At 68.3% G+C, this 115,343-nt stretch carries 89 protein-coding genes and 1 tRNA gene (1 of these 90 running past the window's edge); 46 read left to right on the forward strand and 44 right to left on the reverse strand.

The features are described from left to right. Nucleotides 1-57 precede the first annotated feature (57 nt). A complete protein-coding gene (locus tag OXU32_03895; GenBank protein ID MDE0073110.1) occupies nucleotides 58-552 on the forward strand; it encodes a hypothetical protein in 495 nt (164 codons plus the stop codon). Nucleotides 553-619: 67 nt separating this feature from the next. Here the strand turns inward: OXU32_03895 and OXU32_03900 are convergent, their stop codons facing one another. The 9 genes from OXU32_03900 to OXU32_03940 form a co-directional block, all read right to left on the reverse strand. After that, nucleotides 620-1,141, reverse strand: a complete 522-nt coding sequence (locus OXU32_03900) for an RES family NAD+ phosphorylase (GenBank protein MDE0073111.1) — start codon at nucleotides 1,139-1,141, stop codon at nucleotides 620-622. 44 nt (nucleotides 1,142-1,185) lie between these two features. Beyond that, nucleotides 1,186-1,344: a hypothetical protein gene (locus tag OXU32_03905; GenBank protein MDE0073112.1), complete on the reverse strand. Its 159-nt coding sequence runs from the start codon at nucleotides 1,342-1,344 to the stop codon at nucleotides 1,186-1,188. A gap of 149 nt (nucleotides 1,345-1,493) precedes the next feature. Then, complete coding sequence (locus OXU32_03910) at nucleotides 1,494-3,614, reverse strand: trehalase family glycosidase (GenBank protein ID MDE0073113.1); 2,121 nt, start codon at nucleotides 3,612-3,614, stop codon at nucleotides 1,494-1,496. Nucleotides 3,615-3,677: 63 nt separating this feature from the next. Next, a complete protein-coding gene (locus tag OXU32_03915) occupies nucleotides 3,678-4,499 on the reverse strand; it encodes a carbohydrate ABC transporter permease (GenBank protein MDE0073114.1) in 822 nt (273 codons plus the stop codon). Then, nucleotides 4,492-6,369: a sugar ABC transporter permease gene (locus tag OXU32_03920; protein MDE0073115.1), complete on the reverse strand. Its 1,878-nt coding sequence runs from the start codon at nucleotides 6,367-6,369 to the stop codon at nucleotides 4,492-4,494. Before OXU32_03920 ends, OXU32_03915 begins: the two co-directional genes overlap by 8 nt. Then, on the reverse strand, nucleotides 6,366-7,679 hold the full coding sequence (locus OXU32_03925; GenBank protein ID MDE0073116.1) for a sugar ABC transporter substrate-binding protein: 1,314 nt from the start codon (nucleotides 7,677-7,679) through the stop codon (nucleotides 6,366-6,368). Before OXU32_03925 ends, OXU32_03920 begins: the two co-directional genes overlap by 4 nt. Then, complete coding sequence (locus OXU32_03930) at nucleotides 7,676-8,785, reverse strand: ABC transporter ATP-binding protein (GenBank protein ID MDE0073117.1); 1,110 nt, start codon at nucleotides 8,783-8,785, stop codon at nucleotides 7,676-7,678. The genes OXU32_03925 and OXU32_03930 overlap by 4 nt, the downstream gene beginning before the upstream one ends. Nucleotides 8,786-8,805: 20 nt before the next feature. Beyond that, the gene (locus OXU32_03935; GenBank protein MDE0073118.1) at nucleotides 8,806-11,106 is read right to left on the reverse strand and encodes a hypothetical protein; all 2,301 of its coding nucleotides are present in this window, start codon (nucleotides 11,104-11,106) and stop codon (nucleotides 8,806-8,808) included. Nucleotides 11,107-11,379: 273 nt separating this feature from the next. Then, nucleotides 11,380-12,114: a hypothetical protein gene (locus OXU32_03940; GenBank protein MDE0073119.1), complete on the reverse strand. Its 735-nt coding sequence runs from the start codon at nucleotides 12,112-12,114 to the stop codon at nucleotides 11,380-11,382. A 185-nt stretch (nucleotides 12,115-12,299) separates the two neighbouring features. Between OXU32_03940 and OXU32_03945 the strand changes: the two genes are divergently transcribed. Beyond that, nucleotides 12,300-12,590, forward strand: coding sequence for a HigA family addiction module antitoxin (locus tag OXU32_03945; GenBank protein MDE0073120.1), 291 nt, complete (start codon nucleotides 12,300-12,302; stop codon nucleotides 12,588-12,590). 525 nt (nucleotides 12,591-13,115) lie between these two features. On the opposite strand, the gene OXU32_03950 is transcribed toward OXU32_03945, so the two are convergent. Further along, complete coding sequence (locus OXU32_03950; GenBank protein MDE0073121.1) at nucleotides 13,116-14,594, reverse strand: MBL fold metallo-hydrolase; 1,479 nt, start codon at nucleotides 14,592-14,594, stop codon at nucleotides 13,116-13,118. A 200-nt stretch (nucleotides 14,595-14,794) separates the two neighbouring features. On the opposite strand from OXU32_03950, the gene OXU32_03955 reads away from it, so the two are divergent. The 14 genes from OXU32_03955 to OXU32_04020 all read left to right on the forward strand — a co-directional run bounded on the left by OXU32_03955 (nucleotide 14,795) and on the right by OXU32_04020 (nucleotide 35,267). Continuing rightward, the gene (locus OXU32_03955) at nucleotides 14,795-15,844 is read left to right on the forward strand and encodes an ATP-binding cassette domain-containing protein (protein ID MDE0073122.1); all 1,050 of its coding nucleotides are present in this window, start codon (nucleotides 14,795-14,797) and stop codon (nucleotides 15,842-15,844) included. Beyond that, a complete protein-coding gene (locus OXU32_03960) occupies nucleotides 15,841-18,117 on the forward strand; it encodes a Gldg family protein (GenBank protein MDE0073123.1) in 2,277 nt (758 codons plus the stop codon). Before OXU32_03955 ends, OXU32_03960 begins: the two co-directional genes overlap by 4 nt. Further along, nucleotides 18,114-19,037: a DUF4340 domain-containing protein gene (locus OXU32_03965; GenBank protein MDE0073124.1), complete on the forward strand. Its 924-nt coding sequence runs from the start codon at nucleotides 18,114-18,116 to the stop codon at nucleotides 19,035-19,037. Before OXU32_03960 ends, OXU32_03965 begins: the two co-directional genes overlap by 4 nt. Nucleotides 19,038-19,164: 127 nt before the next feature. Further along, complete coding sequence (locus OXU32_03970; protein ID MDE0073125.1) at nucleotides 19,165-19,968, forward strand: outer membrane lipoprotein-sorting protein; 804 nt, start codon at nucleotides 19,165-19,167, stop codon at nucleotides 19,966-19,968. A gap of 6 nt (nucleotides 19,969-19,974) precedes the next feature. Beyond that, on the forward strand, nucleotides 19,975-21,231 hold the full coding sequence (locus OXU32_03975; GenBank protein MDE0073126.1) for an ABC transporter permease: 1,257 nt from the start codon (nucleotides 19,975-19,977) through the stop codon (nucleotides 21,229-21,231). 2 nt (nucleotides 21,232-21,233) lie between these two features. After that, entirely contained in the window at nucleotides 21,234-22,511 is a 1,278-nt protein-coding gene (locus OXU32_03980; GenBank protein MDE0073127.1) for an FtsX-like permease family protein, read from the forward strand. A gap of 46 nt (nucleotides 22,512-22,557) precedes the next feature. Further along, nucleotides 22,558-23,259 (forward strand): ABC transporter ATP-binding protein, encoded by a 702-nt coding sequence (locus OXU32_03985; protein MDE0073128.1) that lies wholly within the window; start codon nucleotides 22,558-22,560, stop codon nucleotides 23,257-23,259. A gap of 66 nt (nucleotides 23,260-23,325) precedes the next feature. Further along, nucleotides 23,326-24,441 (forward strand): hypothetical protein, encoded by a 1,116-nt coding sequence (locus OXU32_03990; protein MDE0073129.1) that lies wholly within the window; start codon nucleotides 23,326-23,328, stop codon nucleotides 24,439-24,441. A 114-nt stretch (nucleotides 24,442-24,555) separates the two neighbouring features. Continuing rightward, nucleotides 24,556-25,866, forward strand: coding sequence for a tryptophan 7-halogenase (locus OXU32_03995; protein ID MDE0073130.1), 1,311 nt, complete (start codon nucleotides 24,556-24,558; stop codon nucleotides 25,864-25,866). A gap of 84 nt (nucleotides 25,867-25,950) precedes the next feature. Continuing rightward, complete coding sequence (locus OXU32_04000; protein ID MDE0073131.1) at nucleotides 25,951-26,502, forward strand: hypothetical protein; 552 nt, start codon at nucleotides 25,951-25,953, stop codon at nucleotides 26,500-26,502. A gap of 1 nt (nucleotide 26,503) precedes the next feature. Further along, entirely contained in the window at nucleotides 26,504-28,714 is a 2,211-nt protein-coding gene (locus OXU32_04005; GenBank protein ID MDE0073132.1) for an ATP-binding cassette domain-containing protein, read from the forward strand. After that, entirely contained in the window at nucleotides 28,714-31,656 is a 2,943-nt protein-coding gene (locus tag OXU32_04010) for an ATP-binding cassette domain-containing protein (GenBank protein MDE0073133.1), read from the forward strand. Before OXU32_04005 ends, OXU32_04010 begins: the two co-directional genes overlap by 1 nt. Beyond that, nucleotides 31,657-32,943: a nitrile hydratase subunit alpha gene (locus OXU32_04015; GenBank protein MDE0073134.1), complete on the forward strand. Its 1,287-nt coding sequence runs from the start codon at nucleotides 31,657-31,659 to the stop codon at nucleotides 32,941-32,943. A gap of 5 nt (nucleotides 32,944-32,948) precedes the next feature. Next, nucleotides 32,949-35,267, forward strand: coding sequence for a TOMM precursor leader peptide-binding protein (locus tag OXU32_04020; GenBank protein ID MDE0073135.1), 2,319 nt, complete (start codon nucleotides 32,949-32,951; stop codon nucleotides 35,265-35,267). 59 nt (nucleotides 35,268-35,326) lie between these two features. On the opposite strand, the gene OXU32_04025 is transcribed toward OXU32_04020, so the two are convergent. The 14 genes from OXU32_04025 to OXU32_04090 all read right to left on the reverse strand — a co-directional run bounded on the left by OXU32_04025 (nucleotide 35,327) and on the right by OXU32_04090 (nucleotide 55,146). Further along, nucleotides 35,327-35,578 (reverse strand): NHLP leader peptide family RiPP precursor, encoded by a 252-nt coding sequence (locus tag OXU32_04025; GenBank protein MDE0073136.1) that lies wholly within the window; start codon nucleotides 35,576-35,578, stop codon nucleotides 35,327-35,329. A gap of 80 nt (nucleotides 35,579-35,658) precedes the next feature. Next, on the reverse strand, nucleotides 35,659-35,952 hold the full coding sequence (locus tag OXU32_04030) for a hypothetical protein (GenBank protein MDE0073137.1): 294 nt from the start codon (nucleotides 35,950-35,952) through the stop codon (nucleotides 35,659-35,661). A gap of 39 nt (nucleotides 35,953-35,991) precedes the next feature. Then, nucleotides 35,992-37,746: a fatty acid desaturase gene (locus OXU32_04035; GenBank protein ID MDE0073138.1), complete on the reverse strand. Its 1,755-nt coding sequence runs from the start codon at nucleotides 37,744-37,746 to the stop codon at nucleotides 35,992-35,994. 135 nt (nucleotides 37,747-37,881) lie between these two features. Next, complete coding sequence (locus tag OXU32_04040) at nucleotides 37,882-38,487, reverse strand: sulfoxide reductase heme-binding subunit YedZ (GenBank protein ID MDE0073139.1); 606 nt, start codon at nucleotides 38,485-38,487, stop codon at nucleotides 37,882-37,884. Further along, nucleotides 38,478-39,446 carry a protein-methionine-sulfoxide reductase catalytic subunit MsrP gene (msrP, locus tag OXU32_04045; GenBank protein ID MDE0073140.1) on the reverse strand — a complete coding sequence of 323 codons (969 nt, stop codon included), beginning with the start codon at nucleotides 39,444-39,446 and terminating at the stop codon, nucleotides 38,478-38,480. The genes OXU32_04040 and msrP overlap by 10 nt, the downstream gene beginning before the upstream one ends. Nucleotides 39,447-39,542: 96 nt before the next feature. Beyond that, nucleotides 39,543-43,187, reverse strand: coding sequence for a DUF4175 family protein (locus OXU32_04050; protein MDE0073141.1), 3,645 nt, complete (start codon nucleotides 43,185-43,187; stop codon nucleotides 39,543-39,545). A gap of 36 nt (nucleotides 43,188-43,223) precedes the next feature. After that, nucleotides 43,224-45,347, reverse strand: coding sequence for a BatA domain-containing protein (locus tag OXU32_04055; GenBank protein ID MDE0073142.1), 2,124 nt, complete (start codon nucleotides 45,345-45,347; stop codon nucleotides 43,224-43,226). Continuing rightward, on the reverse strand, nucleotides 45,344-46,264 hold the full coding sequence (locus OXU32_04060) for a DUF58 domain-containing protein (GenBank protein MDE0073143.1): 921 nt from the start codon (nucleotides 46,262-46,264) through the stop codon (nucleotides 45,344-45,346). Before OXU32_04060 ends, OXU32_04055 begins: the two co-directional genes overlap by 4 nt. Nucleotide 46,265: 1 nt before the next feature. After that, the gene (locus tag OXU32_04065) at nucleotides 46,266-47,240 is read right to left on the reverse strand and encodes a MoxR family ATPase (GenBank protein MDE0073144.1); all 975 of its coding nucleotides are present in this window, start codon (nucleotides 47,238-47,240) and stop codon (nucleotides 46,266-46,268) included. A 138-nt stretch (nucleotides 47,241-47,378) separates the two neighbouring features. After that, nucleotides 47,379-48,254: a DUF4159 domain-containing protein gene (locus OXU32_04070; GenBank protein ID MDE0073145.1), complete on the reverse strand. Its 876-nt coding sequence runs from the start codon at nucleotides 48,252-48,254 to the stop codon at nucleotides 47,379-47,381. Continuing rightward, a complete protein-coding gene (locus OXU32_04075; protein MDE0073146.1) occupies nucleotides 48,248-50,911 on the reverse strand; it encodes a tetratricopeptide repeat protein in 2,664 nt (887 codons plus the stop codon). The genes OXU32_04070 and OXU32_04075 overlap by 7 nt, the downstream gene beginning before the upstream one ends. Then, nucleotides 50,908-51,939: a hypothetical protein gene (locus tag OXU32_04080; GenBank protein ID MDE0073147.1), complete on the reverse strand. Its 1,032-nt coding sequence runs from the start codon at nucleotides 51,937-51,939 to the stop codon at nucleotides 50,908-50,910. Before OXU32_04080 ends, OXU32_04075 begins: the two co-directional genes overlap by 4 nt. After that, nucleotides 51,936-54,221 (reverse strand): glutamine amidotransferase, encoded by a 2,286-nt coding sequence (locus OXU32_04085; GenBank protein MDE0073148.1) that lies wholly within the window; start codon nucleotides 54,219-54,221, stop codon nucleotides 51,936-51,938. The genes OXU32_04080 and OXU32_04085 overlap by 4 nt, the downstream gene beginning before the upstream one ends. Nucleotides 54,222-54,234: 13 nt before the next feature. Then, a complete protein-coding gene (locus OXU32_04090; protein MDE0073149.1) occupies nucleotides 54,235-55,146 on the reverse strand; it encodes a DUF4159 domain-containing protein in 912 nt (303 codons plus the stop codon). Between the two features lie 220 nt (nucleotides 55,147-55,366). Between OXU32_04090 and OXU32_04095 the strand changes: the two genes are divergently transcribed. After that, nucleotides 55,367-57,313: a hypothetical protein gene (locus tag OXU32_04095; protein MDE0073150.1), complete on the forward strand. Its 1,947-nt coding sequence runs from the start codon at nucleotides 55,367-55,369 to the stop codon at nucleotides 57,311-57,313. Nucleotides 57,314-57,334: 21 nt separating this feature from the next. On the opposite strand, the gene OXU32_04100 is transcribed toward OXU32_04095, so the two are convergent. From OXU32_04100 to OXU32_04110, 3 genes are read right to left on the reverse strand one after another with little or no spacing between them, the layout of a single operon-like run. Then, nucleotides 57,335-58,264 (reverse strand): hypothetical protein, encoded by a 930-nt coding sequence (locus OXU32_04100; protein MDE0073151.1) that lies wholly within the window; start codon nucleotides 58,262-58,264, stop codon nucleotides 57,335-57,337. Further along, the gene (locus OXU32_04105; GenBank protein ID MDE0073152.1) at nucleotides 58,261-59,694 is read right to left on the reverse strand and encodes a DUF839 domain-containing protein; all 1,434 of its coding nucleotides are present in this window, start codon (nucleotides 59,692-59,694) and stop codon (nucleotides 58,261-58,263) included. Before OXU32_04105 ends, OXU32_04100 begins: the two co-directional genes overlap by 4 nt. Nucleotides 59,695-59,710: 16 nt before the next feature. Next, on the reverse strand, nucleotides 59,711-60,400 hold the full coding sequence (locus tag OXU32_04110; protein ID MDE0073153.1) for an SOS response-associated peptidase: 690 nt from the start codon (nucleotides 60,398-60,400) through the stop codon (nucleotides 59,711-59,713). A 147-nt stretch (nucleotides 60,401-60,547) separates the two neighbouring features. On the opposite strand from OXU32_04110, the gene OXU32_04115 reads away from it, so the two are divergent. Both OXU32_04115 and OXU32_04120 read left to right on the forward strand, forming a co-directional pair. Next, entirely contained in the window at nucleotides 60,548-61,630 is a 1,083-nt protein-coding gene (locus OXU32_04115; GenBank protein ID MDE0073154.1) for a hypothetical protein, read from the forward strand. Nucleotides 61,631-61,656: 26 nt separating this feature from the next. Beyond that, complete coding sequence (locus tag OXU32_04120) at nucleotides 61,657-62,298, forward strand: hypothetical protein (protein ID MDE0073155.1); 642 nt, start codon at nucleotides 61,657-61,659, stop codon at nucleotides 62,296-62,298. A gap of 16 nt (nucleotides 62,299-62,314) precedes the next feature. On the opposite strand, the gene OXU32_04125 is transcribed toward OXU32_04120, so the two are convergent. Beyond that, nucleotides 62,315-62,806: a hypothetical protein gene (locus OXU32_04125; GenBank protein MDE0073156.1), complete on the reverse strand. Its 492-nt coding sequence runs from the start codon at nucleotides 62,804-62,806 to the stop codon at nucleotides 62,315-62,317. A 418-nt stretch (nucleotides 62,807-63,224) separates the two neighbouring features. Between OXU32_04125 and OXU32_04130 the strand changes: the two genes are divergently transcribed. Further along, nucleotides 63,225-66,251 (forward strand): TonB-dependent receptor, encoded by a 3,027-nt coding sequence (locus OXU32_04130; GenBank protein ID MDE0073157.1) that lies wholly within the window; start codon nucleotides 63,225-63,227, stop codon nucleotides 66,249-66,251. A 14-nt stretch (nucleotides 66,252-66,265) separates the two neighbouring features. Beyond that, the gene (locus OXU32_04135; protein ID MDE0073158.1) at nucleotides 66,266-67,612 is read left to right on the forward strand and encodes a RagB/SusD family nutrient uptake outer membrane protein; all 1,347 of its coding nucleotides are present in this window, start codon (nucleotides 66,266-66,268) and stop codon (nucleotides 67,610-67,612) included. A 129-nt stretch (nucleotides 67,613-67,741) separates the two neighbouring features. On the opposite strand, the gene OXU32_04140 is transcribed toward OXU32_04135, so the two are convergent. Further along, nucleotides 67,742-68,689 carry a hypothetical protein gene (locus OXU32_04140; GenBank protein MDE0073159.1) on the reverse strand — a complete coding sequence of 316 codons (948 nt, stop codon included), beginning with the start codon at nucleotides 68,687-68,689 and terminating at the stop codon, nucleotides 67,742-67,744. A 262-nt stretch (nucleotides 68,690-68,951) separates the two neighbouring features. On the opposite strand from OXU32_04140, the gene OXU32_04145 reads away from it, so the two are divergent. Further along, nucleotides 68,952-69,326, forward strand: a complete 375-nt coding sequence (locus OXU32_04145; GenBank protein MDE0073160.1) for a BlaI/MecI/CopY family transcriptional regulator — start codon at nucleotides 68,952-68,954, stop codon at nucleotides 69,324-69,326. Continuing rightward, the gene (locus OXU32_04150) at nucleotides 69,323-71,347 is read left to right on the forward strand and encodes a TonB family protein (protein MDE0073161.1); all 2,025 of its coding nucleotides are present in this window, start codon (nucleotides 69,323-69,325) and stop codon (nucleotides 71,345-71,347) included. The genes OXU32_04145 and OXU32_04150 overlap by 4 nt, the downstream gene beginning before the upstream one ends. Before the next feature lie 52 nt (nucleotides 71,348-71,399). Here the strand turns inward: OXU32_04150 and OXU32_04155 are convergent. Further along, nucleotides 71,400-71,472, reverse strand: a tRNA-Asn gene (locus tag OXU32_04155). Nucleotides 71,473-71,692: 220 nt separating this feature from the next. On the opposite strand from OXU32_04155, the gene OXU32_04160 reads away from it, so the two are divergent. The 6 genes from OXU32_04160 to OXU32_04185 all read left to right on the forward strand — a co-directional run bounded on the left by OXU32_04160 (nucleotide 71,693) and on the right by OXU32_04185 (nucleotide 80,057). After that, nucleotides 71,693-74,125 carry a DUF5916 domain-containing protein gene (locus OXU32_04160; GenBank protein MDE0073162.1) on the forward strand — a complete coding sequence of 811 codons (2,433 nt, stop codon included), beginning with the start codon at nucleotides 71,693-71,695 and terminating at the stop codon, nucleotides 74,123-74,125. A gap of 364 nt (nucleotides 74,126-74,489) precedes the next feature. Then, nucleotides 74,490-74,705, forward strand: coding sequence for a translation initiation factor IF-1 (infA, locus tag OXU32_04165; protein MDE0073163.1), 216 nt, complete (start codon nucleotides 74,490-74,492; stop codon nucleotides 74,703-74,705). Between the two features lie 178 nt (nucleotides 74,706-74,883). After that, nucleotides 74,884-75,735 (forward strand): sigma-54 dependent transcriptional regulator, encoded by an 852-nt coding sequence (locus OXU32_04170; protein ID MDE0073164.1) that lies wholly within the window; start codon nucleotides 74,884-74,886, stop codon nucleotides 75,733-75,735. 204 nt (nucleotides 75,736-75,939) lie between these two features. Further along, nucleotides 75,940-77,226, forward strand: coding sequence for a M20/M25/M40 family metallo-hydrolase (locus tag OXU32_04175; GenBank protein MDE0073165.1), 1,287 nt, complete (start codon nucleotides 75,940-75,942; stop codon nucleotides 77,224-77,226). A gap of 115 nt (nucleotides 77,227-77,341) precedes the next feature. Then, the gene (locus OXU32_04180; protein ID MDE0073166.1) at nucleotides 77,342-78,901 is read left to right on the forward strand and encodes a hypothetical protein; all 1,560 of its coding nucleotides are present in this window, start codon (nucleotides 77,342-77,344) and stop codon (nucleotides 78,899-78,901) included. 151 nt (nucleotides 78,902-79,052) lie between these two features. Beyond that, entirely contained in the window at nucleotides 79,053-80,057 is a 1,005-nt protein-coding gene (locus OXU32_04185) for a hypothetical protein (GenBank protein ID MDE0073167.1), read from the forward strand. A gap of 547 nt (nucleotides 80,058-80,604) precedes the next feature. On the opposite strand, the gene OXU32_04190 is transcribed toward OXU32_04185, so the two are convergent. The 5 genes from OXU32_04190 to OXU32_04210 all read right to left on the reverse strand — a co-directional run bounded on the left by OXU32_04190 (nucleotide 80,605) and on the right by OXU32_04210 (nucleotide 84,967). Further along, nucleotides 80,605-80,838 carry a hypothetical protein gene (locus OXU32_04190; GenBank protein ID MDE0073168.1) on the reverse strand — a complete coding sequence of 78 codons (234 nt, stop codon included), beginning with the start codon at nucleotides 80,836-80,838 and terminating at the stop codon, nucleotides 80,605-80,607. Between the two features lie 962 nt (nucleotides 80,839-81,800). Further along, nucleotides 81,801-82,472, reverse strand: coding sequence for a hypothetical protein (locus OXU32_04195; protein ID MDE0073169.1), 672 nt, complete (start codon nucleotides 82,470-82,472; stop codon nucleotides 81,801-81,803). A 68-nt stretch (nucleotides 82,473-82,540) separates the two neighbouring features. Continuing rightward, a complete protein-coding gene (locus tag OXU32_04200; GenBank protein MDE0073170.1) occupies nucleotides 82,541-83,278 on the reverse strand; it encodes an ABC transporter ATP-binding protein in 738 nt (245 codons plus the stop codon). A 1-nt stretch (nucleotide 83,279) separates the two neighbouring features. Beyond that, entirely contained in the window at nucleotides 83,280-84,191 is a 912-nt protein-coding gene (locus OXU32_04205; protein MDE0073171.1) for a hypothetical protein, read from the reverse strand. 521 nt (nucleotides 84,192-84,712) lie between these two features. Further along, nucleotides 84,713-84,967 carry a hypothetical protein gene (locus OXU32_04210; protein MDE0073172.1) on the reverse strand — a complete coding sequence of 85 codons (255 nt, stop codon included), beginning with the start codon at nucleotides 84,965-84,967 and terminating at the stop codon, nucleotides 84,713-84,715. Nucleotides 84,968-85,269: 302 nt separating this feature from the next. Here OXU32_04210 and OXU32_04215 point away from each other — a divergent pair, with 302 nt between their 5' ends. Then, nucleotides 85,270-85,476: a hypothetical protein gene (locus OXU32_04215; GenBank protein MDE0073173.1), complete on the forward strand. Its 207-nt coding sequence runs from the start codon at nucleotides 85,270-85,272 to the stop codon at nucleotides 85,474-85,476. Nucleotides 85,477-85,479: 3 nt separating this feature from the next. On the opposite strand, the gene OXU32_04220 is transcribed toward OXU32_04215, so the two are convergent. The 4 genes from OXU32_04220 to OXU32_04235 form a co-directional block, all read right to left on the reverse strand. Next, nucleotides 85,480-86,460, reverse strand: coding sequence for a potassium channel protein (locus OXU32_04220; protein MDE0073174.1), 981 nt, complete (start codon nucleotides 86,458-86,460; stop codon nucleotides 85,480-85,482). A 75-nt stretch (nucleotides 86,461-86,535) separates the two neighbouring features. Further along, nucleotides 86,536-88,164: a DEAD/DEAH box helicase gene (locus OXU32_04225; protein MDE0073175.1), complete on the reverse strand. Its 1,629-nt coding sequence runs from the start codon at nucleotides 88,162-88,164 to the stop codon at nucleotides 86,536-86,538. Nucleotides 88,165-88,166: 2 nt separating this feature from the next. Further along, nucleotides 88,167-88,469: a hypothetical protein gene (locus OXU32_04230; protein ID MDE0073176.1), complete on the reverse strand. Its 303-nt coding sequence runs from the start codon at nucleotides 88,467-88,469 to the stop codon at nucleotides 88,167-88,169. 65 nt (nucleotides 88,470-88,534) lie between these two features. Next, a complete protein-coding gene (locus OXU32_04235) occupies nucleotides 88,535-89,116 on the reverse strand; it encodes a DsbA family protein (protein MDE0073177.1) in 582 nt (193 codons plus the stop codon). A gap of 183 nt (nucleotides 89,117-89,299) precedes the next feature. Between OXU32_04235 and OXU32_04240 the strand changes: the two genes are divergently transcribed. Beyond that, nucleotides 89,300-90,484 carry a pyridoxal phosphate-dependent aminotransferase gene (locus tag OXU32_04240; GenBank protein ID MDE0073178.1) on the forward strand — a complete coding sequence of 395 codons (1,185 nt, stop codon included), beginning with the start codon at nucleotides 89,300-89,302 and terminating at the stop codon, nucleotides 90,482-90,484. Here the strand turns inward: OXU32_04240 and OXU32_04245 are convergent. Further along, nucleotides 90,438-90,950, reverse strand: a complete 513-nt coding sequence (locus OXU32_04245; protein MDE0073179.1) for a low molecular weight phosphotyrosine protein phosphatase — start codon at nucleotides 90,948-90,950, stop codon at nucleotides 90,438-90,440. The two genes, OXU32_04240 and OXU32_04245, sit on opposite strands and share 47 nt — an antisense overlap. Before the next feature lie 54 nt (nucleotides 90,951-91,004). Here OXU32_04245 and OXU32_04250 point away from each other — a divergent pair, with 54 nt between their 5' ends. The 3 genes from OXU32_04250 to OXU32_04260 all read left to right on the forward strand — a co-directional run bounded on the left by OXU32_04250 (nucleotide 91,005) and on the right by OXU32_04260 (nucleotide 92,958). Beyond that, on the forward strand, nucleotides 91,005-92,267 hold the full coding sequence (locus OXU32_04250; protein ID MDE0073180.1) for a DEAD/DEAH box helicase: 1,263 nt from the start codon (nucleotides 91,005-91,007) through the stop codon (nucleotides 92,265-92,267). A 30-nt stretch (nucleotides 92,268-92,297) separates the two neighbouring features. Then, a complete protein-coding gene (locus OXU32_04255; protein ID MDE0073181.1) occupies nucleotides 92,298-92,705 on the forward strand; it encodes a hypothetical protein in 408 nt (135 codons plus the stop codon). 88 nt (nucleotides 92,706-92,793) lie between these two features. Beyond that, nucleotides 92,794-92,958, forward strand: coding sequence for a hypothetical protein (locus tag OXU32_04260; protein MDE0073182.1), 165 nt, complete (start codon nucleotides 92,794-92,796; stop codon nucleotides 92,956-92,958). Nucleotides 92,959-93,060: 102 nt separating this feature from the next. On the opposite strand, the gene OXU32_04265 is transcribed toward OXU32_04260, so the two are convergent. Further along, on the reverse strand, nucleotides 93,061-95,064 hold the full coding sequence (locus tag OXU32_04265) for a S9 family peptidase (protein ID MDE0073183.1): 2,004 nt from the start codon (nucleotides 95,062-95,064) through the stop codon (nucleotides 93,061-93,063). 216 nt (nucleotides 95,065-95,280) lie between these two features. Between OXU32_04265 and OXU32_04270 the strand changes: the two genes are divergently transcribed. Further along, nucleotides 95,281-97,776, forward strand: coding sequence for a prolyl oligopeptidase family serine peptidase (locus OXU32_04270; GenBank protein MDE0073184.1), 2,496 nt, complete (start codon nucleotides 95,281-95,283; stop codon nucleotides 97,774-97,776). A gap of 43 nt (nucleotides 97,777-97,819) precedes the next feature. Continuing rightward, entirely contained in the window at nucleotides 97,820-98,911 is a 1,092-nt protein-coding gene (locus OXU32_04275; GenBank protein ID MDE0073185.1) for a zinc-binding dehydrogenase, read from the forward strand. A 12-nt stretch (nucleotides 98,912-98,923) separates the two neighbouring features. Here the strand turns inward: OXU32_04275 and OXU32_04280 are convergent, their stop codons facing one another. Then, nucleotides 98,924-99,640 carry a metal-dependent transcriptional regulator gene (locus OXU32_04280; protein MDE0073186.1) on the reverse strand — a complete coding sequence of 239 codons (717 nt, stop codon included), beginning with the start codon at nucleotides 99,638-99,640 and terminating at the stop codon, nucleotides 98,924-98,926. A gap of 141 nt (nucleotides 99,641-99,781) precedes the next feature. Here OXU32_04280 and OXU32_04285 point away from each other — a divergent pair, with 141 nt between their 5' ends. The 7 genes from OXU32_04285 (at nucleotide 99,782) to serA (ending at nucleotide 108,929) form a co-directional block, all read left to right on the forward strand. Further along, the gene (locus OXU32_04285) at nucleotides 99,782-100,429 is read left to right on the forward strand and encodes a hypothetical protein (protein MDE0073187.1); all 648 of its coding nucleotides are present in this window, start codon (nucleotides 99,782-99,784) and stop codon (nucleotides 100,427-100,429) included. A 119-nt stretch (nucleotides 100,430-100,548) separates the two neighbouring features. Next, nucleotides 100,549-100,767: a hypothetical protein gene (locus OXU32_04290; protein MDE0073188.1), complete on the forward strand. Its 219-nt coding sequence runs from the start codon at nucleotides 100,549-100,551 to the stop codon at nucleotides 100,765-100,767. Between the two features lie 68 nt (nucleotides 100,768-100,835). After that, on the forward strand, nucleotides 100,836-102,542 hold the full coding sequence (locus tag OXU32_04295) for a gamma-glutamyltransferase (protein MDE0073189.1): 1,707 nt from the start codon (nucleotides 100,836-100,838) through the stop codon (nucleotides 102,540-102,542). A gap of 120 nt (nucleotides 102,543-102,662) precedes the next feature. Further along, a complete protein-coding gene (locus tag OXU32_04300; protein MDE0073190.1) occupies nucleotides 102,663-104,261 on the forward strand; it encodes an amidohydrolase family protein in 1,599 nt (532 codons plus the stop codon). Nucleotides 104,262-104,327: 66 nt separating this feature from the next. After that, nucleotides 104,328-106,157, forward strand: coding sequence for a translational GTPase TypA (gene typA / locus OXU32_04305; protein MDE0073191.1), 1,830 nt, complete (start codon nucleotides 104,328-104,330; stop codon nucleotides 106,155-106,157). A 4-nt stretch (nucleotides 106,158-106,161) separates the two neighbouring features. Further along, entirely contained in the window at nucleotides 106,162-107,325 is a 1,164-nt protein-coding gene (locus tag OXU32_04310; protein ID MDE0073192.1) for an alanine--glyoxylate aminotransferase family protein, read from the forward strand. Continuing rightward, on the forward strand, nucleotides 107,322-108,929 hold the full coding sequence (gene serA / locus OXU32_04315; protein ID MDE0073193.1) for a phosphoglycerate dehydrogenase: 1,608 nt from the start codon (nucleotides 107,322-107,324) through the stop codon (nucleotides 108,927-108,929). The genes OXU32_04310 and serA overlap by 4 nt, the downstream gene beginning before the upstream one ends. A 41-nt stretch (nucleotides 108,930-108,970) precedes the next feature. Here serA and OXU32_04320 read toward each other — a convergent pair whose 3' ends face one another. Both OXU32_04320 and cyoE read right to left on the reverse strand, forming a co-directional pair. Next, on the reverse strand, nucleotides 108,971-110,056 hold the full coding sequence (locus OXU32_04320) for a P1 family peptidase (protein ID MDE0073194.1): 1,086 nt from the start codon (nucleotides 110,054-110,056) through the stop codon (nucleotides 108,971-108,973). 226 nt (nucleotides 110,057-110,282) lie between these two features. Beyond that, nucleotides 110,283-111,167 carry a heme o synthase gene (cyoE, locus tag OXU32_04325; GenBank protein ID MDE0073195.1) on the reverse strand — a complete coding sequence of 295 codons (885 nt, stop codon included), beginning with the start codon at nucleotides 111,165-111,167 and terminating at the stop codon, nucleotides 110,283-110,285. Nucleotides 111,168-111,274: 107 nt separating this feature from the next. Here cyoE and OXU32_04330 point away from each other — a divergent pair, with 107 nt between their 5' ends. The 3 genes from OXU32_04330 to OXU32_04340 form a co-directional block, all read left to right on the forward strand. Beyond that, nucleotides 111,275-113,443, forward strand: coding sequence for a GWxTD domain-containing protein (locus tag OXU32_04330; GenBank protein MDE0073196.1), 2,169 nt, complete (start codon nucleotides 111,275-111,277; stop codon nucleotides 113,441-113,443). A gap of 134 nt (nucleotides 113,444-113,577) precedes the next feature. Beyond that, the gene (locus tag OXU32_04335; protein ID MDE0073197.1) at nucleotides 113,578-114,765 is read left to right on the forward strand and encodes a hypothetical protein; all 1,188 of its coding nucleotides are present in this window, start codon (nucleotides 113,578-113,580) and stop codon (nucleotides 114,763-114,765) included. Continuing rightward, a protein-coding gene (locus OXU32_04340; protein ID MDE0073198.1) for a hypothetical protein crosses the window boundary here: on the forward strand, nucleotides 114,762-115,343 show its 5' portion. Its footprint extends 87 nt past the window's final position; only the first 582 of its 669 coding nucleotides appear in the window; the start codon lies at nucleotides 114,762-114,764; the stop codon falls past the right edge of the window. Before OXU32_04335 ends, OXU32_04340 begins: the two co-directional genes overlap by 4 nt.

The raw sequence follows: 115,343 nt of genomic DNA on the forward strand, positions 1-115,343 counted from the left end.
AAGTAGTTAGACGATTTCCTGCCGTGATTCTTCTCTCCGTAGAGGCGCTACTGCGGCGTGTGCCGGGAGCAGTTCGCGGCTGTCGATGGACGGGATCTGCTCGAGATTGCCGACCCCCCGGCCGACGAGGCCTGGCGCCGGTTCCGGTGGGACAGCGTGACGGGAGCCGTGCGGGGACTCGCCGAGGCGGTGCACCGGCACGGCAAGCCGATCACCGCGGCCGTCTTCCCGACGCCAACCATTGCCCGCACGCTGGTGCGGCAGTCGTGGGACGAATGGCCTCTGGACCGCTTCTTCCCGATGCTCTACCAGGGGTTCTACCTGGAGGACATCGCGTGGATCGGGGATGGGGTGAGGGAGGGGGTCGCGGCTCTCGCGAGGCGAGGTGGCACGCCTCTCTGCGCGGGGCTCTATCTTCCGTCGCTGGATCCCGCGCAACTGGCCGAGGCGGTGAGGACGGCCAGGTCCGCCGGGGCAGTAGGCGTTTCCCTGTTCGAGATGGACGGCCTGAGCGACGAGTATCTGGCGGCGTTGAGGGCGGCGTTGGCGTAGCCGGCGGTAGCGGCACCCCGGAATCTGCCAGACGGGGCACCATGCAGATGGCCTGACGCTTATCCCCTCAGATCGCCACGGGCATACCGAGCGCCGCGGCCGCCTCCTGAAGCGCCCGGTTCTCCGCCGAAAGCACCTCGGGGCTGCCGAAGCGCACGCCTGCGTTCGTGCGGGCCGTGAAGAGGACGACACCGTGCCAGTCCCCCCGGAAGCTGGACCACCACCGCAGGCCGGCGTGGCCACGGTCCCAGATCGACGCCGCGATCGCCTGGGTCCGCCGCCGATGGCGTGAGGCAACTCGATCCGCACTCAATCCAAGGCGGCCGAGAACGTCCGGTTGGCAGAGGTCGGCCAGCCCCGACGCCGCCTCTGACGGCATCTGCACCCCGACCAGCGCCAGGGGACGCCCGGCGCGCAACAGGTGGGGTCGGCGCAGAGGGCGGTTGCGCCAGGGCTGGATGGCCTCCGCAATCGCATGTTCAGGCGATTCGGCCACGTAGAGCACGGAAGAACAGGATACCGGCAGGTCGAAGCGCCCCCGACCAGTGGTCGGCGGGACGAAGGACGGAGAGAACAGGCGTCCCTCCATCACGTCCGGATCCCAGGGGAAGACGCGCCAGAACAGAGCCAGGATCAGGCGAAGACGCCGGACTTCATGGCTTCCACCGCTCCGACCACTTCTGCCAACTGGCTCCGCTGGATGAAGTACGACGGGGTGGCTCCGTTCAGGTGGGCGTTCGCCCCGGTGAGCCATTCCTCGATGATGTCCGTGTCCAGCCACCGGAGCAGCATCTCGACCACCAGCGCCAGCCCGGCCAGGCGGTCGGCGTTGTCCCGGTCGGGACGCTGGCCCTGCTCACGGCAGGCGCAACGAAAAACGGTGCGTAGCGGGTCAATTACCCATGAATTAGACCGGTACGCACCGGATAACGGTGCGACCTCTATCGTGAGAACTCAACCGTCCGCGGCCGACCCGCCACGCGGAGTCCCTCGATGCGGGCCCAGACCGGAGCTTGAGAGCCGCCGCTTCCGACTTCGGTCATGGCGTCCCGTCTCGATTTGCAGCCAACAAACGCGGGCAGCCGGGAGCCGATGCGCAGTCCGCGCCAGGGGCAGGCATTGACGAACTCCTCGATGGCGCCAAGCGCGAAGAGCGGCCCCCAACTCTGGAAGCGGTGACCACGTCCCCGGCCACTGCGCGCGTCGAAGTTCTCGCGGCAGAACCCGGTGCGCCGGCGGTCGGCCAGGAACATGAGCGCGCCCCTCCACGCGAGCGAGCCGGCCAGTTCGCCGAACCCGTAGCGGCGCAGTCCCTGGAGCACGAGGTAGTTCATGGGCGGCCAGATGGAGCCGCGCCAGTACTGCTGGTCGTCGAACGCGGGGTCGTCGCGCGCAATCGTGGGCAGCACCCATTCTCCCCAGAAGCGAGCGGGATCGCGCAGCACGCCAACCATGCGCCGCGCCTGACGCGCCGACGGCACGCCCGCTGTCAATGGCAGGAAGTTCGACGCCGCCACGCGCGGGGACCGACCCGCAGGCAGCTCGTCGAGGTAGAGACCGGCAGTCTCGGACCACAGCACCCGGTTCATCGTCGCGACGAGGCGGTGGCGCTCGTCCGCGAGCTGTCGCGAGGCCGTCGGATCGCCCAGGATGCGGGCGATTCGTGACAGGCACTCGAGGTCGAGGGCGCGGTAGCTGCAGAGGTCGACGGCGGACATGGCGAGGGTTTCCCGCTCCGGATCCCACTGCGCCTCTTCCCACAGCGGCAGGTCGTCCTGGCCCGATTCCCACGCCGCGCGCTGGTGGCCGCTGGCGCCCACTTCCCACTCGGGGAGTTGCTCGCGTTCCGGAACCGCCGCCGTATCCGAGCCCCAGGCGAACAGTCCCGGCGTGAGTCCCTCACGGCGCGGGCGTCCACGCTTGTCGGCCGTCCACCAGTCGCTCCACGCGCGCAGCCCGGGCCACGCGGCGGCCAGCGCGTCCTTATCGGGGCACACGTGGTGGAGCTTCAGCGCCGCGAACGATCCGACCGGCGGCTGGGAGCGGTCGGGCGTGCCGGCGTGCCGGCTCCTCCAATTGGGCACGTTGCCGTTCGGGTAGCGCGATTCGAGCCCCGTCAGGAGAGCGTCCCAGGCCAGGCGGCTCGACACGGTGGCGAGTTCGAGGGCGTTGAAGAAGGAATCCCACCCGAAGATGGTCCAGTCGTCGGGAGCTAGGTCGCCGTCCCGCGCGTTGTCTCCCGGTGCGCTGTCCTGCGATCCGCTGTCGTGCGATCCGCGGTCCCCCGGTTCGCCGTCCTGCGGGGCGCCTTCCTCCGGTTCGCCGTCCCCCGGTATTGGATCCTTGGGCGTCGGAAAGATCCAGCGGCGGCCGGCCGGGGCGTAGAGGCGGCCGGTTTCCGGTTGCAGGAGGACAGTCCACATCAGGTTGTCGGTGACGGCTTCCACCAGCCCTTCCGCGGCTCCTGACGAACGAGGCCGGCGCCGGTCCCAGTCGGCGTGCGCTTCGTCGATCCAACTGTCCAGCCCGGGGAGAAGGCGTCGGGCGCGGGCCATGGCGGCCGAAGCGGACCGGTGGCGATTTGGCGCCGTGGCGGATCTGGACGGCATCTCTCTCGGCTCCCAGGCGACCACCGTGGCCACCCGCCCATCCGCGGAAGGCTCGAAAGCCGCGGCGACCTCCACGCGTCGGAGTGAGGCACGCCAGCCGTCGGGCGCATTCTCCCATCGTGCGTGCCATCCCCAGGGATCGTCGCCCACCAGCTCCACTCGGCCCCGCGCCCGCGCCACTGCCCGCAGCGCCACGGCCTCCTCCCGGCGCGACCACTCCAGAATCAGCGTACTCTCCCGGGGGCGGGAGGCGGGCGACGGCTCGGCCGCGAGATCGAACTCCATGCGCGCGTAGCTGCCGTCCGGCGCGTGGGGACCGACCCGGCAGACCATCCAGTACCAGTCCTCCAGGTCCCTGCGCTGGCCGTCCGGCGTGGTGAAGACGAGGCGGAGACCGATGCCCTCGTCGGGCCCGGCTGCGAACACCAGGCCGGCCCATCGACGTGCCTCCAAGGCTCCAACGCGCATCATCCCATCCAACGCATGCGGACGAAGAGCATCGGCGCGCGCCCCACGCTACCTGATCCCCTCCAACTGAATCCCCCTCACGAAGTACCGCTGGGTGAACAGGAACAGGAGCGCGATGGGCAGGACCGCGGCGACGCCGGCCGCCATCTGGTAGGGCCAGTTGATCTCGTAGGTCGAATGGAAGGCGGCGATCCCCACCTCGACCACGCGCATTTCCATGGACCGCGTGACCAGGAGCGGCCAGAGCAGGTTCTTCCACGCATCGACGAACGCGAACAGTGCGAGCGTGGCCACGGCGGGCTTCGCGAGCGGCAGGGCGACGTTCCAGAAGATGCGCAGGTGCCCGGCGCCGTCCACGCGCGCCGCGTCCTCCAGCTCCCGGGGCACGGTCCGGAAGTACTGTCGCATGAGGAAGATGCCCCACACCGAGACCAGCTCGGTGGAGATGAGCCCCTGATAGGTGTCGATCCAGTCGAGGGCGTCGATCACGAGGAAGCGGGGGATGAGGACGACGACCGCCGGCACCATCATCGTCGACAGGAAGAGCATGAAAAGGCCCTCGCGTCCCGGAAAGTCGAGCCGGGCAAAGGCGTATCCGGCGCCAGCCGAGGTCGCGACCTGGCCCGCCGCCACCGCGGTCGCGAACACCAGCGAGTTCAGGAAGTAGCGCCCGAAGGGCTGCGCCGTCAGCGCCTCCGGATAGTTCGACCAGCGAGGCGCCTGCGGCAGGATGCTCCCGCCGGAGAAGACCTCGAGCTGTCCCATCAGGCTCGTCAGCCCCATCCACAGGAAGGGCGACGCCATGACGAGACACGCCCCGGCGAGCAGCAGCCCGCGGGCCATCCGGGGTACGACGGCGCCGTCAGTCATGGGCTCGGCGCGCATCGAGGAAGCGGAAGTGCAGCCAGGTGGCGGCGAACACGACGGCGAACAGGAGCCAGCTCATCGCGGCCGCGTTGCCGAACTGGAGGAACTCCCACGCCTCCCGGTAGATGTGATATACGGCGACATCGGTGGCGCCCAGCGGGCCGCCCTCGGTCATCACGTAGACGAGCCCGAAGACCTGGAAGGAGCCGATAATCGACGTGACCAGCACGAAAAAGAGGGTGTGGCGCAGGCCGGGCAGCGTGATGTGGCGGAAGCGCTGCCACGGCCCCGCGCCGTCGACCCGGGCCGCGTCGTACCAGTCGCGCGGGATCGCTGCGAGGCCCGCTTGGAAGACCACCATCTGATAGCCCACGACCATCCAGATGCCGATGATCATGAGGCTTGCGAGCGCGGTGTCGGGTGACGTGAGCCACGGGACGGACCCGAGTCCGGCGCGCTCGAGACCCCGGTTCGCCAGCCCGTACTGGTCGCTCAGCAGCCACTTCCAGACCACCGCAATCGCCGCCACGCTCGTTATGCCGGGGAGGAACAGGGCGAGCCGGGCCCAGCGCAGCGCGCGCCTCGATCCCCGGGTCAGGATCGCGAGAGCGAGGGCGATGGCCATCGCCACGGGCACGTGCAGCGTGAACAGCGCCGTGTTCCCGATCGCCGACCACCACTCCCGGTCGCGGAGCAGCGCCGCGTAGTTGTCGAAACCGAGGAAGAGGGGCACGGGGTCGATGAGACGCCATTCGTGCAGCGAGATCCACAGCGAGAAGAGGAGCGGCCCGAGGGTGAAGGCGAGGATGAGGGCTGCTGCCGGCGCGAGGAGCCCCCAGGCGGCCAGGGTTCGGCGCAAGGCGCGGGGGCGGGATGCGAGCTGCACGAGGTGGAGGACGAGGACCACCAACAGGCCGGCAAGCCCGCCCGCCGCCGCCAGCGCGAGGGTGGGAGACGCCGTGCGCTCGTATCCGAGGAAAGCGACGTGGATGTCGGCGGTGCGGGCCACGTGCCAGGTGGCGCCGTCCGCTTCCACCGTGTGCGGCGCGATGGCGGGTGTACCCGCGGAAGCGTCCTGAGCGGTGGGTGATGGCGGGGCGACGGTCTCCACATCGCGTTCGGGCATCGCGGAGAGCGTCGTGGAGGCCGTCGGGGCGCCTCGTTCGGGCGAGGCGGCGATGGCTGCAGCGACCGCGGCCGGCATGGTCCACTGCTCGGTCGGAGAGTCGAGCGACGGGTCCTGCGCCCACGGGAGCTGAGCGACCCGAGCGGCCCCGTCCGGACCCGCGCCAGTCGCCAGGGCGATTTCGATGGCGCGAGCGCCTTGTGCGGCGGTACCGGCGCTCAGCGACCTGAGTTCGCCATCCGCCCACCGTCCGGCGGCGACCGCCGTCAGGCCCATGCAGCCCAGGGAGAAGAACGCGATGCCCACCGGGTAGCGCGTGCGCGTGGGCCCGCGGCGCCGGCCCAGAACCCACCCCGTGACAACCATCAGACCCGCAAGCGCGATGGCGATGGCTGTGACCGGGAGAGCACCACGGGGACCATCCGCTGCATCCGGCGCGACCACGATCCAGACAGCGGGGTCGAGCGCGCCGGCCTCGTAGGCGTACGCCCCCGGTCCGGACTCGGCGCCACCGGCGTCAGCGCCGGTGATCGTCGCCCGCTCGCGGAGCAGACCGGCCACGGCATCGGCGCCGCCCCCCTCCTGCTCCCACAGCGCGGCCGCCATGCGCGCCTCGGTTTCGGCCGCGCCGACCCGCGCATTTTCCACCCGGCCCGCGGCCACGACCAGGACGAGCGCGAGGCCGGCCGCCAGCACGACGGCGGCGAGGGAGTCCAGAACCGGCTGACGCACAGCCACGCCGCTCACCACCCGAACTCCGCGTCGATGCGGCGGGCGACGTCCGCAGCACTCGATGCAAGCGCCTCCCCGCGCACCAGGCGGCGGTCCATGATCTCGACCGCCAGCGCCTCGATGCGGGAGAAGTCCCGCACGCGGGCGCCCCACGTCATGCGCGCGCCCTCCACCAGCGCGATGAACGCGTCCTCGACCCCCGTCCCGTCCGCAGCGGCGATCTCGGCCGCCACATCCATCCGGGATGGAATAGCCAGCCCCGACCGCGCCCGGATGCGCTGCGCTGCGGGCGAGGCGAGGAACCCGGCCAGGTCGATCGCCCGGCGCAGGTTCGGCGCGTTGGGCGGCACGGCCCACCCCGAGGCGTAGAGCACGCTGGTTGCCGCTGCCCGCGAGGGATGGTGCGGAATGGGGACGATGGCCAGGTCCAGCGCGCCGGCCTGCACCAGGTCCCGGAACACCGGAAGCGTCCAGTGGCCAGAGAGGAGAAACGCCTGTCCCCCCGACGCAAAGCGCGCTTCGCGCGCCGGATCTCCCTGCTGGACGAACTGCGCTCCCGGGGTGAGGCCATCCTCCGCCAGGCCCGTGAGGAAGCGGTAGGCTTCCAGCGCTCCGGGTCCGTCCAGATACCCCGCCGTCCCGCTGCCGCCGGGCGCGAGGATGTCGCCTCCCGCCGACCACACGAACGGAATCCACTGGTACAGGTTGCGCGGGAAGTCGAACCCGAACACGTCCGCCCGGCCATCGCCGTCGGCGTCGGTGACGACTTCCTCCGCGGCCCGCCGGAAGTCCGCCCAAGTCCAGCCGGGCGTGGGCGCCGAAGCGACCGGCAGCAGATCTTCCACCCCCGCGGCCGCAAGCACCCGCCGATTCGCGTACAGGACCATCGGCGTGAAGTCCTTCGGCAGCGCGAACATGGATTCGCCCCGGCGAAACGCGTCCGCCACCTGCGCGAAGACGCTATCCGGCCGGAAACCGAGCGCCTCGCCGTAGGGCGTGAGATCCAGCGCCAGCCCGCGCTCCACGAAGGTGGGGATGTCGGGCGAATCGAGCAGGTAGACGTCGGGCGGCCGCCCGGCCGCGATCGAGGTCAGCAGCCGCTCTTCGTATCCGTTGGGGGCCGACTCGAGCACGACCCGCACGCCGGGGTGCAGCGCCTCGTAGCGGTCGGCCACCTGCCGCTCGATCTCCAGTTCGTGGCCCCCGGCCCAGAGCGCCACGCGCAACGTGGTGCCTGGTTCGCCGGAAGAGCAGGCCGCCATGAGAACGAGCGTCGCGAGGACGACAGTGGCCAGCACGAGGTCCTGCCACCGCCTGCTCCTCATCGCGAGACCCCCCGCTCCGCCGGTCTCGGCACGCCCTCCTCGCGGCGGCCATCCGGGCCGAACAGGTGGCTGCGCTCCCAATCGACGGAAACGCTCACCCGGTCGCCGGAGGCAACCCGCAGCGCAGGCGATGCGCGCGCCACCCAGGCGGCATCGCGCGGACCGTCCAGATGCACGCGCTGCTCGCTGCCCAGCGCCTCCACGCGAAGCACCGTTGCCCGGAAGTCGCCCGTCCGAGTCGAGCCACCGGACGCGTCGCCATCAGCCTCGCCCGGTCCCGCGACCGCGAGATCCTCCGGCCTTACCGCCAGCGTGGCCCGACTCAGGTCCGGCGGCCCCGCAAGCGCAAACGGACCGCCTGCAAGGCGTCCCCGGTCATCGCGGGACAGCGGCATCCGATTGATGGGCGGCGACCCAACGAAGCCCGCGACGAACAGGTTGTCCGGTCGCCGGTAGACCTCATCCGGCGTGCCCACCTGCTGCAGCCGGCCGCGATCCATGACCGCGACCCGCTGGCCCAGCGACAGCGCCTCCACCTGGTCGTGGGTCACGAAGACCATGGTTGTACCGAGGCGCCGGTGCAGGGCGGCGATTTCGTCGCGCGTCCGCAGGCGCAGCTCCGCGTCCAGGTTCGAGAGCGGCTCATCGAACAGGAACACGCCCGGATCGCGCACCATGGCGCGTCCCAGAGCCACCCGCTGGCGCTGACCCCCCGAAAGCTGGCCGGGCTTCCGCTCCAGCAAGTCCCCGAGCCCGAGTGCGGCGGCGGTCTCCGCGACGCGCCGCTCGAGCTCCGCGCGCGGCGTTCCGCGCACGCGCAGGCCGAAGCCGAGATTCCGGGCGACGGTCATGTGCGGATAGAGCGCGTAGCTCTGGAACACCATCGCCACGTCGCGCGCGCCCGGCTCGACATCGTCCACTCGCCGTCCGCCGATCCACACCTCTCCCGAGGTGGGTGCCTCGAGCCCGGCGATGAGGCGCAACAGCGTGCTCTTGCCGCATCCCGATGGCCCCACCAGCACCATCAGCTCTCCGGGCCGGACCTCGAGGTCCATCGGCTCCAGAGCCACGACATCGCCGAAACGCTTCCCCACGCCGCGCAGCACGACGCCCTGCCCGGCGCGGCTCACGGAGCCCACGGCACCCGCAGGGGCTCGCTACGCGATCCTCCAAACTGTTCGCCGTCCACGGAGACGCTCACTCCCCCGGGTTCCACTTCGACATGCAGCGTCCGGCCTCGCGCGATAACCGGCCCCAGCGACACGCGGGCGGGACCATCCGGCAGCGGCCTCACCTCCATGCCCGACGCATCCACGTGAAGCCCGGCGAATCCGCGCGCCATCAGATCGATGATCCAGGAGTGCTGATAGTCGTCGATGCCCCGGAAGTGGCAGGCGCGACCCGTGTACGGGTTGTAGTGCTCGAAGCAGTTGGGCCGGCCGGGATCGCCATCCGTGAACATCATGCGCGCGAAGCGGATGAGCATGTCGGCCGCGAGCCTGCCGGCCCGCTCGCTGCCGCCGCGCCAGCAGCGTAGCAGCCCTTCGATCACGTGGCTCGTCGTCATCGGCCACACCCGTCCGTTCCAGGGACAGTTGCGGCGTTTTCCGCGCCAGATGCCCTCCGCAGAGAAGCGCGGATCGTCCACGCTGGACGACGGCAGGGGGAAGGGGGTGCCGAAGGTGGCGGGATCCTCGAGGTGGTCAAGCAGGGCGTCGAGGCGGGCACGGCCCACGCGTCCGGTGAGCAGCGGGTAGAACCCTACCGCCGCCTTCACGCCGGTACGTTCGCCGGTGCGCCCGTCCACGTCGGTGAACAGCCGAGCCTCCGCCGACCACATGCGTTCGTCGATCGCCTCCCAGCAACGGTCCGCGAGCCCCCGCCATTCGGCCTCGTCGCCCGGCCGTTCCAGACGCCGCGCCACCGACCCCAGGGCGCGGAACAACTGGTGCGCGTACACCGTGACGTCGATCCCCTTGAGGCGGAGCCGGGGACGCCATCCCGCCACGTCGGCCTCCTCGTCCACGGCCATGTACCGCGACATGTACTCCTGTCCCGTCTCGAAGTGGTTTGTGACCGTGAACATCCCCGACGACTCCGGGTCGCGCGCCGCCGTCAGCCAGCCGGCGTAGCGCGACAGTCCCTCGTAGCAGCGCCCCAGCGCCGCCGCATCGGGCTGCATGTCGTCGACCGCGAGCAGCGCGTCGCCCCAGTTGGCGTGATAGAAGTCGGTTCCCTCGAGGCGTTCGGGATAGAGCCGACCGTGAAAGGAGCCGTCGGGCTTCTGGTTGTCGACGAAGTTCAACAGCGAGCCCCACGCCTCCCGCCCGCCTCTGCGCCAGCGCATCTCCATCATGTGGCACTGCGCGCTGTAGGTGATCGGCACGTGGAAGTACTCCGGGCCCTCGGCGATGGCCGGGTGCCGGATCGGGTCCCATCGACCCTCGACGCGGTTCAGGCCCAGGCCGTAGATGCGGTAGTCGAAGTAGCGGTCGAGGTATGGATCACCACACCGGAAATGAGGGAAATCGGCGAAGAAGGATTCCCAGGTGGGCTGGTGCGTCGGCAATTGCGAAGCCGCGCTTCTGGATTGGGCACCATCCGGCCTGAGCGTCAGTCTGATGGTCGGCGAATTGCCGTCGTCGATCCCCGCCAGCGGAAGGGCGACGGCGATCCAGATCCACCCGGATCGGCTTTCGTCCACTTCGGAGTGCAGTGCCCCATCGGGTCTGGACACGAAGGCAGCGCCCGCGCCGGACACAGGGTCGAAGCCCGCGCTTTCTCCTACGGTGCCGGACGCGTGATCGGCGGTCGCGGGGGTTCCAATCCCGCCTTCCGCAAACGGCGAATGCCGCCATTCGGGCTCGCTACGCCCCTCGGACGCCGCGATGCTCCTCCACGCAGGCGAAACCGAGCCCCCGAGCTCCATGCGCAGCACCAGTTCCTGCCCGCGCCGGTCCGACACGGTCCGCGTCCAGCCCACGCCGCCTTCCGTGGACACCGCCGCACAGGTCGCGTCGGCCGGCTGCGCCGTGAAGCCGACCAGGTGACCCTCGAATCCGCGGGGAATATGCCAGGACGATTCCAGGATTCCGCCCGGCAACACCTGGCGCCGCTCCTCGACGAGGACGCCTCGCTCATCCAACCACGCGGCGTCCAACCGCCCGGGCCGCCACCTGAGCGCGGCCGACTCACGGCCGCCCGGCCCCCGCCTCGCTCCACGGAGGGGGTTTTCCCGCCCATCGGGACGCACGAGCGCCACCGAAAACCCCGGACCGACCTCGTGCTGCAGCACGTGCACGGGATCCCAGAACCCCGGCCGGTGCAGCCGGCGCGGGAACGGCGGCGCCCAAACCACGCCGTCCAGCCCCCCCAGAAACCACTTGTCATCACGGGCCAGCGCCGCGATGCGTGCCCTGGGGGACACGGAGGGACTTGGCCTCACGATACCGAGACCCTGACGACGTACGGAACCTCGAACTCATCGACAATCGATGGAGGACCGGGGTGCGTGAGTGCGGGTTCCGGGCGGGACATGACCCGATCCTCCTGACCGGCGGGGGCAACGAAGGCGCGAACGTTTCAGAGGACAACCTCGAAGGTACTGTTCGAGCCTCCGGGATGTCACGCACACGCGCGCACCGCTGTTGGCCGCGGGAATCGGGACTCCGCTGCCGGAAGGCTACGATCCGGAGTGGAGCTAACGGCCGGCGCGCCACCCGGCATTGGCCGCCCATTTGTCGCGGGCGTCTGCGTACGCTTGATAGTCTGCCGGAGGTGTTTGTCCCTCGGCAGCCGCCTGGCTCCTAGCGTCCTCGATCTGTTCTTCCAGCGGCGGGAGGCCGACCGCGTCGCGGCGTTCGGCAAGCTTGTGCGGATCTTCCACGCCGCCCGGTGAGAGACTCCCTTCGGCGTCCCAATCGAGCTGAGTGCCGTAGCGCTGCGGGCGGCCCTCGAAGAATCGGATCCGGTCCTCCAGCATGGCGGCGTGCGCAGGATCCGCCTTCCCTTCTCGTGCCGCCGCCGTGAGAAGCGGCAGTGTTCGCCGGAGCAGGTCGGGCTCCGAGATCGCGTGCTGGAGTATCAGCCAGGCCGCCTCTGCTCCGTCAGAACCGACCACGTCGGAACCCGGCCATCCGACCGACTCGATGATGCGCCGAAGCCGCCGGGCATTGCGTTGGTGCACCTGCGCCATCCGAGGTTCATAACCGGCGTTGAAGAGCTTGCCGGACGCTGCGAGTTCGGCACGCACGGAGCGGTCCAGCCGGGCCATCTCCAGGAGATCGCGCCGCAGGGGCCGGGGCTGGCTCGACTTCCCGGAGACGGTGTGGTGTGCCACATGAGCGGACGCCCGGCGATTCGTCGCGGGGCGGTTCTTGTCCGGTCCGCTGGTCACGGCGCCAGCAGGCTTGGGGCCCGTATCGTCCTTGGTCATCGTTTGTACCTACTGTCACCACCAGCCGTCTGCCGCGAGGCATGTCGTCGCCTGAGCGGTGGTACGTTACAGTTCTCATCCAATGATCCTTGGCTTTCGCCACCGAGGCCTCGAACGTCTTCCGCTTCGACGGTCGCGACGTCAGGGATGTGGACTTGACCGACTACCACTAGGAGGACCGTGAGGTGCCGATGAAGAACCCACCGCATCCGGGCCTGTCCGTGCGCCATGATTGTCTGGAGCCGCTGGGGCTCACCGTGACGGAGGCAGCGCGGAGGCTGGGGGTTAGCCGCAAGCAGCTTTCGGAACTTGTCAACGGCCGTTCGGGCATCTCTCCCGAAATGGCGATCCGGCTGGACATGGCGTTTGGAGGCGGCGCGGATACCTGGTATCGCCTTCAGGCGGCCTACGACCTTGCGCAGGCCATGAAGAACGCCGGCCGGATCCACGTCGAGCGGATAGCGACCCCCGTTTGACGGTCGATCCGCCTGCCGGCAACGTTTCAATCGGTACCCTCCAGCATGATGAGGGACTCCCAGGCTCCGCCTGCGCCTGTTCCAGTCTCAGGTCCAGTTTCGCACCCAGCAGATCGATGTTGTCGGCCAGCCACGGGGTGAAGTGGCGTGCCTCGTCGGGCCAGGCCTCCCGCAAACTCACACGCTTCAGCGGGTTTATCTCCGCCATCGTACCTCTCTCCTCTAGCACCTCTGTGCCTGGTTCAATTCGCCGGCCCACTGACTAGCCGCGGCGAAGCCGAGTCGTGCGGCCGGCGCCTTAACGACGCGACGGCCTCGCTTGGATCACCAGACACGGCGTGTGGAGCAAAAAGTCCGCGATGTCACGACCAGACGATTCTGCGTGGTCAGGATCACCGGAGAGACCGGCCCATCCGAAGTTTCCTTTCGCCACTGACCCGATGTCGGCACAGCAAATCGTCATTTCGTGCATCTGTCAGCTTCCGGCTCGCAGCATTTCCGCAGCCGCAAGAGTGCGTGTTGTCGTCAGCCCGCGCAGGCGGATACCTCCGGGTGGGCTGTCCAGGCGTCGAAGGACTCGCCTCCCGCCGACAGCATCAATGCTGTGGATTCGCCGGGAGCGAGATCCGTTCGCGCGGTCGGTCCCAATTCGGTTCCGGTGGACAGATGAACCTCAACGCGCACGGCGCAGAGCACCTCCTGAGTCGTGTTCTCGACCGTTCCGACGAATGCGGCCCGCGCGGCATCGAATGAGAGGATCAGGCGGGCACCCCTCCGGGTCTTGTCCCAGGTTTCGCTTGAGGCGATGTATTCGCCCGATTCCTCGCCCTCTTCGTCGTGCTCACCCTCCTCACCGTGCTCATCGCCTGCGCCGTGTTCGCCGCCCTCTTCACCCTCGCCGTGTTCGCCTTCACCCTCTGACTCGTGCTCCTCTCCGTCGTCGCGGCCGTCCTCCCGGTCGCCATCCTCGCCTTCCATCGGCGGAAGCATGCCGTCGAGTTCCGCGTACACCTGCTGGATCGCGCGAGAAGCCTGGCTCTCCGATAGCCACCAGTCCCCGAGTTCTCCGAAGTCGGCGCTGGCCTGCGCCTCCTCCAGGCTGAGACCCTGCCCGTGCAGACGACGGCTTTCGTCGATCACCTGCACCACGGCCTGACGGAACACCTCCAGCTCCTCCCGCAACACCTCGGGCGAATCGACGAAGCCATGCCCGGGGACGTAGGTCTCCACTTCCATCGCCTGCGCCCGCTCGATCATCGCGACCCATTCGGTCGGATACGCCGTGCGCATGGCGGGGAAGACGCGGTGCAGATAGGCCTCGCTCATGAAGAGGATGTCCTCTTCGGGAAGATGGACGACCAGGTCGCCGCCCGTGTGCGCGCGCCCCAAGAAGAGGATCTCGATGGTGCGACCGCCCAGCTCGAGCACCTCGCGATTGTCCACCAGGCGGGTGGGCAGCATCACCGGCGGTGCGTCGGCGGGCCGGATGGGATTGGCGGCCATCGCCTCCAGCACTCGCGCCGAGGTGGGGTGGGCGATGAACTCGGCGTCCTCGGGGAAGGCGGAGTTGCCTGCGGTGTGATCGCCGTGGTCGGAGCAGATCACCACGTGGGTGATGGGCTGGTCGGTCACCGAGGCGATGTGGTCGATCAGGCGCTGGGTCTCGGCCACGTTACCCTGGCCATCCGCGACCAGCACGCCCTCGTCGGTCACCACGAACATGCTGACGGTCGTGAAGCGCTGGTCTCCGGCCGAGCGCAGCGCCTCGTACGAGTACACCCCTTCGGCCAGCTCCCGCAGCCGCGGGAAGTCCTCCTCGGTGTAGCCGCGCGCGAACGGGTCGGCGGTGCGGACCAGTTCGTCGGCCGCGACGGCGCCGGCATCCGCGCTGCTCCCGCCACCTCCCGCGTCATCCCCGGAACCGCCGCACGCAAGACCGGCGAAGGGGATCGAGAGGAAGATCGCCCTCAGGATGCTGACTCGTGCGGTCTGTTGGTGGTGCATGAGATGTACTCCCGGAACAGAAAACCTTCTGGACATCGCTGGCATCCCATTGTAGAATCGTTCGCCCCCGCGCGAAAACGGGGGAGACCAGCGAGTTGCTCGCGCGCGGGAAGGCACGGGCTGCCCGGGCCGCGCGATGATGCGATTCGCGCGGCCTTTTTCGTGCACGGCACCGAGGAAAAACGCGGAAGGAGGAAGGAATGATCGCCGTACAAGGGGTGACCAAGCGTTTCGGCCCCCTCCTGGCCGTCAACGACGTGTCGTTCGAGGTGGACCGGGGCGAGGTGGTGGGGTTTCTCGGCCCCAATGCGGCCGGCAAGACCACGACCATGCGCATGCTGACCGGCACGCTGCAGCCCGATTCGGGCGTGGTGCTGTTCGACGGCGTGCCCATCGAGACCGACCTCAGGGAAGCCAAGCGGCGCGTGGGCTATCTGCCCGAGGCGAACCCGCTTTACGACGACATGCTGGTCGCCGAGTATCTCGAGTACGTGGCCGAGATCCGCCGGATTCGGGGCGTGGATGCCCGGCGCGCGGTCCGGGACGCGGCGGAGGAGACCGCGCTGGAGGCGGTCTTCTTCCGCCCGATCGGGGAGTGCTCCAAGGGATATCGGCAGCGCATCGGGCTCGCGGCGGCGATCCTGCACCGTCCCGAGATCCTGGTGCTCGACGAGCCTACCGAGGGCCTCGACCCGAACCAGCGGGTGGAGATCCGCAAGCTGATCAACGCGCTGGGCGCAGAGCGCACGGTGCTCCTCAGCACTCACGTCATGCAGGAGGTCGAGGCCACCTGCCAGCGGCTGCTGATCATTTCGGGCGGCCGGCTGGTCGCCGACGGCACCGTGGCCGATCTGGCGGCCGACCGCACCGGCGGCGCCTTCTACCTTGTCGAAGCCGAAGGGGATGACGTGTCCGAGGCCCTTGCCGCCCTGGAAGGCGTTTCCTCCGCCACAGCGGAAACCCACGAAGGGCGCACCCGCGTGCGTCTGGAGGTCGCGTCCGGCGCGGAACTGCGCCCCACCATCTTCCAGCTCGCCACCCGCCGCGGGTGGGCGCTCTGGGAGCTGCATCGCGAGCAGGCCAACCTGGAGCGGGTCTTCCGGTCCCTCACCGCGAACGGCGGGGATGGCGGGGACGAAGAAGCCGGCGGTGACGGCGCCGGGACCGCGATCGCGTCGGAAGCTGGCGAGACGGCTCCGTTGGCGGACGATGACGCCGCGACAACGCCGGCGGAGGAGGTGGAAGAATGAACCTCTCCCGCATTCTCGCCGGTCTCAGGGGCGTGCCCACCATCGCGCGCCGCGAACTCGCGGGCTTCTTCGATCAGGCCACGGCCTACATCCTGATCGTCGCCTTCCTGGCTCTCGGGATCTTCATCGAGTTCCGTTCTCTGTACGCCTCCAACATCGCCACCCTGCGTCCCCTTTTCGATCTCCTGCCCTGGCTGTTCGCGATCCTGATTCCCGCCGCGACCATGCGTTCGCTCGCGGAGGAGCGCCGCAGCGGGACGCTCGAGTGGCTGCTGGCGCATCCGTTCAACGAGGTCGAGACCGTACTCGGCAAGTTCCTGGGGAACTGGATCTTCGCTCTGGTCGCGCTCGCCGGCACGCTGCCGATGTCGATCGGGGTGCTGATGGCGTCCGAAGCCGATCCGGGAATCATCACCGCGCAGTACGTGGGCGCTTCGTTGCTCGCCGCCCAGTTCGTGGCCATCGGCCTGTGGGCATCGAGCATGACCCGCAACCAGATCACCTCGTTCATGCTGGCGATCGCCGTCAGCCTGGTGCTGGTGCTCATCGGCCTGCCGTTCGTGCAGATCGGGCTGACGCCGATGATCGGCGGCGCCGCGGCCCGGCTCTCCGTGATCGGGCACTTCGAGAACGTCGCCCGGGGCGTGATCGACCTGCGCGACGTCCTGTACTTCCTCTCCACCGCCGCCCTCTTCCTGGTGCTGGCGATCGGCATGGTGAGCCGGGAGCGGCTGAGTCACGGCCGGGCCGACTATCGGCGCCTGCGCGTGGGCACCATCGCGATCGCGGCCCTGGTCGTGGTGCTGAACCTGGTCGGCGGCTACATCCGGGGGCGCCTGGACCTGACCCGCGGCAACCTCTACACCCTCGCCGACGGGACCCGCGAGGTGCTGGCGAACGTCGACGACATCGTCACCTTCAAGCTCTTCGCGTCCGACGAGCTTCCCCCGGAGGTGCAGCTCACGCTGCGCGACGTGGAGGATCTGCTCGCGGACTTCCGGCGCGCGGGCGGCGGGCAGCTGGTGGTCGAGAAGATCGATCCCGGCGACAGCGACGAGGCCCGTTCCGAGGCCAGCGGCATGGGGATCCCGGAACTCGACTTCAACGTCCTGCGCGACGACGAGTTCGAGGTGCGCCGGGGGTACTTCGGGCTGGCCATGCAGTACGCGGACCAGCGCGAGATCATCCCCATCATCGACCGCACCGACGACCTGGAGCTGCGCATGGCGACGGCGGTCGTGTCCATGACCACCGACGCGCGCCCGCGCCTGCGCTTCGCCTCCGGGTTCGGCGCCAGGCAGGCCTTCGAGATGCCGGCGCTGCAGCAGGCGCTCGGCGACCGCTACTCGATCGGAAGCGTCGCGCTCGACGGCGACACGGTGCCTCCGCTGAATCCGGATTCCATCGACGTGCTGGTGGTGGCGGGGCCGACGGCGCCCATGTCGGCGCTCGCCCTGGAGCGGCTCGCGGAGTACGTGGACGGCGGCGGTGCCGCGATGCTGCTGGTGGAGGGGACGCAGATCGATCCGCAGTCGCCGATGGCGTCGCCGGTGACGTCGGGGCTCGAGACTTTCCTGGAGGAGCGCGGAATCAGATACGACGGAGGCATCGTCTACGACCTGGCCTCCGCGGAGCGGGTGCAGATGGGTCGCCAGGGGATCTTCGCCGTGGTGCGTTCCTACCCCTTATGGCCCATCCTCTTCCGGGGCGCCGATCATCCGGTGACCCGCGACCTCAACAACCTCTCCGTCGGATGGGCCAGCTCGCTGATCCTGACCGACTCGGCGCGCGTCACGCCGCTCTGGACCACCACGGAAGCGGGGGGCGTGCAGGCGCCGGGCAGCCCCATCGCTCCCGACATGCAGGCCTTCCCCGACGAGTCCAATCTCGGTGTTGAGGTTGTAGCGGCGGCGGTGGATTTCGCGCTTCCCGCCGAGGAAGGGCAGGAGGGCGACGGTTCCGAACCGGCCGGCCGCATGATCGTCGTAGCCGATGTGGACTTCCTGGACGAGCAGTTCGTCCGGTCGAGCCGCCAGAACCTGCTCTTCGCCGCAAACTCGGTCGACTGGCTGGCGCAGGACGAGGCGCTCATCAGCATCCGCTCCAAGGATCGCACGCCGCCTCCGCTGGCGCTGGAGTCGGACTTCGCCAAGAACGCGCTCAAGTGGGGGAACCTGGTGGGCATCCCCCTCTTCTTCTGCCTCGCCGGCGCCCTGCGGGTGACGGGCAGGCGGTCCCGCGCCGAGCGCCGCTGGAACGAGATGGACGCATGAGCAAGAACGCACTGCAGAGACTTGTCATCGCGCTCGCGGGACTGCTGGTCCTTTACGGGGTCATCCGCCTGGTGGGCGGCCGCAGTCCGGAGGTCCCCCCCGGAGCGGTCGAGCTGGCGGCGGAGCTGGAGGGCATCGACGAGCGCACCCTGGAGGGCGCCACCTTCAGCGGGTCCGACCGGGAGATCGAGGTGGCGCGCGTCGCCGGTGAATGGACGGTGAACGGGTACGAAGCCGACTCCGCCGCGGTGGCGCGCATGTTCACGGCGCTCTCGGAGGTCGAGGTGGGCGCACTGGCCGCGGCCAACCCGGCCAACCACGAGCGCCTGGGGGTGACCGGCCGCGACGCCTGGATGCTCGAGTTCCGCCTCCTCGGCGGCGAAAGCCGCATCCTGGCGCTGGGCCGGGTCGGATCGGCCTTCCAGACCGCCTACGCCCGCCTGCCCGGCTCCGACGAGGTCTACACCGTTCGCGGCGACCTGCGCGGTTCCTTCACCCGCACCCTCACGGACTGGCGCGACAAGCTCATCGCGCGCACGGACGTGGAGTCCATCGCATCCATCGAGGTGGAGCGCGACGGAGAGGTCGTCATCGTCGAGCGCGGCGACGCCGGCTGGACGGTGGCGGAGTCGGGCTCGGTGCCGGATTCGGCTACGGTCGCGAACATGCTGGACGAGGTGGACGAGCTGCGCGCCATCGGTTTCGTGGAGGACGGATCCGAGTTTCCGACCGAGGACCTGCGTCGCTTCGTGGCTCTGAATGAGAGCGGCGACACCGTCCTTACGCTGGAAATGGCGCCGGTGGACGCCGAATACTGGGTGCGCGCCGCGGGGAACGATACCCTCTACCGCCTGGCGGCCTTCCGGGCCACCCGGATCGTGCCCGAGCCGGACCGGCTGCTGGGACGGGAAGGGGGGTAGTCGCCAACCTGCCGGCGTCATTGGTACCCGTCGAACCCGGCTGGGCAATGGCCTCGTGGGTGTTGCCGCCTTGGAGCGGCCGGGGTATTAACTACGTAACGCCCAGATCACGCCACGGTGCACTCACATGCCAGGAACACGCCAGGGACTCCAGGGGCCGCACAAGCGCGGCATGGCGATGTGGCTCGCGCTTGCGGGCACGATCCTGCATCTGGCCGTCGCGGCGCCGGCCCGGGCCCAGTTGGACCCGAACGCCATCATCGATCGGGTGGACCGGCTGCTGCGCGGTGAGTCCAGCCGGGGCGTCGCGACGATGGAGATCGTGACCGAGCACTGGGAGCGGCAGATGACGATGGAGATCTGGTCGCTCGGCACGGACTATTCGCTCGTCCGCCTGCGGGCGCCGCGGAGGGAAGCCGGAACGGCGACTCTGAAGGCCGCCGAGGACATCTGGAACTACCTCCCCAAGGTCGATCGGACGATCAAGGTTCCTGCCTCGATGATGGGCGGATCGTGGATGGGATCGCACTTCACGAACGACGACCTGGTCAAGGACAGCAGGCTCGTCGAGGACTACGACATCGAACTCGTGTTCGACGGAGAGGATGCGGATGGCGTGGCCGTCTGGGACTTTCGCCTGACTCCCAGGCCGGAGGTGCCCGTCGTCTGGGGACACATCGACTACCGGATCCGGCAGTCCGACGACATGCCGGTCCGGGCGGAGTTCTTCGACGAGAACGGCGAACTGGCCAGGACCATAGAGCACGGCGACTACACCGAGTTCAGAGGGCGGATCGTTCCCAGGGTCATGAACATGTACCCGGCGGACAAGCCGGACGAACGCACGACGATCCGCTACGAGGAGCTTGAGTTCGACATCGACGTCGATCCATCCTTCTTCTCGCTCCGGACCCTGCAGCGCGGGAGGTAGCGCCGCGTGACGGGCCGGTTGTGGCGAATCGGGTGGCGCAACCTCGGCCGTAACCGGAAGCGAACGGTTCTCACCGCGCTCGGCCTCGGGGTCGGCTACTTTGCCGTGGTGTTCATGGTCGGATGGGCTGAGGGGGTCTCGACGGAACTCGTCGAGAACGCCACGTCTCTCGCCAGTGGACAGATCGAGATCCACGATGCCGACTACCGGCCCGAGCGCAGCCTGTACGAGACCATCGGCGGCCGCGAGGGTGCCGACGTGGGGGAGATCCTGCGCACCATCGAGGCCGATCCCTCGGTCGTGACCGCCGCCCCGCGCGTGTACGCGAGCGGGCTCGTGAGTACCGGCGAAGCGACATCGGCCGGCGTTCTGCTCGGCGTCGATCCCGAGCGCGAGGTGGCGCTGACCCGTTTTCTGGATCCCCTGGCAGCGGGCCGCCTGCCTGCCACCGGCCGATACGAAGCCGTGGTGGGAGACGAGATGGCGCGGCAGCTCGAGCTGGGCGTCGGGGACGAACTCGTCGTCGTCGCCTCGGCGGCGGACGGCTCGATGGGCAACGACCTGTACACGGTCACCGGCATCTTCCGGACCGGCCTGCTCGAGTTCGATGCCGGCACCATGGTCATGCCGGTCGCAGACCTCCAGACGCTCGTGGTCCTCGATCCGGGGCGGGTCCACGAAATCGCGGTCAGCACTGACGATCCGTCGCAAGCCGACCTGACCGCGACCCGCCTCGCAGCCTCCCTTGGAGCTCCCGAACGGGCGATGTCGGTCGCGTCATGGACGGAGCTCAATCCGGTGCTTGCCCAGTATGTCGCGCTCGCCGATGCGACGTACTGGATCTTCATCGTCCTCATCTATTCGGTCGCCAGCTTCGGCATCGCCAACACGACGCTGATGGCCACCTTCGAACGCCGCCGCGAGTTCGCCGTCATGCTGGCGCTGGGTGCATCGCCGCGGTCCGTGGTAGGCACGGTGCTGTCAGAGGCGGTCGCGACCGGCGTCATCGGGCTGGGCCTCGGGACCGCCGTCACGGTGCCGCTGCTGGTCTGGTTCTCCGCGGCGCCGCCCGACCTCGGATGGCTCTTCGGAAGTCTCACCGTGGAGGGCGTCCTGCTGACGCCGAGTCTCCGTGTGGGGACCAACGTGCCGGCATGGACCTGGGCGACCATCGGCCTGATCGTCACGGCACTCGTCTCCGCCCTCTACCCGGCACTCCGTGCGGCGCGGGTGCCGCCTGCCGACACTCTGTCGGGCGTGTAGCCGTGCTCCTGCGCGTCCTGGTCCGGCTCGCCCTGAGGAACCTGCGCCGGCATCTGCGTCGCACGGTGCTGACCGCCTCGGCGATGATCGTGGGCGGCGCATTCCTGGTCTGGTCGATGACGATCGACGACGGCAGCCACGAGCAGTGGGTCGATTCCGGTGTGCGCATGGGGAGCGGACACGTGACCGTCGAGCGACCCGAGTACCGGCTGCGCCGTCAGATCGACAACCGGCTGACGACGGACGTCAGGCGCGCCGCGGAGCAGGCGCTGGCCTCGCCGGAGATCGCGCCGCATGTCGTGACCATGTCCGCCAAGCTCGGCATCAACGGGCTGGCGAGTTCGGCGGCCGGGGCGCGCCCGGCGCAGATCGTGGGCGTCGACCCCGTCGCCGAAGCGGGCTTCGGCATGATCGACGATGGGGTGATCGAAGGGCGCTACCTCGAGCCCGATGATCGGCTGGCGGCCTTTGTCGGCGCCGATCTGGCCCTCAGCCTGGGACTCGAAATCGGATCGCGCTTCGTCGTGCAGGCGCAGGGTGCCGACGGCGAGATCACGGGGCAGCTGCTCCACGTGACAGGGATCTTCCGCAGCCGCGTCGCCGCCATCGACCAGGCGACGATCCACATCACGCTCGCGACCGCCGGCGAGTGGCTCGGTTCCGGGAGCGACGTGACCAACGTCGCGGTCGTCCTGCAGGGCAGTGGCAGAGCCCGGTGGGTCTCCGACCGCCTGGCGCTGGCGCTTGCAGAGCCGGTGGAACGGGGCGAGGCACGCGTCGTGGGGTGGCGCGAGGCGAACCCCGTACTGGCGGCGGGGATCGCGATCGACGAGTTCGGAAATTACGTGATTCAGGGGTTCCTGTTCGTCATCATCGCGTTCGGGATCGTCAACACGGTGCTGATGTCGGTGATGCATCGCCAGCGCGAGTTCGGCGTGCTTCAGGCGCAGGGGCTGACGCCGGGTCAGACGGGCACCGTCGTTCTCATCGAAGGCCTCACGCTGTCCGCCGTCAGCGGGCTGGTCGGCGTCGGCCTGGGACTCCTGGGCACCTGGTATTTCTTCGGCGACGGGCTCGACACGTCGGTCTTCATGCAGGACATCGACGAGTTGACATTCTCCGGTGCCGTCGTTGACCCTATCATCGTCCCGATCTTCGGGGTACGACGCATCGTCCAGATTGTCGCGTTCATTCTCGGCATTGGCATTCTCGCCTCGGTCTATCCGGCGCTGCGCGCCGCCCGGGTCGACGTCACCGAGGCGATGAAGTTCGATCGGTAGCCCCTCTCGTGCCGGCCCCCCGGCGCGCAAGGAGAATCGAGGTGTCATGGCAGTGCGCGACACGGCAGCCGCCCGGACCGACGGTGTCTGGAAGGTCTTCGAGCAGGAAGCCGAATCCGTGCAGGCGGTCCGCGATGTCAGCCTGACCATAGAGCGTGGCGAGTTCACCGCGCTCGCGGGGCCGTCGGGCTCAGGCAAGACGACGCTGCTGAATCTGATCGGTGGCCTGACCCGCCCCACGCAGGGACGGGTCTGGGTCGCCGGGCGCGAGGTGAGCCGCATGTCGAACCAGGAGCTGGCGCGGCTCCGGCTCGAGGAGGTCGGCTTCGTCTTCCAGGCCTATAACCTGCTCCCCGTGCTCACGGCGTTGGAGAATGCGGAATTCCCGATGCTCCTTCAGGGCGTGCCCGCGGAGGAGCGTCAGGCGCGGGTCCGCGGACTCTTTGCGCGCACGGGAATGGAAGGGCTCGAAGACCGGCGCCCGGGCAAGCTGTCGGGCGGCCAGCAGCAGCGGGTCGCCGTCGTGCGTGCGGTGGCCAGCCGTCCGGCCCTGGTGCTCGCGGACGAGCCGACGGCGAACCTGGACTCCGTCTCCAGCGAAGCGCTCCTCGATGTCATGGGCGAGCTGAATCGCGACCTCGGAGTGACCTTCGTCTTCGCCACCCACGACAGCCGCGTCATGGAGCGGTCCCGGCGTCTGATCCGCATGGTCGACGGCACGGTGCATGACGACGAGCGCCGATCCTGAGCGGAAGACCTGTCTCCAGGCTCCGGCCGAGTGTTCGGCACGGCTTTGAGGCTTGAGGCGCGAGTAGTGGACATCCACGAAGCGATAGCGATCACCCAGGAGCGACTGGCGGGCGAAGGTGCCACCATGCACGACCTGCTCGGGCACCTGCGAGACAGAATCTCTCCCGTGCTGATCGGGGAGCACGAGTGGGAACACCTGCTGGCAAGGGCGGGGACCCTGCCCATAACCATGGGTGCCCAGCCGTTCGGTTTCGAGCTGCCGCTGCACGACAGTCGGCCGCGGGCGGATTTCGGCGTCTCGCTGGCGAGCGGCAACCGGTCGGGCGCGTTTTTCGAGGAGAAGGCGCGACGCGACCCATCGGATCGCACGGCGGCGGCGATCGGCCGCCTGTTTCGCAGCATGGAGGCCGCGGACTCGCCCCTGCGCGCGATTGTCGGCCGCAAGTTGATGCTGGAATACGACATCGACTCGGGAGGCGAGGACGATCCGCTGCCCGGGATGTTCCTGCGGCCCAACGAACGCATGATCTTCGGCGGCGCCGGGCAGCAGCCCGATGTCGGCGTCGTGGTGGACGAACTCGTGGACTGTCACGACCTGGAACCGAGCGCGGCGGAGCGTAGCAACGCCGAGCGGGTCTACCTGGCGCAACCGGAGGACACCCGCCTCGACTCGTTCGGCCTGTTTCCGTCACGCGCGCGCACGATCCGCCTGGCTATCATGGGCTTCACCGGGCAGCGGGATGTCCGTTCCTTTCTCGAGGAGATCGCCTGGCCCGGGAACATCGCGACCGTGGAGAGGGTGCTTGCACGCTTCGGCGAGCGCACGCAGGTCGTCAGGACCGGGGTGAACGTCGACGCGCAGGCGGATGGCGTCGGTCCGACCCTCGGCCTGACGCCCATAGTCAAGCAGAGATATACGGCTGCTTCCCGGGTCTGGATCGATGGCCTGACGGATTGGCAGCCGGTGCTGGAGGCCTTGCGCCACGAGGACCGTGTAGTGTCGGAGAAAGTCGCGGCGCTGGCCGGCTGGGTCTCGCAACCGACCATTCTGTTTGGCAGAACCGGGCGGTTTGTACTGTTGCGGGGAATCCACCACATCAAGCTGGTCATCGCCGGAGACCGGGTTGAACAGATCAAGGCCTATGTCTACATGGTGCTTTCAGGTGTCATCGCGCCCTGATGTCCGCCTCGCCCGCGGCCTCGCGGATGGCGCGGGCGGGGCCGGGACATGGCGCGTCGCGTTTGCCGCGCGCTGTCGCGTTCAGGGGGCGGTGCGCCCGGGGAGGTCGCCACGGTGAAGGAACTCGGCAGCGGGTCGTGCAGGAAGATTGCCGTCGTGGGCCGCGGCACCGCCGGCGCGCTGGCCGCCGCCAGCGTATCGCGGTTGCACCCCGAGCGCGATCATGAGCTGCACCACATCTACGATTCTCGCATTCCCATCATCGGCGTGGGCGAAGGAAGTTGGCCCAGTCTTGTCCGCGAACTGCAGCAGCTGTCGCAGTTGCCCCACGAGACGATTCAGCAACGCCTGAACGGCACCCGCAAGTTCGGCAGCCGCTTCGAGGGATGGGGTCGACGCCGGCAGGACTTTGTTCACTACTTCACGCCACAACAGGTGGCCTATGCCTACCACCTGTCGGCCGACCTGATGGCGGACCTGTTGCACGCGAGTACGCGGGCCCGCCACATCGACGCGAGAGTGACCGCGATCACGCGAGTCGACGGCGGCGCGCAGGTGCAGTTCGAAGGCCGTGAGGCCGAGCGCTACGATCTGGTCTTCGATGCCCGCGGCTATCCGCGGCAACTGGATCCGCAGGAGCACATCGACATTTCCTTCATCCCCACGAACTGCGCCGCCATTCGCCGCGGCCCCCCGGTCGTCAAGGCGCCGCCGAACGCGCCGGTCCGCGAACTCACGTATACCCGTGCGGTGGCGCGTCCGCACGGATGGGTGTTCGTCATTCCGCTGACCGTGCACACATCCTACGGCTATGTCTTCAATAGGGAAGTGTCCGATCTCGATGCAGTCGAGGCGGACTTCGACGAGTTCCTTGCGGAGGACGGCGTGTCGGATTTCGAGAAGCGCGCCGTCATTCCGTTTCCCAATTTCGTCCGCCGCCGGATCTATGATGGTGCCGTGGTCCGCGTCGGGAATGCCGCCGCCTTCATGGAGCCGCTCGAAGCGACCGCCATCAGGTTGGCGCAACTGCAGGTCGCGCTGGTTCTGCGCATGCGGTTCCACCGGCCGGCGGAGTATGTGCAGAGCGACGCGCCCGTCATCAACCGCTTTCTCGTCACCGATGCGCTCGCAGCCGGCTTGTTCGTGGGCTGGCACTATTGCTGTGGTTCGAAGTACGACAGTGCGTTCTGGCGCGACGCCCGGGACCGCGTGTGGCCGAACTACCGGGAGGCCGCCGATCCGCTGGCCGTGGACTGTTCCGCCTTGCGCAAGTTCGACGAGATGCTCGAACTGGTCGACGCGAAGACCCCCGATCCGGCGGATTGGGAGCGGCAGTGCGCGTTCCTTCCCGTGAGCAGCTTCGCGCAAATCGCCCACGGTCTGGGTGCGCCATTGGGGCGGAAGCACGACTCCGTGCCGACGTAGCCGGCCGGCGGCCGCCCGAGTCTGCACCGCGCACCCTGACGTGCTATCCTTGTTCGATACCTGGTGAGGAGGCGAAGCAGGGACGTGTTCAATAACCCGTTTGGTTCGTTTCACGATACCGTTGCCGAAGCAAAGCAGGAACGGGAACAACTCGACCGGCTGCTGACGGTTTCCACACCGCGGGAGCGCCTGCTCGTCGTCGCCGTCGCGCTGTGGTTGTTCATCTTCGTGACGTGGCTCTTTCTTGGCAGCGTAACCCGCAGCCTCGCGGTGGACGGTGTGCTGGTCGACCCGGGCACAAACCTGTCCGAAGCGGGCCGGTCCGTGCAGGCGCTCGTCTGGATCGACAGCGACGTCGTGCCGGAGATCAGGGCAGGAATGCCGGCGGTGATGGAACTGGGTACGGCGGATGGAGAAGCGGACACAATAAGCGTGGAAGTCGCGGCGATTTCCGGCGTTCGCCCGTTCGAGGCTCCCGCGGCCTTCGAGTCTGCGGCGCCGGGATCCATGCACCGCCTCGATATCGCGCTGGACGAGAGCCTCGACCTTGCTTCCATTGTGGGCAGAGAATGCCGGATCGTCATCGAGATCGGTACGCAATCTCCGGTCGCATTCCTGCGGATGGGGCGGTCATGATATGACGCTGATCGCCTTCAGGGGGGTTGACGACAAGGCCGCACCGAGCTTCGAGAAACAGCGCGTAACCACGCCGATTCTGTTGCAGATGCACGCGTCGGAGTGTGGCGCGGCCTGCCTCGGCAGCATTCTCGCCTACTTCGGACGCTGGGTTTCGCTGGTGGAATTGCGGGAAAGATGCGAGGTGAGTCGGGACGGGAGCAGTGCGGCGAGCATCGCACGCGCGGCCAGGCACTACGGTCTCGAATGCAGTGGACTCAGCCTGCGTGCCGGTCAGCTGAAGAGGCTGCAGTTGCCTCTGATCGTGTTCTGGCAATTCAGCCATTTTGTTGTCCTCGAGGGGTTCGACGGTCGCCACTTCTATCTCAATGATCCGTCCACGGGGCGGCGCAGGCTCTCGGCGCAAGAGTTCGGCAAGGGCTACAGCGGAATTGCGCTGCGATTCAAGCGGGGCTCCGGTTTCGAACCCGGCGGCGAGCCGCCCGGATTGTACACGCAACTGGGCACGCTGCTCACCGGATCGCGGAGCGCGCTTGCCTGGGTAATTGCCTGCGGCCTCATGTTGACGCTGCTGGCCCTTGTTGTCCCCGCATCTCTAGGCGTTTTCGTGGACGATGTTCTGGAGAACCGGGGGCCCTGGGGCGGACTCGTGACGGCCCTGCTCGGCGGCGGTGTCCTCGTATACATCCTGTCCCTGCTCAAGCACCGGTTCCTGAAACGGTTCGCGATCCGGATTGCGGTGATGGGCTACAGTCGAGGCCTGTCGCGGCTGCTGCGGTTGCCGGTGGAGTTCTTCGAACACCGTCTCGTAGGCGATCTGACGGATCGAGTCTCGTCCATCGACAGAGTCGCGAGAAACCTGACGGAACAGTTTCTGGTGCTCATTGTCGACATGGCGATGAGCGCTGTGCTGCTCATTGCCATGTTGGCCTACGATGTCCGGCTCACGCTGGTTGTGCTGTTTCTGGCCCTTCTGCACGGCGTGCTGGCACACTTTCTCAATGGGCTCAGGGCGGTTCGAAGCCAGGCGATGAGGCGCGAACAGGGGCTCTTGATCGGCGTCGGCATGCAGATGCTGAATCATGCCGACAACCTGCGCATGACGGGATCGGACGACCGTTTCTTTTCGCAGTGGAGCGGCCATCAGGCGCGCGAACTGCAAGCGCGCCGGCGCTATTCCGCACTGGGCTCCGTCAATACCGCGCTCCCGGGCATGATCGCCGCACTTCGCGCCGCGGCGGTCCTGGGCATCGGGGGAAGCCTGGTCATGGCCGGAGAGATGACCCTGGGCACGCTGGTCGGGTTCTATATCCTGGCCGAGATGTTTCTGGCACCGGTTGGGCGCTTCCTGGAGTTCGCCGGGCAACGCCAGGCGCTCGAAACCGATCTGCAGCGACTCGAGGATATCTCCAAAGCGGCGGAAGACCCCACCTTCCGTCGCCGGAGTTCTCAGTCGGAGTCGCTTCCCACCTTCAACGGCCGACTCCAGCTCACCGGCCGGCTCGAGCTGCGAGACGTCAGCTTCGGCTTCAACAGGAGTCGGCCCGCTCTGATCAAGGACTTCAACCTCCTGATCAGGCCGGGGCAGCGGGTTGCCGTTGTCGGTCCCAGCGGTTCCGGCAAGTCGACCCTCGCGCGGCTGATTGCCGGTCTCTATCAGCCCTGGTCCGGCGAAATCCTGTTCGATGGCCACCCCCGCGATGAGATTCCCGAGGAGGTGCTGCGGCGGTCCATCTCCATGGTGGATCAGGAGGTCGTGCTCTTTTCCGCGTCCGTGCGCGACAACATCACCCTGTGGAACCCCGCCGTTCCGGATGAGGCCATCTTCGCGGCGACACGCGATGCCCAGATCCATGACGAAATCCTGCGTCGGCCGGACGGATATTCGACCCGGGTCGAGGAAGGCGGCGTGAATTTCAGCGGCGGCCAGCGCCAGCGGCTGGAGATCGCCCGGGGGCTGCTGGGCAATCCGACGCTGCTCATTCTGGATGAGGCGACCAGCGCCCTCGATGCCGCGACGGAGGAATACGTCGACGACGCCTTGCGACGCCGCGGTGTCACCTGCCTGATCGTGGCGCACCGGCTGAGCACCGTGCGGGACTGCGACGAGATCATCGTGCTCGACGGGGGTGTCGAAGTGCAGCGCGGGACGCACGACGAGCTGATCGCGGATCGGGACGGCACGTACTACAAGCTGGTCAAGTCCGGCTGATGCGGGACACCGCGCCGGGGCACACGTCCATCGCGGAACTCGCCGCCCTCTCCGGCGAGTCCGTGCCCTGCGCCGGCAACCTGCCGGTGAAGCTCGACGACCCGGACACTGTCTGGTTCATCGATCAGGGCGCCGTCAATCTGTTCCTGGTCGAATTCCAGGACGGGGTGGAGCAGGCGGCGCCGCAGCATCTGCTGCGCCGCGGATCGGGCTGGCTGCTACCGGGGGTCGCGCCGGACGGGCCACGCGATGACGATGACACCACGCTCAGCCTGATCGCCAAGGGATCGCCGGGCACCGTTCTGAAACGCCTGCCGGCCTCCGTGCTGTCCGACGCCGATCCGGCGGAGCTGGCGGAACAGACCGATACCTGGCTGACCGCGATTACCGACACACTCTCGCGTTTCGCGAGCCGCCTTCCGCGTCCGACTGCGCTGGCCAAACCCGGTCTGATGCGGACGCCGGCTCCCTGTACGCTGTCCGTACAGCGCGGCGTCGTATGGGTATCCGAACCGCCGCGCGGCACCGGCCTCTTCATGGACCTGGTCGACCCGGCGGACATCGTCGAGGCGGGCGGCCCACACGAAGCGGTGATCCCTCTGACGCGGACAAGCTGGCTCATCCTGTCCGACGAGGCGACACTCTCCGGAAGGTCGACCGAGACACTGGCAAAGCAGGGCATCCTGCTCTCGGCGCTCGCATCGTTTCACGCGGTTGCCTTCGCCCTGGAGCGCCTGAACCGCCGACTGGCCGTGGTCGATGATGCGAATCTCGAGCGCGTGCGGACCACGAGCCGCCGCACGGTCGAGAGAGCCGCGCGGCAGCGGCTCTTCAATATCCATGATCTGCCGATTGACCGGGATGCCAGCGTCGAGGACACGTCGCTGGCGGACGCCCTGCAGGCGATCGGACGCCGTGAGGGAATCGATTTCAAGATCCCGGTGCGCTCGGATCCCTCGGGTGCTCCGGTCGGCCTCGTAGACGTTCTCGATGCATCGGGCGTGCGCGCCCGACGCGTGCGGTTCAGGGCCGGGGAGGCCTGGTGGCGCGGCGACAGCAACGCGATGCTGGCATTCCGCGCCGCAGACGGCCAGCCCGTGGCGCTTCTGCCGGGATGGTTGGGGCGCTACCGGGAATTCGATCCGGTCAGCAAGCGCAGCGTCCGGATGACGGCGGATCGTGCCGCCGCGCTGGCGGACGAGGCCTGGATGTTCTACCGGCCGCTGCCGGTGGGGGACGTGAAGCCAGCCGACCTGCTGGGGATCGCGCTGCTTGGATCGGGGGCGGATCTCGCGCGGCTGGTGCTTGCCGGGCTTCCGGGCGGCCTGATCAAGCTCGTGCCGGCGCTCGCGCTCGGGTTCGTTGCGAACCAGACGGCGGCGGGCGGAACCGCCGGCCAGCTCTATGCGGTGGCGGTGGCGGTGACGGGGTTCGGCCTGCTCGGCGCACTGCTGCATCTGCTTCAGAGCACGGCGATGATGCGGATCGAGGGTCGCTCGGTTTCCCGGGTCGAAGCGTCCTTCTGGGACCGTCTCATGCGCCTTCCGCCAAGCATTCTGCACGGTCGCCGGGCTGGCGATCTGGCCGTGTCGGGGATGACGTTCCAGAATCTTCGCGACGGGTTGCAGGGAGTCGCAGCCCACGGTCTGCTTTCGATCCTTTTTCTGCTTCCGGTGCTTGGCGTCATCTTCCTCTACGACGCCACGCTCGGGACCGTTGCCCTCGCGTTCAGCCTGGCTTCGCTCCTGGTCACCGTCGTTCTCGGGCTGCGCCAGATTCCGCTCCATGGGCGGATGATCCGCGCGGCGCGGCGCGTCTCCGGCCGGCTATTCCAGATCGTGGGCAGCATAGGCAAGCTGCGTGTGGAAAACGCGGAAGCGTCGGCTTTCGCCATCTGGGCGCAGGACTACCGGGAGCAGAAGCGTACGGAGCTCGAGCTGGGCGCGCTCGAGGGACATTCGCGGGCATTTGGCGCGGCGCTCCCCTTTCTTGCCGCCGGAATCCTGCTATTCGCGGTCGCAGCCATGGGCGACGGGAACCTCCCGGTCGGCGATTTTCTCGTCGTCTACCTCGTCTTCGCCGCGTTTCAATCCGCCGTCGCACGGCTCGGCGAGTCCTTTGGCGCGGTTGCCGCCGTACTTCCGGCGTTCGACCAGATGCGCCCGCTTCTCGCTGCGGTCCCCGAGGCCGAAGTCGAAGGAGCGCCGGTCGAGGATCTGGGGGGCGACATTTTCTTCGACCGCATTTCCTACCGGTACGATCCCGACGGCCCGTTGATCCTCGACGATGTCACGATTCACGTCCGCCCCGGGGAATTCGTCGCGATTGCGGGCGAGTCCGGCGCTGGCAAAAGCACCCTTTTCCGGCTGGCGCTTGGATTCGACCGGCCCACCGCGGGAGCAGTGTGCTACGACGGACGTGATCTGAGGAACCTGAACCTGAGACAGGTGCGCCGCAAAATTGGCGTGGTGCCGCAGTCCGTTGGACTCCATCCCTCGGATCTCTGGGACAATCTGGTCGGTCACCACGATGAGGTGGCGAGTGACGAGATATGGACGGCGACGCGAGTCGCCGACGTCGAAGAGGAGATCAAGGGCATGCCCATGGGCATGATGACCATGGTCGGCACGAGCGGGTCGGTTCTGTCGGGCGGCGAGAGTCAGCGCGTTTCAATCGCCCGGTCGGTGATCGGCAGCCCGCGAATCATGCTCCTGGACGAGGCGACCAACTGGCTGGATAACGAGAGCCAGGCCAGGGTCATGCGCAACCTCACCGCTCTGACCGCCACCCGGGTCGTCATCGCCCACCGCCTGTCCACGCTGGAACAGGCCGATCACATCTACGTGCTGCAGGCCGGAAAAGTCGTACAGAGCGGCTCCTTCAACGAACTGATGGAGGCCGACGGGGTGTTCAGAGACCTGGTAAGGAGGCAGGTGGCCTGAATGGACGCGGACGGTCTCCTCGTATCAAGAGCTGAAGAAGACAGCGACTTTCGTGAACGTCTTCTCCGGAACCCCAGGGAGACAATCGAGACGGAATTCGGCGTGACGCTGGCCGAGGACCATGAGATTCGCGTGCACGAAGAGTCGTATACCGCGACGCATGTCGTGCTCCCGCCGCAGAGCAAGCTCAGCGAGGCCGAACGAGAGGCGGCGAGGACCGGTGCGGCATCGCTCGAGTTTCTTCGAAGGACACTCCACGACCCCGCGCCGCCCCTTCGGCCCTTTGCACCAAAAGAAAAGGGGGTCCGAAGCAGCGCCACCTCCGGGGCGCTGGCCAGGGCAGCGAGGGAAGGGATCCGCCGCGGGCTTGCCTTCCTGGAGTCCATGATCGACGAGAATGGGGCCTGGCACTGCATCCGGTTCAATGTGGCCGACCCGGAGATCCCAAGGCATTTCGAAAGGCCTCCTTTCGTGTCGGCTCTCTGCGCGCTTGCCCTTGAGAGCTCCGATGAGCCGCGGGCCAGGGCGATATGCACCGCTACGAAGGCGTATCTCATCGACACCATCGAATACCCCGGATTCTGGCGGTACTATCGTCACCTGCCCCCGGATCTCGACAGTACCGCGCTCTGTTCGCTCGTCATCGGGACCCACCCCTGGATCTGGCTGGGGAGGAACGTTCCGGGCATGCTGGCAAATCGCGACGAGGAAGGCCGCTTCATGACCTGGGTGCTGGCGGAAGACGAACCCGACGTCGTGTCGCGCTTTCGTATCGAGGCCGACCCGGTCGTCAATGCGAATGTCCTCGCCTGCCTGGGCAACCATCCGGGAACCAGGGGCGCCCAGCGATGGCTGGAAGCCCTGGTGACCGAGGGCAACCTCGATGGCTCGTCGAAGTGGTATCCCGACACGGTCACGATCTACCACGCGATCACGCGCGCGCTGATTCGTGCGAAGCCCGCCCTCGATCCCCTGCGGCCGATACTCGCGGATCGTATCCTCGGCCTCCGTGACGAGAAGGGAGGATTCGGCAATGTCCTTCAGACCGCTCAGGCGGTGTCGGCGCTCCACAACATCGGAAGCCTCGAGCGGATCGACGCGAAGCGCGAGGTGGAGAGACTGTTGAGCTCGCAGCGCGGGGACGGCAGCTGGCCGGAGCTGCTCGCGTTCGGCGACCAGTCGTTGAAGTGGGGCGTGGCAGGGCAGATCGGGCATGGCTCCGAGGCCGTGACCTCCGCGTTCTGCATTGAGGCCCTGGAGTGTCTCGTCGAAGTGCTGGGGGCCTGAGCTGGATGGCAGCGGAGAAGGACGCGCGTCCCCGGCGCGGGATCCTGACCCGAACGACTCGTGCGGACCGGGGCATTGTCAAGCTTCCCGCGCTCGCGCCACACCTCCGATTCCATGAAATCGACGAGGCGCAGGTGCTTCTCGTCTCCGAGTCGTTCAATACGCTACTGCACGGCAAGCTGCACTGTGATCTGCTGCCGCTGCTCGACGGTCGGCACGCCTGGGACGAGATTGTCGCGGCCCTCGAGGGCGCCCATGCGGCGCCCGATGTCCTGGCGGCCATTGCCGCGTTCGCGGCCAAGGGCTATCTGGTCTCCGCCGACCACGGCATGGATCGGTGCGAGGCAGCCTACTGGTCGTCGCTTGGCGCGTCGCCGCGCTGGGTCGAGGAGCGGCTGGCGCAGTCGCGCGTCACGGTTGAGGGTGACGACGGCGGGCTCGGCCGGCATCTGGAGGCGAACGGCGCCAGGGTGGGGACCGGCGAGCCGACGCTCGCCGTTGTTGTCTGCGGCGACTATCTCGAAGCACATCTCGCGGAGGTAAATCGGCGCCGGCTCGAGGCGGGAGCGCCGTGGGCGCCGGTGCGGCCAAACGGCGTGGAGCCGCTCTTCGGCCCCATCTTTCCGGCGGACAGGAAGGGACCCTGCCGGGATTGCCTCGCGTACCGCCTGCGCAGTCACCGGGAAGTCCACGGTTTCCTGCGTAACGTCGCCGGCGAGGAAGCCGCCTTCAGGCCGTTCGCGGCTCGGCCCCAGGTGCTGGAAGCGATGTACGGGCTGATCGCGGCGGAGATCGTCAAATGGCTGGTGCTGGGTGAGTCGGCCCCGATTCACGAACATGCAATCGCGATGGATTTGGCCACATTCGCAAGTTCACAGCATCGGGTCGTGCGTCGGCCACAGTGCCTGGCCTGCGGCGACGAAGCCTTGCACCGGCCGGATCGACCACCGGCGCCGGTGTCTCTGAAGGCGAGCCCCAAGGCTCATCGCACCAGCGGCGGCGCGCGTGCCGTGGCGCCGGAAGCCACCCTGGCGAAATACCGCCACCTGGTGAGCCCGATCAGTGGTGTCGTGACCTGGCTGTCGCGCACCACCGATGAGGCCGACTCCTGGCTGCACGTCTACTGGGCCGGGAGCAATCTCGGCATGAGAAGCCGGAGCCTGAGTTCGCTCAGGCGCAGCCTGCGCAGCAAGAGCGCCGGCAAGGGCAGCACACGACAGCAGTCCAAGGTCAGCGCCCTCTGCGAGGCGGTCGAGCGCTATTCGGGTGCCCGTCATGGGGACGAGATCCGTATCCGCAAGCGATTCGTCGAGTTCGCCGGCAAGGAAGAGGCGATCCACCCCAACGAGGTGCAGCTGTTCAGCGAGAGTCAGCTCGACGATGCGGCGAGCATCAACGCGAAGGGCCACCCCTACAACATCGTCCCGCCGCGTCTCGAGCCCGACGCCGAAATCGACTGGACGCCGGTGTGGTCGCTGACGCAGCAGCGGCACCGCTACCTGCCGACATCCCTCCTCTACAGCACGTCGGCCGAGGAGCGCGGCCCCGCGGATCTGATCGCCGATTCGAACGGGTGCGCCGCGGGCAACACCCTGGAAGAGGCCATCCTGCAGGGCTTCTACGAACTGGCTGAGCGCGATGCGTTCGCCATCTGGTGGTATAACCGGTTGCGAGTTCCGGCAGTCGATCTATCCAGCTTCGACGACGAGTACATCGCAGCGGCCTCGGACTACTACGGCCGCCACGAGCGGGATCTATGGATGCTCGACGTCACCTCCGATATCGGCATCCCCACCTTCGTTGCGCTCTCGCGCCGGCCGGACGCCCGGACCGAGGACATCATCTACGGTGCCGGGACCCACGCCGACCCGCGCATAGCAGCCCTGCGCGCGCTTTGCGAATTGAACCAGTGCCTCACCTGGCTGCCGCGTCCCGGGGCGGGGGACGGCCGGCCCAGGATCGATGATCCGCTGGCCCTCTGGTGGTGGAAGACCGCTCGGCTCGCCGACTGTGCCTGGCTGGCGCCGGCGCCGGACGAGCCGCCCCGCACGGCTTCGCACTATCCGGTGACCGAATCGGCGGACACGCGCGAAGATGTGGAGAATTGCCGCGCGCTCGTCGAGGCGAGGGGGTTGGAGTTCCTTGTGCTGGATCAGACGCGGCCCGATATCGGCATGCCCGTGGCGCGGGTCATCGTGCCGGGCATGCGCCACTTCTGGGCGAGGTTTGCGCCCGGGCGCCTGTACGACGTGCCCGTCAAGATGGGCTACCGTGAGCCCTCCCTCGCCGAAGCCGACCTGAACCCCGCGCCCGTGATCGCGTGAGTTATCCGGGCAGCTCGCACAGGAGTTCCTGACCGGCGGCTCGCCGGCTTACGGCGAGGCTACCAGCAGCAGCAGAGGCCGGCCGAGATGGCTTCCATCTGCTCTTCGGTGATGTGCGAGTCCGGCGGCAACGCGAGGTGCACCGTCTGCATGTCGCTCTCATGGACCCGGATGTTCATCGAATCGGGAATCGTAATGCCCAATTCGCTGCTGATCGCAGCCTTTGGATCTGCGAGAAGCTGTTCCCTGAAATCCGCGTCCACGGCGAACTTCTCAACAACTTGCGCCAGCATTTCATCGCCGCTTCTCATGGCAATTCTCCATCGTTGGAGGCTATGAACCACATGACCAACCCTATTTTGTCGCACAATTAGAGGGATTAAGTCTTAAGTCAAGTCCCGTTTACCTCCCGAGCCGGGCCATCCGCAAGCGCGGCGATGTCGGTTGCGGCTCGGGACGCGGTATCACGGATCACTTCGCTCGCGGCGGCTTCGCGCAACCCGGTCATCTCGCGGGCCGCATTCGCTCCCGGAGCGTCCTGCAACGCCTGCGCGAACCGTTCCCCGATTTCGTCATCGCCCGACACGAACACGCAACGCGCCCGCGCGAGCGCCACCCGCTCACGATCCGAACCGGGATTGCGGAGTTGTTCCTCGAACTCGGCGAGGGACTGGAGGCCCTCCATCCCGCCGCTCGGGACGGGCGCCAGCAGCAGGTTCTTGCGCTAAAGCGCACGGAGCGCCTTGCGAAAGCGGCGGCACAATGCTTCGTAGTACCTGGCCGGGCCGCCGTCGTACACGAACCGGACATCGAGTTCCGCGCCCGGCAGCGCCTCCCCGTTGGCCAGCGGTCCCAGGACCGCGACCGCCACGCCGCCGCTGGCTTGCGGCACGCCGCGGTCGGCGAAGTCCTCCTCGACCGCGGACAGGACGGTGGCGATGCAGGCTTCGCCGACGCGCGCCAGTGCCGTCGCCGCCTCGCTCACGGACAGGCTGCCGCGCATCGTGTGCACGGCGATCTGGAAGACCTTGCCGTTCGACCACTCCCGCGCCGCCGCGACCGCCTCACCGGCGTCCTGGACGGGGATGTCGTCGAGCTGGGCCCTCATTTCGGAGAGGCTGAGTTCGTACGTCCAGTAGAGGCGCGCCAGCCCGGACCGGGCGATCGCCTCGGATTCCGCGTCCGACAGGAATCCCTCCGGCAGTTCCAGGTCCGTGAATTCCCGCTCGCGCAGCGTGTCGAGGAGGGCCGGTGAGCGGTCTATCCACTCGGCGAGGCGGGGGGCGGCGGCATGAATCTCCGCGATGGCGTCGAACGCGTCGGGGCGCGCCGCGAACGCTCGGCTGTCGTAGGCGCTCCAGTCGTCGATCTCGGGATAGAACCGGGCTCGCTGACGGTCGACCAGAGGATCGATGGTCTCGAACCACCGCTTTGGGAAGAGCGCCATGCCGTTCATCTCCATGTAGCTGCCCGGCAACTGCGGAGAGGCGGCTTCGCCGTAGTGCTGCAACAGCGGATATCGCCGGTTCGACGTGTGGTGGTCGGCGTGGCGCTGCATGTTGTAGTACAGCCAGTTGGTGAACTTGTAGGCCGCGCTCCAGGCGTGCCTCGGCTTGACCGGCTCGAACCTGCCGTTGGGCATGCGGATGCGCCGCAGCCCGTAGTGCTGCACGTAGTTGCTCATCTTCATCGAGAAGACCACACTGCCGCACAGGACAAGGTAGAGCAGCAGGGCCCAGGGGCCGCCCCACCAGAAGATGAGCCCGTACCAGAACGCGATCTGCACTGCGTAGCGCCAGAACGCGTTCGTGTGGTGCCACACCGGCAACTGACGGCGCGTCAGTCGCCGCCGTTCAAACCGCCAGGCTCCCACAATGTTGTTCAGCACTTCCTGCGGCAGGTATTCCCAGAAACTCACGCCCTTCGGCGCGGACCCCGGGTCCAGAGGCGTGCATACGCGGGGGTGGTGAATGTAGACGTGCTCCGTCGCATAGTGCGGGTAGGAGACGGAAGCCAGCAGGAACTCGCCGAGCCGGCGTTCCCACGGCGCGCGTCGATGAACCAGCTCGTGGCCCACGACGAACACGGTCTGCGCCACCATGACCAGTGCGCCGGCGATCAGGCCGGCTTCCCAGAGAGACAGTCGGCCGCCCACCAGCATCTGCCAGAGCGCGAAGACGAAGGTCGCGGGCCAGACAACCGCCCACACCCACGCGGCGAGCTTGTACAGGAACAACTGGCTCTCGCGGGTCGTCGCCGGATCCATGTTCCGCTCCTCCAGGCCCAGGAGCCGGTCGAACGGGCTCGCGAGCATGAAGAAGGCGAACGGACCCGCGATCCACCAGCCGCCGAACATGGCGGCGCAGACGACGAGCGGGAAGATGAGAAGTGGAGCGAAGTGCGGGAGCGCGTTCGCGACGGAGGGCTCGACGGCCCGCCCGCCCGCAGCTATCGAGGCACCGGCACTGTGTGCTTCCATCGCGGAATCCTCTATCGCGGTGATCGCTGCGCGGCACGCATCCGATCCGAATCTATAGTCGAGGCAGGGGCGATGCCAACGACGAGGCGGATCACCGGACGGGGACGGGTTGCCCCTTCCCTGGCGAACAAAGGCTCATCGCCCGACCTGGGCCTTCCGGCGCCTCGCCCGCTTCGGCTTGAGACGCGCCGCCAGCAGCACCGCCAGCACCACCGCGGCCACCATCGGCCACAGGGTGTCCGCCTTCACCTTCCAGAGGTAGTGGAGCACCCCGAGTCCGGCGGCCACGTATACGATGCGGTGGAGGCGCTGCCAGCGCCTGCCGAGGCGGCGGATCCACCCCCGGGTCGACGTGACCGCCAGCGGGATGAGCAGCACGAAGGCGGCGAAGCCAGCGGTGATGTACGGCCGCTCGGCAATGTCTTCGAGGACGTACTCGAAGGCGAAGAACTGGTCGAGGGCGACGTACGTCATGAAGTGGGTCAGGCCGTAGAAGAACGCCGCCAGCCCGAGCCGCCGCCGGTAGCGCACCAGGTTCCAGCCCGCCCAGCGCCGAAGCGGGGTCACGGCCAGCGTCAGCAGCAGCAGGATCAGCGTCGAGGTGCCGCCCCAGTGGGTGAACTCCTCGATGGGGTTGGCGCCCAGCCCGTCCTCGCGGAAGCGGAGGATGAGCCAGAGCAGGGGCGCCAGGCAGATGGCCCAGATGACCGCGCTGGTCACCCGGGCGCGGGCTAGTACCACCTGGTCAGGTCCATCCCCGCGTACATGTGCGCCACCTGGTCACCGTACCCGTTGAACATCAGGGTCGGCTGCCGCAGGAGCTTGCCGATGCGCCGCTCGCGCGCCTGACTCCAGCGCGGGTGGTCCACCTCGGGGTTCACGTTGGCGTAGAAGCCGTATTCGTGCGGCGTCTGCACGTTCCAGGTGTTGTGCGGCATCTCTTCCACGAAGGAGATCTCGACGATGCTCTTCACGTTCTTGAACCCGTACTTCCAGGGCGCCATCAGCCGTAGCGGCGCCCCGTTCTGATTCAGCAGGCTGCGCCCGTAGAGCCCCGTCACCAGCAGGGTGAGCGGGTTCATTGCCTCGTCCATGCGCAGCCCTTCCAGGTAGGGCCAGGGGAGGATGGGGATGACGCGGCGGCGCTGCCCCGGCATCTCCTCGGGACGCACAACCGTCTTGAACTGGACGTAGTTGGCCGACCCGGTGGGCTCCAGGCGCGAGATCACGTCGGCGAGCGGAATGCCCCGCCACGGGATCACCATCGACCAGGCCTCCACGCAGCGGAGCCGGTAGATGCGGTCTTCCTCGGTGTGGGGGGCGAGCAGGTCCTCGAGCGCGTAGGTGCCCGGTTTGGCGCAATGCCCGTTCACATCCACCGTCCACGGCTCCGGCTTGAAGTCGCCGGAGTTGCGGGACGGGTCGCGCTTGTCGGTGCCGAACTCGTAGAAGTTGTTGTAGGTGGTGATGTCCTCGTACGTGTTGACCTCGCCGCCGAGTTCGTCCGTGGCATCGGAGAAATCCTGTCCGCCCTGGGCGTACGCCCTGCCGGCCTTCCCGCCCAGCGCCGGCGCTACCAGGTGGCCTCCGGCGATCGCGCCGGCGGCCGCGATGAACCTGCGCCTGTTCAGGTAGGTCTCCTCGGGCGTGATCTCCGAGGACGGGACGTCGAGTCCGGCGTTCTTCACGCGAATCAGCATGCTGTCACTTCCGTTTTGGTCTGTCCGCCCGGGCCGCGCCCCTCCGGCGCAGCCTGGTTGCGTCCGATTGGTTCCCTTCCCGCGTCTCCGGGTTGCTCAGCCTCCCGGGGTGCGGGACAGTGAACGGTAATACTCTTCGATCAGTTGTCGGAAGCCCTGCGGCACCTCGTCGGAGCCGGACAGGAGCAGCCGCTCGGGGTCGTCTTCCCCCGCAGCCCGGCGAAGTCCGAACTCGAAGCGCTTTACGCCTTCCAGAATCTGGGTCTGCAGCCGGAGGATCTCCTCCATGTCGTCGTAGACGCGGCGGTCGTCCAGCGCCCTCATGGAGCGGATGACGTCGTCGAGCTCCTCGACCCCGACGCCGGCGTCGGAGAGTTGTTCGCGCAGATCGGCCATCTCGCGGGCGCGTTCACGGTACTCGCCCCGGAACTGGCGAATGTCCTCCGGGGTCAGCCCGCGCGCCCAGCCGCTTCCGCCCGGCCCGAACCCGGCGCCGGTCATATCCCGCAGACCGTCGGGTCCGCCGCCTCCACCCTGCTGTCCGCCTTGGCCCGGCTGCCCGCCCTGGCCTTGCTGCCCGCCCTGGCCTTGCTGACCCTGCTGACCTTCGCCTTGCTGGCCGCCCTGGCCTTGCTGTCCCTGCTGTCCGCCCTGGCCCTGCTGCCCTTCCTGGCCCTGTTGGCCCTGCCGTCCCTGACCCTGCTGACCTTCGCCCTGCTGTCCCTGGGCTTCCTCGCCGGGCCGCTGGCCCAGTCCCCGCCGGGCGTTCTCGTCGGCGCGCGCCTGCAGCCGCCGATTGAGCGACTCCATGTTGCGCACCATGTCGCGGGCCTGGTCGAGTGACTCCATGGTGCGGTCGTCCACCGGCTCGCCGATCGCTTCCGACGCCTGCCGCAACTGGTCCCGCAGCTCCATCAGGTGCTCGGTGGTCTGCTGCTCGAAATCGCGCGTGAAGTCGGGGCTGCGCGCGCCAGGCAGCCCGCGCGAGTACTGGATGCGTTCCCTGATCTTGTTGTCGCGGATGTTGCGCAGGGCATCGTCGAACGACTCGGCCGCCTGCTGCTGTTCGGAGCCGGCCTCCGCCGACATCTCGTCGATCTGCCGCTCCAGGTCGGCCACCTCCGTGGACATCTCGTTCTTGCGCTCGATGAGCCTGCGCATGCGTTCCGCGGTCACCTGGTCGGCGCCGGAGATGTCCACCGATTCCTCGGCGACGTCGAGCTGCTCCTCGATCAGCTCCTCGCTCCGCTGCAGGGCATCCTGCGCGTCCCGCTCGATGCGCCCGGACTGATCGCGCTCCAGCAGTCGCCGCGCGGCCCGCAGCCGGTCGAGTGCGGAACGCGCATCGGCGGCGGCCTCGCCTCCTCTGGCGGCTGCCGCTTCGCGCATCGCGTTGGCGGCGTCCTGAAGCTGGCGCGCGGTCTCCGCCAGGCGCTGGTTGGACTGCATGCGCGAGAGCTCCTCCAGGCGCCGTGCCTCCTCCTCCACCTCATCGGCGAGCGAGCGCTGGTTCTGTGCGCCGCCCCCGGCGGAACCCTGCGAGCGGTTGGCGAGGCGCTGCTGGCGCTCGGCCTCCTGCTCCTGGCGCCGGGCCAGTTCGCGCAGGCGCTCGAGCGTCTCGTCGATCTGCTCGTCGGCCTGCTGGCGCTCGCCGCGCTGCACGCTCTCGTACTGGTTCTTGAGCTTGTCCAGCTCCAACTCGAAGAGGTCGGCGAGGTCGTCCGCGTTGGGCCCGCCGCCCCCGCCTCCGCCTCCGCCGCCCTGCTGCTGGCTCACCTGCACCTCGTCGTAGAGCGCTTCCGCGCGCAGGAGGTACTGGAGCGCCTGCTGTTCCTCGGAGAGCGCCCCTTCCGGATCGGCGGCGTCGAGCCGCTCCATGGCGGCCTCCATCTCCTCCATCGCCTGCGGCAGCAACTGGGCGATCTGCTCGAACTCGGGATCGCGCACCACGCCCCGGTTGTTGAGACGCGTCGTCAGGGTCGCAACCTGGTCGCGAAGCCTCTCCTGCGAGAGCCGCACCACGACCAGCCCCTCGCTGAACCCCTCCGGCGAGTAGCGGTCGCGGTCCCGGTTCAGGTTGAAGGTCGCCGAGATGACCTCCCGCTGCTGTTCGGAAAGCTCCTGTTCGCCGCCCATCTGGCCACCGCCGCCACCACCGCCGCCGCCTCCGGGCTGCTGCTCAGCCTGGCGGAACTCGGTGTCGAAGCGGCGGATCTGGAGGAAGTAGATGTCGCTGATGGCCTCCTGGCTGCCCATGCCCGCGTTGTCGCGCGCCTTGGCGTAATAGGAGATGATGTCGCCCGGGACGAGCTCGTACTCCTCCAGGAAGAACGTGTAGCCCGCGCTCACCTCGCTCAGGGGCGCGGCCCCGGAGCCGAACAGCTCGACGGTCTGTTCCTCGCCGCCGTTGACCGAGAAAACGAGCTCGAGTTGCCGGATGCCGTAGTCGTCGTTGGCGCGCGCCTCGATGAAGAACTCCTCGAGAGCCGTGGCGCGCGTGTCGCGGCCGGGGCGGGTGAAGGAGAGCGACGGAGGCTGGTCGTTCAGCACGTCGATGGTGTACTGGGGCGAGGCGGGCACCAGCCCGGCGCGCGCGCTCTCCATCTCGAGGTGGTAGAAGCCGTTCTGCTCCACCACGAAGGATCCGGTGAAGGAGCCGTCCTCGGCGGGCGTCAGCTCGCTCGCCAGCGCGTCGTCGCGCCACAGGTTTGCGCGCGGGGCGGGAATCGTGGGGAAGGCGCGCAGGTGGACGCGGGTTCCGCGCAGCACCGCGATGTCGCCGCCGTCGTCGATGGTGCGGTCGGGAAGCCCGGTATAGGCCGGGAAGTCGTACACCAGCTCGAGCCGGTCCACGTACGGCAGGATCTCCACATCGATTCGGTACAGGTCCGACTGCACGCCGGAGGAGCGCACGAAATACTCGGTGACGTCTTCCACGCCGAAGAGCACCACTTCGAACTCCCCGACATCCTCCTCGCCCGTGTCACCTGCCAGAAGCATGGACAGGGGGCGAAATTCACCGTCGGAGCCGGTGCGCAGGAAGAGTTCCGCGTCGACGGCGTCGAAACCCAGGTTGCGCGCCGCGATGCGCAGATCCGAGCCGCGCGTGATGGTGACGTTGCCCGGGGTCACCTCGATCGAGTAGGGGTTGACCTCCGCCGCGTCCGCCGTCGGCGAGAGCAGTGCCGAGGCGCCGGTGCGCAGGAAGGCCGGGCCGGTCAGGAAGATGATGAGGATGGCGAGCGCGATGCCGGCGACGGCCGCGGTCCAGCGGAACAACCCCGCCCGCTCGATCCGGTGTCCGCCATCCACGGCGCGCGCCTTCTTGACCGCGGACTCCATGAGCCGCTGCACCAGCGCGGGCGAGTGCGCCGTGCCCGCGGCCTCGGGGTCGGCCCCCGCGTCGATCGCGCTCAGGACCGCGGCCTTGAGGGATGGCTCGTGCTCTTCCAGATAGAGCGCGACCTGCGCATCGGAAGGCCGCCGCCAGAGCGGGCGCACGAGGAACCAGACTCCCACCACGAGCAGCGAGAGCCAAGTGAAGATGCGGAAGCCGTTCACTACCGCGGGGCTGAAGCGGCTGCCTTCCATCCCCCAGGAGGACACCAGGAAGGCGACCAGCCCGATCCCGAGCAGCGCGGCCAGCCCGCGCAGCGCGATGCGCATGCGCCAGCGGGTTCGCACGTGGCGAATGGCGTCGAGAAGCTCGAGTCTGGCGCGGTGGTTGAGTCGTGTAGGCACCTCTGCTCCCCCTTCTCCGGTGCGATGCCTGCCCGCCTACGGTGCTCCCGATGGCAGGCTGGCGGCCTTTCGTGACAAATAATTGGAGACAATCGTCTCCAGTGCCAGAAGCAGGAACGCCGCCACCAGCAGATACCACCAGATTCCCTGGCGCCGTTCCCTGTCCTCCGGCCCGAGTTCGGCGCCGGCTGCGCCTTCCGCGCCGACGTCCGGACTGGTGATGGACCCGGCGAACTCCTCGGGGTCCATCGCCTCGAGATCCGCTTCCCCGAGGTTGACGTTCACCGCGACTGCCGGTGTGCCCGGCCCTCCTCCCCCGCCCCCGCCGCGCAGCTCGTAGAAGCCCTGCTCCGCGAGCGCCAGAAAGCCGGGTCGGGCCGCTCCGCTCACGTCAATGGAACGATTGGAGGGCGAAAGCGCGACCAGTCCGTCCCTGTCGTCCTGCGCGACGCCGGCGAGGAGGCGATCGGCTTCCCGTCCTTCGCCCTGTCCCGAGAGGTTGAGCACGTCGTCCACGGTGTAGGAGGGCGTGGGAGGACGGAAGCTCCCGGCGTGCTTGACCAACTGGTGCACGAAGGGCAGGAAGATGGGCTGCAGGACCATGTCGTTCCAGTAGTTGTCGAGCATCGACGTCCACAGCAGCACACGGCCCTCGCCCACCTGCCGTTCCGCCAGCGCCACCGCGCCGTTGTCGAAGCGGGCCAGCACGCCCTCCGCCCCCGCGAGCTCCACGTTGCGGTAGCGGAAGAAGTTGGCGTCGGTGAGGTCGCCGCTGCGGGGGGCGGCGAAGAGGGCGAAGACGGGGTGGGTGTAGTCGATGCGGCCCAGCGTGCCGCCGCGGCCCTCGCGCCACTCCGGTTCCATCACCGGCCCCACCGGACCGGGGAGGAGGTCGGGCCCGTCGGCGGGCCAGCTGCTCCGTTCGCCGAGAATGACCACCAGGCCGCCGCCGTCTTCCACGAATTCGCGCAGGAGCGCCCCCACCGCCCCCCGCGGCGGCCGCGAGCCGTTGAGGATCACCACCGACCGGCCGGCCAGGTCGCCCGCGGTCATCGCACCCACGGTCGTGGCATCGACATCGAAGGCGGGATCGGTGCCGATGGCCAGCGCCTGGTCGAGGTACAGGCTCGGGTCCCTGGGCTCGCCGCCGTCCTCCACCACCAGCACCGAGAACCCCTCGCCCGGCGACAGCACGAAGTGGGCGACGTCGTTGGCGGGCAGGCCGTCGGCCGGGACCCGGACCGACCCGCGCGTGAACGGTTCGCTCAGGGTGAACGCCGGCAGCGTGACCAGCGCGGTGGCGTTGGGCCCGAGCGTTGCCGCCGCCGACCCGACCGGTCTGCCGTCCAGCTCCAGGACCACCTCCACCTCCTCGACCTCGCGATCCCCGGAGTTGACGAGGCGGGCCAGGGTCTCGACCCTCTCCAGCCCGTCGCGGTAGCTTCGCTGGAAGAGGAGCTGGCCGACGGCCAGGTCGCCCTCGTACGGTCCGGTTACCACCACCGGGTCCACGGTGGTCCCCGGAGGCAGGCGCGCCCCTTCGTCGCCGTCCCATCCCTCGCGCTGGAAGTCGGAGATCACCACGGCGTGCCGGCCCGGGAGGTTCGACTGCTCCAACACGGTGCGCGCGAGGTCGAGCGCGGGGCCGAAGCGGGTGGCGCCGGAGCCCGGCTCGGCCGTATCCAGGGCGGCGAAGAGCACCGTGCGGTCGGTGGTCGAGCGAACCGCCAGGGTGGCGCCGGCCGAGAAGAACACCAGCGAGGCGCGGTCCTCCGGGCCCAGTTGGCGGACCGCCGCGCGGGCGCCGGCAAGGGCGTCTGCCCACCGGTCGCCGTAGTCCATGCTGTACGAACGATCGACGAGGATCACCACCTCGCGCGCCACCGGCGCTCCCCCCAGGGCGACATCGTCGCGGTCCATGAACGGGCGCGCGAATGCGGCGATGAGCAAACTCAGCGCCGCGAGCCGCATCAGCAGCAACAGCCAGTGGCGAATCTTCTGGCGCCGCGTCGACTTGTAGGGAACCCGCGCGAGGAACATCAGCGAGGGAAACTCGACCACCTCCTTGCGGTCCTTCTGCACCAGGTGCACGAGCACCGGCCACACCAGGAAGCCGAGGCCCAGGAGGAACAGGGGGGCGAGGAAGGCGAGGGCACTCATCGGACTCGGGTCAGCCTCTGGCGTGCGGACAGGTAGCTGAAGAGGGCGTAGTCGAGGGGCGTCCCCGTGTTGAAGAGCGCGTAGTCGATACGGTGCTCGACGAAACGTCGCGACAGCGTCTCGGTGTGGTCGCGGATGAGTTCGCGGTACCCCTCCCGGAGCCGCCCCGGCACCACGGGCAGGCGCGCCTCGGACTCGAGGTCCTGGAAGCTTGCCGGCCTCTCAAAGGGAAAGTCGAGCTCGGCGGGATCCAGAAGATGGAAGACGATGACGTCGTGGCCGGCGTAGCGCAGATCCTTCACCGCGTCCACCACCGCCTGGGGCTCCTCGTAGAAATCCGAGATCACCACCATGATGCCCCGCCGCCCGATGCGGCCGGTAAGCTCGAAGAGCGGTTCGGCCAGGGTGCCGGCGCCCCCGGCCTCGATGCGGTCGATGGCGTGTAGCACGAGGTCGAGGTGACCGGCCGCCGGCGGGATGTAGTCCACGATCTCCCCGGCGATGGTGAGGAGGCCCACCCGGTCCCTCTGCTGCCTGGAGAAGTACGTCAGGCACGCCGCCAGGTAACGCCCGTAGTCCAGCTTGGAGATACCGTCCTGCTGGAAGGTCATGGAGCGGGAGATGTCGAGGACGACGAGGAAGTTGGCGTTCGAATCCGCCTCGTAGTGCTTCAGGTAGAAGCGGTCGCTGCGCGCGAAAAGGCGCCAGTCGATTCTGCGTATGTCGTCGCCGGGCATGTACTGCCGGTGCTCGGCGAAGTCGACCGAGAGCCCCAGGAAGGGGGCCCGGTGCAGCCCGCTGATGAAGCCGTCCACCACCGTGCGCGCCAGCAGCTCGAGGTTGTGGATGCGCCCGAGGACCTGCGGGTCGATGAACCCGGTCCCCGGACCGGTCGGGCGGACGGCGGTGCGCGCCATGCTACATCCCGGAAGAAGGCGTGGGGACCTGGGTGATCAGCTCGTCGATGATCTCGTCGGTGGTGATCCCTTCCGACTCCGCGTGGAAGTTGGTGAGCACGCGGTGCCGGAGCACCGGCTTCGACAGGGCGCGGATGTCGTCGAAGCTCACGTGGTAGCGTCCGCGGGTGAGCGCCCGCGCCTTCCCGGCCAGGATGAGGTTCTGCGCGCCGCGCACGCTGGCGCCGAAGGAGACCCACTTGCCGATCACTTCCGGGCTGTCGCCGTTCGGGCTGGGGCGGCTGGTACGTCCGAGCTGCACCGCGTAGCGCAGCACCGCGTCGGACACGGGAACCTTGCGCACCAGCTGCTGGAAGCGGATCAGGTCCTCGCCGGTGACGGCGTGCGAGAACTCGATGTCCTGCAGCGACGTCGTCTCGCGCACGACCTCCAGTTCATCGTCCTCCGGCAGGTGCTCCATGATGATGTGGAACATGAAGCGGTCGAGCTGGGCCTCCGGCAGCGGGTAGGTCCCCTCCAGCTCGATGGGGTTCTGGGTGGCGAAGACGAAGAAGGGCGGATCCAGGTCGTAGGTGCGTCCCTGGATGGTCACGCGGTGTTCCTGCATCGCCTCCAGCAGCGCCGACTGGGTCTTCGGCGGAGTCCGGTTGATTTCGTCGGCGAGCAGGATGTTGGTGAACACGGGGCCGGGAGCGAACACCATGGTGCGCCTCCCGGTCTTGGGGTCCTCCTGGATGATGTCGGTTCCGGTGATGTCCGAGGGCATCAGGTCGGGGGTGAACTGGATGCGCGCGAAGTTCAGGTCCAGCACCTGCGCCATGGTGTGCACGAGCAGCGTCTTCGCCAGCCCGGGCACCCCCACGATCAGGCTGTTGCCGCCCACGAACAGGGTGAGCAGGACCTGCTCGATGACTTCGTCCTGCCCGATGATGACCTTGCGCAGCTCGCTGAGGATCTGGTCGCGGCCGGCGGTCATGCGCGCGGCCAGCGCGACGTCGTCCGTGTCTTCGAGGGACGGAAGGGCGTCGGCGCCGCCCGGTGCGGGTTTCTTGATGAAGGCCACTCTGGTTTCTCCGGGAGCCCCCGAGGGGGAAGGGATGGGATGGAACGGAGGTCAGTGCGTCATCGCGTAGATGATGTAATTGACACCGAACTTGTACGCTTCGTTGGTCAGATCTATGGGGAGCCATCCGGAGTCGGAAAACTCCCAGTAGTCTCCCAGGTCGTTGTTGTAGTTGGCGACCACCATCAGCCGCTTCGCGGGATCGTTGTCTTCGAAGATGCCATGGTACTCTGGCCAGCCGCCTCTGTAGGGAGGCGCCAGCGCCTCGGGATCGGAGATCTCGAAGAACGAGTCGAAGACGGTCGGCAGGGGGTCCAGATCGGGGAGGTCGTAAAACACCCCTTCGGGAAGCACCCGCATCATCTGGGCCTCGAAGTTGGCCCAGTCGCGCGGGCCACCGAAGTCGTCGAAGATCACGAAGCCGCCCTTGAGGAGATAGCTCCTGAGCCCCTCCTTTTCCGCCTCGTCCATCTGCCAGAAGCCGGGCTCGGAGACGTAGGCCAGCGGGTAGCTGTGGAGCTCAGGGTCGTCGAAGGTGAGGATGTTGCTGCCGCCCTCGTAGGTGTTCAGGAGGGTGGTCGCGGTCAGGATCCTGGCCAGGTTGCGCTCGGCCCTCGGGTAGTCGTGCGCCCAGGGCGGCTGACCCCAGCCCCGCCGGCCACCCGGCAGGAAGCTGCGAGGCATCCCCCGCCCCCCGGAGACGTCGGTTCGGATGCGCACGAAGGTGAAGCGGCCGTCGTAGGGGATGTTCGCTTCCTGGACGGGGGCCTCCGGCGAACCGGGCGCCGCCGGGGTCGCGAGGGACGGGCGAGCTTCCGGGGTCGGCTCGTTGGCCGCGATGTCCGAACCGGTTGCGGCGGCCGCGAGCAAGCACGCGGCGGCGGTTGCTGCGAGCCCCGCCATCCCTACCAGCGCCCGCGTCACCATGGTTGTGTCTCCGGGCTGCCGCGCAGGGTCATCAGCAGGTCCTGGGCGGCTTCGAAGTTGGGCGCCCGCTCCAGCGCGCGCAGCACCGTGCGGCGGGCGCTGGCCACGTCGCCGGCCTGGTACTGCGCCAGTGCCAGCTGGTAGAGCGCCCCGGCCATGTCCACGGGATCGAGCGCCACCAGAGCTTCGCGCGCGCGCACCGCGACGGGATGGAGCGCCCGACCGGCGGCCAGTTCGGCCAGCCGGCCGTGGGTCTCCTCGTCGAACGGGTAGATGTTCACGGCCCGCTGCAGGGCCTCGATGGCCCCCGTCCCGTCCCCGGCCGCTTCCCTGAGTTGCGACTCTTCCAGATTCGCCTCCAGGAAGGACTCGTCGATGCTGGTGAGGGCCTCGAGCTCGCGCAGCGCACCGCCGCTGTCGCCCCGCTGGATGTGGATGCGCGCGAGCAGCCAGCCCGGGCTACCCGGTCCCGCGTACTCCGGGAACAGGTCGCGGGCGCGGGCCAGGTACTCCTCGGCCTCGTCGAACCTCTCCTCGTCGAAGAGCTGCGCACCCATCGCCATCTGCGCGATGAAGTTGCCGGGGTGAGCCGCCGCCAGTCGCGCCACTTCGTCGGGAGCGCGCGAGCCCCGTTCACCCAGCGCGGGCAGGGGCTCGACCGCCGCCAGCGACCCGGCAAAGCGATCCTCGAAGTAATCCGTGAAGATCCGGTCGAAGCGCTCGATCTCCGTGCCCAGCACCCGTTCGAACACCTCCTCGGTGGTGGCGCCCGCCGCGTACTCGCGGAGCATGGCCACGAGCGCCTCGGGCCCGTGATCGCGCGCGATCAACTCGCAGACCAGGGACGCCTGGTAGTAGGAGTGGACCACCTGGTCTCCATAGCTCGGGCGCACGAAGCCGTTGTTGAGTTGGCTGACCGGCAGGACCCGCCCCTGGTTGTAGGCGATCAGAAAGCCCGGGTTCAGGTTGTGTCCCCAGGAGGGCGCCCCGCGGCGCTGCTCGTAGACGGCGAACCCCTCCGCCAGCCAGCGCGGCACGCGGTGGTTGGAGAGCGCGAGATGAAAGACGTGTGCGATCTCGTGCCAGAGGGTCGACGCCCAGTTGAACTCGCCCCGGTCGCGCGCGGACGGGGAATCCATGGCCACCACCGAGCCGAAGCTCACTCCCAGCGCCCCGAGGCCGGCGAGCCCGACCGTGCGCACGGAGAAGTCCGCATGGCTGGGAAAGAGTTCGAGCCGGATCGGTGTGGGCGGTTCGTACTGGTAGCGCTCGGCCAGGGCCTGGTAGGTCTGCTCGGCCAGCTCGGCCACCAACGGGGCCAGCAGCTCCGCTTCCCGACCGTCGATGGCGATGATGAAGTGCTCGGTCTCGGTGATGCGATAGCGCTCGAAGGTGTCGAGCAGATCGAGGGTGTTCTTGTACCACGGGTTGAAGGGATCGCCCGCGAAGGCCCGCTCCAGTTCGGCCTGGCCCTCCTCTATCGCGCCCACCCGCAGCTGGTTGATGCCCAGGATGCCGCGTGCCTTCCACGAGTAGGGATCGATGTCCACGGCTTCGGCGGCGAGCGTGACCGCGTCCGCGTAGCGGCGGGTCTGCACCGCCATGTCGGCCACCGTGGTGAGAAGACCGGGGTACTCCGGGTTCAGCGCGCGCACCTGCTCCCGCACCGCCCCGAAGTCTTCGTGGCGGTCGCGCAGGAAGAAGGTGGCCGCGAGCACCGAGAGCGCCTCCAGCGACGACGGGTTCACCTCCAGGGCGGCGCGCGCCTCCTCCTCGGCCGCCGGGTAGTCCTCCAGACGCAGATGCAGGCGCGCCAGCAACGTCCGGGCCGGGACCAGGTCGGGGTTGATTTCGAGGGCGCTCCGCGCCGTGCCCATGGCCTCGGGCGAGCCGTCGAATTCGTGCGCCAGGGCCATCCCCAGGATCGCCTGCGGATGACGGGGATTGCGGGCGAGCACCTGCTGATACGATTCGCGTGCGTCGGGACTCCGGTAGGTATCGAGGAAGAGCTGTCCCGTACGCAGGTGCGGTTCCGGGTTGGACGGGTCGGCGGCCACGGCCTCGTCGTAGGCCCGCAGCGCGTCCTGCAGCAGTGGCGATTCCTCGACCCCCAGATGGCGCACGGCGATGCCCACCGCGGTGAGCTCGGCGGACGACAGCGAGGCGGTCCGGTTGTAGAAGTCGATGAAGGCGTCGAAGGTGCGCATGGCTTCGTCGCGCTGGCCGGTGCGCAGCTGCAACTCCGCAAGGTTTACGCGGGCGGTGACCTGGTCGTCGGCCCCGCCCGCCATCGCCGCGCGGAAGCTGGCCGCCGCCTCCTGATGGCGCCCCAGTTCCACCAGCACTTCGCCGAGCACGTTTTCGAGCGCGGCACCGTAACGGTCGCGGCCGTCACGGGCCGCTTCCTCCGCCGCCTCGTATCGTCCCACCAGGGCGAGTGCTCTTGCGAGCGCTCGATGCACGGCCACGGTGGCGTCACGGCCGCGCGCGAGCCGCCGCAACTGGCGGATGGCGTCGTCGTACTCCCCGCTCTCCAGCGCCGCGAGCGCGCTCGCCTCGGCCTGCGCAGCCAGCGGCGCGGCCACGGAAGGAGCAATCGCGAGCGCCAGCAGGAACGCGGCGCGCATCAGCGACCGCGGCTGGAATCCGGCCTTCACCGTCTTCCTCCCCCTTCCCGCTCCCGGATCGCCCGCGTGGTCAGCGTCAGCTCCACCAGCAGCCCCTCCAGCTCCGCCTCATACTGTTCTGCGTCCATGGTGTCCTTGAGCGCGGTGAGCGCGGCGATCTGCTCCTCGAGGGCCTGCCGCTGCCCGTAGAGCGCCGCGAGCTCGGGGTCCGCCGCAATCTCGGCCTCCGTCACCCGCCCCCCGCCCCGGGAGAGGAACACGGTGCGCGCGAGCGCTCCGTCCAGATCGCCTTCCTCCTCGAAGCCGCTCCCCACTCCGTCCCCGTTATCGTCGAGCAGGGCGTGCTCCGTAGCGAGCAGGCCCTCCTCCTCGAAGCTGCGCTCGACCTCCCTGCGGGCGTAGGCGAAGGCCTCGAGCACCGACACCCGCTCGTCCTTGTCGGTGTCGGCCACCTCGCCCGCGAAAGCGTCGGCGAAGAACCCGGCGAAGCGGGTGGCGTTGCCCTCCCGGGGAGAGCGGGTCGCCGTGATCACCGTACGGTTCGGACCGGATATCTCCGTTATGAAGGCGCCCGACGCGCTGGCCGTGTTGACGAACACGACGTTCCGGGTCCCGAACCGCTCCACCAGAAAAGCGAAGTCGGTGGCGCTCAAATCCCTCCCGGGCACGTTGAAGCGAGACTCGCCCCCGCTCGAGGTGCCGTGCCCGATCAGCACGATCATCACGGCATCGTCCGGGCCCGCCCGCCCGCTCAGCTCCCCGAGGGCGGCCTCGACGTTCTCGCGCCGGGACGGCCCGTCGATGAGCGGATCCATCTCGGGCCGCTCGGCCAGCCAGATCACGTCGTCCGGATCGAGCCCGTGCTTGTCCACCGCCGCCTGCACCACCGTGAGCCCCCACTGGTGGAACCGCTCGCGGAACTCCGGGGCTCCGCTCGCCCCGCTCACGACCACGAGGTGCGTCTGCTGGGCGCTCGTCTGCACGGGCGAGACCGCGACCACCAGCCCCACCGCCGCGGCGATGGCCCGCCATCCCGTGCTCCGGAGAAAACCCCTCACACCAGCCCCCGCACCCGGCGGTAGCCCCACTCGCCCAGGATCAGAACGAGCAGAAGGAGCAGCAGGATCGGCATGTCCCACAGGTCCATCTCCTCCACCAGCGTGACCCCGGCGCCGGTCACGCGAATGTCCTCCGGCAGCGCCGCGACCGTCTCCGGCGTGTAGGAAATCCCGCCGGTCTCGTCGGCGATGCGCTCGAGCAGCGGCGTGCGCGCCCCCGCGTCGAAGTACTCGCTCCGCTGGGGCGCCACCTGGAAGTACGCCTCGTCCACCCCGATCAGGTCGTCTCCGTCGTAGGCGCGCACGGTCAGCGTGTGGAGCCCCTCCTCCGAAGGCGTGAAGTCGGCCTCGTACTCGCCGGCGTCGCTGTCGACCGCCCAGTCCATCCCCAGCTCCACCTCCTCGCCCAGCGGAGTGGTCACGGTGGCCTCCACGACGCTGTTGCTCATACCGAGATAGCTGGAGTCGTTCACGATCGCGGTTAGGGCCACGCTCTCTCCGGGCTCCGCGCGATCCCGCGGCACTTGGCCGGTCACCTGGTCGGGCACGCCATCCACCAGCCAGCGCAGCAGCTGCCGCCAGAAGGTCTCGTGGGTTTCGTCCTCGAGCGGAAGCTGCATCTGCCAGATCCAGGTGTCCTGGACGGCCAGGCTCAGGCTCTTGCCCGCTCCGTAGCGCTGGAAGGCGAGCGCCACATGGTCTTCCGGCAGATCATCCGCGATTCCCCGGAGCAGAGTCGTGGCGCCCGGCTTTATCCGGTGCAGCGGATTGTAGGTGAGCAGGTGGGGCAGTTCCGCCCAGCGCGCCCCGGATTCCTCCTCGGTGCCGGCCAACTGGAGCGCGGGGACGCCGAGCCCCGCCTGGGTGGGCTCGATCCTGACGAAGTTGTGATAGCCGTCGGGACGCGCGTCGGCGTCGGAAAACACCACCGGCAGCACATCCGCGACCGGCGTGCCCGCGTAGCCGCCGCGGGCGAAGGAGTTGCGTCCGCCCAGCGCGAGCAGGCTGCCGCCGCGCTTGTCGACGAAGTCGGCGATCATCTGCAGCTGGTCGCCGGTGAAGAAGCTGGCTTCCACCGTCCCCAGAATCAGGCTGCGGTAGGCGTACAGCTCCGCCCGGGTATCGGGGAATCCGCCCTGCAGCTCTTCTCCGTCGTCGACGTTCAGGCGCAGGAACTTGTTCTCGGCGGTGCGCTGCAGCACCACCAGCTGCAGGTTGTCGTCGTCCGCCACCGCCCGCCCCAGGAAGCCCACTTCGTAACGCGGCTCGCCCTCGAAGTAGAGAATCTTCTCGCGCCGGTCCTCGACGCTCACCAGCGCGGTCTGGCTGTTGTTCTGCGTGACCTGCTCGTCCACGGCCACGGGAATGCGGAAGGTGTAGGCGCGCGCGCCCGGCGTGGAGGCGGTGAAGCGAACCGGAACCGTGACCGGCTGCCCTTCGTCCGGCAGCTCGACCTCTTCGGTGCTGACGATCTGCCCCTCGTCTTCGACGATCAGGGACACGGTCTCGCCCTCGTAGCCCATGTGGGTGACCACCACGTCGACCACCACCGACGAACCCGTGAGCACGGTCCTGGGCGGGTCGGCGCGGCTGACCTGGATGTCCCGCTGGAAGCTCTCTTCGCCCACGCCCACGGTGTAGACCGGAATCCCCTGCGCCTGCAGCGGCATGAGCGCCTCGGTGAGCTCCTCGCCCGAGTTGTCGGCTCCGTCGGTGACCAGAACCAGGCCCGAGAGCGGCACCGAGGCCAGTTCCGAGCGGGCGCGCTCGAGCGCCGGCCCGAGGCGCGTGCGGCTTCCCATGAAGCTCATCTCGGAGAAGTCCTCGATGCGGTCCGTGCGTGAGGAGAAGCGGAAGTAGCGCACCGCGAAGCGGTCGGACAGGGCGGAAAGAACCGGCGAATCCGGCGTGCCGAAGGTCTCCTGCAGGAAGGACCCGCGGGAGCGGCCGCCGAAGTCCTGGATCTCCATGCTGCGCGAGTCGTCCAGGAGCACGCCCACGAAGTTCTGCTGGGGCACCACCGTCGAGACCACCAGGGCCGGCCGCAGCATACAGAAGGCGAGCACCGCCAGTCCCGCGAAGCGGAGACCCCCGAGCACCAGCCGGTCCAGCGGCCGGGTCTTGCCGCGCACGCCGAGGTAGGTCAGAAGCGCGAACCCGGCGATCAGGCTCGCCACCACCGCGCCGGTCGCGACGGCACCCGCCACCCCCAGGGAGAAGTCGCCCTCCTGGAAGACGACCGGGCGGTACTTGAAGAGGAACTCGAAGAGGCTGGTCAGCACGTCCGGGGTCCGGTCAGTGGCTCATGGCGTAGATGATGAAGTTGACGCCCATCTGGATGGCGTAAGTCGAGTACCTGAGCGGATAGTAGGGGTCTTCCGCCCACTCCCAGGCATCGCCCAGATCGGTGTTCCAGTTGATGATCACCATCAGCCGGCCCTCTTCGTCGAAGATGCCTTTCACGAAGGGTTCGTAGCCGTCCCGCTCGTGGGTGCGCCATCCCCCCCTGCCGTTGTTGACGTTCGGTACCTGGATGATCTCGTCGATGTCGTAGAAGGTGTGGAAGATCTCGTGATCGAGCGGCACGTCGACGATCGGGTATTCGGGGAGGACCTTCTGCATCTCGTATTCGAAGATCTCCCACTCGTACGTGCCCCAGAAGTCGTCCACCACCAGGAAGCCGCCCCGCAGGAGGTAGTCCCTCAGCGCGGTGGCCTCCTCCGGAGTCATCGACATGCCGCCGACCTCCAGCGCGTAGAGGAAGGGGAAGCGGTTGAGGTGCTCGTCGGTGAGAGTCCGGGGATGTTCCTCCATGAACATGTCCAGCCCGGTGAGGCGCTCCGCCACGATCAGGAACTGGCGGTCCGACTTGGGATAGTCCGTCGCCCACGACTGCCGCCGCCAGCGCCGGAAGCCTCCGCCTCCGCCACTGTACGCCGCGCGGGTGAAGTAGAACTCGTGCATGGGCAGGGGGCGTCCTTGCTGCGCTTCTTCCGGGAGCGGGAGCCGGGGAGGCGCGCCCGGGATCGAGGCGGGTGCGTCGGACGCAAGTCCGGTCGGGGTGGGGAGCACGTCCCTCGTGGACCCCAACGAGGGTTCGTCGACGAGCAACGCAGCGGCCGAAATGCCCCCTGCGGCGAGCGCGATGCCAATGGCTCCCCGCCTCCACCCGCCCCCCATCTGCTGCCAGCGTCGCTCTCGACTCACGTCACACCCCAGGTTTGAGAGCTGCCCTCGCGCCTTCGCCGGCGCGAGCACGGAACGCTCCTATCGCTTCATCCGGCGGAAGGTTCCTGAATGGGTCCGCCTCGGCGGGCTGCTTGATCGAGGTGGCCGGGGACACCTAGAATGCTGCGCCCGGGCTCCGTCCGGGCCACCGCCGAGCAACGCGCCGCCGTTAGCGCATTTTGCGTGGAGGAGAAAGGTCTTGCAACCATCCGGCTGCCTGCGGACTACCGTAAGATGGGTCGGGATCCTCGCGCTCATTCCGCTTGTGGGTTGCCGGGGACCACTGGAACTGGCTCCCAGCGACGCCGATGACGTCCTCGCGCGTCAGCTTCTGGAGGCGCCCGATCCCGGGCGGCGCGGCCCCCACGAGGTGCGCACCCTCTACTACGGCAGCGGCTCCGACAGGAACCGGCCCGAGTACCGCGACTCGGTCACCTACGTCACCGAGCCCGTCGACGCGTCGAAGCTGGTCGATCTCGGTTCGTCGGCGGAGAGCCGCAACAGCTACTGGGGCTTCGAGCCGGATCGCTTCCCGCTTAACGCGCGCGTCTGGTATCCGGTCGGCGACGGCCCCTTCCCGCTGGTGCTGGTGGTGCACGGCAACCACAACATGCGCGACTTCTCGGATCCCGGCTACGACTATCTGGGAGAGCTGCTGGCCAGCCGCGGGTACATCCTGGCCTCCGTGGACATGAACTTCATCAACGGCGGAATCCGGGGCGAGAACGACGCCCGGGGCTGGTTCCTGCTGCAGCACGTGGGCGTGTGGAAGGAGTTCAACGAAGACGAGGACAACCTCTTCCACGGGCGCGTCGACATGGAGCGCATCGCCCTCATCGGGCACTCGAGGGGCGGCGAGGCGGTGGGGCACGCCGCTGCCTTCAACCGCCTCGAGCGCTACCCCGACGACGCCTCCCTCGAGTTCGACTTCGACTACGACATCCGCGCGATCATCGCCATCGCGCCGGTGGACGGGCAGTACCTGCCCACCAACCGGTTCGTGCCGGTGGAGAACGTGAACTACATGGTCTTCCACGGGTCGCACGACGGCGACGTGACCAGCTTTCACGGCCTGCGCCTGTACAAGCGCGTGAGGTTCACCGATGGGCAGCCGCGCCTCAAGACGGCCGTCTGGGTCTACCGCGCCAACCACGGGCAGTGGAACACGGTGTGGGGCGCGCACGACAACGGGCCGCGCAGCGGACGAATCCTGGACCTGCGCGCGCTCATGCCCGGAGAAGACCAGCGCCGCTTCGCCGAGATCTACATCTCCGCCTTCCTGGAGACCACGCTGCGGGACGACCGCCGCTATCTGCCGATGTTCCGGGATCACCGGGTGATCGGCGGCTGGCTGCCGAAGACCATGTATGTGACCCGCTTCCAGACCGAGAGCTTCCGCACGCTGGCCGACTACGAGGAGGACATCGACGTCACCTCGGGAACCCACGCCGGAGTTCGCATGCGCGGCGACAGCCTGTCGACCTGGCGGGAGGGGCGCATCGGGTTGCGGTCGAGCAACCGGCCGGAGACCTCGGCGTCCCAGGACAATCAGGCCGTGTGGCTGGGCTGGAACAACCGCATCGCGGGCGCGGACACGCTGGGCCCGGCCGCGGCCTACGCCATCGTGCTCCCCGCGACGCTCGCCGGCGAGTGGGATCTCGGGCCCGAAACCTCGTTGGAACTGTCGCTGGCGGTCACCCGGGCGACACCAGGGCCGCGGAGCGCCGGCGACGAAAGCGAGGAGAACGCACGCGACGCCGGCGATTCCGGAGATGACGTCCGCGACTCCGGGGACGAGGACGCGGACGATGCGCCACCCGACCTGAGCATCGTCGCGCGGGATGCGAACGGCGCCGTCGCCTCCGTGCCGTTAAGCCGCTACGGACCGGTGCGCAGGCCCCTGGAGATGCGGGTCCTGCGGCGCCGCGACCTCGAGGACGACCGCTTCGCCAATCTGTTCGAACTGCTGCTGCAGAGTTACTCGATTCCGCTGGCGGACTTCGTCGAGGCGGCCCCGGGTCTCCGGCTGGACGCACTCAGGGAAGTCGGGCTGATCTTCGACCGCACGGTCGCGGGCGAGGTGGTGCTGGACGACGTGGGGTTCGCCCGCATGGACCCGGCCTACACGGCGGTGCGGGTGCCCTGATCCATCGTCCCGGCTGAGCTGCTACCGCCAGCTCAACCCGAAGCGGTGCGCCCCCTCGCCGCCCTCATAGCGCTGCCAGGCGTAGTCGATGGCGAGCCGGTCGCCGTTGAACGCCCCACCGAAGGTGACCGGGCGTCCGAAGCCGTTCGGCGCGCGCCGGACGCCGAAGCGGGCCGTAAAGGTCCGTCCGCGCACGGGCCAGTACGCGATCTCCATCCCCGCCCCGGGAACGACCGCGCCATCCGCCTCGCGGGAGACCGCGGCGGTCCAACCCAGGTCGAGCGGTCCCACCGGGATGGCCGGGGTCGACCCGCCCGCCGTGACCCGCCAGGGCAGTGGGACCTCGACTTCGCCCAGCGTGAGCCCCGGCCCCAGGTTCTGCACGGCGAGCCCCAGCCGGGCAGGCCCGGCCCCGACCGCCACCCCCAGGTCGACGGCCCCGGTGGCGTCGTGGTGACCGCCCAGGCGCTGGTCCAGCAGCTTGCCGGTGATGCCGGCCCGTATGCCCCGCACCTCCCGCGCATACCCCACCGAGACGGCGACCTCGGCCGTTCCCGTCTTCCAGTTGGTGAAGAGCGACTGCGCGTCGTGGGACAGGACGGCCGCACCCCGGTCCGGTACTCCATAGCTCAGCGTCTGAACCCCCACGGCCACGCTGGCCGAGGACCAGTCGGCGGCGCCGGATACCGTGGCGAGCAGGCTTGCGGTCCCGAAGCGCTGCATCGCCCCGCCGATCACGCCGTTGCCTCCGATCAGGGCCGGGTTGTGGAACACGGCGTCGCTGTCGTTGCCCACCGCGTAGAAGGCGCCGCCCAGCGCCAGCCCGCGGGTGCTGGCGGGCAACTCGAGCACCAGCGGCCCGTGTTCGGCGGACTGGGCCTGCCCGTCAGCGGGGCTGAGGGCCCATGCGGCCGCAATCGCGAGCGCGCCGAACACCGCGGCGCCGCTCATACGGGCCCGTCCTCCCACGGTCCCCACATCGCGTAGGTGGCGCTCGACCGGGTGCTGCCCGCGCGGCGCCCGCCCTGCTGGTTGAAGAACAGCACGCGCCCGTCCGGGCTGAAGCAGGAGCCCGCGAACTCGCCGGCCGTCCCTCCCTCCGGCCCCAGCGGCGCGCGTGCCAGGTTGACGATCCTGCCCTCCCGGTCGAGCGCGCGCACGTGCTGCTCGCCGCTTCCGTCCTCGCACATGACCAGCCCGCCGCGCGGGCTGAGCACGATGTTGTCCGGACTGTCCAGCACCTCCGGCGCGGGCGACTCGAACACGAGCGTCAGCTCGCCCTGGTCGGCGGAGGTCGGCCGGTAGTGGAAGACCTGCCCGGAGGTTGCGTCGCCGCCGTTGGTGGAGACCACGTAGATGCCGCCGTCCCCATGGAAGGCCCCCTCCAGGCGGGCGAAGCGGGCTCCTCCCTTCGCGAGCCCCTGCCGGAACACCGCCAGCTCGTCGCGCCCGGCGTCTTCGGGATCCGGGTCGTCGATGTCGACCCAGTGGACGGGCAGGACCGTACCCGCAGTCTGGTTGCGGGCGGTCAGGTAGCCGGGCTCCCCGGTGACCGCCATCATCTGCAGTCTCCCTCCAGCGGCAAGCACCCCGGGCTCGCGCGGAATGAACCGATAGAGCCCGGCGCCGGGCCGATTGGGGACGAGCGGCACGTACCAGGTGTCCTCCGTCTCGTACACGATCCCCGTCTCCGGATCGACCGCCACCGCCTCGTGCACGAAGCGGCCCATGGCCGTGAGGGGCACCGGATCCACGGGGCCGGTGGCGTCGACGGGCACTTCGAAGATGTACCCGTGGGGCCTTTGGAAACCATCACCCCGCCCCTCCGTGGTTTCTTCGCACGACAGCCAGCTTCCCCAGGGGGTCGGACCGCCCGCGCAGTTCACGCGAGTGCCCGCGAGTGACGCAAACTCGTCCACCAGCTCCGCGCGCAGGCCCTCGCCCTCCCCGGTGATGCGCACCTCGAGCGAAGTCGTGCCGCCGCTCCCGGCGTCGTCGTAGGCCGGCGAGCCGATCGGCCGCGCCGACTCCGGCGGGTCGGTCATCTCGTGATTCCGGATGAGGCGCACGTTGCCGTTCGCCATCGGGAACGCCGCCATCCCATCGAACGCGTTCGGGACCAGGAACCCCTCGCGCACCGGCGAGGGAACCCCGCCCGAACTCAGCCGCACGCAGTGAAGGTGCTCGGCGATCTCGAGTTCGGGGCAGTCCGGAGAGCGCACCAGCGGGCCGTATGGCTCGATGATCCACGAACTCGGGTCAACGGCTTCACCCCGCCGTTCGCTGCCGCACGCAACCAGCCCCGCAAGGGATGGCGCACACGCGGCAAGCCCCCCGGCGGAAGCCAGCCGCGAGAGAAAGGTTCGGCGTCCCAGAGTCATCTCGATTCCTCCCTCATCAGATCAGCCGCAACTGCTCCCCGACGGGCCGCAGAAGGTCCGGGTCGTCGTTCACGACGCTGTTCACTCGCGCGCTGACGGGCCGTCGTTGGTACGGCCCGGGATTGGGGGTGCTCAGTCGATCGAGAAGCTCGTGGGCCTGACTGGAAGGGTCAAGCCACTCTGCGAACCACTCCGGATCCACGATGGCGGGCTGCCGGTGGTGGATGTCCGTGAGTGCGGTCGCCGCCGGCGTGGTGAGGATCGCGAAGGACTCGACGACTTCCCGCCGCGCCTCCCAGCGTTCCCAGATGCCGGCAAAGGAGATGGGCCCTCCGCCGACCAGCGTCAGGTAGAACGGCTGCCTCGTCTGCGACGGCCCCTGCCATTCAAACCAGCCGTTGGCGGGAACGAGGCAACGCCGCTCGCGAAAGGCGTCCGCGAACACCCGCTTCTCGCGAATCGTCTCTGCGCGCGCGTTGATCAGCGGCGGCCCCGCGCCAGCGTCCTTCCACCACGAGGGGACGAGGCCCCAGCGGAGCTCCGCGATGTGCCGGCTGCCGCCGTCATCGACACGGCAGACCGCGAAATCCTGCGTCGGAGCGCCGTTGTAGCGGGGATCTCGCGCCAGCGAAGGGGGAGGTCCGGTCAAGCCGTAGAGGTCGTAGACTTCCCGCGGCGACGCCTTCTGGGTGAAGCGTCCACACATCAGTCAGGTGTTCCCGGTCCCGTCCTCGACATCGATGTACAAGAGAATCCCGATGTTGCCTTCCAGGCACCCCCGGTTCTACCGTCCACTGTGGGATGATGGGTACCAGAGGTCCACCGGAACGTCGTCATCTGCAACCTGGCGGACATGTTCAAGACGGGCTACATCCTGAATCGCCGAGCGGACATCGTCTGGTTCCTCGGGCTGCCTTTCTTCGCCGTCGCGCTCGCGCTGGGCTTCCAGGCCTGGCTCCCCTACGTGGCGGTGGCGTCCATCAATCTGTGGATCACCATCCCCCATCACTACGCCGGGTGGGTGCGCTCCTACGGGATGCCCGACATCTGGGAGCGCTTCAGAAACCGGCTCATCGCCGGCCCGATCGTCATCGTCGGCTTCACCGTCCTGGGCCTGCAGTTCGCGCCCATCACCCTGCTGCTGCTGGTCACCGCCTGGGACCATCAGCACAGCCTCATGCAGCAGCACGGGCTCGCGCGCATCTACGACTTCAAGGCCGGCGCCGGGCTTCCCTCGACGCGTCGCTTCGACCTCGGCCTGCACTGCGTGCTGTACGGCTACATGTTCATCAGCGCACCCATGTTCCGCTTCCTGTGGATCCGGGAGCTGCACCGCATGCACGTGCCGGTGTCGGCGGGCTTCGTGGACGGGCTGCTGACGGTCAGCCAGATCGTGCTGGTGGGATATCTGATCGTCTACGCGCTGCACCTGCGGCAGATCGCGGCCGCGGGCGGAACCATCAACCCCATCAAGTACCTGTTCATCGGGGCCAGCTACTTCCTCTGGTACTTCGTGGCCTGGCAGACCACCTCGATCCTGCTCTACGCGGTCGCGCACCGTCTCATGCACGGCGTCCAGTACATCGTCATGGTGTATTCCTACATGCGCCGTACCGCCAGCAAGGGGACCTCCAGACCCGGCTTCTGGTCGCGGGTGACCGGCAAGGGCAGGCTGCGCTGGTTCCTCGTGGGCGGCGCGGCCTACGCCGTCCTCTTCCAGCTCCTCATCAACCGTCCGCTGGACGAGTTCGGGTTCGGGGTGGTGAACTTCGCCCCCTATCCCGCGCTGCCCGAGTTCGGCATTCCGGCGCTCGACTACTCCAGCGGCTACGCCCTCTTCTCGCAGATGATGGTCTACGCCTACGGGCTCATGCACTACTACCTCGACTCGTTCATCTGGAAGGTGCGCGACAAGCAGACCCAGCGGGGGCTCTAGTGGCCGACTGGTACAGGCGTTATCGCATGCTGATCGGCATCTACGTGATCGCCGTCATCGTGGGGGGCCGGGAGTACCTGGTGTCGCGCGGACAGGAGCCGGTCGACTTCCTCAACGAGAAGTGGGGGGACATGACCGATGTCGTGTCGGTCATCAACCCCGGAGACCCGGATACGGAATTCCTGGAGGCCGTTCAGGCGCTGCAGCAGGGCGACGACGAGACCTTCCTGGCTCTCCTGGAAGAGGCGCTCGCCTCGGACGTCAAGCACAACGATCTGCTGCTCCAGTCCTACGCCCAGCACCTGCTGAACACGGGGACGGACCACGAGCAGGTGAACGCGGCCCTCAACCGCTGGCGCGAGAACCATCCCTTCTCCGTGGAGACGGTGTGGCTTCCGCTCGCGACCGGGCCGCGAGGCGCCACGGATCTGTCGGATCTGAACCGGGCCTTCTCCGAGGTGCAGTGGGTGACCGACACCAGGATCGAGTCCTACGGGGACGGCAGCGCCCAGCGCTGGCGCGCCACCATCACGTTCCGACCGGGTCAGCCGGTGGACATCCGGGACGCGGTCGCGGCCGCCAGCGTGCTGGCCCTCCCCCCGGGCCAGCGGCATCTCTACGAAGTGACCTGCGTGAACCTCACCGACTGCAGCGCCGAGCGGCGGTAGCCGGGCTCGCTTCAGCCTACCGTCCCACGGGTACAGAGATCAGCGGCACCATCAGATCCGGGTCCGGATCGGGCGGCGCGGGCTCGCCCTCGGACTCCAGAATGAAGCTGAGGATCGCTGCCACGCCACCGGCGACGACCCCCACGAAGGCGGAAGTGGCGAGCCCGTTCAGGGAACGGCGTTCCGTCGCGAGTATTTCGCCCTCGGGGATGCGCAGCGTCTGCTCGAGCCCGACCGCCTGGAAGCCCACCTGCCTCCGCGCGACCTCTACCATCAGCAACAGATCGCCGGCGTCCCGTCCGACAACCGTCCCGCGCACCCTGGGCAAGGCCTGGTCCACCTCGTAGACCTCCCGGAAGTCCTCTGCGCCGGCCTGGGTCACGTAGACTCTCACCGGCTCCCCGGGCGCCGCCGCCGCCGTTTCCATCGGCACGTAGCGGTAACACGCGGAGAACAGCAGCAAGGTCGCGACAGTGCAGATGGCCTGTCTCGCGTTCGTCCCTCGCATGGCACCTCCCGGCCGGCCGACGACGGGCTCGAGCGAGGCACCGTGTCGCGCGCAAATCGATGGGCGTTCGGTTGACGATTATCGCGCCGCCGCGGACGCGCGCAACCCCCGAAAGCCTCGACGCCGGCTCCGGTCTCCCAACTGCCGCCCGCGCGGCTGCTTGCGTGACCCCCACTCACGGCCAATTCTACACGTTTGCGGTTCGACCCCTCTATTCACCAGCACCAGCGTCGTTTGGGACGGCAGTTCGGTCAACGCGCGGTCTGGGAGTTCGTCCCAGGGGCTTTTGGCAGGAGTCTGTTTCTCGGCGCACCGGGCGCAACGCCGGTGACTTGCGTCGCCGAAGGAGGGCTCCATGTCCCGATTGTCCCTGTTCTTTCCACACAGACCCCGCGGGCCTGGTCGATTGGAAGGAGGGTTGGCCGTTCTCATTGTGGCGGGTCTCTCGATGCTCTCCCCACTGCCCGCGCACGCCCAGAACGGCCGCATCACGGGAATCGTCACCGACGCCCAGTCGGGCGCTCCGGTCGGCGAGGTGCAGGTGTACGTGGTCGGTTCCACCCTGGGGACGCTGACCCGGTCGAACGGGCGCTACCTCATCCTCAACGTACCTCCGGGTTCGTACGAACTCCGGGCGGAGCGCATCGGCTTCCAGACGGTGACCGAATCGGTCGACGTGCCCGTTGACGGCACCGTCACCCGGGACTTTGCTCTGACGACGGAGGCGCTGGGGCTCGACGAGATCGTCGTGACCGGGGCGGCGGGGGCCGCGCGCCGGCGCGAGATCGGCAACGCCATCGCCCAGATCAACCTCACCGACATCCCCGAGCGCGAGGCCAACGTGTCCGACCTGCTGCAGGCGGCCGCGCCCGGCATACAGGTGATCGGCGGAAGCAGCGAGCCCGCGCAGGGCAAGCAGATCCGCCTGCGCGGCAACTCCAGCGTGGCCATGTCGAACCAGCCGATCATCTATGTGGACGGCGTGAGGATCATGGACGACGCCTTCCCGGTGGTGGCCACCCCCGGCACCGGGCTGGGACGTCCGTCGCTCATCACGGTGACCCCGCTCGACATGATCAACCCCAACGACATCGAGCGCATCGAGGTCATCAAAGGCTCCGCGGCGACCACCCTGTATGGCACCGAGGCCTCGGCCGGCGTCATCCAGGTCTTCACCAAGCGCGGCTCCGCCGGCGCGCCGGTGTGGACCGCGGAGATCCAGCAGGGCACGGGATGGATGCAGCCGTTCGGCGCGCCCGGCGGCGACTTCATCCAGATGGAACACTACATGCGCGACGCCTGGTGGGGCGGCGGATACGAGGGCGGCCAGTATTCCACGGACTGCGTCACCGACGACGACCGCTGGAAAGGTGTGAACTCGAGCGCCAGTGGCCCGTGCAGCTTCCCCGGGTCGGTGTGGTTCCAGAACTACCTGCTCTCGGTTCGCGGCGGCGGCGAGGCTTTGCAGTACTTCATTTCGGGCCAGTATCAGGACGACAGCTACGTGCTCGCCAACGACGAGCTGGAGAAGTACAACTTCCGCGGCAACTTCACGATGACGCCGGTCGAGGATCTCCAGATCCAGTGGAACACGGGCTATACCAGCCAGTGGCTGAGCGGGACTCCGTCGGGCAACAACGCCGAGGGAATCCAGCTCAACGCCTTCCGCCAGGAGCGCAACTACGTGGGCTCGGCCGATCCGCGCGAGATCGGCAAGCTCCTGGAATACGAGTTCGACCAGCGCAACGAGCGCCTCAACTCCGGAATCACGCTGACCTACACGCCTCAGGCGCGGCTCACCAACCGCTTCACCTTCGGCTACGACTACTCCAACCAGGAGGGTGAGAACCAGCGCAACTTCGGTTTCTTCCTCAAGCCGCTGGGTTCACGCACCAACGATACCTTCCAGAGACGGGTGCTCACCTTCGACTACGTGGGGACGTACAACCTGCCGATCACGTCCACCATCAACTCCAACTTCTCGTGGGGCGGCCAGGCGATCGGCGACTCGCAGGTGCGACTGCGCCTGTTGGGCGAGGACTTCCCCGGCGCAGCCGAACCCACGGTGAGCTCCGCGGCCATCAAGGTAGCCGAGGAGGACCGCGAGAAGGTCTGGAACGCGGGGTTCTTCTTCCAGAACGTTTTCGACTTCAGCAACAAGTACTTCGTCACCGGCGGGATCCGGGTCGACGGCAACAGCGCCTTCGGTTCGGGGTTCGGCCTCCAGGTCTACCCCAAGGTGAGCGGCACCTGGGTGATGAGCGACGAGGACTTCTGGGATCCCGGGCTGGGCTCCATCAAGCTTCGCGCGGCCTACGGCCAGTCCGGCCGGGCTCCGGGAGCATTCGATGCCGTTAGAACGTGGTCGCCCGCGGGGTATGCGGGCACGCCCGCCTTCACGCCGTTCAACCTGGGGAATCCCGATCTGGGACCGGAGGTGTCCAGGGAATGGGAGTTCGGCTTCGACGCCTCGTGGCTCGACGACCGACTGACGGCCACCTTCACCTACTTCGACCAGCAAACCACCGACGCGCTCATGTTCGTCAGCGCCGTCCCCTCGCAGGGATTCACGCGGAGCCAGCTCCAGAACGTCGGGACGGTCGGCGCCAACGGGATCGAACTCCAGCTCGACGGGAGGCTGTTCCAGAGCACCAGCTTCAGCGTAGACGCGGGGCTGGGGGTCAGCACCTACAATTCGGAGGTGATGAGCTTGTGCAAGGGCGAAACCGAGCCGAGCGAAATCGTGCTCGCGCGCGATCCCGACGCCCAGTGCATCTCCCGCTTCGCCGATCTCAACGGGTGGATCATCGAGGGCCAGGCGCTTCCCGTCGAGATGGGCCGGCGCGTCATCAATCGGGACGAGATCGCCGACCCGCAGTTCGCGGACAATCCGGAAACTCCGGCGGCGCCCGGCAGGACCGGAGAGAACGTCATCATCGGGCCCCAGCTGCCCACCCACACCATCACGCCGTCCCTCGCCGTACGCTTCCCCGGCAACATCCTGCTCTCCGCGCGCGGAGAGTACATGGGCGGACACGTGGCGTACATCAACGAGATCTCCATCAGCCGTTCCGTCCGCTCCCCGCTCTGCTTCCCGTGGTACGTCACTCCCAAGACCTCCATCGAGCTGAAGCCGGAGACGCCGGCCATATGGCGCGAACGGTGCACGCCCGGGTTCTCGCGCGACTACTGGTTCGATTCGGACTACTTCAAGCTTCGCAACGTCAGCCTGACCGTGCCCGTGGACGCCGTGTTCCCGGAAAGGGTCTCGAACGCCACGTTCACCGCCACCCTGAGCAACTTCTACGACTGGTACCGCGAGATTCCCTGGTACGACCCGGAGTCGCTCGGCAACACGCCGGCCCTCGATGACGGAATCGGAAACCAGACCGAGCGGGTGCCGTCCCCGGTCACGTTCCGCATGTCCATGCGGGTCACCTTCTAGGGGAGGGCTGAACGATGACAGAGAACAGAGGAAACAACTACGGAATCCGCCTCCCCCGGGTGCTTCTCGTCGCCGCAACCGCCGGGCTGGCGGCCTCCGGCTGCGAGGTCACCAACCCCGGACCCATCCAGGACGAGTTCCTGGCCCAGCCGGCGTCCCAGCAGGGGCTCGTCAACGGCGGCGTGCGCCGGCTGGCGGAGCTGCTCACCTACGGCAGCTACACCCATGCCATCCTGGCCCGGGAACTCTTTCCGGGCGGCCAGACCGGGTTCATGGGTCACGACCCCATCACCCAGTCCGGGCACATCCTGCCCGGGAGCTTTTCCAATCGCTGGAACGACGGGGTGCAGGCCCGCTTCATCACGGAGACGGCGATCAGCCGCTTCACGGAGGTCGACGCGCCCAGCAACATGCTGTACCAGGCGTACCTGTGGAACGCCTTCACCTACCGCACCATGGGCGAGTGGTGGTGTGACGCCGTGCTCGGTCCCACCGATCCGGACGATACCACGCCCGGATCCTATGAACAGGGATCGACCGGGAACTTCAACCGCGCCATCGACAGCTTTACAGCCGCCCTGGGGTTCGCTGCCACCCCCGACGAGACTCACGCGGCAAGGGGCGGTCGGGCAGCCGCACACGCCTGGCTGGGGGACTGGAGCGCGGCCGCAGCCGACGCCGCGACGATCCCGGACGACTTCGTCTTCTGGATCAACTACGACGACGAGCTGCAGCCCTACTACAACACCATCTTCGAGGCCAACGCGCGCCAGCCGGCGGGATCCTACTCCATCATCTACACCTTCGTCGAGGACTACTACACGGAGACGGGAGACCCGCGGACCCCCTGGTTCGAGGACGCGAACATTCCCTACGCCACCGCGAGCCTCGACACCTACGGCCAGGTGGAGTGGAAGAACCAGGCCAAGTACAACAGCCGCAACGACGACCAGCGCATCGTCAGCGGCTGGGAGATGCGGCTGCTGGAAGCGGAGGCTGCGCTGAACGCAGGCAACTGGCAGGCCGCCATGACCATCATCAACCGGGTGCGTACGCGAAACATCAGCGATACCACCGGCGAGCCGCTCGATCCCTGGGTCGCGATGAGCATGGAGGAGGCGTGGACCTTCCTGAAGCGCGAGCGCTACATCGAGCTCTGGCTCGAGGGACGCCGGCTGGGTGACGAGCGCCGCTGGGCGGCGACCAACACGCCGGGAGATCTGGATACCCCCGACTGGGAAAGCACCGCCTTCGCGCCCGGTTCCCGCACCACCATGTTCACGCGCAACCCGAGGTCGTATTGCTTCGACATTCCCGAGTCGGAGCGCGACCGCAACCCCAACGTCCCGCCGATCAGCTGAATCGAGGGGAACAGGACAAATCCGGGCCGCGGGGGTGGTCGCCCTCGCGGCCCGGATTTTTCGTTGTCCCGGCTGAGATGATCCGGTGCACGGTCGGGCGCCGGTGACCTGCCGGCAGGCTTCCGCGATCTACCAGAGGTAACGGTAGTCGCGCAGGTTCACGGTGAATCGGGTGCCCCGCCTCAGCCAGACCCTCCTGATGCGATTCCGCCATTCGACGCCTGTCGGGTCGAGCGCGCTGCTCGCCGGGCTTCCAAAGGCGTCGGCAAGTCGAGGGGTGATCACCGAGGACATGTCGGGGTCCAGGTAGATGAGCTGGATTCTTCCGACCCGACCCCGCTCCGTGTCCATCCCGACGGCAATGGAGTCGGTCGTCCCGAACAACCCGTCGGTCCGGCCGATGACGGTCAGGGCGCCGGACCTGCGGGGCAACGTCTCCAGCGACTCGGGAAGCGGCTCGCCGAGGGTGATGGTTGTGCCCCCGACCAGTTGAACGGCACTCGGAACCGAACGCATCACGGAGCCGGGGACGGGAGGTGGAGAGTCGCATGCGACCGAGGTCAGCTCGACCCGCCGAGTCCAGCTGCGATACGGGAGGTTATCCGAGAACGTGGTGGAAGCTCCCGCCCAGATACCCCCGTCATCCGGCTCAAGGCGCGCCCCCACGCCGTGGAAGCCCGTGGAGAACCAGAGTCGCAGTGTGCTGCCTTCGACTCCCCAGTTCATGTACACATGAGGCGTCGGCAGAGCGCCTTCCGGAACGACGATTTGCCCGGCGCTCCCGGGAAGGGTGGCATCAGCGGGCGGACCGGCCAACCGAAAGCGGGGCGGAATCTGCAGGTACGCGGAATCCAGGCCCAATGCGCTCGGCACGGGCTCGCTCTGCACCTCGATCGTGTCGGTCAGGAGTTCGCCCCCCGCAAACATGAGCCCCGCAACGCGCCCCTCGAACCACTCTCCCTCGGCTACGTCGTAGCAGCCAAGCAGGTCCGCCTCGGTCAGCTGAGCCGACGTTGATACCGACCAGGCCCCGGATGCCAGTAGCAGCCCGACCACGTGCACGAAGTGATTTCGCATGGCGTTCTCCTGAGCGTGCGGCGCAGTCGAAAAGTAGATGTCCGGGGGCTGGCGGGGCGAACCAGGCGAGCCGAGGGGGGCCTCGGCGACCAGGTTACTAAGGATGTAGTTGACAGATCGGGATCCTGCTCTCCACTATGCTACTATACCATTAGTAGCCGTCTCTGAGCCTTGGCGGACGAGATTTCTCCGTCGAGCCTGGACGACCCGTCACACGGTTCCGGAGAGCCCGGCCCGAAAAATCCAGCTTGAGGAGGAATCCGTGACCGCGCTCACCGCCCGCGAAATGGACGTCATGTCGGTTCTGTGGGACCTGGGGTCCGCTACCGTGAACGAGGTCAGCGCCCAACTGGACGACGACCTGGCCTACACCACCGTGCTCACGGTGCTGCGCATCCTGGAATCGAAGGGCCTCGTCGGCCACGAGCGGGAAGGGCGCGCGCACCGCTATCACCCCTTGCTCGCGCGCCGGGAGGCCGGCCGGTCGGTGCTCGACCGGCTCCGGGAGAAGGTCTACTCCGGGTCCACGGAGATGCTCGTGGCCAACCTGGTTTCCGACGAACGGCTTTCCGCGAAGACCATCAGGCGCCTGCGCAGGCTGCTTGACGAGCGTCTCGAGAAGGAGGAACGAGGATGATCGCCGCATGGATGCTCTGGTCGGCCGGTATCGGCGTGTTGTTCCTGGTCGCGGGCCTGGCGGCCGAGAGGCTCCTCACCCACGGCGGCCGCCCGACGCGATGGGTCTGGATCGTCGCGGGCGCTGCAACCACCGCATTGTCGGTGCTGCGGATTCCGGGGGCCCCACCGGAACCCGCGGTCGTCCCTCCACCGGGGTTCGCGCCCCCGCTGCTGGAGCCGCTGGCGGTGACGGTCGCCCGCGACTCGATGCTCCGCTCCCTGGACGATCTGCTCGTGCTGGGCTGGGTCGTGCTCTCTTCGCTGCTGGTGGTCACGGTCCTGTTCGCCTTCGCGCGCCTGGTGCGGGAGGGAAGGTCGTGGCAGCCCGGTTCGCTGGGCCATCGCTCCGTGTTCTGGTCCAGGGACACGGGCCCGACCATCGTCGGCCTCCTGCGGCCGCGCGTCGTGCTGCCGGCGTGGGTGCGCGCGATTGGCCGGAGGGAGCAGGAACTGATTCTTGCGCACGAAGAGGAGCACATCCGCGCCGGCGACGCGCGGCTCCGGTTCCTGATGACGCTGCCGCTGTTCGTCTTCCCGTGGAATCCCGCCCTCTGGCTGCAGCGCCATCGCCTGAATCTCGCCGTCGAACTCGACTGCGACCGGAGGGTGATGCGCCGGATGCCGGGACACCGCCACGCCTACGGCAACCTGCTTCTGCGCGTGGGCGCGGGACAAAACGGACTGCATCGCGTGGCGCTCGTGGCATTGTCCGAGGGGCGGTCGCAGCTGGAGCGACGCATCACCAGGCTGGAGGAGCAGATGCCGCGCGTGCGTCGCCTGCAGGGTGTGCTGCTCGTGTTGGGCGCCGCAGCCATCGTGGCGCTGGCGGTCCTGTTCCCGCGCGTTCGCGGAGAAGATGCACCAGCGTCGGACGAGCCGGCCGACCTCATGGCGGCGCCGGTGTTCACCCCCTACACGGTGCGTCCCGACCTGGTGAACGAACGAACGGTCATGCAGGCGCTGGAGGCCGAGTATCCCCCGATACTGCGCGACGCGGGGATCGGCGGCACCACCAACGTGCGCTTCTTCATCGACACGCGTGGCGTGGTGCAACGGGTTCTCGTAGCCGAGACGTCAGGCCACGAAGCACTCGACTCGGCCGCCCTGCGGGTCGCCCGCACCTTCCGGTTCACGCCAGCGCTCAACCTGGACGAGATCGTGTCCGTGTGGATTGCCATCCCGATCACCTTTAGCACTGGCGCTGCGGGGGCGGACGGAGTGCCTGACGAGGTGCGCGAATTCGCCGACAGCATCGCCCGCGAACGGGGGGACGACCCCGGCGATCCCCCGGCGGACCCCGAAGCCCGACAGGAAGCATCGCTGGCGGACGGCATGCAGCAGCCGACGTTCACCCGGTACACGGTGCGTCCGGACCTCGTGAACCAGCGGGAGGTCCAGCGGGCCCTCGAGAGGGAGTATCCTCCGGTCCTCAGGGAGGCGGGAATCGGAGGGACGGTCAACGTGCAGTTCTTCATCGACGCGGAGGGCAAGGTGCGAAGGACCCTCCTCGCCGCGAATTCGGGTCACGCAACGCTTGACGAGGCTCGCCTGCGGGTTGCGAACGTCTTCCAGTTCACGCCCACGCCCAACCTGGACGAACCCGCGCCCGGCGCCCCCGTGGCCGACACCCCAACCGCCACGCGCTACACGGTACCTCCCAACCTCCTCAACGAGGAGGAGGTCCAGCAAGCCATCGACGACGAATACCCTCCGCTGCTTCGGGATGCGGGGATCGGAGGCACGGTCCACGTGCAGATCTTCGTCGACGGGGAAGGTGTGGTGCAGAACGCCGTCGTTGGCCGGTCGTCAGGCCACGATCCGCTCGACGAAGCAGCTCTCCGCGCCGCCCGCGTCATGCGATTCACACCGGCTCTGGACGTGGACGAGCCCGTGCCGGCCTGGATCGCCATACCGATCACGTTCATCGCTGACGGCAGGGTGTACAGAATGGCCGAGGGTGATATCCCGGGGAGCCCGTAACATCCGGAACGACAACCATCTCCGGGTTGTCGGCACTCAGGGTTGGAACCGACTGGGGCGGGAGGGCTCGAACCTCCAACCTCCTGGTTAACAGCCAGGCGCTCTGCCTATTGAGCTACACCCCAACAAGGCCGGTATGCAGATGTGGCGCGTCCCCGGGAAGCCGGGGTCGACGCAACTGCAAACGAAGCCATTTCGGCCCCCGCGTGTCAACACTGCTTCCCGGCTGCGTGTCTCAAGAGTTAGGTTACCGGGCTTGCGCGCGCACGGGGTCATACCGTCCCGAGGCGGCGTTCGCCGCGTCCTTGCCACAAGCCAGGTGTCATCCGAGAGGGCTCATCTCCCATGATTCTCAAGCTGCTCGCCGTACAGGCCATTCTCGTGCCTGCCCAGGGCGATGTGCCCGAGCGCCCGCCCGCAGTGGCCGAATACGATGGCGCCGCAGGGCAGCTCGAGATCGCCACGCCGCGGCTTGAAGACCCGGACATCAACATTGACGGCAGGCTCGACGACGCTGCCTGGGAAGGCGCGGCGCTGCTGCGCAACTTCAGCCAGTACGATCCGGTCGAGGGCATCCCCGCGGTGCAGCCGACCGAGGCGCTCGTGTTGGTAAGCGACGACGCCATCTACTTCGGGGTTCGCGCCTACGACAGCGATCCCGGCGGGGTTCGCGCCTCCCTCAGCGAGCGTGACAGCTGGGGCCGGGCCGACGACTACATTCGCGTCGTGCTCGACACCTTCAACGACCGGCGGCGCGCCTACAACTTCATGGTCAACGCCTACGGCGTACAGCAGGATGGGATCTGGGTCGAGGGCGGCCAGGGCGGAGGCGGTGGCGGCCGGGGCGGCCGCGGAGGCGGTGGCGGTGGGGGTGGCGGACGCCGGGGCGGCGGATTCGGGCCTCCGCCGGTGGACTACAACCCCGACTTCATCTGGGAGTCGGACGGCCGCCTGGACGACCAGGGGTACACGGTCGAAATGCGCATCCCGCTCAAGAGCATCCGTTTCCAGAACGTGCCCCGGCAGTCCTGGGGCATCAACATCATGCGCCGGGTGCAGCGCACCGGCTATCAGCAGTCCTGGGCGCCGCTCTCGCGCGACAGGGCCAACCAGCTCGAACAGTCCGGAACGCTGGACGAACTTCAGGATCTGGATCCCGGCCTGTTCCTCGAAATCAATCCGGTCGCCACCGGCAAGCGCCTGGGCGCATACGACTCCGACGCGGGCGCCTTCCAGCACGACGATCCCGTCGGCGACTTCGGCTTCTACACGACCTACGGGCTTACCTCCAACCTGACCCTCGACGGTACCTACAACCCGGATTTCAGCCAGGTCGAAGCCGACGCGGGCCAGATCGCGGTCAACGAGCGCTTCGCCCTCTTCTTCCCCGAGAAGCGTCCGTTCTTCCTCGAGGGAATGGACATCTTCCAACTGCCCAAGCAGCTCGTCTACACCCGTTCGGTCGTGGATCCGATCGCGGGCGCGAAGATCACCGGGAAGGTGGGGAGCTTCAACGTCGGCTACATGGGCGCCGTCGACCAGGTCGCGTCGAGCAGCTCCGCCAACGACGCCGTCGTGAACCTGGTGCGTCTTCGCCGCGACCTGGGGACCAGCTCGACCTTCGGGCTGACCTACACCGACCGTACCCGTTCCACCGACGTCTTCAACCGCGTCATGAGCGCCGATTCGCGCCTGGTGATGGGTGGCCGCTACACCTTGCAGCTCATCGGAGCGGGCAGTGTCCGGGGCCTGAGCGAGGGCGGCTCGGAATGGGGTTCGCTGACCTCCGCCAGCTTCGCCCGCACCGGACGGACCTTCTCGTTCAACGGCGAGTTCGAGAACATCGAACCCGCGTTCGAAGCCGCCAGCGGGTTCATCCGGCGGGTCGGGCTGACGCAGATACAGGGGAACGTCTCGCTCAACAGCATCGGGCGTCCGGGCGATCTGATCGAGCGCTGGGGGCCGTCGCTCTCCGTGCGCACGCTCTGGGACCACGACACCTTCTGGGACGGCGGCAAGACCGAGGAAAGCGAAATCCGCCTCACGGGCACGGCCTCGTTCCGCAACAATATCACGCTGTTCCTAACCGGAACGCGCACCGACTTCTTCTTCCCCGCGAGCGACTACGGGGGGCTCTTCACGCGTGAGCCATCGGACATGCTGGCCCCGCTCTCCGTGAGCCAGTCACATTTCGAGGGCTTGTACGGAGGCAGCTTCTTCCTGATGGCCAGCTCCTGGAGCAAGGTGCGCGGCAACATCCGCTTCAGTTGGGGGGAGACGCCTCTGTTCTACCGCACGCTCGACGTGCCGATCGAAACCGCGGAGCAATATTCCGGCAGCGTGAGCCTGAACCTCTATCCCTTCACCTCCCTGCAGGCGGAAGTCGGGGTCAACCACGAGACCCTCATCCGCAAGCGTGGCGGGGGCCGTTATTCATCGGCCACGATTCCGCGCATCAGGGCACAGTATCAGTTCACCAAGGCGCTCTTCCTGCGGAGCATCATCGAGTACGCCCACCGCCATCAGGAGCCGCTGCTGAACCCGGTCAGCGGGCTGCCTCTCGAGTACTGCCCGGCGGATGCATGCACCGCATTGTCGACATCCGATGGACACGACGTCCACGTCGAGGTGCTGCTCAGCTACGAGCCTTCACCGGGTACGGTGATGTACATCGGCTACTCGCGCGAGATGGAGGACTCGGGCGCCTTCCGATTCCAGCGGATGAGGCCCCAGGCGGACGGCCTCTTCGCGAAGGTGAGCTACCGGTTCCGGCTGTAGCGTTGTCGCTGTTGCCCGCTCGAGATCGGAACCGGAGCGCCTTCGGGGTCGAGGCCGGAGGCGAGGCACGGGCGCGGAGCCGTTATTTCCGCTCGAGCACCGCGGTGCGCCGGCATCGCTCGCACATCAACCAGACGCGGTCGCGCACGTACGAGACATCGGAGCGTGGACGCACATCGCGCCGAACCATCGCTGATCGGCACCTGGGGCAAAGAAGCGGCTCGCCGCCGTCCAGGCGCTCCTTGAGGAGACGCTCCTCCCCGGGTGTGAAATTCATGGCGGCCCAACTCCCCTGCGCGGCAGGCGTCGCGTCACGGGGCTCGGCTCCAGCGCCCTCCCCTTTGTCACGATAAGAGGCCCGCTCTTGGCAAAACAGGCAATCGAAATCGAAGGAACCGTAATCGAAGTTCTCCCCAACGCGACCTTCCGTGTCCGTCTCGAGAACGGACACCAGATCCACGCCTATCTCTCCGGCAAGATGCGCCAGCACTACATCCGCGTGCTGGAAGGCGACCGGGTGAAGTGCGAGATGTCTCCCTACGACCTTTCGAAGGGACGCATCACCTATCGGTACAAGTAGTTCGGCCACATGTCCCGAGTCAGTCGGCCCCGCACGTCCTGAGTCGGTCCGTCCCGCACGTCCTGAGTCGGTCGGCCCGGCACGTCCCGAGTCGGTCCCCGTACTGACCCCGTCCGCGCAAAAGCCCGCCGGTCATCCCCGGCTGCCATCCCAACGCCCGCTCCGATGGGCGAGCTTTATGGCGGCACAACAGCGAAGTGCACCGGACGGCGCGCCTTGGGGGACGATGCTCGGTATCGCGCAAAGCATCAAGCGGGAACTGCTCGGGGAGAGTGCGCAGATCGAACGCGTCCGACATCTGATCGCGCGCGCGGCGGGCGTGGAGGCTCCCGTGCTCATCACGGGAGAGACCGGCACCGGCAAGAGCCTTGCCGCCCGGCTCATCCACGGGCACAGCGCGCGCCGGGGGGCGCCGCTGGTTCCCGTCAATTGCGCCGGAATCCCGGAGGGTCTGTTCGAGAGCGAATTCTTCGGTCATCGCCGGGGCGCGTTTACGGGAGCCGTGGAGAGCAGGCGCGGGCTCTTCGAGATTGCGGATGGCGGCACCCTCTTTCTGGACGAGATCGGGGAACTTCCCTCGCCCCAGCAGGCGAAGCTGCTGACCGTGCTTGAAGACCGCGAAGTGCGCCGGGTAGGAGATGAACGGCTTCGCTCCCTGGACGTGCGGGTCGTCTGCGCGACCTCGCGCGATCTGTCGGAGGCGGTGCCGGCCGGTAGCTTCCGAGCCGATCTGTTCCACCGCATCGCCGTGCTCCGAATCGCTCTCGCGCCCCTCCGGGAGCGGCCCGGGGACATCCCCGTGTTGGCGCACATGCTTCTTCAACGGCTGATCGAGAAGTACGGCGTGCGCACGAAGACGCTGCCGGTTCGCGTCGAGGAGATCCTGGTGGAGTATGCCTGGCCCGGGAACGTGCGGGAGCTGGCGCACGTGCTCGAGGCGGCCGCCATCTGCAACTCCCGGAAGCGGATTTCCGCGAGCGGCGTGGAAGAGGTGATCCGGTCGCAACCCGGGCGCGCGCATGGCGCCTGACACTCCGCCATAGGCGGGCCACGGTGCGGTCATAGCCTGGCGGTCGGCGCCCGGCACTGCCCTGGCGCCTGCCCGGGCTCATGCCTCGTTGGACAACACCCGGTGTTGCAATGGCTACGGCGCGGATCTACCGTATCCGCTGCCAGGTCTGCCAGTTCAGCGCCGGTCGGCGTGAAGTCGTCCAGTCAGCCCGCGGAGGTCTCGATGGGTAGGGGTATTCCAGCAGTCGCCGTTCCGGTCCTCTGGTTGTTCGCTGCGTTTCTAGCCGGCGCGGGCTCCGCTCCGGTCGAAGCGCAACAGCCGGGTGGACAGGACGCGGACGATCCCGTCCGCGAACTCGTCTCGCGTCTCACCCTCGACGAGTACAAGACCACGCTCAAGGGCCTTACCCAGTTCGGCGACCGCCGCCAGGGCACGCAGCGCAACCGCGACGCCGTGGACTGGATCGAGGCCACGCTTCAGGACTTCGGCTGCACCACCACCGAACGCGTCCACTACCAGTATCCGCCCGCGGGCGCACAGCCGCGACGTTCCTTCGCCGACCCCTTGCCGCGGCCGCCACCACCGCCGCCCAACGAGAATACCGGCACCCCGACCGGAGGCGATGTCGGCCGACGCGGCCCCGGTCCCGGAGGCAGCGTCATCTTCGGCTACCGGGCCCGCACGGGCGTGAACCGCGACCCGATGGCCCAGCCCGACGAGCGCATCCGCGAGCTGAACCGCGAGGAGCCGGTGGACGGGGACCGGTCGCAGGTCTACTGCACCAAGGTCGGCGCGACACGTCCCGACGAGATGTACATCCTCGGAGCGCACATGGACGGGCACGGTGTCAACGAGGCCGTGGACGACGACGGTTCCGGGACCGCGCTGGTGATGGAACTCGCGCGCGTCTTCAGCTCCCCGGACGTCCAGACCGAGCGCTCGATCCGCTTCGTGCTCTGGAACAACGAGGAGACGGGCCTGAACGGCGCGCGCGCATACGTGGAGCAGCGCGAGGCGCTGCAGGGCGTGGAGGATCCGCCCGGGTCCGGCAGTTATCCCGAGCCGCGTTGGCTTGGGATGATTCAGCACGACATGATGCTCTGGGACCACGGCGCGCCCGACCGCGCCGGACGGGTAAGCCGGGATCAGCGCCCCGAGGCCGACGTCAACATCGAATTCCAATCCAACGCCGAGCTGGCGACCGAAGCCATGGAGCTGGCGTTCTTCTTCAAGGCCGCCAACGAGCAGTACGCGACCGATTATCCCGCCACCGTCGGTCCGCACATGACCAACACCGACTCGACGCCCTTCATGCACCTCACTCCCGCGATCAGCCTGCGCGAGAACGAGAGGGGGGCGCAGGTCGGTGCCGGCTGGAACCCGAACTGGCACCAGCCCACCGACGTGTGGACCACCTACACGGACGACGACTTCCGCCTCGGCCTGAACGCCGCCCAGACCACGCTCGCGGCGATCGCGCAGTTGGTCGGCGCGACCGTCGAACGGTGAGAGAGGAGCGATCATGACGATTGGAACGAGGGTCCCGGGTCGGAGTTGCGATGCCGGCATGGGACGGTGGCGGCGGTGGTCGGCTCGGCGCACCGGACATGCTGGCCGAAGGCACGTGGCGGGCGGACGGGCGATCGCGGCAATCGGTGCGGCTCTGACCGGCGCGGCGTCCGGCACCGTCGTGGCGCTCTTCGCGGTATCGGCGCTCGCGGCTCAGGGCACGGCATCGCCATCGAGCGGACCCTTGGTGGAGGACGTGACCTTCAGCCGGGACATCGCGCCCATCCTGCAGCGCGCCTGCGTCCGCTGCCACCGGGACAACGGCGTCGCCCCCATGTCGCTCGTCACCTACCGCGATGCGCGCCGCTACGCGCGCCGAATCGCCGAGCGCACCGGAATCCGCGATCGGGCGGGCGCCATGCCTCCGTGGTACGTCGAGAAGGACATCGGCATCCAGCACTTCAAGGACGACATGTCGCTCGACGATTGGGAGATCGCCGCGATCGACGCGTGGCATCGCGCGGGCGCGCCCGAAGGGGATCCGGCGGACATGCCTCCACCCCTGGAATTCGACGACGACATCGTATGGACGGCAGGCGAACCCGACCTCATCGTCCGCCTGCCCGAAGTGCTCGTGGGGGGCGACTCGCCCGACTGGTGGGGCGAGATCGAGAGCGTCCCGACCGGCCTCACCGAGGACCGGTACGTGAAATCCGTTGAGATCCGCGAGGTCAACGATGTGCCGTCGACGCGGACCAGCACCGAACACGAGGGTCGCCACACGGTCGGAGGGCGGTTCGTGGTGCACCACATGATCTGGAGCACGCGCGTGCTCGAGGGCAGGGAATCGGGGGTCGGCTCCGAGCGGGCTTCCACCGATGTCGGCTGGCCGGTGCACGAAGTCGGGCGCGAACCGGACATCTTCGACGAGGACGCCGGCCGGCTGCTTCGCGCCGGGTCGTCGGTCGTGTCCAACTCGGTGCATCTTCACTCCAACGGCCTTGATACGCGCGCCCACCTGGAGATCGGCTTCCGCTTCCATCCTCCGGATTACGAGCCCAGGTACCGGCGGGCCAGCTTCGGACTGGGCAACGGAAGCGACATCGACATCCGCGCCGGAGAGTCGGGACAGGAGCTGCACGCGTACCGCGTCCTGAACCAGCACACCAAGATCGTCACCTTCGAGCCCCACCTGCACGCCCCCGGAATGCGCATGTGCCTGGAGGCGATCTGGGGCTTCAACGTCGAGACCATCAACTGCGTCGGCTACGACCACAACTGGGTGCGCGGCTACACCTACGCCCAGGATCACCAGCCGCTCCTGCCCAGAGGGACGATTCTCCACATCGTCGGCTACATGGACACCTCCGAGGAAAACCGGAACGTGCCCGACACCCGCAACTGGCAGGGCTCGGGCAACCGGTCGGTGGCGAACATGTTCATCGATCTCGGGATGCGGGTGCAACTCACCGACGAGCAGTTCGTGGAGGAGATGGCGAGGCGCAGGGAGCGGCTGGAGCTGGGTCCCAACGACCACGTGATCGGCTGCCCGCTGTGCATGGTCGTTCCGGAGAACGGGAATCCGCGGTACTACGCAGATGCGGATGCGGCGGCTGCGAACGGCGAGCGAGCCGGGTCAACAGGCAATCCGCCCCCGGGCTCCCGCAATCGATAGCGCCGTGAAGGTGGGCATGAGTGCCCGCCGGGGTCGCGTGACGGGCGGCAGCGGGGCCGGGCTTCGCGCCACCATCCCGACGTGGTCGGCGACATTTGGGAACGTTCGAGCGATGCGTGGCATCGGGACCGGGCTCCGAGCCGCATCCAGGGTGAGCCGTAGCGTCGCCGCGCTCCGCGCCGTAGTCAGGCTAAGGTGTGGCGTCGCGGTGCTTGTGCTCGTCGCCGCCGCGTGGGCCTCCGACTCCGCTGCGCAGACCTATTCCCACGGGCAGAACGTGGCTCCGGCGTTCGAGGGCTGGGAGAGAAACGAGGACGGCTCGTTCAACTTCCTGTTCGGCTACATGAACCGGAACTGGCTCGAGGAAATCGATGTGCCGATGGGGGAGGACAACGCGTTCTCGCCCGGCCCGCCCGACCGCGGCCAGCCGACCCACTTCCTCCCCCGCCGCAACCGCTTCGTGTTCAAGGTTCGCGTCCCGTCCGACTGGGGCGACCAGGAACTCGTGTGGACGCTGACCAGCAACGGGATGACCGAGCGCGCCTACGCGACCCTGCGGCCGGACTACATCGTGGACAACACGGTCGTCATGTCCGAGACCGGCGCCCTGGGGGCCGGCTCCAGCAGTCCGGAGATGCGCGCCAACCAGCCCCCGACCATCGCGCTCGAGGGGCCGGATGTTCGCGAGACGTCGGTGGGACGGCCGGTCACCATCACCGTGCTCGTCGAAGATGACGGCCTGTTGCGCCCCCGACGCCGCCAGGCGCCCCCACCCCCCGAGACCGCGGAAGACTCAGCACGTGCCGACTCGATCTGGAACGCCCCCCCGACCTTCAGCCGCCGGCAACTCGCGCCTCCCTCCCGCGTCACCGTCCAGAAGGTGAACGGCCTCTTCATGTCGTGGTTCCTCTACCGCGGCGAGGGCGCCGTCTCGTTCGACCCTCCCCAGGTGAAGGTGTGGGAGGACACCCGCACGGGTGCCAACTCCCCTTGGGCCCCGCTGTGGTTCCCACCCGACCCACCGGAAGACGGCCGTTGGACCGTGAACGTGACCTTCGACCAGCCGGGCACATACCTCCTTCGCGGCCGGGCCGACGACGGCGGGCTGTTCGCAGACGTTGAGCTGACCGTGTTCGTGCGGCCCACGACGAGCTGAGTTGGTCCACGACCAAACCCGATTGGCTTCTGCAGCCAAAGCACGAGTGGCCCAGGCCCGGGAGTCTCTCCCGGGCCTGGGAGCAGCCGCGCCAGGACGAAGTCCGTTGATTTGCCGGCTAGTGGCGAAGACCTATAGCAAGAAGCTGCTTACCAAGTCGACGCCACAAGACACCCTGTCGATGCCCCACTTCATCCCGCACCCGGCGCGACTGAAGAACGTGCGGCCCCCGCACTGAGCCATAGCGTCGTCAGCGTTGGCAAGACACCGGTCGAATTGCTCGCTGGGTGTACATTCCCGCGGACTGCCGTACATGGTGTAACACTCCGCCAGCAGTGGTCCAGCTCCAAGAGCCAGAGCCGTTGCGAGCGCGAGACCGAGTCCGGTGGTTCGCACTAGGGGGTTTCTTGCGCGCATCATGTTATTCTCCTGTGGGTTTGAGGTGGATGACTAAATGGAGGCCGTCGCATCTTTGCTCGGGCCAGATCGATACAGTTGTCCGCGCTGGTCGGAAGCACGACCGGCACGATCAGAAGGAGATCAGTGGTCAAAAGACGCAATCCACCGCGTCCAGGAACGCTACGAAGGAGCAAGTGACACGGTCCCAGAAGCCCTTCGCCTGCCTGAGGCATTCGCCGTAGTCCTCTACGGCTTCGCCCAGGCACCCTGGGAGTACTTCCCCCTGCGCGGCCAGCACCGGTCCGGTGCCCAGCGCCAGTGCGACCATCAGAGCGAGGCTTGCCCCGGTCAAGCGGACAAATCGTTTGGTTTTGGCGATCATGGCTCTCTCCTCGTATGGATTTGACTGTGCGGGCCGTCTTGTCGGCCTGCGTGAGCGGACCAGCCGATTCGCGCGAGTGGGCGGGATCTCACCGCAGGTGGCATCTCGAGAGCTGTGTCACGGTCGAGTTCGAGGTTGGGTTGTATCGACATGGTGTGCTCGTTGAGGTCGCGGCCAGCGCGGCTCCTTGTCGCGCTGTTTGCGAGTGAGATCGGAGTCCCTCATCCGCGAATCGGTGCCTGTTCGCGGGTCACTCATCCACGTCTCGTACCGAAGCGCGGACCCCGGGCGAGTCAATGGCGGGATGTGCCGGTGTCCCTGAATCGGGCCGGTGCCGACGCATCGCAGCGGCGTCGAGACCGGATAGAGGCGTTGCCGACCCGACCCTGCCAGGGCCGGAGACGTCGGCGAGGGACGGACGCAAGCCCGCGGACACGGAACTGGACGAACAGAGAGGGAAAGGAAGACGTTTTCTCAGCTGCCTGCGGGGGAATCACTGCGGTCCTGCTTCTGAAGGCTGCGGCCTTCGCCTTCGGGTTCAAGCTGCTGCTGATCGCCGCAGCCGTCCGGCTCGTCTGGACGCTGCTCCGGAAAAGCCGGTGGTGCCGAACCTGCGACGAGGAATAGGACGGCTCCTCCAACTTCCTGTTCGGCTATATGAACCGGAACTAGCTCGTGTGGACCCTCAACAGCCTCGGGATGACCGAGCAGACCTACGCGACCCGGCGGCCGGGACCATCGTCGACAACACGGTCGTCATATCCGAGACCGGCGCCCTGGGAGCCGGTTCCAGCAGCCCGGAGATGCGCGCCAACCAGCCGCTGGCGATCAACGTCGAGGGTCTTGATGTTCGCGAGACATCGGTGGGTCGGCAGGTACCATCACCGTGCTCGTCGAGGGACGGACGGCCTGTGCGGGTTCCCCTACTGCGGCGAGGGCCACCTTTGCGGCATCCAGCATGCTCAGGACTGCTCCGCGTGGGGCAGCCGGCCTTTGTTGACCGTGTACCAGACGCCGAGCGCACCCAAGGCCGTCCAACCGATGCTGTATGCAAGGATTTGTGCAGATGGGATCCAGATGGCATCGGATCCGCCGACAAGGAAATCACGGAATTCTCTAATGGCGGGAATCGGAACGAGTAGTGCTTCGACCAGCCAGTTCCAAGGCCGTCCAAGCAGGTGGGTCGAGCCCGTTTCACGGGCCAGGGCTCCCGCCGCCACGAAACCGATCGCAACCAGCGTCGATCCTCTCGATATCCAGGACGAGAAGCCAAACACAACGCAAGCGAAGATGAGCACATATGGAAGGTAGCCGAGCAGCCGACTGATCTCGTCGGGTTGACCCAGCGCCGCGATCCCCAGGCGCGTTGCACCAAGCGCGAGAAGCGCAAACACCAGCGAGACCAGCAGCCCTTCCAGGAACCTCGACAGATAGAAGTGCACCGGTCCGATTGGCTTCTGCAGCCAAAGTCGTGCCATACCGCGTCGGAAGTCACCTGACACAATACCGGACGCGAAGACCAGCGGAAGAGCGAGACACAAGATTGCGAATATGTCACCGAGACCTACCGCGAGCAGGCTGGGCTCACCGCCGATGAGATTGGGCCACTGGATGATTCCGATGGCGAGGACCATCAGTGTGAGAGCTTTGACACGCGACCGAACCAATAGGATGACTCGTCTGCTCAAGGGCATATACATAATCATTCTCCAGTTCCCGTAAACTCAGCTTCCAGTATCGTGTCGGCGGGAGCGTCGCCAGGGCTGAGGACGGGGCCTGGACGGATGGTCCCATCTTCAAGAACGAAGGCGCGGTTCGCCAATCGTTCCACTTCCCCCAGTTCGTGGCTGGCCAGCACCACAGTGGCTCCCCGATTCCGCGCGCCAATGATTTCTGCTCTAAGGGCGTGGCGTGCGGGTGGGTCGAGCCCCGCAAAAGGCTCATCGAGCAATACGACCGTGGGTTCACCGATCAGGGCGTAGGCCAAAGACAGCCGTCGCTTCATGCCTTTCGAGTACCGTCGGGCGGGGCGCAAGAGGGTGGCGTCGTCAAATCGGGTTCGCGAGATGGCTTTCCGGAACGCGCCATGCCGGTCATCCGGCGAGATCCCGCTGAGGTCGACGCCGCGCCCGAGCACATCCCGGGCGTTCCACAGTCCCGGAAAGTCAATCGTCTCGGGCTGATAGGCGATTCCCTTCCGCTGCCGGTACTCCATGGGCGGCAAACCACCGATGAGGCACTTCCCCGCGTCGACCGGCAAGAACCCGAGCAGGACACGGAACAACGTTGTCTTCCCTGCTCCGTTAGGGCCGACGATCGCAGTGATCTCACCTGATCGTGCGACAAAGTCGATCTTCGACAGCACCCGACGACGTCGGGAGAATCTGCGGTAGGATACGCTCGCCCCGTCGACAACGATATCCGCCTGTGTAGCACCCATGTCAGCGACCCTCCAGCGCGTAGGTGGTGAGCCGAACGCCTTCGAGATCGTCCCAGCCCAGCAAGGCCGTCCCCTCATGTACAAAGGCGTATCTCGCACGGGGAACGAGAAGCCTGATCGAGTCTTGTCGGCCAGGTGCGATCAGTTCATAACTCTCGGGCTGATCGGAAGCCAGGACGCGGTAGATCCATATGCCGTTGCGGGTCACAAAGACTTCTGCAATGGGATAGAACTGCTCAGGCAGCGTCCACCGCATGTCTGTCCGAGCGGACAGTGTGGAACGCATCTGTCTGATCAATTCCCTTGGTGTCGCTACCACTGCGAGCCAGTCATGGCAGACGGACTCGATCGCCTCTCCATCGAGCCGATAGACGCCGAGGCATGTGTCTTGCGCGCTACCGAACACGAATCCCTCGGGATGCAAGCTCAGGATCGGCGGAGTGAGAGCGTCGAGCACGACCGGCGCGTCAGACTGGGGAAGGCGCGCAGCCACCGTCCGGTTGAACCCGTCCCCGGCCTCCAGGACCACGCGTGTCTCCGTCCTTATTCCGTCGCTTCTGCATCTGACGAGCAGCAAAAGGCCGAGCGGCGTGGAAGCGAGATCGTGGATTTCGGGCAGAAGGCATGCGTCGAGGCGAACCAGTCGGGTGGCCAGCACAGCGCCTTCGGGCGAATACAAGTTCACCTGATTATTTGTCCGCTCCGTCACCACGATCGAATCGCCATGCGCCGCGATCGCAGCCGGGAGTGCTCCGAATTCACCCGGCCCGCGGCCTCTTCGGCCGAAACTGCCCAATAACGCCCCGGCGGAGTCGAGGCGGTGAACCCGGGCGGCCCGCGCGTCAAGGACGAACCAGTCTCCATCGTGAAAGACCGCGTCGGTGGCGGAGAGTACATTCTCCAGGAGGGGCACGTCCAGAGGCACCTCCAGGGGTCTTCGCTCCTGGTAGACCTCTACTCGGTCAGCGTTGGCAGCCCCCCGTGCATCCATGGGGCGACGGTCCCGTAATGTCTGTACGACGCTCAGGAACAGAACGGATGCGGCTGCCGCGAAGGCGATTCCGACCACCCATCCGGCCGATCCGGCTACAGATCCTCCTGCCTTGGGAATCATGAACATCCTTTCTTGTTATTGGTGAATAATTCAGGCTCTTGCCATTCTCTCCCGAGCGATGCCGCAGCCAGCAAACGCCGCGGGATGCAGGCGGCCAGCACGCCGGTTCCGGCACGCCTTCCAGAGTGCTGCCCGCCGCAGGGCTACGCCATGGCTGGGTGGGAACACATGGTGTCAGATGGAAGCATATGCCGGAGTACGAGTTGGCGGGACGGCATTTCGGCGGCCGAAGAGCACGAGTCGCCCCAGGCCCGGGAGTTTCTCCCGAGCCTGGGAGCAGTCGCGCCGGCCCGCGCTGGTCGGAAACACGACAGGCTCGATCAGAAGGCGTTAGTTATTGCGTCGCTGACGCAACCCAACCCGTCCAGAATCGCTACGGCCCTGCAGCCGACACGGTCCCAGAAGCCGTCTGCCCCCTCCATGCATTCGACGAAGTCCCTCGCGGCTTCGACCAGGCACCCTGCGAATCCTCTCTCCTGTGCGGCCACCATCGGTCCGGCTCCCAGTGCCAGTGCGACCACCAGCGCGAGGCTTGCTCCGGTCGAGCGGACGAGTCGTTTGGTTCTTCGGATCATGCCTCTCTCCTACTATGAATTCGACTGTGCCGGCCGTCTTGTCGGCCTGCGTTCGCGGGTCACTCATCCACGTCTCGTGCCGAAGCGCGGATTCCGGGCGAGTCAATGGCCGGATGCGCCGGTGTCGATGAATCGGGCCGGTGTCGATGACTCACGCCGGCGTCGGGGCTCGGGCCGGAATCGACGCATCACACCGGTGTCCAGCCAGTAGAGAGGCGTTACCTTGACCCGGCCGGGCCCGGAAACTTCAGCGAGAGCCGGACGTACGGCGGCGGACACAAACCCGACGAACGGAGAGGGAAATGAAGACGTTTGCTCAGCTGTCCGCGGTGGGAATCGCCGCGGTCCTGCTTCTGAAGCTGCTGGGGGTGATCGTCGTGCCGCTGCTGGGGTTCCTCGCGGCGGCCTTCGCCTTTGGCTTCAAGCTGCTGCTAATCGCGGCAGCCGTCTGGCTCGTCTTGAAACTGCTCCGGAAAAGCGGGTGCTGCGGAACCAGCGACGACGAATAGCCCCTACGTCCAGCGCCCCAGTTGCTGCAGCTGCCGGGGCGTTCCCATGACCACCAGCTCGTCCCCCACCTTGAGCGTGGTGCTCCCCTTCGGATTGAACGTGATCTGCTTCTGATCCGCTCCGCGCAGGAGGGCAACCACGACCATCGACTCGCGAATGTGCGTGGCGTCGAGCGTCTTCCCAGCCGCCGCCGCCCGCGCGCTCAGGGCGACCTGGTCCGTGCGCAGATTCAGTTCCTGCAGGCGGTTGCCGATCTCGAGCAGCGTCGTCGCCGACGGGCGAACCAGCATCGCGGCCATCGTGACGCCGCCGCTGACGTTGGGGCTGACGACGTGACTCGCGCCCGCCCTGTACATCTTGGCGGTGGTCTCGGGGTCGTCGGCCCGCGCGACCACGGTCAGTTCGGCGTTGAGGACGCGCGCGGACAAACACACGAACAGGTTGTCGGCGTCCTCGCTCAGACACGTGATGAGACCCCGCGCGTGGCGGATGCCGGCGCTCTCGAGGGCCTCGTCCTTCGCGGCGTCGCCCTCGACCACCAGCGCGTTGGGGAATCTGCTGCGGACTGAGCGAATTCTCTCCGGGTCGACTTCGACGACCACGAAGTCCAGCTCCGACTGTTCCAGTTCGATGAGGACTTGCATTCCGGTGCGGCCGCATCCGCACACAATCACGTGGTTTCTCAGCTTGGCGATGGTTTTCATGGTGCGCCGTCGTTGAAGCGTGCCCGTCAGATCCATTTCGACGAAGAAAGCCGTGATCGCGGCGAACCATAGGCCGAGTCCGGTCAGCCCCAGGGCGAGCAGGCCCATGGTGAAGTTGCGCCCGGCGGCAGAGAGCGGAGCGACCTCGTGGTACCCCACCGCGGTCAGGGTGATGACGGTCATGTAGAGGGCGTCGTGGAACGACCATCCCTCGAAGAACATGTACCCCCAGATCCCGATCACATTCACGATCACGAAGTAGAGGGCCATCCAGGCCATGTGCCTCGAGAAGGAACCGCTCACTGAGGCGCCCACGTCACGCGGCGCCGATGGTGCGGGGTGCCGTATCCCGGATCACGGCGCGGGTTTGACGCGCCGGCGGCCGGAGCCACCTCTCGACCGGGAGGGGCCGCGCGCGGGCTCGCGGTGGTAGTCCACACGCACGGCGCGTCCACCCAGAGTGATCCCGTTGAGGGCCCGCACCACCTTCTCCGCCACCTGCTGCCGGATTTCGACCCGGGTGAAGGTTTCCTGGATCTCGATCCTGCCCACCTGAGCGCGCTCGATTCCGGCCTGGTCCACGGCGGCCCCCAACAGGTCACCCGGTCCGATTCCGTCGCGCGAGCCCACGCTCACGAACAGGCGCACCCACGCCTGGGCGCGAACCGGAAGCTGGACGGCGGCCGGTGAATCCGCGGAATGGGTGGCGCCCCGGCGCGCTTCTCCATCGGCTCGCCTGCGGTAGGCCGAGGGGTTTTTCGCCGCCCGCCCCGCCAGACGGCTTGCAGCCGCGGCCACCTCCACCGGGTCATGGCGCTCGAACAGCGGGTCCAGAAGCAGCATTTCCGACGCCAGGTCTTCTTCCTCGAGGACGCGCAGCAACTCGGAACGCAGGCGTTCGAGCTCGGAATGAGGGTCGGCTTCAGGGGGTGTCGGAAGGGGTCGCAGGCGATAGCCCGTCTCTGCCGCGATCGCCTTCAGGTGCGCCACCTCGCGGTGAAGCACAAGCACCGCGGCCGCGGCTCCCAGGCCGTGCCGGTGACGCAGTTCGTCCGCGCCGGCCGGCACGTCGACGCTCAACGTCGCCACGCTGGTGGCGTCGGCGATCCCCTCGAGGGCAGGGGGGGGTTCGGTGTCGTCGACCCGGCTCGAGAGCCAGACCGGAGCGGAAGCATCCCCCGGAGCGCCCGCCCGGAAGCCGTGCAGCGAAGCCAGGTCGCCCACATCCGCGGCGTGATCGTCGGAGGCGCAGAAGACCAGCACGTGGCGTGCGCCCTGCTCCAATACTTCGGACACCGTGCGCACGAGATCCGCGTCACTTCTGCGGCAGATGCGGTAGTGCAGGATTCCGTGCACCGGGCCGGCCTTGGCGCCGGGCGGCAGTCCGGAGCCCGCCACGTACCCCGCCTTTCTCGCGTGGGCACGCGCGAAGGCTTCCACCTCCGGGGTGACCGGCAGGGAAATCACGACACGCTGCGCCGTCGCGGGCACGAAGCCAATCAGGGTTTCGAGGTCTTCGAGCCCGTCCGACCGCTGGATGGTCGTGGCTCCGTCCACCACCAGCGCGCGGAGGTCTTCCAGCCGCAGCCGCGAATTCCGCACCGCCGCAAGGAGGTCGGGAGCGGTGGCGAAGAGGATGTCGGAATGCTCCGGAGCGGCCCACGGCGAGCCCAACGCCGCCACCGCGTGTCCGGTTGCCGTCGCCAACCGGGCGAGCGAGGTGGCAAGAGCCCCGGCCGCCGTCGCCGAAGCGGTGAGCACAAGCGCCCTGGGCACCGTCGCCTCCGCCTGGATACGCTCCAGCAGGGGAGCACCGTAGGCCACCAGGGTTCCGCTGCCCGGACCGGCGCGCACGAGCGCGTTGTTGCCGCGGCGCAGAAGCGGAATTGCATCCCGCTGGAGCGGCGTGGGGCGCTCGATGCCCTCGGCGGCAAGGGCGTCGACCAGCTCCGGCGGGAGCCCGAGTTCCCCGAAGGAGTCCACGGTCAGGAGGGATCCCCGGATCCCGGCCCGCCCCTGTCACCCGGCTCGTAGGGCAGGTTGTTGAGAAACTTCTGGATCTCGTAGTCGATGCGTGATGTCCGCAGCCGATCCGTCGAGGCGGTCACCGATGTGTACATTCCGTGGCGGTGCACCGAGAGCGTAAGGGTCCCTTCCTTGCCGGTGTAGGTCGCCTCGTGCGACGAACCCCGGGCGCGGGCCAGCCCGACGAGGTCCGGGAGGATCTCCTCGGCCCGCGCCATCACTCCGGCCGGCGAAAGCGCCGTCTTCCTCTGATATCCGGCCATCTGCCTCTCTCGCTTGTAGGTTGATGTTGGATCGGGAGGTCCCGCGCACCCCGGATGGAGTCCTGTCAGCAGGCGGCCGCCCCGAGAAAGCGAAGCAGCTCCTGCCGGCCAGGCAGCCCTTCCAGCTTCCGCCCGCCCGCCTCGACCGTGGGCGGTCCCCGTACTCCGCTGCGCAGCGCCGCCTCGCGCATTTCCTCGACTTCCGCCGCGTAGCGATCCACATCGAGTACGGCTCTCGCCTCGGTGGGGTCCAGCCCCGCCTCTTCCGCGAGCGAGATCAGCACGTCGATGCGGCCGATGTCCGCCTTCCTTTCAAAGAACGCCCGGAACAGTGCGGAATGCATGGCTTCGCAGCAACCCTTCGCGCGCGCGTGCAGAGACAACTCGTGCGCCTTGCGGCTCCAGGGCATCCGCCCCGGAATCGATAGCTCCAGCCCGTAGTCCGCGGCGCCCCTCTGAACGGCATGGCAGCGGCTTCTCCAGGCTTCGGACCCGGGATCGATCGGCGACAGGGGCGGGCGGTGCAGCTCGAACGGGCGGCGGGCCACCGTCACCCCGTCGGGCAACAGGACGCGCAGTGCCTGGTCCAGCAGGTAGCACGCGGGATCGACGTAGTCGAAATAGAAGATGACCTCCGCTTCCTCCATGGGGCGGAATCTCGCCCCGCGCGCGACGTGCAGCAATGCGGCAAATGCCCGGCGGACCGGTCGTGGCGTGCCCCCTCGGCGCTTGATCGCCGGCGCTCTCCGGCGCAACTTGGTGGCGCGTCCGGGCGGGAACATCCCCGGGCAACCCCCTGCCGACCGTCCCTCCCCATCGATCCGCCGCCCATGACATTCAGCGAGAACGTCGCCCGACTCCAGCCGTCCGCCACCATGGCCGTCAGCTCGCTGGCCAAGCGCCTGCGCGCGGAGGGGCGCGACATCATCGACCTGAGCGCCGGCGAGCCCGACTTCGACACTCCGTCCTGGCTTGTGGACGCGGCGGTGGAGGGAGTGCGCGCGGGCGCCACCCGCTACACCCCCGCCGCCGGAATGCCGGAACTGCGCGCCGCCATCGCCAGGTCTCTCGTGGCCCGGGGCGCCGATGCGGCATGGAGCGACGTCGTGGTCACCGCCGGGGCCAAGCAGGCGCTCTTCAACGCATGCTTCGCCTTCTTCGGCCCAGGCGACGAGGTCATGATCGCCTCGCCCTACTGGACCAGCTATCCGGAGATGGTGACCCTTTCGCGCGCCGAGCCGGTCTTCGTCCAGGGGCCGCCCGAGAAGAACTTCCTGCTTCGTCCCGAGGACCTCGAGGCCTCCCGCACCGAGCGCACCCGCGGCCTGATCATGTGCTCGCCCAGCAATCCCACCGGCGCCGTCTACACGCGCGACGAACTCGCCGCGGTGGCGCGCTGGGCCCGAGACAACGACGTTCGCCTGATCAACGACGAGATCTACCGCCACATCCACTTCGCCGGCGCGGGGACGGCGCCCGGGCTACTGGAACTGGATCCCGGGGACCTGGGTCCCTTCGTGCTCATCGACGGCGTCTCGAAGGCCTTCGCCATGACCGGGTGGCGCATCGGCTTCTCCTACTGCGAGGGAGCCGGGGCGAAGAAAATGGCCGCCTTCCAGAGCCACACCACCTCCAATCCAGCCACCCCGTCCCAGCTCGCGGCGCTCGCAGCCTACGGCAACGTGGAACGCTCGCTCGGGGACATCGCCGAGATGGCGAAAGCCTACAAGCGGCGTCAGCGCCTGGTCGTCTCCCTCATGGGCGAGCTGCTGCCCGAGCTCTCCTTCGTGGAGCCCGGCGGCGCCTTCTACCTCTTTTTCCGGGTGGATTCGGCCTGCGGCCCCGGTCAGGGCTCAAGCGACTTCTGCACCCGCATGCTGGAAGAGGCCGGCGTCGCCCTGGTCCCCGGCTCGGCGTTCGGCGACGACCGCTACGCGCGCATGAGCTTCGCCACCTCCGACGACCTGCTCAGCGAGGCGATTCGGCGGATGGCGCGTGTGCTGGGGGGTGGTTGAGACTCTCCAGCAGCCCGCGGCACGACCGCTCCACGATCCGGAAGCACTCCTCGAACCCGCGTCTGGCCCCGTAGTAGGGGTCGGGCACATCCTTGTTGCGGCCGGCTTCCGGGTCGAACTCGCGAAGCAGATGCAGTCGCGCGGAGCCGCGCGAGGACCGCCGCAGCGCCGCCAGATGTGCGAGATTGCTGCGGTCCATGGCGATCACGTAGTCGAAGTCGTTCATGTCGCTCTCGCTCACGCGGCGCGCATGTCCCGGCAACTCGACGCCATGTGCGCGGGCGACCGCCAGGGCGCGCGAATCGGGACGCTCGCCCACGTGCCAGGATCCGGTTCCGGCGGAATCGACACGCACGTCGACGTCGGCCTGGTTGGCCATATGGATGAAGACGCCTTCCGCCAGGGGAGATCGGCAGATGTTGCCCAGACACACGAAAAGTATTGAGGTTACGGCGGAATCCGTCATGCTTTGGGAGAGCGCGTGGGGCTGATATCGGGGATGAATGCGGAAGACGGCGGGATGCCGGAAGTTACATCGTTCGGGGACATGAGCCTATCCCCCGAGACGCTTGCCGCCGTGGAGGCGCTGGGGTGGCGCGCACCGACGCCGGTGCAGCGCCGGGCGATTCCGCCGGGGCTGGAAGGCCGCGACATCGTAGGCATCGCCCAGACCGGGACGGGCAAGACGGGGGCCTTCCTCCTGCCCGTGCTGGAAGGCGCTGTGCCGGGGGAGGGTCTTCAGGCGCTCGTGCTCTGCCCCACCCGCGAACTGGCACAGCAGGTGCTAGGAGACGCGGTTGCCCTCTCTCGCGGGAGGACCCTGCGGTGCGCCGCCATCGTGGGCGGGGTGGGCTACGGGCCGCAGCGCGCCGCGCTCGACACCGGCACGGAGCTGATCGCCGCCACCCCGGGGCGCTTCATCGACCACATGCGCCGCGGCCAGGCCGACCTTGCCCGGGTCCGCTTTCTGGTGCTCGACGAGGCCGACCGCATGCTCGACATGGGGTTCCGCCCGCAGATCGAAAGCGTGCTCCGCAAGGTGCCGAGGAAGCGACAGACGATGCTCTTCTCGGCCACCATGCCGCACGGCGTTCACGCCCTCTCGCTGCAGGTCACCCGCGACCCGGTGCGCATCGAGGTGGCGCCTTCCGGAACCACCGCGGAGGGAATCGACGAGCGGGTGTACTCCGTAAAGCCGGGGAAGAAGGAGGATCTGCTGGTCCGGCTCCTGGCCGACCCGGACTGGAACCACGTGCTCGTCTTCACCCGAACCAAGCGGGGCGCCGACATGCTGCTCACCCGGCTCCAGCGCGAGGGCATTTCCGTGGATGTCATGCACTCCGACCGGCAGATGCGGCATCGGGTGCGGGCGCTCGACCGCTTCGCGACCGGAGGCGTGCGCGTCCTGGTGGCCACCGACATCGCGCAGCGCGGTCTGGACGTGGAAGGCATCTCGCACGTGGTCAACTACGACATCCCGCTCGACCCCGGCGACTACGTCCACCGCATCGGCCGAACGGCGCGGGCGGGCGCGGCGGGCACGGCGGTCAGCTTCCTGACCGCGCCGGACCTGGCGTACCTCAAGTCCATCGAACTCCTGCTGGGACGCACCCTGGAGCGCATCCATCTGCCCGAGTTCGACTACGCGGGAACGCCGGTCGAGCAGCGCGAAGAAGGTGCCCGGCGGCGGCATCCCCGATCCGCGCGCGGCTTCGGGTCGAAGTCCGCGGAAACGCTCTCGCCCGAGGAACTGGAACGTCTCCTGGGGCGAAGCTCCCAGTAGCCAGACATCCAACCGGAAAACGGACCACTCATGATCCTGAAGCGTTACGGCACCCGACTGCACAGCGTCCAGCCCGACTTCGATTCCCGTGCCCTCACAGAGATCGGGTTCCGACGCGACCGGCGGCTCTCGCTGGGCGCCGAAGGTTTTGCGGAGGAGTACGAAGCCGTGGAGACGCTGGAGTTGTCCGCCAAGGCGGATGGCCCGGTCCACGATCGGGCCGAGCAGGAGCTGCTGCGCAATCTCGAGCGCGAGCTGCGCCGGGTCGAAGCCGACGCGGGCGAGGGGCTGGTGGTCATTGAGAGCGCCCAGGGAGTCGACTATCCCAAGACCCGCGACCGGAAGCAGAACCAGGTCCGGGACGGCCGCAACCGGCTTTACTTCCACTGGACGGTCGACCCTCCGTTGCGGGTCGGCGTATTCCGCCGGCGCGGTTGAATCCAATCCCGCATTCCGGCGTATTGGTAGTCATGCGGACCGCGTCGGGGTGACGCGGCTCGCTGCAGTCATAGATGCAAGGAGGTTGATGATGTTGATCCGCAGATCCAGCACCCGTTTCAAGGGACGGAGGGACTACACCCTTTCCAGCAGGCGCGAGACCCGCCCGACGGCGAGCGAACGGCTGCTCGGCAAGGAAACCCGCCCGCTGGCCACCGGGTCCCGCCGGGAACGGACGGCCGCCGCGGGGTGATCCCCGCGATCCCGCGAGGGATCCGGGCTGACACACCAACACGAACACGGAGCCCCGAGGATCAACTCGGGGCTCCGTTGCTTTTCTGATGTTGATCCGCGTTCAGCGCGCGCCGTCCTCCGTCACCGGCATCGGCGTCATCCACCTCTCGAACCAGCTGCGCAGGTAGAGCTGGGTGCGAAGGAAGTTGGAGGGGATGCTCGAGGTGCCGTGCCATTCGTCCTTGAAGCGCACCATGGCCGCCGGGACCTTCAGGACCCGCAGCGCCTGGTAGAACTCCTCGGTCTGCGCCATCGGCGTGCGGAGGTCCATCTCGCCGGTCATGAGCATGGTGGGCGTGGTCACGTTGCCCACGTACATCAGCGGCGAGCGGCGCAGGTGCTCCGAGGGGTCGTCCCAGGGGAAGTGCTCGAAGTTCTTGTACCAGGTGGCTCCGTCGGTCGTGCCGACGAACGACAGCCAGTTGGTGACCGGACAGTTGGCGGACGCCGCGCGGAAGCGGTCGGTGTGGCCGACGACCCATGAGGTCAGCACGCCGCCCCCGGAGCAGCCATAGACGAACATGTTGTCGGTGTCGACGTAGCCCCGGGCGATCACCTCGTCGACGCCGTTCATCAGGTCGTCGTAGTCCTTGCCCGGATAGGCGTTCTTGATGGCATTGCCGAACGGGCTGCCGTAGCCCGAGCTGCCGCGCGGGTTGGTGTAGAGCACCACGTAGCCGTTGGCGGCGTGGTTCTGCCAGCCGAAGTTGAACCCCACGTTGTACATCCCGTGGGGTCCGCCGTGGATCGCGAGGATGAGGGGATAGCGCTCGGAGGGATCGAAGTCGGGCGGCTTGATGACCCAGCCCTGAATGTCGAAGTCGTCGACCGACTTGTACCAGATCTCCTCGACATCGCCGAGCCTGACGTCGGCCAGGATGTCGTCGTTCACGCGCGTGAGCTGCCGGATGTCGCCGGGGCTGTCGAGCGCGAAGGAGATGACGTCTCCCGCCTCGTGATAGCTCGTGAGCGTGCCCACCGCGCGGCCGCGCTCGTCGACCGTGGTGACCGCGAGCATGTGGTTCCCGCTGGTCACCGCGCGCGGCTCGCCATTCACCGGGGCGAACCAGAGGTTCGAGTTGCCCGTCATGGCGGCGGTGAAGTACACCCCGCTGCCGTCGCGGGCCCAGGTCACGCCCGAAAGCCGGCGCCCCAGCTCGCTCGCGATGAGCCGTGAGCCCGAGCCGTCCGCGTTCATCACGTAGAGGCCGGTCTCGACGTAGGTGTCGTCGGACCAGTCGTTGGCCTGGTAGGCGATCAGGCTGCCGTCGGGAGAGGGGACCGGGCTGCCGTCGGGGCCGCGATGGTCGGTGATCTGCCGAATCGCGCGCGAGCGCACGTTGACGGCGTAGATCTCGGACTCGCGCCAGGTCTGGTCGATGTCCTCGGAGTCCTCGATGCGCAGCGACTGGAAGACGATCTCCGAACCGTCGGGCATCCACTGCGGGGCGGAGTGGTTCCAGTCGCCGTCGGTGAGTTGGCGGGGCGTGCCGCCTTCCGCGGGCACCAGGAAGAGGTGCTGGAAGCCGTCGTCGATGTAGCCCCGGCGGTCACGGCGATAGGTCAGCCGTGTGACGATCTTGGGGGCTTCGGTCCAGCTCGCCCCCTCGGGCGGCGAGGGCATGTCGATGGCCCAGCGCTCGTCCGACGGAACCGTCATGACGAATGAGATGTGGGTGCCGTCGGGCGACCAGGCGATGTCGGACGGGCTCTCCTCCAGGCGCGTGATCTGGGTGGTGGCGCCCTCGGCGTCCATCCAGCGCACGAAGATCTGCGAGTCGTTGAGGAAGGCGATGCGGGTGCCGTCGGGCGACCAGCGCGGGCTCGATCCCTCGAGCAGGAAGCGGGCCCGCGAGCCGTCGGCGTTCATCACCCACACCGACGAGGCCCTGCGGTCGTCCTGCTGGTCCACCCAGGACCGCGTGTACACGATCCGGCTGCCGTCGGGAGAGATGCGGGGATCGGCCACCCACTCCCAGTCCAGGTACTTGTCGAGCGACAGCACCTCCCCCTCCTGGGCGGAGACCTGGGGCGCGAAGGCGAGCAGGAGAAACAGCGGGATCATTCGGGCTCCGCGGACCATCTTCATCCTCCGGAAAAGCAAGCGCACTCTTGAGCCTTTGAGAAACTCGGGAACAGAAGCGAAAGCTACCGGAGTCGAAACTCGCGGGCCAGAGAGTCCGGGCATTTGCTCCCGCGCCTCGGGTGCCCCCACATTCCGGGTCTGTACGGTTCGAACGCCAGCACGTCTGGCGTGCCACGTGATTCCGGAGAGACCATCATGGCCCCGACCACCACACCCTCCCGCCCCATGTCCACGGCCCGGCGATCCCACGGCAGAGCACGGAGACTGCTGCCGGCCACGCTCGTGGCGGCCTGCGCCGCCGGGTTCCTGGCCTCGGCCGCGCACGAAGTCTCCGCCCAGGAGGGATATCGCATGCCTCCCCAGGAGATCGTTCGCATCCTCGACGCGCCTCCGCCCCCGTTCGTGAACGTCAGCCCGGACGGGGAGTGGATCGTGCTCACCGGCCGCCGCAGCATGCCCTCGATCGAGGACATGGCGCAGCCCATGCTTCGTCTGGGTGGCCGGCGCATCAATCCGGCGACCACCGGCGTCTTCGGACCCTCGACGGGACGCGATCCGGGACTGACCACCACCCTCTCGGTGATGAATGTCGCCGATGGTTCCCAGCGATCCGTCGACGCGCCGGAGGGCGGTTGGGGCGTGCCGCGCTTCGCTCCCGCAGGTGACCGGTTCGCGATCACGCGCACCGTGAGCGACGGGATCGAACTCTGGACCGGAAGCGTCTCGGAGGCCAGTGCCCGGAGGCTCACCGGGGAGCAGCTGAACGGGGTGCGCGGAGAGCCCTGCCAGTGGATGCCGGGCGGGGACGAGCTGCTATGCACCCTGGTGCCCTCGGGACGCGGGCCCTCGCCCATGGCGCCCCCGGTCCCCGGCGGCCCGGTCATCCAGGAAGCCGAAGGCAGGACCGCCCCGGTACGCACCTACCAGGACCTCATCGAAGACTCCCACGGCGCAGCGCTGTACGAGTACTTCGCCACCTCCCAGCCCGCCATCGTGGATGCGGACGACGGGACGGTGCGCACGCTGGGGGAACCCGGCATCTGGAATCTCAGCCGTTCGCCCAGCGGCGCGTACATCCTCGCGGAGAGGACGGTGCGCCCCTTCTCCTACCTGGTGCCGGATTCGCGCTTCCCGAAGGAGCTGGAGATCTGGAGCCGGGACGGCGGCGTGGTGGCCGAAGTCGCGGCGCTCCCGCTCGCGGACCGAGCGCCCATCGGAGGCGTGGAGGAGGGTCCGCGCGGACACCGCTGGATGCCCGGGGAGGACCACACCCTGATGTGGGTCGAGGCGCTGGACGGGGGCGATCCCTGGACGGAGGCCGAGCACCGCGACCAGGTGATGCGGCTGGCTGCACCGTTCGACGGCGATGCCGCGGAGGTGGCGCGCACGGCCCTCCGCTACGCGGGACTCTCGCGGGGGGAGGATGGTCTGGCGCTGCTGACCGAGTCCTGGCGCCGGTCCAACATGATCCGCACCTGGCGGATCGACGTGGACGGCGGCGCCGAGCCCAGGCTGATCTGGGAGCGCAACTCGCAGGACCGCTACGGCGACCCCGGGACCCCGGTGACGCGGCGCGCGGAGAACGGCGAGTCGCTCATCGTGCAGGACGGCGACTGGATCTTCCTGACGGGCGCGGGCGCCTCGGATGCCGGCGACCATCCCTTCCTCGACCGCATGAATCTCGCCACCGGCGAGAGCGAACGCCTCTTCCAGGCCTCCCCGGGCAGCTACGAGTCCGTGGTCGCCATGCTCGACGACGACGGCCGCCGCGTCCTCACCCAGTATGAGACGCCTCTAGAGCCGCCCAACTATTTCGTGCGCGACACCCGTTCCGAGGACCGCAGGCAGCTGACCCGGTTCGAGAATCCCCATCCCGAACTCTCCGACGTGACGCGCCAGTTCGTCACCTACGAGCGCGAGGACGGGGTGCAGCTCTCAGGGACGCTCTACCTGCCCGCCGACTACGAGGAGGGAACGCGGCTGCCCACTATCGTGTGGGCCTATCCGCGCGAATACTCCAACCCCGACGTGGCCGGCCAGGTGCGCGGCTCGCCCAGCCGCTTCACGCGCGTGGGCGGCGCCTCACACCTCTTCTTCCTCACGCAGGGGTACGCCGTCTTCGACGGACCCACCATGCCGATCATCGGCGAGGAGACGCCCAACGACACGTATGTGGATCAGCTCGTAAGCTCCGCGGCGGCGGCTGTGGACAAGGTGGTGGAAATGGGCGTCACCGACCGCGGCCGGGTCGGCGTCGGCGGCCACAGCTACGGCGCCTTCATGACCGCCAACCTGCTCGCCCACTCCGACCTGTTCCAGGCCGGCATCGCGCGCAGCGGCGCCTACAACCGCACCCTGACGCCCTTCGGCTTCCAGAACGAGCGCCGCACCTTCTGGGAGGCGGGCGACGTCTACTTCGCGATGTCGCCGTTCATGCACGCCGACGACATCAACGAGCCGATGATCCTCATACACGGGGAGGCCGACAACAACTCGGGGACCTTCCCGGTGCAGTCGCGGCGCATGTTCCACGCGATGAAGGGCAACGGGGGCACGGCCCGGCTGGTGATGTTGCCCCACGAAAGCCACGGCTACCGGGGGCGTGAGTCGGTGATGCACGCGCTGGCCGAAATGGTGGAGTGGATGGACACGTACGTGAAGAACGCGGGCGTGCCGGTGATGGACCGGTAGGGGTGAGCGAGCCGCTGGAGGCGGTTGAGCGGTGACCTGACCCATGCCCGTCCGCGCAGCCGTCATGACAGGCCCGCACGAGCCTATGGTCGTGCAGACCCTGGAGGACCCGGACCTGGAACCCGGCGCCGTCCTCCTGGAGACCATCGCCAGCGAAGTCTGCGGCACCGACGTCCACCTGTGGCACGGTCGGCTGGCCGGGGTGCCCTACCCGATCATCCCCGGCCACGTGAGCGTGGGCAGGGTGGCGGAGGCGCGCGGGGTGGAGCGAGACGCGGTCGGGCGGCCGCTGGCGCCCGGCGACGTGGTGACCTTCCTGGACGTGCACGAAACCTGCTACCGCTGCTACCACTGCCTGGTGGCGCGCCAGCCCAACCGGTGTCCGGCGCGCAAGGTGTACGGCATCACCTACACCCTCGCGGAAGGGCTGCTGGGGGGCTGGGCGGAGCGCATCTGCCTGAAGCCGGGAGTGCGCATTCTCCGGCTGCCGGACAACCTGGACGCGGACGACGTGATCGGGGGTGGGTGCGGGCTCTTCACCGGCTTCGCGGCGGTGGATCGCGCCGATCTGCGCATGGGGGATGTGGTGGTGGTGCAGGGGGCCGGTCCGGTGGGACTGGCCGCCGCCGCCTTCGCCGGTCTGTCGGGCGCGGCCGAGGTCGTGCTCATCGGCGATCCGGATGCCCGCCTGGCGCTCGGGGCACGCATGGGAGCGGGAGTGGGGCTCTCGCTGTCGGGCACCACGCCGGAGGAGCGCCTCGACGCGGTCATGGCGTGCACCGGAGGGCGCGGGGCCGACCTGGTCATCGAGGCGAGCGGCAACCCGGCCGCCATCCCCGAGGGATTCGCGCTCGTCCGCGACGGGGGCCGCTATGTCGTGGCAGGACACTACACCGACGCCGGGCCCGTAGAGATCAATCCGCACACCGACATCAACCGCGGGCACGTGGACGTGCGGGGCCAGTGGGGGACCGACTTCCATCATCTGGTACGCGCCCTCCGGCTGCTTTCCCGGCACCGCGAACGCCTGCCATTCGCCGAGGTGATCGGGGCGCGCTATCCGCTCGAAAGCACGCAGCAGGCGCTCGAGGATGTGGCCGCGCTGCGGGTCACGAAGGCGCTTGTGGTGCCCTGACGGCCTCGGACGTCAGAGGGACCGCGCGGAGTCGTCGGCGGGCTGTGCGGCCGGCTCCAGGTCGATGAAGATGCAGCGCGCCAGGTCGAAGCCGATCGCCTGGCTGTCGCCGTCGGGTCCGCCCAGGCGCACCGTCACGGGTCCGTTGAACGGAGCCCTCTCCTCCACCGCCAGGATCACCCCCGGCAGGAGCCCCCTGGCCTCCAGATAGCGCAGTCTCTCCGGCTCGTCGTCGCGCACCGCGCGGATCCGGATCGGGCCGGTGGCGTCGGAATCCGCCAGCGTCGGATAGCTGGTCGAATCGATCTCGCCTCCCGGCGTCGGAATGGGCGCGCCGTGGGGATCGTGGCGCGGGTTCTTGAGCGCGTCGGCCATGCGCTCGATGAGCTGATCGGAGGCGGCGTGCTCGAGCCGCTCGGCTTCGTCGTGCACATCCTCCCAGGAATAGCCGAGGCGCACGCTGAGGTAGGTCTCGATGATGCGATGGCGACGAACGATGCGGAGCGCTTCCCGGCGGCCGCTGGGCGTGAGGCCGACGCCGCGGTAGGGCTCGTGCTCCACGACGCCCAGGTCGGCCAGGCGCTTCACCATTCCGCTCACCGACGCGGGCTGTACGCCCAGGGTGCTGGCGATATCGCTGGTGGTGGCGGTATCGTCGTGCTCCGTGAGGGCGAAGATCGCCTTCAGGTAATCCTCGATCGAAGGCGAGAATCGGGACGTTTGAGCCATCGCGGGTTGTTGTTGCGTGGGCGGGGCTACAATCTAACCTGTCCTTTCCCGCGCTGCCGGAGCACCTCGCGCCCTCCCGGTCGAGGCCGGCCGCGGGGGGACGACCCCAAACCAACCCGACCAACCCGGAGCGATGCGCACATGAGAATCGGACACGGATCGAGGGCAACTGCGCTGGTGCTGCTTGCGGGATGCCTCTCCACCGCGCTGGCGCCGCCGGGCGCGAGGGCCCAGGGAGGCTACCTGATCTTCCAGGCCGGATACTACGTGCCCACCCAGGATCTGGGCCTTCTGGCAGATGCCGGCTTCGGGCAGGCGGTCGAGTTCGGCGAGCGCGAACGGAGCTTCGCCTACTCCCTCGGGCTGGAACTCGCCGTTTCCGGGCCCATCTCGGGGCGCGCGACGCTGGCGTACGCGACGAGCGCGGACCTCGCCGTCTCGGCCGGCATGTGTCCGGAGTGCGAGGCTCGCAACAACCTCCTCAACGCCACTGCCGCCCTCGTCTTCCGCCCGCTTCCCAGCGGCGTTCCCGTTCAACCGTACCTGCTGGGTGGCGGTGGCGTGAAGCACTACGACCTGGAGTCGCTGGACGCGCTGCACCGGTCGCCCCTGCACGATCAGACCCGGAGGACCATGCTGCTCGGCGCGGGCATCGAGGTGAGGATGGGTCCGCTGCGCATCGTCACCGAACTCTCCGACTACATCAGCCCGATCTTCGCCGACAACGACGTGGAGACCACGCAGCACGATCTGTTCTGGACGGCGGGGCTCATGCTGGGGAGTGGCTGAAGCGGCGCCGAGCTTGGCGGAAAGGGCGAGGAAACATATCTTTCTCATTCTGTGCCGTTGTGTTTGGCACGGTGTTTCGATCCGTCGATTTCGAGGTCTTGGACGAGTTGGAGGTGAGCGTGCCTGAATCCGCGCCCCATGAGAAGGTGATCGATTCCGTAGCTGTGGACGCCAAGCGCATCCTGCTGCGGTATGGGACGCCCATCGCAATCCTGGATCGCGTCTCGGAAGTAGACCGGATCGCGCTCGCCCGCCAGGTCAGCCGCACGCGTCTGCCTGACCGCGAGCCGCGGCTGAGAGCGCTGCTGGAAGAGCACGGGTACCTCCAGGTGGACTGACATCCGGGGACGCGGGACCTGCGGATCGAATGGAGTCCGCGCCGCGTCTGCGTGGGACGGGAGGTTTCATGAGGGCATCGCACTCCTCTCGCTGTCTTGCCCTTTCACTGGTTCTGCTGTGGGGATGTGGCGGGACTGCGCCGACGCGCGTCGAGCCCACCACCGACCAGGTGGCGCAGTCGAGCCGGGGAATGGTGGTCGCGGCCCAGCCGCTTGCGACCGCCGCGGGCGTCGAAATGCTCGAGCGGGGCGGCAACGCGGCCGATGCGGCGGTGGCCGCGGCATTTGCGGTATCGGTGGTGGAGCCGAGCATGAACTCGATCGGCGGGCGCACCCAGATACTGGTGCGAACCGCGGAAGGGACCTTTCACGGCATCGACGCCACCACCCAGGCCCCGGACACCTACGATCCCGACACGGCCCCTCAGGCCGGTTACGGGTATCCCACCGTGGGATTGCCGGGGGCCGTCGCGGGGCTCACCCGCCTCCTCGACGAGCACGGCACGCTTCCGCTGGCCACCGTAATGGAGCCGGCCATTCGGTACGCCTCCGAAGGCTTCGTGCTCCTGCCCGGTGAAGCCGCCCGCCAGGCATCGACTTCAGAGCAACTGCGGGAATCCGAGGGCGCGACCCTGTACTACATCGAGCCGGACGGATCGCCGTACGACGCGGGCGACCATTTCGTGCAGAGCGATCTGGCGATGGTGCTGCGCCGCATCGCTTCCGGAGGCGCCGACGCCTTCTACCGGGGCGAGATCGCGAGGGCCATGGCCGACGACATCGTGGGCGCGGGCGGGCACGTCACGGCCGGCGCGCTCGCCGGCTACCGCGCCGAGGATTCCCGCGTGGTGCGGGGCAGCTACCGCGGCCACGAGCTGGTGGGCACGTTCACCCCGGCTGCCGGGGCAATGACCATCGGCATCCTTCAGATCATCGAGAACTTCGACATGGCGGGGGCCGACGAGACGACGTGGGCCCTGGTGGTGGGGCAGGCGCTTGCGCTCGGCTTCGAGGCGGCGCGCACCCACCGCGGACCCGACGCGTGGCAGCTGCTCACGTCGCGGGAATGGGCGCGCGAGCAGGCCGAACGCGTCCATCTGCCGGTGGCGGCGGCGGCCATGGGACCGGAGCCCGCAGCTGCGCCCCGGGCTTCCCCGGAGACCGGAGCTACCTATTTCGCAGGCCCGGACGACGACGGACACACCACGCACCTTTCGACCGCGGACGCCGACGGCATGGCGGTGTCGCTCACCCAGACCATCGGGCCGGCGATGGGCTCGAAGATCGCCACGCCGGGGCTGGGCTTCCTCTACGCGGCGACCCTGGGAGGGTATCTGGGCCGCCTCGAGCCGGGCGAGCGGGCGCGCTCCAACATCGCCCCGTTCATGGTACTGGACGGCGACGATCCGATGCTGGTGCTGGGCGCTGCCGGGGGAGCACGCATCGTCTCGGCCGTCGTGCAGGCGGTATGCCGGGTCGTCGATCAGGGGCTCTCCCTTCCCGAGGCGCTGGCCGCCGCACGCCTTCATCCGATGCAGGGATCGCTGAACTCACCGGGCTCCGAGAGCGGGTTCCAGATGGAGACGTCGCCGGATATCGGCTGGTCCCCGGAGGTCATCGCGGAGTTGCGTCAGCTCGGTTTCGCGGTGCAGGAGGTGCCACGCTCCGGCGCGTTCGGACGCATCCACGGGATGTCGTACGATGCCACCGCCTCCTCCTGGACGGGGGCCGCGGATCCGGACTGGGAGGGGAGCGCGGCGGCGCCTCGCAACTGACCTGGGCTCGACTCACGGGACGCTCCCGGGGCAGCCGCTTGCGTTGGCGGGGGCCCCGCATGCCGTGGAAGTGCAACCGGCGGCGTCCGCAAACGCCGACCGCTGACAAGGAATCCGGAGATGGGAACTGCTGTTGACGCCCCGCGCCGCCGTGTGCTGAGTCTTCTCTTCGTGCTGACCGCGAGCGCATGTTCGTCGGGCGACGCCCCCGAGTTCGACGTCATCCTGCGCGGCGGCATCCTGCAGGCCGTGGGCGACGCCCCCGAGTTCGTCACGGATCTGGCAGTGCGAGGAGACCGGATCGCGGCGATGGGCGATCTCGCCGGCTACACTGCGCGCGACACCCTGGACATCGCCGGTCTCCACGTCTCCGCAGGCTTCATCGACGTTCATTCGCACGCGGGCTCGGGACTCGACACGGAAGACCGCAGCCACGCCGAGCCCCTGCTGGCGCAGGGCATCACGACGGTGGTGGTGAACCCCGATGGCGGAGGGCCGATGGACCTGGCCCTGCAACGGGCGGTGCTGCTCGAAGACGGGCTCGGGGTGAACGTGGCGCAGCTGGTGCCCCACGGATCGGTGCGCAGGGCGGTGCTGGGGATGGACGATCGGCTGCCGGGCCCCGACGAACTGCAGGAGATGAAGGCCCTGGTGCGGGAGGGCATGGAGGAAGGGGCGTTCGGCATGTCGTCTGGACCGTTCTACGCCCCCGGAAGCTACTCGGATACCGATGAGCTGACGGCCCTCGCCGAGGTCGTGGCCGAGTACGGTGGGGTCTACACCAGCCACATCCGCGACGAGTCGAACTACACCATCGGCCTGGTCGCGGCGGTGGAGGAAGTGATTACGGTGGCGCGCTCGGCGGGATTGCCGGGGGTGGTGACCCACATCAAGGCGCTCGGGCCGCCGGTGTGGGGCAAGTCGGCGGAGGTGATCGCCGCCATCGAGGCGGCCCGCGCGGAGGGGGTCGAGGTGTACGCGGACCAGTACCCGTACGAGGCCTCTTCAACGGGGCTTTCGGCGGCGCTTCTGCCGCGCTGGGCACAGGCAGGGGGAGGCGATTCACTCACGGCTCGCCTCGCCGATCCCGCCACGCGCGCACGCATCCGCGAAGAGATGGAAGCCAACCTCGCGCGCCGCGGAGGGGCGGACCGCCTCCAGTTCCGCCGCTTCCGCCCTGAGCCGTCGATCGAGGGCCGCACCCTGGAGGATGTCGCCATCGCCCGCTCTCTCCATCCTCTGGACGCGGCTCTGGAGCTGATCGGGGAGGGAGGAGCGTCGGTCGTTTCCTTCAACATGAGCGACGACGACATCGCCGCCTTCATGATCCAGCCCTGGACCATGACGGCCTCCGACGGGGCGCTGCCGGAGTGGCAGGTTGGCGTGCCGCATCCGCGCGCCTACGGCACCTTCCCGCGCAAGCTGCGCAGGTACGTGGTGGAGGACGGCACCGTAAGCCTGAAGGCGGCCATCCGCAGCATGACGTCCCTTCCCGCGGACGTCTTCGGTCTCCGAGGTCGAGGGAGGCTCGTCATGGGGGCGGTCGCGGACATCGTGGTCTTCGACCTGGAGGAGGTCCGCGATCTCGCCACCTACACGGACCCGCACCAATTGTCGCAGGGTATGGTGCACGTTTTCGTGAACGGCACGGCGGCGATCCGTGACGGGGCCTTCACCGGCGAGCGTGCCGGGCGGGTGCTCCGGCGAGCGGATCGCTAGAAGGCTCGCCGGGCTTCGCGCGTTCGTCGCTACCAGACATCAATCCGGCAAGAGCCGAACCCCGGCATGAAGGTCCGCAACGTCGCAATCATCGCCCATGTCGATCATGGGAAGACCACCCTCGTGGACCAGATGCTCCGCCAGGCAGGGGTGTTCCGCGAAAACCAGCACGTGCGCGAGCGGGTGATGGATTCGAATCCGCTGGAGCGGGAGCGGGGCATAACGATCCTCTCCAAGAACACTTCCGTGCGCTGGGGCGAGTTCAAGATCAACATCGTGGACACTCCGGGCCACGCCGACTTCGGAGGCGAGGTCGAGCGCATCCTGCGCATGGTGGACGGGGTGCTGATCCTGGTCGACGCCGCCGAGGGACCGATGCCCCAGACCCGGTTCGTAACGGCCAAGGCGCTCGAGCTGGGCCACGCGCCGGTGGTGGTCATCAACAAGGCCGACCGCCCGGACGCGCGCGCCGAAGAGGTCCACGACGAGGTGCTGGAGCTGTTCATGGACCTCGAGGCCACCGACGAGCAGCTCGACGCCCCCTTCCTGTACGCCTCGGGTCGGGAAGGATGGGCGACACCGGATGCCGATGGGCGCGGCGCCGATCTCGCGCCGCTGTTCGCGGCCGTCGTGGATCACGTGCCCGCTCCGCCCGTCGAACCGGCGGGGCCCTTCCAGATGCTGGTCTCGACGCTGGACCATTCCTCCTATGTCGGACGCATCGCGATCGGCCGCGTCGAGCGCGGGCGCATCCGGCCCGGCCAGGAGGTGGCGCTGCTGCCGATGGGCGCGGCCGGCATGGTCGAGGAGGATGACGCGGCCCGTTCGCGCGCCCTCAAGGTGTATGGATTCGACGGTCTGGAGCGCGTGGACATCGCGGAAGCCGGTGCGGGAGACATCGTGGCGGTGGCGGGCGTCCCGGGCGTGGAGATCGGCAGGACGCTGGCCGATCCGGAGCACCTCGAGCGCCTGAACGGCATCGCCGTGGAGCGGCCCACGATATCGGTCGACTTCGTCGTCAACGACTCGCCCTTTTCCGGCGAGGGGAAGTACGTGACCACGCGCCAGCTCCGCGAGCGGCTGTTCCGGGAGATGGAGCGCAACGTCGCCCTGAAAGTGGAGGCGACCGACCATCCGGACACCTTCCGGGTCGCCGGGCGGGGCGAGCTGCACCTCTCCATCCTCATGGAGACCATGCGCCGCGAGGGCTACGAGTTCCAGGTCTCCCGCCCGCGCGTGCTCATCCGCGAAGGCCCCGCCGGCGAGCCTCTGGAGCCCTACGAGGAGCTGGTGGCCGAGACGCCGGAAGCCCGGGTGGGCACCGTCATCGAGAAACTGGGCGGGCGGCGGGGCGAAATGCTCGAGATGAGACCGACGGACCGGGGGCCGATTCGCCTGCGCTTCCGTATTCCGGCACGCGGCCTGTTCGGCTACCGCACCGAGTTCCTCACCGACACCCGCGGGGACGGGCTGATGCACCACCGCTTCCTGGAGTACGGGCCGTGGGCGGGGGCGCTGCCCGGACGCGACCGTGGCGCCGTGGTGGCCGACCGCCGTGGCGCCGCGGTGGCGTACGCCATCTTCGGCCTGCAGGAGCGCGCCACCTTCTTCCTGAAGCCCGGCGCCCCGGTCTACGAGGGCATGATCGTCGGCGTGCACGTCCGAGCGGGCGACCTGGACGTCAACATGTGCAAGGGAAAGAAGCTCACCAACATCCGGGCGGCGGCCGCGGACGACAACATCCGGCTGGAGCCGCCCCGCGTAATCACGCTGGAATCCGCTCTGGAGTTCATCGCGGACGACGAGCTCATCGAAGTAACCCCGGGCGCAATCCGTCTGCGCAAGCGAATCCTGGATGCCGGGGCCCGCCGGAAGGCGGCGCGCCGCAGAAGGTGAGACCATGACCGACAACTCGGCGGCGTGCGGCGGCCCGGACGGTGAGAACGGGTTCGGCCGCTTCTTTCTGCCCGGTCCCACAGAGGTGCGGCCGGCGGTGCTGGCGGCCCAGAAGCGGGCTCTCATCGGGCACCGCGGCGAACCCATCAACGCGCTCATGCGCGAGATTCAGCCCGGGTTGCGGGAGGTGTTCGGCACATCGCGGCCGGTACTGTTGTCGACCTCGTCCGCCACCGGCCTCATGGAGGCGGCGGTGCGCAACGGCGCGCGGGAGCGGGTGCTGTCGCTCGTGAACGGGGCGTTCTCCGAGCGCTTCGCCCGCATCGCGCGCGCCTGCGGGTTCGAGGTGGACGTTGTCGACGCGCCGTGGGGCGGCGTGCACGATCCGGATTCCGTGCGGGCCCGCCTGCAGGCGGGGCGCTACGACGCCGTGACCATGGTGCATTCCGAGACCTCCACCGGCGCTCTCAACCCTATCGCCGACCTGGCGGCGGCGGTGCGGGAGTTCCCGGACACGCTGGTGCTGGTCGATGCCGTTACCAGTGCGGGAGGCGCCCCGGTGCAGGCGGACGAGCGGGGCCTCGATTTCGTGCTCGCCGGTTCCCAGAAGGCGATGGCGCTGCCGCCGGGGCTGGCGTTCGGCGTCGCGTCGGAGCGCATGCTGGAGAGATCCGCGAGCGCGGCACGCAAGGGGGTCTACTTCGACCTGGTCGCGTTCTCCAGTTCTCTGGCGAAGGCACAGACGCCGAACACGCCCGCGGTGACGCTGATGTACTCCCTGGCGGAGCAGTTGCGCCACATCTCGGCGGAGGGCCTGGAGAGACGCTGGGCGCGCCACGCGGCGATGGCGCGAAGGTGCGCCGATTGGGCGGACGCGTCGGGAGAGCGCATCGGTGCGGGGCTGTCGGTGCTGGCACCGGACGGTTTTCGTTCGCCCACAGTGACCTGCCTGCTCCTGCCCCCCGGGCGGACCGGTCCGGAGGTCGCGCACGCGATGAAGGAGCGGGGGTTCGTGATCGGAGCAGGATACGGCAGACTCAAACCGCGGTCGGTGCGCATCGGCCACATGGGAGACCACACGGTGGAGGAACTGGATCGGGTGCTGGGGGCGTTGGAGGAGGTCCTGCGGGCACCCCCGGGGCAGGGGCTTGCCGGAGGAAGGCGATGAGCGCGCGCGGCCGCCGGTACGTGGTCGGTGTTGCCGACCAGGTCTCACCCTCGGGGCTCGGCGCGCTCACCGGCGACGAGCGCTTCGAGGTGCGCTGGCTGGCGGAGCGTCCGGCGGCGGAGAAGGAACGAGCGATAACCGGGACGGACGCCATTATCGTGCGCAGCGCCACCCGGATCACCCGGGAACTGATCGAGGCGGCGTCCAGCCTGAAGGTCATCGGGCGGGCCGGAGCCGGGGTGGACAACATAGACCTCGACGCCGCCACCGAGCGCGGCATCCCGGTGCTGAACGCGCCCGCGGGCAACACCGTCTCCGCCGCGGAGCTCACCTTTGCGCTCATTCTGGCGCTCGCGCGCAAGGTCGTGGCCGCGGACCGGTCGGTGCGCGAGATGACCTGGAAGACGCCGGGACTCTCCGGGGTCGAGCTCAACGGCAAGACGCTCGGGCTGGTCGGGGCCGGGAGAATCGGCGGGGAGGTGGCGCGCCGCGCCCGCGCCTTCGGCATGAGGGTGCTGGTCTACGATCCCTATCTGCCCGCAACCCGCGCCGAGGAGCTGGACGCGCAGCCGAGCGGCCTCGACCACGTGATCGAGCAGGCGGACTTCCTCAGCCTCCACGTGCCCCTCACTCCCTCCACCACGTCCATGATCGGGGCGAAGCAGCTGCGCCGAATGAAGCAGTCGGCCTACCTCGTCAACGCGGCTCGCGGCGGGGTGGTGGACGAGGACGCGCTCGCCCGCGCCCTCCGGGAGGGATGGTTGGCGGGCGCCGCACTGGATGTCTTCCGCCAGGAGCCGTTGTCGGCGTCCAGCCCTCTCCTGGGGAGCCCGAACCTCATCCTCAGTCCCCACCTGGGGGCCTCCACCGCGGAGGCGCAGGAGCTGGTGGCCTCCGAGATCGCGTCGGCCGTGCGCGGAGCGCTGCTCGACGGCGATCTCTCCCGGGCCGTGAATGCGCCCGGCATCGATGGCGCAACGCTGCGCAAGCTGCGTCCCCTGCTGGAGCTGGGAACCCGGATCGGGCGTCTCGCGTGCGCGCTCGCTTCCGGAGGCATCCGGGGGGTGCAGGTGCGTTACAGCGGTGCCTCGGAAGAGGCCCCCGGCCCGCTTACCGCCGCGGTGCTGTGCGGGCTGCTGGAGGACATCGTCGGAGGAACGCGCGTCAACGCCGTCAACGCGGCCCGTCTCGCCGAAGCGCGCGGCATGAGGGTGGTGGCGGCGCGCGCGACCCGGCATCCCGATTACTCCGAGTACCTGGTCACCGAGGTGGAGGCGGAGGGCGGCCTGTTGCGCGTCGCGGGAGCGCTGCTGGAGGGCACCCACCCCCGCATCGTCGGCATCGGCGGCTTCTCCATCGACCTGGAGCCGCGCGGATCCATCGTCATCGTGCGCAATCAGGACAAGCCCGGGGTGATCGCGGGAGTGGGCACGGTGCTGGCGTCCATGGGCTTCAACATCGCCGGATACCACCAGGCCCGCCTGGAGCCGGGCGGGGACGCCATGGCGGCGGTCTCGGTGGATGGCGAGATCACGCAGGAGCTGCTGGATCGCCTGCGCGAACTGGACCAGATCTCCTACGTCAAGGCGGCCCGCCTGGGATAGGCGGCCACGCGCCGCTCATCCGGCCCGGCCGGGCCGCTGCCTCAGGGGATGACGTTGTAGCGCCGCAGCACCTCCAGCGTCTCGTCGATGGGCAGGGCCTCCGCGGTGTTCCCCATCCCCGAAACGGTGGTGGCCTTGAAGAGCGAGTTGTAGACGGCCTCCTCGGTGGCTTCCACGGTGGCCAGGAAGAGCGACGACATGCGGTTGTTAGCGACCTCCTCGACGGCCAGCACGTCGTCCCCCCCACGCCGCACACCGGATGCAGTCGAGAAGGCGATCACGTAGTCGCCCGAGCCGTTGCCGGCGAACGATCCGGTGCGCGCCAGCCCCATCATGGCCCGCCGCGCCACGCGCTCGAGCTTGAGGGGGGAGAGGGGCGCGTCCGTCGCGACCACCATCATGATGGATCCCTGCCCCTCGTCTCCGCCTCCCCGCCCTTCGCCCTGGTCCGCGCCGAAGGGTGTGTCGCTGCCCGGCGCCGTCCCCTGAAACGAGTAGCGCCCCAGCTCGCGTCCCACCGGCGCCCCCGCGATCGAGAGGATGCCGCCGAAGTTGGACTGCACCAGCACGCCCACCGTGTACCCGCCCAGCTCGTCGGGCACCACCCGGCTGCTGGTGCCGATGCCGCCCTTCCAGCCGAACGCGCGGGTCCCCGTGCCGGCCCCCACCGACCCCTCCTCGACCGGGCCGGTGCGGGCCGACTCGAGTGCCGCGCGCACGTGCTCGGGAGTGATCGGCCGTGATCGGATGTCGTTCAGGCCGCCGTCGTTGGTCTCGCCCACGACCGGGTTGATGGAGCGCACCCCCTCCATCCCCTCGCGGGCCAGCATCCACTCCGTGAGAGCGTCCGCCGCCTTCCACACGCACAGCGTGCAGGTGAGCAGGACGGGCGTCTCCAGCTCCCCCAGCTCCCGCACCTGGGTCACGCCGAGCAGTTTGCCGAAGCCGTTGCCGACGTGCATTGCGGCCGGCACCCGGTCGCGGAAGACGTTCCCTCCGTGTGGCCGGATGGCCGTCACCCCGGTACGGACGCGGTCGCCCTCGCGCACAGTGGCGTGCCCCACCAGCACGCCCTCCACGTCCGTGATCGCGTTGTAGGGGCCCGGAGCGAAGATGCCTGGCGCGATCCCGACGTCGCGCGCCCGGGGCCGGGGTTCTTCCTGGGCGGAAGCCGCGGGAGCCCCCGAGCCGAACCCCGCAGCGACGAGCGCAGCGGCGGCGATGAGTGGTCGCGGCCGGAATGAACGGCGACGGGTTCGCGCGGCGGGAAACGGAAGGGGCGAAGACAGGACGTTCACGGTCGCGCTCCGGTTCAGGTGGTCGGCAGCCCGCGGAAGAACCCCTCGCGCGGATTCATCCACCGACTGCCAGGGTATCGACGATCAGCAGCACCAGCAGGCAGGGCTGATAGAGCAGGGTGCCCAGGAAGACCCGGCGCGCTCGACGGTCCGTAAGGCGCCCCGCGGCCGCGAACGTCACCGCCAGAAGGGCGATGCCCGCCAGCAATGCTCCGGCGGCGTATACGATGCCGGTCAGGTCGAGCAGCACGGGCGCAAGGCTCACCGGAACCAGCGCGGCGGCGGCCGCCAGCATGCGCAGGCTGAGGAGGCGTCCGTGCTCGTCGCCCGGGGGCGCCATGATGATGCCCGCGCGGGCATAGTCCTCGCGGCAGATCCACGCCAGCGCGAGGATGTGCGGAAGCTGCCATATGAAGAAGATCCCGAACACCGCGAACGCCTGTGCCGACAACGTGCCCGCCGCGGCACTCCAGCCCACCAGCACGGGAAGCGCGCCGGGAAACGCGCCCACCAGGCTCGCGAGCGAGGTTCGCGTCTTGAGCGGCGTGTACACCAGCACGTAGAGGGCGCTCGAGACGAGGGCGAGAATCGAGGGCAGCGCGCCGGCGGCCTCCCACAGGTAGAGGGCCCCGGCCACGGTTAGCAGGAGCCCGAAATCGCGAGCCTCGCGCGGAGTTACGCGCCCCGACGGGATCGGGCGTGCGCGGGTGCGCGTCATGAGCGCGTCCTCGCGGCGCTCGGCGTACTGGTTGAGCGCCAGCGCGCCACCCGTCACCAGTCCCGTCCCCAGCGCCGTGTGGACGATCAACAGAACCCCGAGGGCGCCGCCGACCGCGATATAGCAGGACACCCCGGTCAGGGTCATCACGAAACACGCGATCCCGGGCTTGGTCAGTTCCAGATACGCGCCGGGGCCGCGCGGACCGGTCGTGGAGTTCATGTGCTCGGTGCTCGGCGAGCGTAAAGGATTTGGAGGCGGCAAGTTGCCGGGGGTCGGGGGTACACGCAAGTTCCGCGTGTCTCGTCGCACCTGGTTTTCGGATGTCCATGAAGCAGATCGCCGCCTTCCTTCTGCTGTGTGCGCTGTCCCTGCCCCATGGGATCGTGGCTCAGCGCAACGCGGCGCGCGCGGCGCTCGAGGAGGGTGTCCGGCTGGCGCAGGAAGGCGATACCGCCCGTGCCCTGGGCCTTATCGAGCGAGCCGTCACGATCGATCCCGGGTACGCCGAGGCGCACTTCCTCAAGGGGGTGTATCACGCCCGGCAGGCTCCGCGCAGCACGGGTGACTTCCGTCGCCGCATCATCGCCCGCGAAGCGCTGGACCAGGCGGTGCGCCACGACCCGCAGAATCCCCTGTACCTGCTGGAGCTTGCCAGGCTCCTGATGATGCAGGAGATCCGCGTGGACGCACGCAGGATGCTCCGGCGGGCGCTGGATGTGGCCGAACGCGCCGACGCGCCCACGCTCGCGGAGGTCCACTACCAGCTCGGCATCTTCAGCGAGACGACCTGGCGCCGGCTTCGCTACCGCCGCCTTCTCCCCATCGGCATCGCGGAACTCCGCGGGGACATCGCCTTCGAGAGCGCGAACTACGTCTGGGACGTGCTCCAGGCTTCGGGCTACGCCCCGGGGCAGGGGGCCGCCGCGCGCGAGGCCATGCTCGACCACTTTCACCGGGCTCTGACCGCGAATCCCGCGCACACGGGGGCGGCGACCCATCTGCTGGCCTTCTACTACGACAGGGGGCGCATGGCCGAGTTCATGGCCGAAGCCCTGCGCTTCGTGCGCGCGGCCCCTTCCGAGCCCCGCGCCTATCTCGCGCTCGGCCTGGGACTGCACGCCGAGGGCCGCGACGACGAGGCCGCGGGCGCGTTCGAATATGCGGTCGAGCTGCTGCCGGAGGAGGTGCGCGCGGATTTCCTGGCGGTCTCGCGGCTGCTCACGCAGGATGACGCGGAGATCTTCGAGGCGCGGGTCGGCGCGGATCCGGCCGACGCGGCCCGCCGCTTCTGGACCGCGTGGGATCCGCTCTACCTGACGCCTTCAAACGAGTACTGGGCCGAGTACCTGTCGCGCATGGCCTACGTCGATCTCCGGTTCGGTCTGCCCGAGTACGATGTCCCGGGATGGCGCACCGACCGGGGCGAGATCTGGGTGCGCTACGGAAGACCGCTGCGCCAGGCGAGTTTCGGGGCCAACACGACGTCCGCCGGAGACCTGGAGTCCACCGGTCGGGTGACGACCGTTTGGAGCTACGGAAGGAACGGTCCGGTGTTCGTGTTCCGGGGCATGCCGGGATACCGCGGAGCCACCTTCGCCAACGACTTCCGCTTCTACGCCGAGAACTACCGGGCGCGCCAGCCCGCGCGCTTCACGGCGCCGTCGCTTCCCGCGCTCCTGCAGGTACCCGCTCAAATCGCGCGCTTCCGGGGTGTGGACGACGAGATCGATCTGGAGGTGTACGCGGCCGTCCCCCTGGATTCGCTCCGCGAGGCGGTCGGGATGGCGGCGGCCACCTTCGAAACCGGCCTCTTCGTGGTCGAGCCCGACGGGGCCGAGATTCGCCGCGTTACCGAGGCTCGGCAGGTGACCTTCGAGGCAGGCCGCGCGCTTCCCCTGAACTGGCGCACGACCGTGCCCGCCGGGCAGCCGCACATCGTGTCGGCGGAAGCGCGTGACCCGCTCAGCTGGGCGGCCGCCGTGCACCGGGCGCGCGTGGACGCCCGCAGCTTTCCCACCGGCGAACCGAGCGTAAGCGACATCCTCCTGACCCGGTCGCTCGAAGTCGTCACGGATCCTCCGCGCACGCGCACCGACTTCCGCATGGTGCCCGAGCCCACGCTCACCTACGCCCCCGATGACGAGATCGGCGTCTACTTCGAGCTCTACAACCTGCTGCCCGACTCGAACCAGGTCGCGTCCTACGACCTGGAGCTGGCGGTGACGGTGGAGGAGATCCATCGGACCGGGTCGTTGGTGCAGCTGCTGGGCGAGCTGGCGGACCGTTGGGGGCTGAGCGCCGAGGGCGACCAGGCCGTGCGCCTCACCTTCAGCAAGCAGAACCAGGTGCAGGCGAGGGACATGCTGCCCGAGTACTTCACCATCCAGCTCGACGAGCCGCCGCCGGGCCGCTACGGGCTGCGGCTGCGGGTCCTGGACCGCAATGCGCTCGTCCAGGTGGACGTGGAGCGGGAGTTCCAGGTGCGGGAGCCGTGAGCCGCCCGGTCTGCCGCCGGCCGCGCCCGAAGCGGTGGGGCGCGCGAGGACCGGCTCGGGCGCGGGATCGCGCCCCGGACCGCCCGTGGAAGGGATGCGGACCAGCCGTTTGCGCCGGCCTGCTGGTGGTGGCCGTGGCGCTGCCGCCGCCCACGGCCGCAACCGCGCAGGAATTCGGTCCCGGCGGCCACCGCAAGTGGCTGGGGGGCGCGATCGGAGCCGTGGCCATCGGCATCCCGACGTTCACTTCGGCCGACTTCAGTCCCAACCTGGGCACCTGCACCCGGACGGAGTGCTTCGCGCCGCTGGCCACGGCTGTCGGGTTCACCCTGGGCTTCCTGCTCGGCAAGGAATTCGACGACGGGGCCGCGCGACGGTTCGTGGCGGGTCCCCGGCTGGACCTCCGGCCGCGACAGACGGTCCAGCTTCCCTTCCTGCCCGACCGGGGCCGGGTGGCTGGGTCGGCCGCGCTCCTGAGCGGAGCTGAAGGACTGGTCTTGCTGGAGGGCGAGGCGCAGTCGCCGCTGGGGGGGTTGCGGGGGCTGCGTGATGCCGCGGTGGTCGAGGAGCGCGCGGCCCTCGTCGCGGCCACCCCGAACGGCCTGTTCGCCCTTCCGCTCCTGCGGGACGACAGACCCGGCCGGAGGGTCGACGCGCGCGGCGCCCGCCTGGTTGCGGCGGGGAGCGGCGGGGGGCTGGTGGTGTCGGGGGCGGGGGGTCTGCTCGGCTTCACCAGCCTCGGACAGGGCGCCGACCTGGAGCTGTCGGAAGCCGCGCGCACCACGGGCGACCCGCTGGCCGCCGACTTGGTCTGGCCGCGCGCATCACCGATCGCGTGGGTGCTGGAAGGCCCCCGCCTGGTGGCGCGCGACGGAGGCACGCTCGAGGAGATGGGGGCTCTGGAGTTGGCCGCGAGCGCCCGTTCGCTCGACGTGGAAGGCGCGCTCGGCGTGGTGGCCGCCGGCCGGGACGGCGTATACGTCATCGACGTGTCCGATCCGGCCATGCCCCGGCTCGCCGCCCGCTACCAGGGGGTTCGCAACGCCTTCGACGTGGCGCTGCTGGAGTCCCGAGCCTACATCGCCGCGGGCGAGCAGGGCCTGGTGGTTGTCGACATCGGGCGTCCCGCGGAACCGAAGGTGGCCGCGGTAGCCCGAAACCTCGGATCCCCCTCGTTGGTACTAAGGACTTCCGGGCTGGTGTGGGTCGTGGACGGCGCGACAAGCGAGGCTCATTCCGTCTCGTTTTCCGGCGTCGCGCCTCCCGAACAGCCGGGCTTCGCTCTCCCTCACCGAAGGAACTGGCCTCCATCAGACCGATGACACCGGGCAACTCGAGCAACCAGGACCGCCGCCGGCGCGAGAAGAAGCTCTGGCGCGCGGCGATGGGGCTATCGCTCGGCTTCCATCTGTTTCTGTTCCTCTTCTGGCGCATTCCGGCGCCCGTCGTGTCCCCGTACGCCGCCGCGGGTCCGCGCGCGGGCGACAACCGGGCCGCATCGGGTTCCATGCAGGCGCTGCGCCTGGCCATGGCGCCCCCCCGGCCCATCGTTCCTCCGCGCGTGCCCGCCCCCGTGCTTGTCGATGTCGAGCCGGTGGAGTTCGAGGAGTCGGTGGAAGTCGACTACGCGTCGCTCCTCGGGGAGCGACCCGGCGAAGGCGAGGGTCCCGGCATCGAGGAGGGCGAGGGGCGGGGGGACGGCGGCACGGCCGCCGAAGGGAGGTCGCGGACGATCCCTCCCTCGCCCCGCAGCATGATTCTGCCTCCCTCCAACCGCAGCCTGAGGGACCGGGAGGTGGAGGTCTGGGTGTTCGTCCTGGAGTCGGGGAGAGTCGCGGCGGATTCGGTCCGCCTGATGCCCCCCACCTCCGACCGCGACTTCAATCGCCGGCTGATACAG

Source organism: Gammaproteobacteria bacterium (assembly GCA_028819075.1).
Taxonomy (GTDB): Bacteria; Gemmatimonadota; Gemmatimonadetes; order Longimicrobiales; family Gaopeijiaceae; genus BD2-11.

Excerpts from the sequence above, each read along its gene's own strand:
- OXU32_03900 (MDE0073111.1), bottom strand. The coding sequence starts at position 1,141 with ATGGAGGGACGCCTGTTCTCTCCGTCCTTCGTCCCGCCGACCACTGGT.
- OXU32_03905 (MDE0073112.1), bottom strand. The coding sequence starts at position 1,344 with ATGCTGCTCCGGTGGCTGGACACGGACATCATCGAGGAATGGCTCACC.
- OXU32_03915 (MDE0073114.1), bottom strand. The coding sequence starts at position 4,499 with ATGACTGACGGCGCCGTCGTACCCCGGATGGCCCGCGGGCTGCTGCTC.
- OXU32_03925 (MDE0073116.1), bottom strand. The coding sequence starts at position 7,679 with ATGAGGAGCAGGCGGTGGCAGGACCTCGTGCTGGCCACTGTCGTCCTC.
- OXU32_03940 (MDE0073119.1), bottom strand. The coding sequence starts at position 12,114 with ATGACCAAGGACGATACGGGCCCCAAGCCTGCTGGCGCCGTGACCAGC.
- OXU32_03950 (MDE0073121.1), bottom strand. The coding sequence starts at position 14,594 with ATGCACCACCAACAGACCGCACGAGTCAGCATCCTGAGGGCGATCTTC.
- OXU32_03955 (MDE0073122.1), top strand. The coding sequence starts at position 14,795 with ATGATCGCCGTACAAGGGGTGACCAAGCGTTTCGGCCCCCTCCTGGCC.
- OXU32_03960 (MDE0073123.1), top strand. The coding sequence starts at position 15,841 with ATGAACCTCTCCCGCATTCTCGCCGGTCTCAGGGGCGTGCCCACCATC.
- OXU32_03965 (MDE0073124.1), top strand. The coding sequence starts at position 18,114 with ATGAGCAAGAACGCACTGCAGAGACTTGTCATCGCGCTCGCGGGACTG.
- OXU32_03970 (MDE0073125.1), top strand. The coding sequence starts at position 19,165 with ATGCCAGGAACACGCCAGGGACTCCAGGGGCCGCACAAGCGCGGCATG.
- OXU32_03985 (MDE0073128.1), top strand. The coding sequence starts at position 22,558 with ATGGCAGTGCGCGACACGGCAGCCGCCCGGACCGACGGTGTCTGGAAG.
- OXU32_04005 (MDE0073132.1), top strand. The coding sequence starts at position 26,504 with ATGACGCTGATCGCCTTCAGGGGGGTTGACGACAAGGCCGCACCGAGC.
- OXU32_04010 (MDE0073133.1), top strand. The coding sequence starts at position 28,714 with ATGCGGGACACCGCGCCGGGGCACACGTCCATCGCGGAACTCGCCGCC.
- OXU32_04015 (MDE0073134.1), top strand. The coding sequence starts at position 31,657 with ATGGACGCGGACGGTCTCCTCGTATCAAGAGCTGAAGAAGACAGCGAC.
- OXU32_04020 (MDE0073135.1), top strand. The coding sequence starts at position 32,949 with ATGGCAGCGGAGAAGGACGCGCGTCCCCGGCGCGGGATCCTGACCCGA.
- OXU32_04025 (MDE0073136.1), bottom strand. The coding sequence starts at position 35,578 with ATGAGAAGCGGCGATGAAATGCTGGCGCAAGTTGTTGAGAAGTTCGCC.
- OXU32_04030 (MDE0073137.1), bottom strand. The coding sequence starts at position 35,952 with ATGGAGGGCCTCCAGTCCCTCGCCGAGTTCGAGGAACAACTCCGCAAT.
- OXU32_04035 (MDE0073138.1), bottom strand. The coding sequence starts at position 37,746 with ATGGAAGCACACAGTGCCGGTGCCTCGATAGCTGCGGGCGGGCGGGCC.
- msrP (MDE0073140.1), bottom strand. The coding sequence starts at position 39,446 with ATGCTGATTCGCGTGAAGAACGCCGGACTCGACGTCCCGTCCTCGGAG.
- OXU32_04055 (MDE0073142.1), bottom strand. The coding sequence starts at position 45,347 with ATGAGTGCCCTCGCCTTCCTCGCCCCCCTGTTCCTCCTGGGCCTCGGC.
- OXU32_04060 (MDE0073143.1), bottom strand. The coding sequence starts at position 46,264 with ATGGCGCGCACCGCCGTCCGCCCGACCGGTCCGGGGACCGGGTTCATC.
- OXU32_04065 (MDE0073144.1), bottom strand. The coding sequence starts at position 47,240 with ATGACCGCCGGCCGCGACCAGATCCTCAGCGAGCTGCGCAAGGTCATC.
- OXU32_04070 (MDE0073145.1), bottom strand. The coding sequence starts at position 48,254 with ATGGTGACGCGGGCGCTGGTAGGGATGGCGGGGCTCGCAGCAACCGCC.
- OXU32_04100 (MDE0073151.1), bottom strand. The coding sequence starts at position 58,264 with ATGAGCGGCGCCGCGGTGTTCGGCGCGCTCGCGATTGCGGCCGCATGG.
- OXU32_04105 (MDE0073152.1), bottom strand. The coding sequence starts at position 59,694 with ATGACTCTGGGACGCCGAACCTTTCTCTCGCGGCTGGCTTCCGCCGGG.
- OXU32_04110 (MDE0073153.1), bottom strand. The coding sequence starts at position 60,400 with ATGTGTGGACGCTTCACCCAGAAGGCGTCGCCGCGGGAAGTCTACGAC.
- OXU32_04115 (MDE0073154.1), top strand. The coding sequence starts at position 60,548 with ATGTTCAAGACGGGCTACATCCTGAATCGCCGAGCGGACATCGTCTGG.
- OXU32_04120 (MDE0073155.1), top strand. The coding sequence starts at position 61,657 with ATGCTGATCGGCATCTACGTGATCGCCGTCATCGTGGGGGGCCGGGAG.
- OXU32_04125 (MDE0073156.1), bottom strand. The coding sequence starts at position 62,806 with ATGCGAGGGACGAACGCGAGACAGGCCATCTGCACTGTCGCGACCTTG.
- OXU32_04135 (MDE0073158.1), top strand. The coding sequence starts at position 66,266 with ATGACAGAGAACAGAGGAAACAACTACGGAATCCGCCTCCCCCGGGTG.
- OXU32_04140 (MDE0073159.1), bottom strand. The coding sequence starts at position 68,689 with ATGCGAAATCACTTCGTGCACGTGGTCGGGCTGCTACTGGCATCCGGG.
- OXU32_04150 (MDE0073161.1), top strand. The coding sequence starts at position 69,323 with ATGATCGCCGCATGGATGCTCTGGTCGGCCGGTATCGGCGTGTTGTTC.
- OXU32_04160 (MDE0073162.1), top strand. The coding sequence starts at position 71,693 with ATGATTCTCAAGCTGCTCGCCGTACAGGCCATTCTCGTGCCTGCCCAG.
- OXU32_04170 (MDE0073164.1), top strand. The coding sequence starts at position 74,884 with ATGGCGGCACAACAGCGAAGTGCACCGGACGGCGCGCCTTGGGGGACG.
- OXU32_04175 (MDE0073165.1), top strand. The coding sequence starts at position 75,940 with ATGGGTAGGGGTATTCCAGCAGTCGCCGTTCCGGTCCTCTGGTTGTTC.
- OXU32_04190 (MDE0073168.1), bottom strand. The coding sequence starts at position 80,838 with ATGATCGCCAAAACCAAACGATTTGTCCGCTTGACCGGGGCAAGCCTC.
- OXU32_04195 (MDE0073169.1), bottom strand. The coding sequence starts at position 82,472 with ATGGTCCTCGCCATCGGAATCATCCAGTGGCCCAATCTCATCGGCGGT.
- OXU32_04200 (MDE0073170.1), bottom strand. The coding sequence starts at position 83,278 with ATGGGTGCTACACAGGCGGATATCGTTGTCGACGGGGCGAGCGTATCC.
- OXU32_04210 (MDE0073172.1), bottom strand. The coding sequence starts at position 84,967 with ATGATCCGAAGAACCAAACGACTCGTCCGCTCGACCGGAGCAAGCCTC.
- OXU32_04215 (MDE0073173.1), top strand. The coding sequence starts at position 85,270 with ATGAAGACGTTTGCTCAGCTGTCCGCGGTGGGAATCGCCGCGGTCCTG.
- OXU32_04220 (MDE0073174.1), bottom strand. The coding sequence starts at position 86,460 with ATGGCCTGGATGGCCCTCTACTTCGTGATCGTGAATGTGATCGGGATC.
- OXU32_04230 (MDE0073176.1), bottom strand. The coding sequence starts at position 88,469 with ATGGCCGGATATCAGAGGAAGACGGCGCTTTCGCCGGCCGGAGTGATG.
- OXU32_04235 (MDE0073177.1), bottom strand. The coding sequence starts at position 89,116 with ATGGAGGAAGCGGAGGTCATCTTCTATTTCGACTACGTCGATCCCGCG.
- OXU32_04240 (MDE0073178.1), top strand. The coding sequence starts at position 89,300 with ATGACATTCAGCGAGAACGTCGCCCGACTCCAGCCGTCCGCCACCATG.
- OXU32_04245 (MDE0073179.1), bottom strand. The coding sequence starts at position 90,950 with ATGACGGATTCCGCCGTAACCTCAATACTTTTCGTGTGTCTGGGCAAC.
- OXU32_04250 (MDE0073180.1), top strand. The coding sequence starts at position 91,005 with ATGCCGGAAGTTACATCGTTCGGGGACATGAGCCTATCCCCCGAGACG.
- OXU32_04255 (MDE0073181.1), top strand. The coding sequence starts at position 92,298 with ATGATCCTGAAGCGTTACGGCACCCGACTGCACAGCGTCCAGCCCGAC.
- OXU32_04260 (MDE0073182.1), top strand. The coding sequence starts at position 92,794 with ATGATGTTGATCCGCAGATCCAGCACCCGTTTCAAGGGACGGAGGGAC.
- OXU32_04265 (MDE0073183.1), bottom strand. The coding sequence starts at position 95,064 with ATGATCCCGCTGTTTCTCCTGCTCGCCTTCGCGCCCCAGGTCTCCGCC.
- OXU32_04270 (MDE0073184.1), top strand. The coding sequence starts at position 95,281 with ATGGCCCCGACCACCACACCCTCCCGCCCCATGTCCACGGCCCGGCGA.
- OXU32_04275 (MDE0073185.1), top strand. The coding sequence starts at position 97,820 with ATGCCCGTCCGCGCAGCCGTCATGACAGGCCCGCACGAGCCTATGGTC.
- OXU32_04280 (MDE0073186.1), bottom strand. The coding sequence starts at position 99,640 with ATGGCTCAAACGTCCCGATTCTCGCCTTCGATCGAGGATTACCTGAAG.
- OXU32_04285 (MDE0073187.1), top strand. The coding sequence starts at position 99,782 with ATGAGAATCGGACACGGATCGAGGGCAACTGCGCTGGTGCTGCTTGCG.
- OXU32_04295 (MDE0073189.1), top strand. The coding sequence starts at position 100,836 with ATGAGGGCATCGCACTCCTCTCGCTGTCTTGCCCTTTCACTGGTTCTG.
- OXU32_04300 (MDE0073190.1), top strand. The coding sequence starts at position 102,663 with ATGGGAACTGCTGTTGACGCCCCGCGCCGCCGTGTGCTGAGTCTTCTC.
- typA (MDE0073191.1), top strand. The coding sequence starts at position 104,328 with ATGAAGGTCCGCAACGTCGCAATCATCGCCCATGTCGATCATGGGAAG.
- OXU32_04310 (MDE0073192.1), top strand. The coding sequence starts at position 106,162 with ATGACCGACAACTCGGCGGCGTGCGGCGGCCCGGACGGTGAGAACGGG.
- serA (MDE0073193.1), top strand. The coding sequence starts at position 107,322 with ATGAGCGCGCGCGGCCGCCGGTACGTGGTCGGTGTTGCCGACCAGGTC.
- cyoE (MDE0073195.1), bottom strand. The coding sequence starts at position 111,167 with ATGAACTCCACGACCGGTCCGCGCGGCCCCGGCGCGTATCTGGAACTG.
- OXU32_04330 (MDE0073196.1), top strand. The coding sequence starts at position 111,275 with ATGAAGCAGATCGCCGCCTTCCTTCTGCTGTGTGCGCTGTCCCTGCCC.